This is a genomic window from Bradyrhizobium sp. CCBAU 53421, assembly GCF_015291625.1.
Taxonomy (GTDB): domain Bacteria; phylum Pseudomonadota; class Alphaproteobacteria; order Rhizobiales; family Xanthobacteraceae; genus Bradyrhizobium.
The window spans coordinates 6,517,870-6,633,212 of the sequence record NZ_CP030047.1; the positions used below are offsets into that span (position 1 = coordinate 6,517,870).

Annotated in this window: 100 protein-coding genes and 1 pseudogene (1 of these 101 running past the window's edge); 39 read left to right on the top strand and 62 right to left on the bottom strand. The window is 65.0% G+C overall.

Features of this window, described 5'->3' with window-relative positions; translation table 11 throughout:
• From hpnE to XH92_RS30815, 4 genes are all read right to left on the bottom strand, one after another.
• Positions 1 to 85, bottom strand: partial view of a hydroxysqualene dehydroxylase HpnE gene (gene hpnE, locus XH92_RS30800; protein WP_194455480.1) — the start only. 1,166 nt of this gene lie to the left of the window's left edge; 85 of the gene's 1,251 nt are visible here — the first part of the coding sequence; it begins with the start codon at positions 83 to 85; its stop codon lies off the left edge, out of view.
• Entirely contained in the window at positions 85 to 921 is an 837-nt protein-coding gene (hpnD, locus tag XH92_RS30805; RefSeq protein WP_194455481.1) for a presqualene diphosphate synthase HpnD, read from the bottom strand. Before hpnD ends, hpnE begins: the two co-directional genes overlap by 1 nt.
• Positions 918 to 1,796, bottom strand: a complete 879-nt coding sequence (gene hpnC, locus XH92_RS30810) for a squalene synthase HpnC (protein ID WP_194455482.1) — start codon at positions 1,794 to 1,796, stop codon at positions 918 to 920. Before hpnC ends, hpnD begins: the two co-directional genes overlap by 4 nt.
• A 195-nt stretch (positions 1,797 to 1,991) precedes the next feature.
• Positions 1,992 to 2,228 carry a hypothetical protein gene (locus XH92_RS30815; protein ID WP_194455483.1) on the bottom strand — a complete coding sequence of 79 codons (237 nt, stop codon included), beginning with the start codon at positions 2,226 to 2,228 and terminating at the stop codon, positions 1,992 to 1,994.
• A gap of 404 nt (positions 2,229 to 2,632) precedes the next feature.
• On the opposite strand from XH92_RS30815, the gene XH92_RS30820 reads away from it, so the two are divergent.
• Positions 2,633 to 3,136, top strand: coding sequence for a hypothetical protein (locus XH92_RS30820; protein ID WP_194455484.1), 504 nt, complete (start codon positions 2,633 to 2,635; stop codon positions 3,134 to 3,136).
• A gap of 79 nt (positions 3,137 to 3,215) precedes the next feature.
• On the opposite strand, the gene XH92_RS30825 is transcribed toward XH92_RS30820, so the two are convergent.
• From XH92_RS30825 to XH92_RS30840, 4 genes are all read right to left on the bottom strand, one after another.
• On the bottom strand, positions 3,216 to 5,600 hold the full coding sequence (locus XH92_RS30825; RefSeq protein ID WP_194455485.1) for an RND family transporter: 2,385 nt from the start codon (positions 5,598 to 5,600) through the stop codon (positions 3,216 to 3,218).
• Positions 5,601 to 5,895: 295 nt separating this feature from the next.
• On the bottom strand, positions 5,896 to 6,690 hold the full coding sequence (gene eutC, locus XH92_RS30830; RefSeq protein WP_194455486.1) for an ethanolamine ammonia-lyase subunit EutC: 795 nt from the start codon (positions 6,688 to 6,690) through the stop codon (positions 5,896 to 5,898).
• Between the two features lie 4 nt (positions 6,691 to 6,694).
• Positions 6,695 to 8,281, bottom strand: coding sequence for a B12-binding domain-containing radical SAM protein (locus tag XH92_RS30835; protein WP_194455487.1), 1,587 nt, complete (start codon positions 8,279 to 8,281; stop codon positions 6,695 to 6,697).
• Positions 8,282 to 8,410: 129 nt separating this feature from the next.
• Positions 8,411 to 9,793 (bottom strand): ethanolamine ammonia-lyase subunit EutB, encoded by a 1,383-nt coding sequence (locus XH92_RS30840; RefSeq protein ID WP_194455488.1) that lies wholly within the window; start codon positions 9,791 to 9,793, stop codon positions 8,411 to 8,413.
• Between the two features lie 346 nt (positions 9,794 to 10,139).
• On the opposite strand from XH92_RS30840, the gene XH92_RS30845 reads away from it, so the two are divergent.
• Positions 10,140 to 11,846: a methyl-accepting chemotaxis protein gene (locus XH92_RS30845; protein ID WP_194455489.1), complete on the top strand. Its 1,707-nt coding sequence runs from the start codon at positions 10,140 to 10,142 to the stop codon at positions 11,844 to 11,846.
• Between the two features lie 172 nt (positions 11,847 to 12,018).
• On the top strand, positions 12,019 to 13,521 hold the full coding sequence (locus XH92_RS30850; protein WP_194455490.1) for a sensor domain-containing diguanylate cyclase: 1,503 nt from the start codon (positions 12,019 to 12,021) through the stop codon (positions 13,519 to 13,521).
• A gap of 40 nt (positions 13,522 to 13,561) precedes the next feature.
• Here XH92_RS30850 and XH92_RS30855 read toward each other — a convergent pair whose 3' ends face one another.
• The 11 genes from XH92_RS30855 to XH92_RS30905 all read right to left on the bottom strand — a co-directional run bounded on the left by XH92_RS30855 (position 13,562) and on the right by XH92_RS30905 (position 29,399).
• Positions 13,562 to 14,440: a transglutaminase family protein gene (locus XH92_RS30855; protein ID WP_194455491.1), complete on the bottom strand. Its 879-nt coding sequence runs from the start codon at positions 14,438 to 14,440 to the stop codon at positions 13,562 to 13,564.
• The gene (locus tag XH92_RS30860; RefSeq protein ID WP_194455492.1) at positions 14,437 to 16,971 is read right to left on the bottom strand and encodes a circularly permuted type 2 ATP-grasp protein; all 2,535 of its coding nucleotides are present in this window, start codon (positions 16,969 to 16,971) and stop codon (positions 14,437 to 14,439) included. The genes XH92_RS30855 and XH92_RS30860 overlap by 4 nt, the downstream gene beginning before the upstream one ends.
• 20 nt (positions 16,972 to 16,991) lie before the next feature.
• Positions 16,992 to 20,249: a DUF2126 domain-containing protein gene (locus XH92_RS30865; RefSeq protein ID WP_194455493.1), complete on the bottom strand. Its 3,258-nt coding sequence runs from the start codon at positions 20,247 to 20,249 to the stop codon at positions 16,992 to 16,994.
• 142 nt (positions 20,250 to 20,391) lie between these two features.
• A complete protein-coding gene (locus tag XH92_RS30870; RefSeq protein WP_246787759.1) occupies positions 20,392 to 20,889 on the bottom strand; it encodes a GDSL-type esterase/lipase family protein in 498 nt (165 codons plus the stop codon).
• A 236-nt stretch (positions 20,890 to 21,125) separates the two neighbouring features.
• A complete protein-coding gene (locus XH92_RS30875; RefSeq protein ID WP_194455494.1) occupies positions 21,126 to 22,649 on the bottom strand; it encodes a UxaA family hydrolase in 1,524 nt (507 codons plus the stop codon).
• A 198-nt stretch (positions 22,650 to 22,847) separates the two neighbouring features.
• Entirely contained in the window at positions 22,848 to 23,624 is a 777-nt protein-coding gene (locus XH92_RS30880) for an HpcH/HpaI aldolase/citrate lyase family protein (protein ID WP_194455495.1), read from the bottom strand.
• A gap of 62 nt (positions 23,625 to 23,686) precedes the next feature.
• Positions 23,687 to 24,772, bottom strand: a complete 1,086-nt coding sequence (locus tag XH92_RS30885; RefSeq protein WP_194455496.1) for a malate/lactate/ureidoglycolate dehydrogenase — start codon at positions 24,770 to 24,772, stop codon at positions 23,687 to 23,689.
• 36 nt (positions 24,773 to 24,808) lie between these two features.
• On the bottom strand, positions 24,809 to 25,537 hold the full coding sequence (locus XH92_RS30890; protein ID WP_194455497.1) for an ABC transporter ATP-binding protein: 729 nt from the start codon (positions 25,535 to 25,537) through the stop codon (positions 24,809 to 24,811).
• The gene (locus XH92_RS30895) at positions 25,537 to 27,309 is read right to left on the bottom strand and encodes an ATP-binding cassette domain-containing protein (RefSeq protein WP_194455498.1); all 1,773 of its coding nucleotides are present in this window, start codon (positions 27,307 to 27,309) and stop codon (positions 25,537 to 25,539) included. The genes XH92_RS30890 and XH92_RS30895 overlap by 1 nt, the downstream gene beginning before the upstream one ends.
• On the bottom strand, positions 27,306 to 28,181 hold the full coding sequence (locus XH92_RS30900) for a branched-chain amino acid ABC transporter permease (protein WP_029082157.1): 876 nt from the start codon (positions 28,179 to 28,181) through the stop codon (positions 27,306 to 27,308). The genes XH92_RS30895 and XH92_RS30900 overlap by 4 nt, the downstream gene beginning before the upstream one ends.
• Positions 28,182 to 28,253: 72 nt before the next feature.
• On the bottom strand, positions 28,254 to 29,399 hold the full coding sequence (locus XH92_RS30905) for an ABC transporter substrate-binding protein (protein ID WP_194455499.1): 1,146 nt from the start codon (positions 29,397 to 29,399) through the stop codon (positions 28,254 to 28,256).
• Positions 29,400 to 29,688: 289 nt separating this feature from the next.
• Between XH92_RS30905 and XH92_RS30910 the strand changes: the two genes are divergently transcribed.
• Positions 29,689 to 30,684, top strand: coding sequence for a GntR family transcriptional regulator (locus XH92_RS30910; RefSeq protein WP_194455500.1), 996 nt, complete (start codon positions 29,689 to 29,691; stop codon positions 30,682 to 30,684).
• 25 nt (positions 30,685 to 30,709) lie between these two features.
• Here XH92_RS30910 and hpaR read toward each other — a convergent pair whose 3' ends face one another.
• Positions 30,710 to 31,243 (bottom strand): homoprotocatechuate degradation operon regulator HpaR, encoded by a 534-nt coding sequence (gene hpaR, locus XH92_RS30915; RefSeq protein WP_194455501.1) that lies wholly within the window; start codon positions 31,241 to 31,243, stop codon positions 30,710 to 30,712.
• Positions 31,244 to 31,353: 110 nt separating this feature from the next.
• On the opposite strand from hpaR, the gene hpaH reads away from it, so the two are divergent.
• From hpaH to XH92_RS30945, 6 genes are all read left to right on the top strand, one after another.
• Entirely contained in the window at positions 31,354 to 32,160 is an 807-nt protein-coding gene (hpaH, locus tag XH92_RS30920) for a 2-oxo-hept-4-ene-1,7-dioate hydratase (RefSeq protein WP_194455502.1), read from the top strand.
• A gap of 21 nt (positions 32,161 to 32,181) precedes the next feature.
• Positions 32,182 to 32,580, top strand: coding sequence for a 5-carboxymethyl-2-hydroxymuconate Delta-isomerase (locus XH92_RS30925; RefSeq protein WP_194455503.1), 399 nt, complete (start codon positions 32,182 to 32,184; stop codon positions 32,578 to 32,580).
• The gene (hpaE, locus tag XH92_RS30930) at positions 32,573 to 34,117 is read left to right on the top strand and encodes a 5-carboxymethyl-2-hydroxymuconate semialdehyde dehydrogenase (protein ID WP_194455504.1); all 1,545 of its coding nucleotides are present in this window, start codon (positions 32,573 to 32,575) and stop codon (positions 34,115 to 34,117) included. The genes XH92_RS30925 and hpaE overlap by 8 nt, the downstream gene beginning before the upstream one ends.
• A 108-nt stretch (positions 34,118 to 34,225) precedes the next feature.
• Complete coding sequence (hpaD, locus tag XH92_RS30935; protein ID WP_194455505.1) at positions 34,226 to 35,209, top strand: 3,4-dihydroxyphenylacetate 2,3-dioxygenase; 984 nt, start codon at positions 34,226 to 34,228, stop codon at positions 35,207 to 35,209.
• 166 nt (positions 35,210 to 35,375) lie between these two features.
• On the top strand, positions 35,376 to 36,248 hold the full coding sequence (locus XH92_RS30940) for a fumarylacetoacetate hydrolase family protein (RefSeq protein WP_194455506.1): 873 nt from the start codon (positions 35,376 to 35,378) through the stop codon (positions 36,246 to 36,248).
• 25 nt (positions 36,249 to 36,273) lie between these two features.
• Positions 36,274 to 37,902, top strand: a complete 1,629-nt coding sequence (locus tag XH92_RS30945; RefSeq protein WP_194455507.1) for a thiamine pyrophosphate-dependent enzyme — start codon at positions 36,274 to 36,276, stop codon at positions 37,900 to 37,902.
• Here XH92_RS30945 and XH92_RS30950 read toward each other — a convergent pair.
• The 10 genes from XH92_RS30950 to XH92_RS30995 all read right to left on the bottom strand — a co-directional run bounded on the left by XH92_RS30950 (position 37,899) and on the right by XH92_RS30995 (position 47,474).
• The gene (locus XH92_RS30950; protein WP_194455508.1) at positions 37,899 to 39,113 is read right to left on the bottom strand and encodes an MFS transporter; all 1,215 of its coding nucleotides are present in this window, start codon (positions 39,111 to 39,113) and stop codon (positions 37,899 to 37,901) included. The genes XH92_RS30945 and XH92_RS30950 overlap by 4 nt on opposite strands.
• 26 nt (positions 39,114 to 39,139) lie before the next feature.
• On the bottom strand, positions 39,140 to 39,793 hold the full coding sequence (gene alkB, locus XH92_RS30955) for a DNA oxidative demethylase AlkB (RefSeq protein ID WP_194455509.1): 654 nt from the start codon (positions 39,791 to 39,793) through the stop codon (positions 39,140 to 39,142).
• Between the two features lie 13 nt (positions 39,794 to 39,806).
• Entirely contained in the window at positions 39,807 to 40,550 is a 744-nt protein-coding gene (locus XH92_RS30960) for a 2OG-Fe(II) oxygenase (RefSeq protein ID WP_194455510.1), read from the bottom strand.
• Between the two features lie 122 nt (positions 40,551 to 40,672).
• On the bottom strand, positions 40,673 to 41,359 hold the full coding sequence (locus XH92_RS30965; protein WP_194455511.1) for a DUF2848 domain-containing protein: 687 nt from the start codon (positions 41,357 to 41,359) through the stop codon (positions 40,673 to 40,675).
• Positions 41,352 to 42,701, bottom strand: coding sequence for an amidase (locus XH92_RS30970; protein ID WP_194455512.1), 1,350 nt, complete (start codon positions 42,699 to 42,701; stop codon positions 41,352 to 41,354). Before XH92_RS30970 ends, XH92_RS30965 begins: the two co-directional genes overlap by 8 nt.
• A gap of 110 nt (positions 42,702 to 42,811) precedes the next feature.
• Complete coding sequence (locus tag XH92_RS30975; protein ID WP_173641695.1) at positions 42,812 to 43,531, bottom strand: ABC transporter ATP-binding protein; 720 nt, start codon at positions 43,529 to 43,531, stop codon at positions 42,812 to 42,814.
• Positions 43,521 to 44,252 (bottom strand): ABC transporter ATP-binding protein, encoded by a 732-nt coding sequence (locus XH92_RS30980; RefSeq protein ID WP_050406749.1) that lies wholly within the window; start codon positions 44,250 to 44,252, stop codon positions 43,521 to 43,523. Before XH92_RS30980 ends, XH92_RS30975 begins: the two co-directional genes overlap by 11 nt.
• The gene (locus XH92_RS30985; protein WP_194455513.1) at positions 44,242 to 45,162 is read right to left on the bottom strand and encodes a branched-chain amino acid ABC transporter permease; all 921 of its coding nucleotides are present in this window, start codon (positions 45,160 to 45,162) and stop codon (positions 44,242 to 44,244) included. The genes XH92_RS30980 and XH92_RS30985 overlap by 11 nt, the downstream gene beginning before the upstream one ends.
• Positions 45,155 to 46,078, bottom strand: coding sequence for a branched-chain amino acid ABC transporter permease (locus XH92_RS30990; protein ID WP_194455514.1), 924 nt, complete (start codon positions 46,076 to 46,078; stop codon positions 45,155 to 45,157). The genes XH92_RS30985 and XH92_RS30990 overlap by 8 nt, the downstream gene beginning before the upstream one ends.
• A gap of 148 nt (positions 46,079 to 46,226) precedes the next feature.
• Complete coding sequence (locus XH92_RS30995; protein ID WP_194455515.1) at positions 46,227 to 47,474, bottom strand: amino acid ABC transporter substrate-binding protein; 1,248 nt, start codon at positions 47,472 to 47,474, stop codon at positions 46,227 to 46,229.
• 266 nt (positions 47,475 to 47,740) lie between these two features.
• On the opposite strand from XH92_RS30995, the gene XH92_RS31000 reads away from it, so the two are divergent.
• From XH92_RS31000 to XH92_RS31015, 4 genes are all read left to right on the top strand, one after another.
• Positions 47,741 to 48,154, top strand: a complete 414-nt coding sequence (locus XH92_RS31000; protein ID WP_021079894.1) for a Zn-ribbon domain-containing OB-fold protein — start codon at positions 47,741 to 47,743, stop codon at positions 48,152 to 48,154.
• A 4-nt stretch (positions 48,155 to 48,158) separates the two neighbouring features.
• A complete protein-coding gene (locus XH92_RS31005; RefSeq protein WP_194455516.1) occupies positions 48,159 to 49,298 on the top strand; it encodes a thiolase in 1,140 nt (379 codons plus the stop codon).
• A gap of 168 nt (positions 49,299 to 49,466) precedes the next feature.
• Positions 49,467 to 50,381 carry an SDR family oxidoreductase gene (locus XH92_RS31010; RefSeq protein WP_028338734.1) on the top strand — a complete coding sequence of 305 codons (915 nt, stop codon included), beginning with the start codon at positions 49,467 to 49,469 and terminating at the stop codon, positions 50,379 to 50,381.
• Positions 50,382 to 50,538: 157 nt separating this feature from the next.
• Positions 50,539 to 51,651, top strand: coding sequence for an SMP-30/gluconolactonase/LRE family protein (locus tag XH92_RS31015; RefSeq protein WP_194455517.1), 1,113 nt, complete (start codon positions 50,539 to 50,541; stop codon positions 51,649 to 51,651).
• A 128-nt stretch (positions 51,652 to 51,779) separates the two neighbouring features.
• On the opposite strand, the gene ppc is transcribed toward XH92_RS31015, so the two are convergent.
• The 3 genes from ppc to XH92_RS31030 all read right to left on the bottom strand — a co-directional run bounded on the left by ppc (position 51,780) and on the right by XH92_RS31030 (position 57,202).
• Complete coding sequence (gene ppc / locus XH92_RS31020; RefSeq protein ID WP_371817840.1) at positions 51,780 to 54,587, bottom strand: phosphoenolpyruvate carboxylase; 2,808 nt, start codon at positions 54,585 to 54,587, stop codon at positions 51,780 to 51,782.
• A gap of 134 nt (positions 54,588 to 54,721) precedes the next feature.
• On the bottom strand, positions 54,722 to 56,266 hold the full coding sequence (locus XH92_RS31025; RefSeq protein WP_194455518.1) for an acyl-CoA synthetase: 1,545 nt from the start codon (positions 56,264 to 56,266) through the stop codon (positions 54,722 to 54,724).
• A gap of 126 nt (positions 56,267 to 56,392) precedes the next feature.
• Entirely contained in the window at positions 56,393 to 57,202 is an 810-nt protein-coding gene (locus tag XH92_RS31030; protein WP_194455519.1) for a crotonase/enoyl-CoA hydratase family protein, read from the bottom strand.
• 100 nt (positions 57,203 to 57,302) lie between these two features.
• On the opposite strand from XH92_RS31030, the gene XH92_RS31035 reads away from it, so the two are divergent.
• Positions 57,303 to 58,178, top strand: a complete 876-nt coding sequence (locus XH92_RS31035) for an SDR family oxidoreductase (RefSeq protein WP_194455520.1) — start codon at positions 57,303 to 57,305, stop codon at positions 58,176 to 58,178.
• A gap of 240 nt (positions 58,179 to 58,418) precedes the next feature.
• Positions 58,419 to 59,999, top strand: coding sequence for a fatty acid--CoA ligase (locus XH92_RS31040; RefSeq protein WP_194455521.1), 1,581 nt, complete (start codon positions 58,419 to 58,421; stop codon positions 59,997 to 59,999).
• A 32-nt stretch (positions 60,000 to 60,031) separates the two neighbouring features.
• Here the strand turns inward: XH92_RS31040 and XH92_RS31045 are convergent, their stop codons facing one another.
• The 3 genes from XH92_RS31045 to XH92_RS31055 all read right to left on the bottom strand — a co-directional run bounded on the left by XH92_RS31045 (position 60,032) and on the right by XH92_RS31055 (position 63,027).
• On the bottom strand, positions 60,032 to 60,973 hold the full coding sequence (locus XH92_RS31045; RefSeq protein WP_194455522.1) for an IS110 family transposase: 942 nt from the start codon (positions 60,971 to 60,973) through the stop codon (positions 60,032 to 60,034).
• Positions 60,974 to 61,257: 284 nt separating this feature from the next.
• The gene (locus tag XH92_RS31050) at positions 61,258 to 61,731 is read right to left on the bottom strand and encodes a GFA family protein (RefSeq protein ID WP_194455523.1); all 474 of its coding nucleotides are present in this window, start codon (positions 61,729 to 61,731) and stop codon (positions 61,258 to 61,260) included.
• A 21-nt stretch (positions 61,732 to 61,752) separates the two neighbouring features.
• Positions 61,753 to 63,027 (bottom strand): acyl-CoA dehydrogenase family protein, encoded by a 1,275-nt coding sequence (locus XH92_RS31055; protein ID WP_194455524.1) that lies wholly within the window; start codon positions 63,025 to 63,027, stop codon positions 61,753 to 61,755.
• A 220-nt stretch (positions 63,028 to 63,247) separates the two neighbouring features.
• Here XH92_RS31055 and XH92_RS31060 point away from each other — a divergent pair, with 220 nt between their 5' ends.
• A complete protein-coding gene (locus XH92_RS31060) occupies positions 63,248 to 64,027 on the top strand; it encodes an enoyl-CoA hydratase-related protein (protein WP_173641679.1) in 780 nt (259 codons plus the stop codon).
• 75 nt (positions 64,028 to 64,102) lie between these two features.
• Here the strand turns inward: XH92_RS31060 and XH92_RS31065 are convergent, their stop codons facing one another.
• The 3 genes from XH92_RS31065 to XH92_RS31075 are packed head-to-tail and all read right to left on the bottom strand — an operon-like array spanning position 64,103 to position 66,262.
• Positions 64,103 to 64,483, bottom strand: coding sequence for a DUF6285 domain-containing protein (locus tag XH92_RS31065; protein WP_194455525.1), 381 nt, complete (start codon positions 64,481 to 64,483; stop codon positions 64,103 to 64,105).
• A 1-nt stretch (position 64,484) separates the two neighbouring features.
• Positions 64,485 to 65,471: a phosphotransferase family protein gene (locus XH92_RS31070; RefSeq protein ID WP_194455526.1), complete on the bottom strand. Its 987-nt coding sequence runs from the start codon at positions 65,469 to 65,471 to the stop codon at positions 64,485 to 64,487.
• Positions 65,468 to 66,262 (bottom strand): enoyl-CoA hydratase/isomerase, encoded by a 795-nt coding sequence (locus XH92_RS31075; protein ID WP_194455527.1) that lies wholly within the window; start codon positions 66,260 to 66,262, stop codon positions 65,468 to 65,470. Before XH92_RS31075 ends, XH92_RS31070 begins: the two co-directional genes overlap by 4 nt.
• A 163-nt stretch (positions 66,263 to 66,425) precedes the next feature.
• On the opposite strand from XH92_RS31075, the gene XH92_RS31080 reads away from it, so the two are divergent.
• From XH92_RS31080 to XH92_RS31100, 5 genes are all read left to right on the top strand, one after another.
• Positions 66,426 to 67,208, top strand: coding sequence for an SDR family NAD(P)-dependent oxidoreductase (locus XH92_RS31080; protein ID WP_194455528.1), 783 nt, complete (start codon positions 66,426 to 66,428; stop codon positions 67,206 to 67,208).
• 466 nt (positions 67,209 to 67,674) lie between these two features.
• Positions 67,675 to 68,052, top strand: a complete 378-nt coding sequence (locus XH92_RS31085) for a VOC family protein (RefSeq protein WP_092125064.1) — start codon at positions 67,675 to 67,677, stop codon at positions 68,050 to 68,052.
• A 171-nt stretch (positions 68,053 to 68,223) separates the two neighbouring features.
• Positions 68,224 to 69,498, top strand: coding sequence for an acyl-CoA dehydrogenase family protein (locus tag XH92_RS31090; protein WP_050420072.1), 1,275 nt, complete (start codon positions 68,224 to 68,226; stop codon positions 69,496 to 69,498).
• Positions 69,499 to 69,653: 155 nt separating this feature from the next.
• Positions 69,654 to 70,271, top strand: a complete 618-nt coding sequence (locus tag XH92_RS31095) for a flavin reductase family protein (protein WP_194455529.1) — start codon at positions 69,654 to 69,656, stop codon at positions 70,269 to 70,271.
• 13 nt (positions 70,272 to 70,284) lie between these two features.
• Positions 70,285 to 70,560 carry a GNAT family N-acetyltransferase gene (locus XH92_RS31100; protein WP_194455530.1) on the top strand — a complete coding sequence of 92 codons (276 nt, stop codon included), beginning with the start codon at positions 70,285 to 70,287 and terminating at the stop codon, positions 70,558 to 70,560.
• A 44-nt stretch (positions 70,561 to 70,604) separates the two neighbouring features.
• Here the strand turns inward: XH92_RS31100 and yghU are convergent, their stop codons facing one another.
• Entirely contained in the window at positions 70,605 to 71,480 is an 876-nt protein-coding gene (gene yghU, locus XH92_RS31105; protein ID WP_194455531.1) for a glutathione-dependent disulfide-bond oxidoreductase, read from the bottom strand.
• A 275-nt stretch (positions 71,481 to 71,755) separates the two neighbouring features.
• Between yghU and XH92_RS31110 the strand changes: the two genes are divergently transcribed.
• Together XH92_RS31110 and XH92_RS31115 are read left to right on the top strand one after the other, a co-directional pair.
• A complete protein-coding gene (locus tag XH92_RS31110) occupies positions 71,756 to 72,889 on the top strand; it encodes a nitronate monooxygenase (protein ID WP_194455532.1) in 1,134 nt (377 codons plus the stop codon).
• Positions 72,890 to 73,046: 157 nt separating this feature from the next.
• On the top strand, positions 73,047 to 74,561 hold the full coding sequence (locus tag XH92_RS31115) for an acetyl-CoA acetyltransferase (RefSeq protein ID WP_194455533.1): 1,515 nt from the start codon (positions 73,047 to 73,049) through the stop codon (positions 74,559 to 74,561).
• Positions 74,562 to 74,792: 231 nt separating this feature from the next.
• Here the strand turns inward: XH92_RS31115 and XH92_RS31120 are convergent, their stop codons facing one another.
• From XH92_RS31120 to ltnD, 7 genes and pseudogenes are all read right to left on the bottom strand, one after another.
• The gene (locus XH92_RS31120; RefSeq protein ID WP_194455534.1) at positions 74,793 to 75,995 is read right to left on the bottom strand and encodes an efflux RND transporter periplasmic adaptor subunit; all 1,203 of its coding nucleotides are present in this window, start codon (positions 75,993 to 75,995) and stop codon (positions 74,793 to 74,795) included.
• Complete coding sequence (locus XH92_RS31125; RefSeq protein ID WP_194455535.1) at positions 75,982 to 79,161, bottom strand: efflux RND transporter permease subunit; 3,180 nt, start codon at positions 79,159 to 79,161, stop codon at positions 75,982 to 75,984. Before XH92_RS31125 ends, XH92_RS31120 begins: the two co-directional genes overlap by 14 nt.
• Positions 79,162 to 79,565: 404 nt before the next feature.
• Positions 79,566 to 79,760: pseudogene (locus XH92_RS31130) on the bottom strand (methyl-accepting chemotaxis protein); the annotation flags it as partial.
• Positions 79,761 to 79,888: 128 nt separating this feature from the next.
• On the bottom strand, positions 79,889 to 81,580 hold the full coding sequence (locus XH92_RS31135) for a methyl-accepting chemotaxis protein (RefSeq protein ID WP_194455536.1): 1,692 nt from the start codon (positions 81,578 to 81,580) through the stop codon (positions 79,889 to 79,891).
• A gap of 169 nt (positions 81,581 to 81,749) precedes the next feature.
• Complete coding sequence (otnK, locus tag XH92_RS31140; RefSeq protein ID WP_194455537.1) at positions 81,750 to 83,027, bottom strand: 3-oxo-tetronate kinase; 1,278 nt, start codon at positions 83,025 to 83,027, stop codon at positions 81,750 to 81,752.
• Positions 83,024 to 83,806: a 2-oxo-tetronate isomerase gene (otnI, locus tag XH92_RS31145; protein ID WP_194455538.1), complete on the bottom strand. Its 783-nt coding sequence runs from the start codon at positions 83,804 to 83,806 to the stop codon at positions 83,024 to 83,026. The genes otnK and otnI overlap by 4 nt, the downstream gene beginning before the upstream one ends.
• Before the next feature lie 12 nt (positions 83,807 to 83,818).
• Positions 83,819 to 84,730, bottom strand: a complete 912-nt coding sequence (ltnD, locus tag XH92_RS31150; RefSeq protein ID WP_194455539.1) for an L-threonate dehydrogenase — start codon at positions 84,728 to 84,730, stop codon at positions 83,819 to 83,821.
• Between the two features lie 162 nt (positions 84,731 to 84,892).
• Between ltnD and XH92_RS31155 the strand changes: the two genes are divergently transcribed.
• Together XH92_RS31155 and XH92_RS31160 are read left to right on the top strand one after the other, a co-directional pair.
• Positions 84,893 to 85,549: an aldolase gene (locus XH92_RS31155; protein ID WP_194455540.1), complete on the top strand. Its 657-nt coding sequence runs from the start codon at positions 84,893 to 84,895 to the stop codon at positions 85,547 to 85,549.
• A 33-nt stretch (positions 85,550 to 85,582) separates the two neighbouring features.
• The gene (locus XH92_RS31160) at positions 85,583 to 85,864 is read left to right on the top strand and encodes a hypothetical protein (protein ID WP_194455541.1); all 282 of its coding nucleotides are present in this window, start codon (positions 85,583 to 85,585) and stop codon (positions 85,862 to 85,864) included.
• Between the two features lie 173 nt (positions 85,865 to 86,037).
• On the opposite strand, the gene XH92_RS31165 is transcribed toward XH92_RS31160, so the two are convergent.
• The 6 genes from XH92_RS31165 to XH92_RS31190 form a co-directional block, all read right to left on the bottom strand.
• A complete protein-coding gene (locus XH92_RS31165) occupies positions 86,038 to 86,742 on the bottom strand; it encodes an ABC transporter ATP-binding protein (RefSeq protein ID WP_194455542.1) in 705 nt (234 codons plus the stop codon).
• On the bottom strand, positions 86,726 to 87,457 hold the full coding sequence (locus tag XH92_RS31170; RefSeq protein WP_194455543.1) for an ABC transporter ATP-binding protein: 732 nt from the start codon (positions 87,455 to 87,457) through the stop codon (positions 86,726 to 86,728). The genes XH92_RS31165 and XH92_RS31170 overlap by 17 nt, the downstream gene beginning before the upstream one ends.
• Positions 87,454 to 88,440 carry a branched-chain amino acid ABC transporter permease gene (locus XH92_RS31175; RefSeq protein WP_194455544.1) on the bottom strand — a complete coding sequence of 329 codons (987 nt, stop codon included), beginning with the start codon at positions 88,438 to 88,440 and terminating at the stop codon, positions 87,454 to 87,456. The genes XH92_RS31170 and XH92_RS31175 overlap by 4 nt, the downstream gene beginning before the upstream one ends.
• Positions 88,440 to 89,273 carry a branched-chain amino acid ABC transporter permease gene (locus XH92_RS31180; protein WP_246788597.1) on the bottom strand — a complete coding sequence of 278 codons (834 nt, stop codon included), beginning with the start codon at positions 89,271 to 89,273 and terminating at the stop codon, positions 88,440 to 88,442. Before XH92_RS31180 ends, XH92_RS31175 begins: the two co-directional genes overlap by 1 nt.
• 247 nt (positions 89,274 to 89,520) lie before the next feature.
• Entirely contained in the window at positions 89,521 to 90,768 is a 1,248-nt protein-coding gene (locus tag XH92_RS31185; RefSeq protein WP_194455546.1) for an ABC transporter substrate-binding protein, read from the bottom strand.
• An 86-nt stretch (positions 90,769 to 90,854) separates the two neighbouring features.
• On the bottom strand, positions 90,855 to 91,673 hold the full coding sequence (locus tag XH92_RS31190; RefSeq protein WP_194455547.1) for a putative hydro-lyase: 819 nt from the start codon (positions 91,671 to 91,673) through the stop codon (positions 90,855 to 90,857).
• Between the two features lie 120 nt (positions 91,674 to 91,793).
• On the opposite strand from XH92_RS31190, the gene XH92_RS31195 reads away from it, so the two are divergent.
• From XH92_RS31195 to XH92_RS31205, 3 genes are read left to right on the top strand one after another with little or no spacing between them, the layout of a single operon-like run.
• Positions 91,794 to 92,726 carry a LysR family transcriptional regulator gene (locus XH92_RS31195; protein WP_194455548.1) on the top strand — a complete coding sequence of 311 codons (933 nt, stop codon included), beginning with the start codon at positions 91,794 to 91,796 and terminating at the stop codon, positions 92,724 to 92,726.
• Between the two features lie 14 nt (positions 92,727 to 92,740).
• A complete protein-coding gene (locus XH92_RS31200; protein ID WP_194455549.1) occupies positions 92,741 to 93,991 on the top strand; it encodes a Zn-dependent hydrolase in 1,251 nt (416 codons plus the stop codon).
• 30 nt (positions 93,992 to 94,021) lie between these two features.
• The gene (locus XH92_RS31205) at positions 94,022 to 94,933 is read left to right on the top strand and encodes an NAD(P)-dependent oxidoreductase (RefSeq protein ID WP_194455550.1); all 912 of its coding nucleotides are present in this window, start codon (positions 94,022 to 94,024) and stop codon (positions 94,931 to 94,933) included.
• 249 nt (positions 94,934 to 95,182) lie between these two features.
• Here the strand turns inward: XH92_RS31205 and XH92_RS31210 are convergent, their stop codons facing one another.
• Positions 95,183 to 96,259: a tartrate dehydrogenase gene (locus XH92_RS31210; protein ID WP_194455551.1), complete on the bottom strand. Its 1,077-nt coding sequence runs from the start codon at positions 96,257 to 96,259 to the stop codon at positions 95,183 to 95,185.
• A 169-nt stretch (positions 96,260 to 96,428) separates the two neighbouring features.
• Here XH92_RS31210 and XH92_RS31215 point away from each other — a divergent pair, with 169 nt between their 5' ends.
• Positions 96,429 to 97,205 (top strand): SDR family oxidoreductase, encoded by a 777-nt coding sequence (locus XH92_RS31215; RefSeq protein ID WP_194455552.1) that lies wholly within the window; start codon positions 96,429 to 96,431, stop codon positions 97,203 to 97,205.
• A 114-nt stretch (positions 97,206 to 97,319) separates the two neighbouring features.
• Here XH92_RS31215 and XH92_RS31220 read toward each other — a convergent pair whose 3' ends face one another.
• Positions 97,320 to 98,180 carry an alpha/beta hydrolase gene (locus XH92_RS31220; protein ID WP_194455553.1) on the bottom strand — a complete coding sequence of 287 codons (861 nt, stop codon included), beginning with the start codon at positions 98,178 to 98,180 and terminating at the stop codon, positions 97,320 to 97,322.
• 88 nt (positions 98,181 to 98,268) lie between these two features.
• Here XH92_RS31220 and XH92_RS31225 point away from each other — a divergent pair, with 88 nt between their 5' ends.
• Entirely contained in the window at positions 98,269 to 99,690 is a 1,422-nt protein-coding gene (locus XH92_RS31225; RefSeq protein WP_194455554.1) for an amidase, read from the top strand.
• Positions 99,691 to 99,696: 6 nt separating this feature from the next.
• On the opposite strand, the gene XH92_RS31230 is transcribed toward XH92_RS31225, so the two are convergent.
• Positions 99,697 to 100,329 carry a TetR/AcrR family transcriptional regulator gene (locus XH92_RS31230; protein ID WP_194455555.1) on the bottom strand — a complete coding sequence of 211 codons (633 nt, stop codon included), beginning with the start codon at positions 100,327 to 100,329 and terminating at the stop codon, positions 99,697 to 99,699.
• A gap of 279 nt (positions 100,330 to 100,608) precedes the next feature.
• Entirely contained in the window at positions 100,609 to 101,355 is a 747-nt protein-coding gene (locus XH92_RS31235; RefSeq protein WP_194455556.1) for an SDR family NAD(P)-dependent oxidoreductase, read from the bottom strand.
• Positions 101,356 to 101,471: 116 nt separating this feature from the next.
• Here XH92_RS31235 and XH92_RS31240 point away from each other — a divergent pair, with 116 nt between their 5' ends.
• The 6 genes from XH92_RS31240 (at position 101,472) to XH92_RS31265 (ending at position 107,160) form a co-directional block, all read left to right on the top strand.
• Entirely contained in the window at positions 101,472 to 102,092 is a 621-nt protein-coding gene (locus XH92_RS31240) for a TetR/AcrR family transcriptional regulator (RefSeq protein WP_194455557.1), read from the top strand.
• A gap of 228 nt (positions 102,093 to 102,320) precedes the next feature.
• Positions 102,321 to 102,527: a ferredoxin gene (locus XH92_RS31245; RefSeq protein WP_016842874.1), complete on the top strand. Its 207-nt coding sequence runs from the start codon at positions 102,321 to 102,323 to the stop codon at positions 102,525 to 102,527.
• 74 nt (positions 102,528 to 102,601) lie between these two features.
• A complete protein-coding gene (locus XH92_RS31250; RefSeq protein ID WP_194455558.1) occupies positions 102,602 to 103,828 on the top strand; it encodes a cytochrome P450 in 1,227 nt (408 codons plus the stop codon).
• A gap of 84 nt (positions 103,829 to 103,912) precedes the next feature.
• Positions 103,913 to 105,235 (top strand): MFS transporter, encoded by a 1,323-nt coding sequence (locus tag XH92_RS31255; protein WP_194455559.1) that lies wholly within the window; start codon positions 103,913 to 103,915, stop codon positions 105,233 to 105,235.
• Positions 105,236 to 105,248: 13 nt separating this feature from the next.
• The gene (locus XH92_RS31260) at positions 105,249 to 105,911 is read left to right on the top strand and encodes a sulfite oxidase-like oxidoreductase (RefSeq protein ID WP_194455560.1); all 663 of its coding nucleotides are present in this window, start codon (positions 105,249 to 105,251) and stop codon (positions 105,909 to 105,911) included.
• Between the two features lie 28 nt (positions 105,912 to 105,939).
• Positions 105,940 to 107,160, top strand: coding sequence for a bifunctional alpha/beta hydrolase/OsmC family protein (locus XH92_RS31265; RefSeq protein WP_194455561.1), 1,221 nt, complete (start codon positions 105,940 to 105,942; stop codon positions 107,158 to 107,160).
• Between the two features lie 155 nt (positions 107,161 to 107,315).
• Here XH92_RS31265 and XH92_RS31270 read toward each other — a convergent pair whose 3' ends face one another.
• Positions 107,316 to 108,773, bottom strand: a complete 1,458-nt coding sequence (locus XH92_RS31270; RefSeq protein ID WP_194455562.1) for a PLP-dependent aminotransferase family protein — start codon at positions 108,771 to 108,773, stop codon at positions 107,316 to 107,318.
• An 81-nt stretch (positions 108,774 to 108,854) separates the two neighbouring features.
• Here XH92_RS31270 and XH92_RS31275 point away from each other — a divergent pair, with 81 nt between their 5' ends.
• Together XH92_RS31275 and XH92_RS31280 are read left to right on the top strand one after the other, a co-directional pair.
• A complete protein-coding gene (locus XH92_RS31275; protein WP_194455563.1) occupies positions 108,855 to 109,763 on the top strand; it encodes a DMT family transporter in 909 nt (302 codons plus the stop codon).
• Positions 109,764 to 109,835: 72 nt separating this feature from the next.
• The gene (locus tag XH92_RS31280) at positions 109,836 to 110,606 is read left to right on the top strand and encodes a hypothetical protein (RefSeq protein WP_194455564.1); all 771 of its coding nucleotides are present in this window, start codon (positions 109,836 to 109,838) and stop codon (positions 110,604 to 110,606) included.
• Positions 110,607 to 111,396: 790 nt separating this feature from the next.
• Here the strand turns inward: XH92_RS31280 and XH92_RS31285 are convergent.
• The 4 genes from XH92_RS31285 to XH92_RS31300 all read right to left on the bottom strand — a co-directional run bounded on the left by XH92_RS31285 (position 111,397) and on the right by XH92_RS31300 (position 115,265).
• A protein-coding gene (locus XH92_RS31285) for an IS5 family transposase (protein WP_210345578.1) occupies positions 111,397 to 112,157 on the bottom strand; the annotation gives its coding sequence in 2 pieces (ribosomal slippage) (positions 111,397 to 111,812 and positions 111,812 to 112,157; 762 coding nt in all).
• A gap of 254 nt (positions 112,158 to 112,411) precedes the next feature.
• Positions 112,412 to 112,924, bottom strand: coding sequence for a hypothetical protein (locus tag XH92_RS31290; RefSeq protein ID WP_194455565.1), 513 nt, complete (start codon positions 112,922 to 112,924; stop codon positions 112,412 to 112,414).
• A gap of 167 nt (positions 112,925 to 113,091) precedes the next feature.
• Positions 113,092 to 114,147 (bottom strand): YeeE/YedE family protein, encoded by a 1,056-nt coding sequence (locus XH92_RS31295; RefSeq protein ID WP_194455566.1) that lies wholly within the window; start codon positions 114,145 to 114,147, stop codon positions 113,092 to 113,094.
• 104 nt (positions 114,148 to 114,251) lie between these two features.
• On the bottom strand, positions 114,252 to 115,265 hold the full coding sequence (locus tag XH92_RS31300; RefSeq protein ID WP_194455567.1) for a zinc-binding alcohol dehydrogenase family protein: 1,014 nt from the start codon (positions 115,263 to 115,265) through the stop codon (positions 114,252 to 114,254).
• Positions 115,266 to 115,343 lie beyond the last annotated feature (78 nt).

The following is a 115,343-nucleotide window of genomic DNA, read 5'->3' on the forward strand; positions in this document are numbered from 1 at the left end:
CAACCTTGTAGCCGCCATTGGCGAGCCGCACGGCCGCGGAGAGGCCGGAAATGCCGGCACCGATGATGTGAACGGTCTTTTGCATCAGATGATCGCGTAACGAAGAAGAATGCCGATCTTGGCGGCCTTTGACACACGCACCGGCGCACGCGGGGCGGAGAAGCCGCGCGCGATCAGCAGATCGAGGATCGCGCGGTAGTATTTCGACATGATCCGCGGCGCGCGCACGGCGCGTCGCGAATTGCGCTTCATGATCTCGTCGGACTTCTGGAAATGCATCTTGGCGCGCTCGGCGAGCGGCGTGCACACCTTCGGCAGCGCGCGGTCGGCGGTGACGCGGGCCGGGTCGTTGTTGGTGATGCCGGCGTGCCAGAGCCATTCGCGCGGCAGATAGAGCCGGCCGAGACCGGCATCCTCGTCGATGTCGCGCAGGATGTTGGTGAGCTGCAGCGCGCGGCCGAGATGGTAGGCGAGCTGGATGCCGTCCTCCTCAGGCAGGCCGAACACGCGCACCGACAGCCGGCCGACCGCGCTCGCGACGCGATCGCAATACAGGTCGAGCGTCGCAAGATCCGGCGCGCGGATATCCTGCGGCACGTCCATCTCCATGCCGTCGACGATCGCGACGAAATCCTCGCGCTTGAGGCCAAACGCCTTCACCGACGCGACATAGTCCCTCAGCCGCTCCGGCGGATGCCCCGCATAGAGCGCGTCGATATCGTCACGCCACTGCTGTAACGCGGCCAGGCGCTCCGGCCGCGGACCATCGGAATCAGCGATGTCATCGACCTGCCGGCAGAAACTGTAGATCTGGAACATCGCCTCGCGCTGCGCGTGCGGCAGGATGCGCATCGCGGCATAGAACGAGCTGCCCGACGCGGTGCTTCCGTAATTTGCGTTGGCCGCCGCCTCAGCACTCATGCGCCTGCCGCCGTCTTGGAAACCGCACGCCGTCCGGTCGCGCGCTGCGCGGTCTCGCCGGCGACGCCGCCGAGGCTCTGCAGCAGCAGTTCAACCTTGCTCAGATGCACGCGCTCGCTGAGCGGATCGCGCACCTTCAGCATGTTGACGATCTTGTCGGCGAACGCCTGGATCACCGAGATCTCGAGCCCGAGCCGGAAATCCTTCACCTCGGCGGCGAGCGACTTGCTCTGGTCGAGCAGCGTCGCGGTGCGCAGCGCGAGCGCCTGCAGGCACTCGAGCAAAGCCGGCTGCGACTTCGCCTCGCCGAGCATCTCGACGGTCGCCCCCGCGGCGGCGAGCGCATCGCGCGGCAGATAGACACGGTTCAGGTTGCGGTAGTCCTTGCCGCAATCCTGCAGATGATTGTTGATCTGCAGGCCCGCGCAAAGCGCATCCGATGCCGCCCAGGTCGAGGTATCCTCGCCATGCACGTCGAGCATGAAGCGGCCGACGGGCATCGCCGAGTAGCGGCAATAGTCGATCACGTCATCCCAGTTTTCGTAGCGCAGCTTGGTGACGTCGAGCCGGAATGCGACCAGCACGTCGAGCGCATGCCGCGGCGGCATGCCGCGCTCGGCAAGCGCGCGGCGCAGGCTGACTGCCTCCTTCTGGCTGTCGCCATTACCGAGCAGCTCGGCCTCCATGAGGTCGAGATAGCGCAGCTTCTCCGCAGGCTGCAGCGTGGCGTGATCGGCGATATCGTCGGCGGTGCGGACGAAATTATAGAAGGCCAGGATCAGGGCACGATGCCGCGGATGAATGATCCACGACGCGACCGGAAAATTCTCGTCGCGGTGGGTCTTTCCGGATCGCAGGTCGCTCGCGGTGGTCATGGGAAATTTGGGCTACACTGGTCATGGCACGACGCAGGCGCGAACAGTCAGGCGCATGCGGGGGATTTGCGAGCCCCATATAGGGGAATACGCCACCAAAACCAATGCTATCTGTGACCGCCAGCATATGCAGCCGCGGCCGGCATGGTGCCAGCCGCGGTGTCGATAGCGGTCCCTTGAGACCTGAATTCGGTCTTATTGGCCGTGGGTCTTCAGCACCTGGTCGCAGGCGGCGCTGATCTTGCTGCGGTTCTGCTGCAGACAGGCGAGAATGGTGAAATCGCCCTGATCGATCACGGAGCGGCAGTGACGCTGCACGTCGCGCGTGCAGGCCTTCTGCTCGTCGGGTGTACCGCGCCCTTGCTGCTGGGCGAAGGCGCTGGACGAGAGCGGGATCGACAACAGGGCAAGAGCCAAGATAAATTTACGCATCGTATTCCTTCATTTCCGACAGCAGAAAATCTGTTCCCGAAAGGCGGTTCGGCATGGCCGGGACGGATTTTGGGGATTGCAGACGCCACGTAACGCGGCAACGGATTGACGACAAGCACTGCTAAATGCGGCTAAATTTGCGGCGCTGTAAACCCCCGTCTAAGCTATTGATTCACAATTACAATTTGTGCCATCACTTTGTCGCGTTCGGGTATTGCGGATCGCACTCGCGCAAAGCTACATGCCATCACGAGGCCAACGGTTTCTGATTCTGTTCGATGACAGCAGGGCTCGCGCACGCCGCTCCTGTCGTTTGAACCTAACATTCTTGGGTGACACTAAACCTTCGATGCGGCGAGACGCTTTCTTGCGAAAGAGGCGTTGATTTTGATGGGAAATTCACAATGAAACTGTTTGGTTCCAGCCTTTACGGTCAGGCTCTCAGAGCTGTGGGCGTCGGCGCCGCACTGATGCTGTCTGCCTCCGCAGTCCATGCCCAGGCCAGCGGCCCGTTTGCCGGTTTTGCCGGCTCGTGGACCGGATCGGGCACGGTGGCGTTGTCCAACGGCACGACCGAACGCATTCGTTGCAAGGCGGACTACAAGGTCGCGCCGTCGGGCATGAGCCTGAAGCAGTCCCTGCATTGCGCCAGCGACAGCTACAAATTTGACCTCTCCAGCGACGTCACCAGCCAGGGCGACCGGATCTCCGGCAACTGGAGCGAGGCGAGCCGCAACATCTTCGGCAATCTTCAGGGCACCGCCGGCGGCGGGCGGATCGATGTGTTCGTCGAGGCGTCCGGCTTTGCCGCGAACCTGAACCTGCAGACCAACGGCTCCAAGCAGGTCGTTCAGATCGACTCCAAGGGTGAGATTCGCGGCGTCTCGATCACGATGACAAAGAGCTGACGCTCCGCAGCCGATTTCGCAGGCCAACAAAAAGGCCCGTTCCGAACGCTTCGGAACCGGGCCTTTTGCTTTGGATCGATCAAGCCTTCTCGATCGGCGCCGGTTGCCCGCCCTTGCCACGGAGCTTCTGCGACAGGTTGATCAGGAACATCGAGGTCGGCCGCAGGATGAAGAGGTCCGCGACCAGGGCTGCGACCATAGAGAACGCACTGAGCCAGCCGAACAGGCGCAGCGACGGCAGGTCGGAGAACACGGTGACGACGAGGCCGCAGGCCAGCACCACCGTGGTCAGGATCAGCGCAGGGCCGACCAGGACGGTGGCACGCTCCACCGCAAGCTCCGGTGTGACACCGGGCTTGGTCTCGAGCCGCAGGCGATTGAGGAAGTGGATGGTGGCGCTGAGGCCGAGGCCGAACGACACGGTCAACGCCACGACGCTGGCGAATTGCAGCCCCTCCCCGAGCAGCCACAACACGGTGCCTGACAGGACCACCGGGAAGATGCCGGGCAGGATGCAGGAGAACAACACCACGACCGAGCGGAACGCGAGCCCGATGAAGATCGCAACCAGCAGGAATTCGATGGTGAGGCCGTGGTTGAGCTTCTCGATCATGCTGGCGCTGTTGCGCGCGGCAATCACCGACAGGCCGGTCACCGCGATCTCATAGCCGGGATGCTCGGCACGCACCTTGTCCAGCGAGTGATCGAGCTTGTTCACCACCGGAAGCAACTGGCTCGAATCCACATCCGGCACGCGGCCCGACACCACGACCGCATCCTGATTCTTGTCGATGAACCGGCGCACCAGGTGTTCAGGGATCAGGTCGACATACTCTTTCAGCGTCGCGACGTCGTTGCTGCCGGCCTTTTCGGCGAGCCAGCGCCGCAAGGTTTCCAGCGACCAGACGTTGCCGACGCCGGCGCTGTCCTCGACCATCGCATGGACGTCGGCGATCGTCTTCAGGGTCTCCGGCGAGTAGAGCGACTGGCCCTTGGGGAATTCGATCAGCACGTCGACCGGATTGGCGCCGGTCAGCTTGGCATCGAGCCGGCTCGACGCCGCCACCGCCTGCCGCTTGTCGGGCACCTGGTCGGCGAGCCGATAACGCGGTTCGAGATTGGCGTAGATGATGCCGAGGCCGCCGACGACGATCAGCGCGAGCAGACTGAACAGCCCGGGACGGCCGACCATGCGCACCGCGATCCAGTAGCAGAAATTGCGCAGCGCCTGCACACCGGCATCCGCGCTCTGGAACTTGACCGCAAAGATCTTCTCGTTACGCACGAACAGGATGCCGAACACCGGCACCAGCGAGAGCACCGCGACCAGCGCGATGATGGTCGCAGCAAGCCCGGCCTCGCCGAACTTGCGGATCAGGTCGGAATCCGAGAATTGCAGCGCGATGAAGGAAATGCCCGCCGTGCCGTGCGTCAGCACGCAGGCCGGGCCAACCACCAGTACCGCGTTCTTGAACGCCGTGAACTTGTCCTGGCCCGCAATCAGCCGGTCGCGCGCCGCGAATGTCAGCTGCATCGAGTCGGAGAAGCTGATCACCATGATGAGCGGCGTCATCACGTTGAGGAACATGTTGAGATTGAAATTGGCCCAGCCGAGGCCGCCGAGCGCGAGCAGGATCGCGATCATCGGCGGGAACGCCGCCGCCACCATGAAGGATATCTTGCGGAAGAAGATGATGGCGATGACGCAGCCGGCGAGGATGCCGAGGATGTTGTAGGTCAGGCCGTCGCGCTCGACCGCATTGCGGATCTCGAGCTGCATGACCGGAACGCCGGACAGTTGGGCATTGAGCCCGCTGCCGCCGAGATCGTCGGCCATGATCTTCCTGATGTCGCCGACCACCTTGCCGAGCTTGTTGCTGGCGACCACCTCGGGCTCGAGCGACAGCACGACCAGCGCGAGCGTGCCGTCCTCCGACAACAGCTTGCCGCGGATGATCTCGTTGGTTTTGACGGTCTCGACGAACTTGTCGTAGGCCGCGCCCTCGGGCAGCTCATTCGGGAACAGCGCCGCCGGCAGCTTGCCGGGCTCCGGCGCCTGCCGCGCGGAGAACAGCGACACCAGGCCGCGCACGCCCTCGACGAGCTGCAGATCCGTGACCATGTCACGGAGCTTGCCGAGATTGTCGCGTTCGAGCAGCGTCTTGCCTTCGACCACGACGAGGACGTCGAACTCGGTTGCCGGGAAGCGCTTGGTTACCGCCTCATATTGCTTGTAGTCCTTGGATTCGGAGCGGAACAGCTGCGACAGGGAGTCGTCGATCTTGATCCGGTGCACGCCGAACACGGCGCCGATCAACAGCAGAACGAGCACGATGCAGGACAGGATCGGCGCCCGCATCGGGATCAGCCCGAGACGCTCGATTCCGAACGCGATGCTGAGGCCTGACCGCGGCTCTTCGACTTTCTCGACGTGGACCTGACTTTCGGAGTTCTTTTCGAGCATGCCCTGTCCAGTTCTGAAAACGGCTCAATCTGTCTAGCTTGGGTCTAAAGCGCGATGAGATCGGGTTGAATCATCGCGCCTTAGCTTCTTGTTTGCGCATGATCTTTTCGGAAAACCGGTTCGCACTTTTCCGGATCATGCTTCAGAGGCGCGAATGAGGCGGGTGAGCGCGGCTGATCGGCGCTAGTCCTTGAAAACACGCGAATATTGACCGGCGCCGGTTTTACCTGTCCGCCCCTTTGCTCGCAAGCGCGAGGGTACGACCAAATGGGCGAGGAACCACTGATCCCCACCATTAAGTAGCTGATTTGTCACACCCTGGAAGCGCATTCTGGAACGATCCACCACCGCTTTCATCTTTCAACGCGACCCCGGTGATCTGGCGTGCCAGGCCTTCGCGCACAAGCCACGCGATCCTGAACGCGGCTTCCGGATAGCTCAGCCCGGCACGATGGATGTTGGAGATGCAGTTGCGGTCGGCATCGGTGAGGCCGATGCGCGGGGCGAAGGTGAGATAGGCGCCAAGGCTGTCCGGCGCGGACAGGCCAGGCCGCTCGCCGATCAGCATCACCAGCATGCGCGCGCCGACGATGGCACCGATCTCGTCACCGAGCGCGACGCGCGCGCCTGACGCGATGACCACCGCACCGGTGTCGATCCCGTCGGCCACAAGCCGCGGCAACAGGTGCCGGATCAATTCGACGGCATGGGCATTGACCGCGGTCGGCGACAGGCCGTCCCCGATCACGATCGCGCAGGCGCATGCGGTGATGCCGCTCCCTTCCAGCGACCGGCGCGACGCGGAATCCAGCATGCGCCCGAGATCGGGTCGCCGCAGATAGTCGCGCCGGGCTGGTGCCTGGCTCGATACCTCGTGCGGCGCGATGCCGAGCCCGGCAAGACCGGCTGCAATGCCGCTGACGTCGAAGGCTGCGTGAACGGCGTCACGGGCGCGGGCATGGTCGAGCGTGAACGAGAGCAGCGCATCGGTCGGCAGGCTGGCCCCGGACCGGCCTAGACCGACGCGCGCCGGCGTCAGGTCGCGCAAGTCGGGAATTGACGGGGACGATGGCGCCGGCGGTGTCGTCATGCTGTCATTCGGCGGGAACGGACGCCTCGCGCAGCCGGATCGAGTAGTTCGAAGCGTTCTGCCGGCCGCTGGAGGCTGCGCGCGCAAACGTGATCAGATGATGCGCAACCAGCGTCGCAGAGATCAGCCCCTCGATGTCGCCGCGCTTGAGCCGGCCGAGCGCGAACTTCCAGAACACGCGCCTGTAGTCGCCGAGCACGCCGACCTTCCAGAAGATGTTGCGCAGCATGATCAGGCCGCGCCGGATGTTGGCCCAGCTCTTCATCTCCGGGCTGACCGGCACCTTGATGCGGTTGGCGTAGGTGTAGTTGCATTGATGCAGATAGCGCTCGAACAGCTTCGCGGGCTCGTAGGCGATCTCCATGCATTTGCGCCAGGAGCTGACCACATCCTCATAGGGCAGCAGGAACTCGACATTGGAGTCGCGGCCGTCGTCATGGACCAGCCGCCCTGCCTTTTCGAGCCGGTCCCACAGCGGCGTCTTCGGCAGCGCCTGCAGCAGGTTGATGGTGAGCAGCGGAATCCGGGACTCCTCGACAAAGGAGATCAGCGCGTCGCCGGTCTGGGGCTTGTCGGTATCGAGCCCCATGATGATGCCGGACACGACCTCCATGCCGAACGAATTGATGGTACGCACGCCTTCCAGGATCGGAACCATCATGTTCTGATCCTTGTGCATCGCCTTGAGCGCGTCGGGATCCGGCGTCTCGATGCCGACGAAGATCGTCACGAAGAAGGCCTCGCGCATCTTCTCCAGGATCTCGGGGCGCTTGGCGATGTTGAGCGTCGCCTCGCAGGCGAGCCGCGTGACATAGCCGGTCCGCTTCTGCCACTCGATCAGATGCGGCAGCAATTCGCTCGCCGCCTTGCGGTTGCCGATGAAATTGTCATCGACGAAATAGACGGTGTCGGTTGCACCGCAGGCGCGCAGCTTGTCGAGCTCGGCGATGATCTGCTGAGGCGACTTCAGCCGCGGATTGCGGCCATAGAGCCCGGGGATGTCGCAGAACTCGCACTGATAGGGGCAGCCCGAGGAGAACTGGATGCTGCCGAGGAAGTACTTCTTGGTTTCCGCGAGCTCATAGGCCGGCAGCGGGAAATCCGTCATCGGCAGCCGGTCGATGGTCTTCAGCACCACCTGCTGGTCCGGACGGCTGGTGTCCTGCTCCAGGCGCTTGATCAGCTCATTGGTGGCATCGCCGAGCTCACCGACATGAAGGTAGTCGAATGAGGGGTAGTAGTCTGGACAGGCACTGACCGACGGGCCGCCGATCGCGACCACCAGGTCGTGGTCATGCGCACGGTGGCAGATGTCGTTCATCTGCTGGCGCTGGATGTGCATACCGCTGACGAACACCGCGTCTGCCCACTCGAAATCCTCTGCCGTCGCCGGACGCAGATTCTCGTCGACGAAACGGACCGGCCAGTTCTCGGGAAGGTATGCGGCAATCAGCAGCAAGCCTTGCGGCGGCATGAACGCCCTGACGCCGTCGGTCAAAGGATAGGAGTGCTCGAAGGTCCCAAAGGACGACGTATAGCGCGGAAAGACGCAGAGGATACGCCGTGCTGTCTTTATGCCCTCAGCTCTCATCAATCGACCCCGAAGCACCCGCAAATCTAACCATGGCGTGGAACGCTGGGCCAGAAATTCTTCAACATTGTGGCACTACTTAACGTCATAAAGACGAGATAGTTGCTCTGCAGAATTTTCGCCATCCCGTCAGGTCAAGAGCCTGGCAGCGAGGTCGGGAAGCCGCTCCGCATCGGCCACGAGGCGGAAATCCTGCCTGGCAAGGCCGACACGCGCCAGCCAGTCGTCGAATTCGGGCGCCCGCTTCAGGCCGAGCAGGTCGCGGACGTAGAGCGCATCGTGAAACGATGTCGACTGATAGTTCAGCATTACGTCATCGGCGCCCGGCACGCCCATGATGAAATTCACGCCAGCGGCCGCAAGCAGGGTCAGGAGATTGTCCATGTCGTCCTGATCGGCCTCGGCGTGGTTGGTGTAGCAGACGTCGATCCCGAGCGGCAGGCCGAGCAGCTTGCCGCAGAAATGGTCCTCGAGGCCGGCCCGTATGATTTCCTTGCCGTCATAGAGGTATTCCGGACCGATGAAGCCGACCACACTGTTGACGAGCAGCGGATCGAACGCGCGGGCTACCGCATAGGCCCGCGCCTCGCAGGTCTGCTGGTCGACCTGGTGATGGGCGTTGGCCGACAGCGCCGAGCCCTGCCCGGTCTCGAAATACATCACATTGTCGCCGACCGTGCCGCGGCGGAGCGACAGCCCGGCTTCTCGTGCCTCCCGCAGCAGCGACAGGTCGACGCCAAAACTGCGGTTGGCCGCCTCGGTGCCGGCGACCGACTGGAATACGAGGTCGACCGGCAGCCCCTGCCCGATCAGTCCGAGCGTGGTCGTGACATGGGTCAGCACGCAGCCCTGCGTCGGAATTCCGAGCCGCGTGATGACGTCGTCCAGCAGCCGCAGCAGGCTGCCGATGACGTTCGGATCGTCGCTCGCCGGATTGATGCCGATGCAGGCATCGCCGGATCCGAGCAGCAGCCCGTCGAGGATCGAGGCGGTGATGCCCTTGGCATCGTCGAATGGATGGTTCGGCTGCAGCCGCGTGCTCATTCGCCCGCGCAAGCCGATGGTGTTGCGGAACCGGGTCGTCACCTCGCATTTCTTCGCGACCAGGATCAGATCCTGGTTGCGCATCAGCTTCGACACCGCAGCCACCATCTCCGGCGTGATGCCGCGCGAGATCCTGCTGATCGCACCGCCGGTGGCGGCGTCCGACAGCAGCCAGTCGCGGAAGCCGCCGACGGTGAGCGACGACACCGGCAGGAAGCCGGCGACGTCGTGGCTGTCGAGGATCAGGCGGGTGACTTCGTCGTCCTCATAGGGGATGACCGGCTCGTCGAGGAATTGCTTGAGCGGAACGTTGGCAAGTGCGAGCCGCGCCGCGATCATCTCCGCGGCGCTGTCGGCCGCGATGCCGGCCAGGCGGTCGCCGGAGCGCGGCGGCGAGGCCTTGGCAAGCAGGATGCGCAGATCGTCGAATGCATAATTGGTGGCGTCGATGGTGTGACGATAGAGCATGGGAATTCGAGTCGAGGCTGGGGACAGCGTAGCCTAGCACCTCTTTGCGAAAGTCGTGCCATCGGCTTCGCCCTGCGCGCGCGAGACGTTGATGAGTGATGATGATCGCGGCCCGTCATTCAACACGGGCGGCAGGCCGCCGCGACCGACCGCCTCGGCGAGCTGCATAAGACGTTGGTATTATTTAGAGATTTTAACGGTTGCGGCGGCGCCGAACGCACCCGTTAAGAAATTGTCCATGAAGATTTTGCATAAGCTTTAATTGGCCGAAGGTACTCCCCGGCCTCTTGGAGTGCCCTCAATGCCGACCCCCGTCACATCTCCCATCCCCACATCCCGGCCTCCAATGGCATCCCGATTCTCGCTTGCTGCCAGGCTGTACTCGACGTTTGCGCTGATTGCGGCGCTGACCGCGGCCATCACCGTCCTGTCCGACTACAGCGCGCGGCGCAACGCCGAGCTGACCGCGGCCGTCGATCTCGCCAGCCGCGCCGCGCTCAATGTCGAGCGGGTCAACTCGCTGGTCTACGCGGTGGTGATGGAATCCCGCGGCATCTACATGTCGACCGAACCTGCGGCGGTGAAGAAATACGGCGACGGGCTGCTGGCGTTCAACGACCGCATCCTCGGCGTGGTGAGGAATTGGGAAACCCTGGTGCAGGCCGACGACGCCGCGGAGTTCGCGGTGTTCAAGAAGCGCATCGAGCAGTTCATCGAATTCCGCAAGGAGCTGGTCCGCCGCGGCATCGAAATCGGCGCCGCCGCCGGGCGCGAGTGGGGCGACAACGACGCCAACCGCGACGTGCGCACCGCACTGAACAAGGACCTCGAGGCGCTTTCCAAGGTCTACGCCGAGCGCAGCAAGAGGTTGGCGCAGCAGACCGACACCAATCGCGAGCTGGCGCTGCTGTTGACCGGGCTCGGCGCGGCAGCCCTGATCGTGGTGGTGCTCGGCGTGCTGATCATCGCCCGCTCGGTGGCGCGGCCGCTGTCGCAGATCACCACGACCATCAAGCAGGTTGCCGAGGGCGCCGACCACGTCGACGTGCCCCATGTCGGGCGCAGCGACGAGATCGGCGCACTGGCCCGCGCCATCAAGGTCTTCCAGGAGGCGATGGACCGCAATCGTACCCTGAACGCACAGGTCGTGCAGGACTCCCAGGCCCGCGATGAGCGCGGCCGGCATATCGAGCGCTTCGTCGAGACGTTCCGCGGCACCATCGGCGAGGTGCTCCGTGCGGTGCACGACAACGCTACGACGATGCGTCAAACCGCGCAGACCATCGCGACCGTCGCGGCGGACGCCAACGGCCGGGCGGTTGCGGCGGCAGGCGCGACCGAGCAGGCCTCGAGCAACGTCTCCGCGGTCGCAGGTGCGGCCGAAGAGCTCTCCGCCTCGGTCGAGGAGATCGGCCGCCAGGTCAAGCAGTCCTCCGGCGCGGTCGATCAGGCAGGTGTGCGCACCGACCGGTCGATCACCGAGATCGAGAGCCTTGCCGCCACCACGCAGCGCATCGACGGCGTGCTGAGCCTGATCCAGGCGATCGCCGAGCAGACCAATTTGCTTGCCCTCAACGCCACCATCGAAGCCGCCCGCGCCGGCGACGCCGGCCGCGGCTTCGCGGTCGTCGCGCACGAGGTCAAGGCGCTGGCCGGGCAGACCGCCAAGGCAACCGCCGAGATCAGCGAGAATGTCGGCCTGATCCAGGCTTCGACCCGCAACTCGGTGGCCGCCGTGCGCGAGATCGGCCAGGCGGTGCGCGAGATCAGCAACGTCACCGCAAATATCGCCAGCGCGATCGGCCAGCAGGACGCGGCCACGCGCGAAATCTCCGCCAATGCGCAGATGGCCGCCCAGGGCAACGAAACCCTGGTTACGAATGTCGGCTCGCTCCGCGACGACATGGACCAGACCAGCAAGGCGGCGGAATCGGTGCTCGCGGCATCGAATGATCTGACCGCAACCGCCGAGACGCTGTCGCGCGAGGTCGAGCAGTTCTTCCGCAATTTGCGCAGCGACGCCGCCGAGGACCTGCGACGGACCGGAACCTGAACGGATCAGCCGATCTGTCCGGACCCCCACGACGGGGTCCGACCCATCTGGGATGGTTAAGAGTCTGCCAACACAGGCGCGCAAATTGCCCGTGCTTGAGGTCGCCTTTCTCAATTTGATGCCCCTATAGAAAGTGGCAGAGCGCGGGGGCGCGGGGAAGCGGAAGCGAGTAATGAACGGGCTTGTGCCAAAGCCGAAGGCGGTGCCGACCAAACGGCTGCTCGCGCTCGGGATCGGTCTCGTGTTGTGCTTTTCGGCGATCAGCGCGTCCGTTCTCTGGGAAATGGCCGGCAAGGACTATCAGCACGCCAAGGAAGGCGCGACCAACCTCGTCGCCTCCATCGCCAGCGAGATCGACCGCAACATCGAGCTCTATGACCTGTCGCTGCAGGCGGTCGCCGACGGCGTCAAGCTGCCTGAGCTCGGCAAGATCAGCCCGGAGCTTCGCCAGGTCGTGCTGTTCGACCGCGCCGCCACCGCCAAGGATCTCGGCTCGATCCTCGTGCTGAACACGGCGGGAGACGTCACGCTGGATTCCCGGACGTTGACGCCGCGGACCGCAAATTTCGCCGATCGGGACTTCTTCCGGGTGCATCAGGCGCGAGCGGACAACGGGCTGTTCATCAGCCCGCCCTGGATTACCTCGGACGGCGAATATCTGATCAGCCTGAGCCGGCGCATCAGCAATGACGACGGCTCCTTTGCCGGCGTGGTCGCGGGCAGCATGCGGCTCAGCTATTTCCACAATCTGTTTCGCAAGCTGAACTTCGGCGTCGGCGACAGCATGGCGCTGTTCAACACCGATGGCGTGATGCTGATGCGGGCACCGTTCGACATCGGCAAGATCGGTCAAAGCATCAGGGACTCACAGGTTTTCAAGCAGTTCCCCGCACGGCAATCCGGCTTCTACACGACGAAATCGCTCGTCGATCATGTCAGCCGGCTCTATGTCTTTCAGGCGGTCGGACGCCATCCGCTGCTGATCGCCGAGGGCCTCGCGCTCGACGGCATCTATGCCGACTGGTGGCAACAGCTCTGGCTGATCGGAAGCGTGGTGGCGGCGCTCTGCGGCTTCTCGATCGTCCTGATGTTCTACCTGCTGGCCGCGCTCAAACGGCGGGCCGCCGCGGAAGGCCGGCTTGCGCACCTCGCGAGCACCGATGCGCTGACCGGTCTCGCCAACCGCCGCCGTCTCGACGATACGCTCGACGTCGAATGGCGGCGTGGCATGCGGGCAAAGTCGCCGGTGTCGCTGCTGATGATCGACGTCGATCATTTCAAGACCTTTAATGACACCTATGGCCATCAGGCCGGCGACGCCGTGCTCGTCACCGTGGGACAATGCATCGCAACCAGCACCAAGCGCGCAACCGACCTCGGCGCACGCTATGGAGGCGAGGAGTTCTCGGTGCTGCTGCCGGGCATCGGCAAGGCGGGCGCCTTGGAGGTTGCCGAACAGATTCGCGCCAAGCTGACCGCTGCGCGCGAATCCGAACATGGATTGCCGACCGTCAGCATCGGATTGTCCTGCCTCGTCCCTGATCACGAGCGCACGTCGCGCGATCTGCTCAAGGCCGCTGACCTTGCGCTCTATCAAGCCAAGCATGAAGGCCGCGACCGCGTCATCGTCAGCCCGATCGGGTGGGACAAATCGGGCAAGCGGCACGTCGCCTGATCGAGATCGCCGCGGCGCAGCCAAAGACGCCCTCCTCGGCTCACTCCACCGGTACCACGTCGACCGCGACGCTGAGCTTCTGCTTGCGGGCGCCGACGATGACGCCGTCGACCGGGGAGACGTCGGCGAAGTCGCGGCCGATGGCGAGGATGATGTGATCATTGGCGACCATGAGATCGTTGGTCGGATCGAACCCGACCCAGCCGAGCGCGCTGCCGCACCAGACCGACACCCAGGCGTGGGTTGCGTCGGCGCCCTGCAGCCGCGGCTGGCCCGGCGGCGGAATGGTGCGCAGATAGCCGCTGACATAGGCTGCCGGCAGGCCGAGGCCGCGCAGGCCCGCGATCATCACATGGGCAAAATCCTGGCAGACGCCGTGGCGCTTCTCGAACACGTCGCGAAGCGGCGTCGAGATCACGGTCGCCTTGGGATCATATTTGAAGTCGCCGCGGATGCGGCGCATCAGGTTGGCCGCACTGGCAAGAATGCCGCCACCCGGCGAAAAGCTCGCGGACGCGTAGGCCGTCACCGGCCGCAGCACCGGCACCAGCGCGCTGGCGAAGACGTAGCCGACCGGCGAGGCCGCATCGAGGCTCAACGCCTCGAACGCGTTGTCGCGCACGCTCTCCCAGGGCGGGCTGGCGGCGTCCCGCGCCGGCGGCTGCCGCGCCACCGAGACCCGCGAGCGGGAATCGATGCGCAGACTGCGATGCGCGGTCTCGATCAAGACGCTTTCGGTCAGCGTGCCGAAGAAGTCACGCCGCGCGGTGCGCTCCGCCGGCTTCGGGCGAATCTCGACCGAATGGGAAACCAGCTGTTGTCCGTCGCCGCTGACCGGCTCCAGCCGCAGCGAGCAGCGCGCGAAGCTGACCTGGGTCTCGTAGCTGTAGGTCGTGACGTGACGGATGTCGTAGATCACGCCAGCCCCGTGAGCTTCTCCGGCCGGCTGGCATTCGGTCCGTGCGGGAAATAGTGCAGCCCGACCGAATCGGCGAGGTTGAGCAGGTCCTGCTCCAGCGCAAACAGCGTCTTGACGTCGAGGCTCCCGGCTTCGGCCGTCGTCAGCATCGCCTCGACCGCGACCGCGAGCCGCTGCGGCCGCTCGATCAGGCCGTGTTCCTTCAGGCTCGGCAGTGCGGCGATATGCTCGTTCAGCGCCGCGACCTGGAATGCGACCGAGCGCGGATTGTAGGGATCGAGCACCGCGAGATCCCGTACCGGCGTGAGCAGCGGCTGCACCAGATAGCGCGAGCGATAGGTGATCTGGCAATCGACCAGTGTCAGAAGGACGTCGAGGTCCTCGTCACCCGCTTCGTCATAGGCGAATTGGCGGGCAAAGCGGGTGGTGTTGATGGCGCGCTCGGCGCGGCGGCCCATCTCGAGGAAGCGCCAGCCGGCGGCGCGGTTCATGTTCTCCTGCGCGAGGCCGGCGAAGCTCGCGAGCTCCTGCAAGGTCAGCTCGGCGGCGCTGACGACGCCGTCATCGTCGTGAACCTCGATCGCGAGCCGATCGGCCATCTCCGTGATGACCTGCCAGGCATCCGGCGACAGCCGCTCCCGCAGCGACGTCGCGGTGCGCTGCGCCGACCGCACCAGCGACAGCGCCGAGCCGAATTTCTCCTCGCTCTGCAACGCTTCGAGCGCGACCTTGGCGGGATTGGCGCGCGCGGTCTGCGAGGCCGCGCCCCAGGTGACCAGCATGCGCTGGATACGCTCGGCCGAATGCATCGCCGGCGTCGAGCCGGTCGCATTGGCCCGCGCCGGATCGCGCAGCGGCGTGCACAGCGCGCGGATCAGGCGGATGGTGGCCTCGGCGCGCTCGAGATAGCGGCCGAGCCAGAACAGATTGTCGGCGGCGCGGCTCGGCAGCACGCCGGCGATGCGGCGAATGCGGACGGTGTCGACCGCCGGCAGCAAGGTCGAGGTCGCGACCGCCTTGTCGGACACCACCCAGACATCGGCGGACACCGCGCCATCGCCCATCGACACCGCGCGCGCATCGGCCCGGTCGGCGATCCGGCAGAAGCCGCCCGGCAGCACGGTCCAGCCGTTCGGCGTCGCCGCGGCGAATACCCGCAGCACGAACGGACGCGGCGCGATCCGGCCGTTCTCCCACACCGGCGTGGTCGACAGCCGCACCAGCTCCTGCCCAACATAGTCGATGCCGCGATGGCTGATCGCATCCTTCAGGCGGTCGCGGTCCGCGGCCGACAGCTCGCCCGGCAGCACCGGGCCGTTGCCCGGAAAATCCGCGACGCCACGGCCATAGGCGCCCTCGATCGCGAATTCGTCGAGCCGCGACAGCACCTGCTCGCGGGCGGACTTCTGGCCGCACCACCAGGTTGCGATGTGCGGCATCATCAGGTCTTCGGAGAGCAGACGCCGGCACAGATTGGGCAGGAAGCCGAGCAGCGCCCTCGCCTCCATCACGCCCGAGCCCGGCATGTTGGCGACCACGACACCGCCCTTGCGCAGCACCTCGACGAGCCCGGGCACACCGAGATAGGACGAGGCGTCGAGCTCGAGCGGATCGAGCATATTGGAATCGACCCGGCGCAGCAGCACGTCGAGCCGCTTCAAGCCGGCAACGGTGCGGATGTGGATGCGGTCGCCGGAGACCGCGAGGTCGTCCCCCTCGACCAGGAGGAAGCCGAGATAGCGCGCCAGCGTCGCATGCTCGAAATAGGTCTCGCTGAACGCACCTGGCGTCAGCAGGCCGATCCGCGGCTCGTCGCGGTCGGCACTGGCGCGCAGTGAATCGCGGAACGCTTCGAAGAACGGCGCGACGCGCTCGACATTCATCGACTTGTAGAGATTGGAGAAGGCGCGCGACAGCACCAGGCGGTTTTCCAGCGCATAGCCCGCGCCTGACGGCGCCTGGGTGCGATCTCCGAGCACCCACCAGCGGCCGTCGGGCCCACGGCCGATGTCGGCAGCATAGAGATGCAGATAGCGGCCGCCCGGCGGCTTGATGCCGCTGACCGCGCGCAGATACTCGCTGCTGCCGGCGATGGCCGCGGCGGGAATCGCGCCCTCAGCGACGAGACGGCCGTCGCCGTAGAGATCGGCCAGCACCATTTCCAATAGCTGCGCGCGTTGCGCGACACCGGCGGCGAGCTGCCGCCAATCGGCAGCGTCGATGATCAGCGGCAGATGGCTGAGCGGCCAGATCCGGTCGGAGGTGTCGCCGGGCGCGCGGTAAGTGACGCCCGCCTCGCGCAGATGGCGGTCGGCGGAGGCGAAGCGGCGCTCGATGTCGGCCGGCGACAGCGCGGCAAAGGCATCGAAGAAGCGAGCCCAGACCGGCCGCGGCGCACCGTTCTCGGCGATATATTCGTCGGGAATTCCGGGTAGCCGGACATAGTCGCGGGTCCATTGCGCCATTCGGCGCTGGCCGGGACGGGCCCTGCTCTCCTGACTGCTGCCGCCTTGGCCACCCGATCCGGTCATTCCACTTCCCCTGCGCCCAATTACTGCAGGAGCGGCGTCCGCAAGTCGAGGGTCAAGGGAAACTCAATTGTGCGTTCCTCCGGCGGAGGCTCGATCCTGCCGGGGGTGTGGCCATGCTCCTGGAAGCGCGCCAGCCGCCGCGCCTCGGCCTCGTAGGAATTGACCGGCTTGGTCTCGTAGTTGCGGCCGCCGGGATGGGCGACATGATAGACGCAGCCGCCGAGCGAGCGGCCGTTCCAGGTATCGATCAGGTCAAAGGTCAGCGGCGCATGCACGGGAATGGTCGGATGCAGGCCGGATGCCGGCTGCCAAGCCTTGAAGCGGACGCCGGCGACCGCCTCGCCGGCGCGGCCGGTCTCGGTCATCGGCATCCGCCTGCCGTTGCAGGTGATGACGTGGCGGCCCTCGACGAATCCCGTCGCCTTCACCTGAAGCCGCTCGACCGAGGAATCGACGTAGCGCACGGTGCCGCCCGAGGTGCCCTCCTCGCCCAGCACATGCCAGGGCTCGAGCGCCTGCCGCAGCTCGAGGCCGACGCCGCCATGGTGGACGCGGCCGAAGGCGGGAAAACGAAATTCGAGCTGGGCCTGATACCATTCCGGCTCGACGTCGTAGCCGGATTGCTTGAGCTCGGCGAGCACGCCCAGAAAATCCTCCCAGAGGAAATGCGGCAGCATGAAGCGGTCATGCAGCGCGGTGCCCCAGCGCACGAACTTGCCCTGCTGCGGTTCGCGCCACAGTTTTGCGATCAGCGCGCGGATCAAGAGCTGCTGCGCCAGCGACATCCGCGGATCGGGCGGCATTTCGAGCGCGCGGAATTCGACCAGGCCGAGCCGGCCGGTCGGACCATCGGGCGAATAGAGCTTGTCGATGCAGATCTCGGCGCGATGGGTGTTGCCGGTGATGTCGACCAGGATGTGCCGGAACAGCCGATCGACCAGCCACAGCGGCGCGTCCATCCCCGGCGGCGGCACGTGCGACAGCGCGATCTCGAGCTCATAGAGCCCGTCATGCCGCGCCTCGTCGATCCGCGGCGCCTGGCTGGTCGGGCCGATGAACATGCCGGAGAACAGATAGGACAGCGACGGATGGCGCTGCCAGTACAGCACGAGGCTCTTCAAGAGATCCGGGCGGCGCAGGAACGGCGAATCCTCCGGCTTGTTGCCGCCGACCACGATGTGGTTGCCGCCGCCGGTGCCGGTGTGGCGGCCATCGATCAGAAAACGGTTGGCGCCTAACCGCGTCTTCGCGGAGTCCTCATAGAGGCCGAGGGTGATGTCGACGGCCTCGCGCCAGCTCTGTGCCGGCTGCACGTTGATCTCGATGACGCCAGGGTCCGGGGTCACCTTGATCACCTCGATGCGCGGATCGAACGGCGGCGCGTAGCCTTCGACATGGACTTGCAGCTGCAGCTCTTCGGCCGCGGCCTCGATCGCGGCGATCAGATCGAGATAGTCCTCGACCTTCTCCACCGGCGGCATGAAGGCGCACAGCACGCCGTCGCGCAGCTCGATCGACATCGCGGTACGCACCGGCAGCGGCTCCGGGATCTCCTTCAATGCTTGCCGTAGCTCGTCCGAGAGCGCATCGCGCGGCGCCATCGGATCCTGCTCGATGATGTAGGGATAGTCGTCCGGCGGGACATATTCGAGCGAGGAGATCGGAAGCCGCAAGCCCAGCGGCGAATCGCCCGGCGACAGGAACAGGTGGCTGCGCCGGATCTTCCAGTGCTCGCTGCGCCAGCGCGCAGGGATTTTGTCGGCAAGCGGCGTCCAGCGCTGGATCGGCAGCACATAGCCCTTCGGCGTAGTCAGTCCCTCGTCGAACACCCGCGCCAGCCGGGCGCGCTCTTCCGGATCGGTCAGTTTGGAGTTCGCAGGGCTGACATTGGCAGGCAGGCCAGCCTCACGCTGCAGCCAGAAGCCGGGGTCTTCATAGGCCGGCATGACATAGTCGGCGCCAAGACCAAGCCTCGCTGCGGTCGCCTCGACGAACCGTTTGGCTTCCGCGATCTCGGCCTTGCGCGGATTCTCGATGCTCGCGATCAGATCGGCATTCTTCCAGATCGGCTTGCCGTCCTTGCGCCAGTAGAGGCCGAACGCCCAGCGCGGCAGGCTCTCGCCGGGATACCATTTGCCCTGACCGTAATGCAGCAGGCCGCCCGGCGCGAACCGCGCGCGCAGCTTGCGGATCAATTCGTCGGCCAGCGCGCGCTTGGTCGGACCGACCGCGGCGACGTTCCACTCCGGCGATTCCAGATCGTCGACCGAGACGAAGGTCGGCTCGCCGCCCATGGTGAGCCGCACGTCGTCCTTCTGCAGATCGGCATCGACCTGCTCGCCGAGCCGGTCGAGCCGCGCCCAGGATTGATCGGAGAACGGCCTCGTGATCCGCGGCGCCTCGCGGATGCGCTTGACGCTCATCTCGAAGCCGAACTCGGTATTGGCGATACCGGCGGTGCCGGTCACCGGCGCGGCCGAGCGGTAGTGTGGCGTGGCGCAGACCGGGATGTGTCCCTCGCCCGTCAGCATGCCGGAAGTGACGTCGAACCCGATCCAGCCCGCGCCCGGCAGATAGACTTCGGCCCAGGCGTGCAGGTCGGTGAAATCGCTCTCGACCTCGCGCGGTCCTTCGAGCGGATCGATATCGGGCCGCAGCTGAATGAGATATCCGGAGACGAAACGGGCGGCGAGCCCGAGATGGCGCAGCGCCTGGATCAAGAGCCACGCCGAGTCGCGGCAGGAGCCGGAGCCCGCGGCCAGCGTCTCCTCCGGCGTCTGGATGCCGGCCTCCATGCGGATCACGTAGCTGATCGTCTTCTGCAACTGCGCGTTCAGCTCGACCAGGAAATTGACGGTGGAGTCCGCCTGGCGCGGAAGGTCCTTCAGGTACGCCGCGAGCAACGGCCCGGGCGCATCGGTCTCGAGATACGGCGCGAGCTCGGTCTTGAGATCGGCGGGATATTGGAACGGAAAGCTGTTGGCGTAGGGCTCGACGAAGAAGTCGAACGGATTGACCACTGTCATCTGCGCGGTGAAGTCGACCTCAACCTTGAGCTCGGTGGTCTTCTCGGGAAAGACGTAGCGCGCCAGCCAGTTGCCCTGCGGATCCTGCTGCCAGTTCACGAAGTGATTGGCGGGCGTGACCTTGAGCGAATAGCTCAGAATCGGCGTGCGGGTGTGCGGCGCCGGCCGGAGCCGAATGGTCTGGGGCCCGAGATCGATCGGCCGGTCGTATTTGTAGTGCGTGACGTGATGCAGTGCGACGAAGATCGACACGGACCGAGGACTCCAGCAGCTTTTTTGAGCAGAACACTGGTTCCGGTATGGATCAAGCATTAACAACGGGCAGCGATTGCCCACGAAATATCCGCATGGTCTCCCGACGTCGGCAATTGGCGCGGCTAGTTGCCCTCAGCCGCTAGCGGCCGATCGCGCCGGATACCTGCGACGCGAGCTGCTCGGCGAGCATGTGATAACCCTCGGGGGTCAAGTGCACACCATCAGGCTGATGTGGAAGTGCGCCTAGCATCCCGTTAGCGAGCATGATCACCTTGATGCCACGGGCGCTGAGGCGACTTTGAATATCCGCTGTCCGGTCGGGACTGCCCTTGCGGCGATCGTTGCCGCCCGGCTGTAAAATCACCGCACGGGTCCCGTTCGGGACGGCCCGGTCCAGGCGTTGCAGCATCCCTTCCGTGGTGTCGCCATTGATGCCGGCGTTCACGACGCGGACGTTCAACCCCTTCGCGCGCAAGATTGCTTCGAGCTGCGCGGGATAGGCCTGGTTGCGCGCGACGCCCTTGCCGTAGGTGTTGCTCGCGCCAAGCGCCACGATCGTTGCCGCGCCGGCCGAACCGACGCCGAGGGTCAAGGCGGCCAGGAATGCGAGACATCCAACCAATCGGCGCACGCGCATGTTTTCTCCGTCCAGTAGACGAACAGCTCACGATCAGTAGCCCGGATGCAGCGAAGCGCAATCCGGGGCGCCGCGTCAATAGAACTCGTCGTCCCTGCGAAAGCAGGGACCCATACCGCGTGATCTATCGATAAGAGGCAGTGGCAGGCACGTCGCGCTTCACCACGGCCGGTGGTTATGGGTCCCGGCTTTCGCCGGGACGACGGCGGAGTGTAAGGCTACATCGTAGCCCCAAACTACATCGTAGCGCCGAGCACCCACGGCGCGAACTCGGCGCCGCCGAAGTCAAAGCTCTCGCTCTTGGTCGGCTGGCCCGAGGCAGTCTTGAGGATCAGGTCGAAGATGCGCTGGCCGCATTCCTGCACGCTCTCCTCGCCGTCGAGGATGGTGCCGCAATTGACGTCCATGTCGTCTTCCATCCGCTTGTACATCGGCGTGTTGGTGGCGAGCTTGATCGACGGCGCGGGCTTGCAACCGAACACGCTGCCGCGGCCGGTGGTGAAGCAGACGAGGTTGGCACCGCCAGCGACCTGCCCGGTGGCGGCGACCGGGTCGTAGCCGGGCGTGTCCATGAACACGAAACCCTTCTTGGTGACGGGCTCGGCGTAGCGTAGGACGTCGACGAGATTGGTGCTGCCGGCCTTGGCCATCGCACCGAGCGACTTCTCCAGGATGGTGGTGAGGCCGCCGGCCTTGTTGCCGGGGCTCGGATTGGCGTTCATCTCGGCGCCTTCGCGCTGGGTGTATTCCTCCCACCAACGCATCAGGCCAACCAGCTTCTCGCCGACCTCGCGGCTGACGGCGCGACGGGTCAGCAGATGCTCGGCGCCGTAAGTCTCGGGTGTTTCGGACAGGATCACGGTGCCGCCGTGACGGACCAGCAGATCGCTCGCTGCGCCGAGCGCCGGATTGGCCGACACGCCGGAGTAACCATCCGAGCCGCCGCATTGCAGCGCTACCGTGAGTTCGCTTGCCGGCACTGCCTCGCGCTTGATCTTGTTGGCGTCGGCAAGCGCTTCCTTCACGAAGGCAACGCCGGCTTCCACGGTCTTGCGCGTGCCGCCGACCTCCTGGATGTCCATTGCGCGCAGGCGGCCGGCGAGCTTCTGCTCCTGCATCAGGCCGCCGATCTGGTTCACCTCGCAGCCGAGGCCGAGCACGATGACGTTGGAGAAATTGACGTGCCGCGCATAGCCGCCGAGCGTGCGGCGAAGCAGCGCCAAGGGCTCGTCCTGGGTCATGCCGCAGCCGGTCTTGTGGGTCAGCGCGACGACGCCGTCGACGTTCGGGAAATCGGCCAGCGGGTTGTCGCCGGTGAACGGGTTCTTCTTGAACATGTCGGCGACGATGCCGGCGACATGGGCGCTGCAATTCACCGAGGTGAGGATGCCGATATAGTTGCGCGTCGCGACGCGGCCGTCGGCGCGGCGGATGCCCTCGAAGGTCGCCGGCAGATCGAAGTTCGGCACCGGCTTGACGTCGACGCCATAGGCATAGTCCTTGGCGAAATCGCCCATGCCGCAGTTCTGGGTGTGCACGTGTTGGCCGGGCGCAATCGGCTGGGTCGCAAAGCCGATGATCTGGCCGTAGCGCCGGACCGGCTCGCCCTGCGCGATCGGCTTGATCGCGACCTTGTGGCCGGCCGGAATGCGATCGACCGTGGTGACGCCCTCGGTTACCTCAAGCCCCGGCGGCAGGCTCGCACGCGCGATCAGGACGCTGTCGTCGGCATGCAGGCGGATCACTTGAGCCGAGGCCATGGGAGTTCTCCTTTGGAGTTCTTCACCTCTCCCCGTCCTTTACGGGGAGAGGTCGAATTCTCGCGCAGCGAGAATTCGGGTGAGGGGCGAGGCGCAGTGCCAGTTACAACGATGGTGCTCGCCGGACAGAGGCCCCTCACCCCAGCCCTCTCCCCGCAAACTCGGGGCGAGGGAGCAGAGCGAACATCACGGACAGATTTACGCCTTGCCGCCGGACTTCTCGCGGGTCGCATTGACCTGCATCTTGGCGTAGACCTGCATCAGGCCGACCTCGTTCGACAGCGTCACGAGCTTGAAGCCCATGTTGATCGCGCGCACCGCGCCATCGGCGCCGGAGCAGTGGATGCCGGGGTTGAGGCCGCGCTTGCCGCATTCCTTGATGATCTTCTCGTAGATCTTGAGGATCTCCGGCTCGTCGCGATCGAGCTTCGGCACCAGACCATAGGAGAAGCCGAGATCGGACGGACCGATGTAGACGCCGTCGATGCCTTCGACATCGAGGATCGCTTCCATGTTCTCGACCGCGGTCCTGGTCTCCATCATCGGCAGCAGGACGATCTCGTCATTCGCAGTCTGCTGGTAGGTGCCGGCCGAGCCGTACATGCCGGCGCGGATCGGGCCGTTGGAGCGCACGCCCTTCGGCGGATATTTCGCGTAGGAAACGAGGTTCTTGGCTTCCTGCGGCGTGTTGACCATCGGGCAGATCACGCCATAGGCGCCGCCGTCGAGCACCTTGCCGATGATGCCGGGCTCATTCCAGGGCACGCGGACCATCGGCGTCACCGGATGGGCATGCATCGACTGGAAGCACTGCACCATCGACTGATAGTCCTGCACGCCATGCTGCATGTCGACGGTGACGCTGTCGAAGCCGCACTGCGCGATCACTTCGGCCGAGAACCCGGAGGGGATCGCGAGCCACGCGTTCACCACCGCCTTGCCGGATGCCCAGACCTGTTTGACCTTGTTTGCCATTGATCACGTTTCCTTTTGTGTTTCTTGAAGGTTTTCTTGAAGGTTTTCTTGGAGGGCGGACCTCAGCTGGTCGCCCGCTGGATCGAGACTTCGCTGACGCCGACTTCGCGCGCAGTATTCACTATCGCCGCCCAGGTGTCGTCAGGCAAGGGGATGCCATTTTTGGTGCGATCGGCGCGGGTCTTCCGCTCGGGATCGCCCGGAACCAGCACGGACTCCGTGCCCGCGATCGGCTTGGTGGCGCGGATGAAATCGGTGTAGCGGGTGATTTCGCCGTCGAAGAAGTTGCTGGTGTCGATCACCTTGGGATCGATGTAGAACGCCATCATGCCGTTGGCGAAACGGCGATCCGACGACGTCGCGCCGGTGCCGGTCAGCGCGCCGCCGAGCAGCTCGCAGATGAAGGCGAGGCCCGAACCCTTGTGATCGCCGAAGGCGCGGATCGCGCCGGTTCCCTTGGTGTGGTCGCGCGGCCCGTCGGGCGTGTACGGGCCGTACAGCACATGCGGATCCTCGCTCAGCGTGCCGTCGGCATCAACCAGCGCTCCGTGCGGCAGCTTCTTGCCGCCTCGGCTTGCCACCAGGCACTTGCCCTCGGCAACGACGGAGGTCGCGAAATCGAGCACGATCGGATCCTGGCCCTGGCGCGGAATGCCGACGCAATACGGCGCCGTCGACAGCCGCTTCTCGACGCCGCCGTAAGGCGCCACCAGGAGCGAGCCCGCCGCGGTCACGAAATGAATGGAAACGAGGCCTTCGGCAGCAGCCATTTCGGCCCAGTCGCCGACGCGGCCGAGATGGCCGGAGTTGCGCAGTGCGACCGCGGCGAGCCCCGCCTTCTTGCACTTCTCGATGCCGAGCTTCACCGCGACCGGCGTGACGGTCTGGCCATAGCCGAACTTGCCGTCGACCACCGCGAGCGACGGCGTGTCGACAACGACCTCGGGGGTCTGGTTCGGCACGATCGAGCCCATCTTCTTCCACCTGACATAGACCGGCACGCGGATCACGCCGTGGCTGTCATGCCCGGTGAGGTTTGCGGTCGTCAAATAGGTCGCGATGCGCTTCGCCTCGTCCGGAGAGGACTCCGAATGCGAAAACACCTCGGACACGAAGTTGATGAGGTTATCGACCTTGATGGTGACCATGAAAAACTAGCTCGCTCGATAAGGCACGGAACGTTGTCAGGCGTGGGTTTTGGCGTGGCCGCCGAGATAGGCCGCGGCGATGGCTTCATTGCCCCACAATTCGTCGGGCTTGCCGCCAAGCACGATCCGCCCGGTTTCGAGAACAAAACCGTGATCGGCGACCGAGAGTCCCATGCGCGCATTTTGCTCGACGAGTAAGACAGTGGTGTCCTTCCTGATCTGCGAAATGATGCGGAACACCGCCTGCACGATCACAGGCGCGAGCCCAAGCGACGGCTCGTCGAGCAGCAACAGCCGCGGCTTGGCCATCAGCCCACGCGCCACCGCGACCATCTGCAACTGGCCGCCCGACAGCGTCCAGCCGAGCGCATTGGAGAACGCGCGGATATCCGGGAACAGGTCGAACATCGCGTCGGCCTCGCGCGAGATCTGCGACGCTCCGACCTTCCGGTTCGACGCGCCGAGCATGATGTTCTCTTTCACGGTGAGGCCCGGAAACACGCGGCGGCCTTCCGGCACATGCGAGATGCCGAGCCGCACGATCGCTTCCGGCCCGAGGCCCGCGATCGAATGACCATCGAACAGGATGTCGCCGGAGGCGGGCTTGGCGAGGCCACTGATCGCACGCAGCGTGGTCGACTTACCGGCGCCGTTGGCGCCGAGCAACGTGACCACCTGGCCCTGCTCCACGGCGATGGTGATGCCGCGCAGCGCCTCGATCTCGCCGTAACGGACCACGAGATTGCGGATTTCGAGCAGCGGCATCATTCGCTCCCGAGATAGGCGGAGACGACGTCGGGATGACGCAGCACCGCCATCGACTCGCCGTCCGCGATGCGGCGTCCGAAGTTCAGCACGGTGATGTGCTGGGCGGCTTCCGAGACCAGCGTCATGTCATGATCGATGATCAGGATCGTAAGTCCTTGCGCTGCGATGCGCTTCAGCAGCTCATGCAGCTCGAGCTTCTCGGTCGAGTTGAGACCGGCGGCCGGCTCGTCGAGCAGCAGTAGCGTCGGGTTCGACGCCAGCGCCCGCGCGATCTCGATCAGGCGCTGATGGCCGTAGGAAAAGCTCGAGATCAGCTCGTTGGCGCGGTTGCCGAGGCCGACAAAGGTCAACGCCTCCATCGCCCGCTCGGTCAGCGCGTCGTCGCCCTTCCCGATCATGGTGTTGCCGGGGCGCTCCGCGCCGATCTCTACATTCTCCAGCGCCGTCATCGACCGGAACAGGCGGATGTTCTGGAAAGTGCGCCCGAGCCCCGCCGCCGTGCGCTGATGCGGCGCCATGCTGGTGATGTCGGTGCCGTCGAGCACGATCTTGCCCGCGGTCGCCTTGTAAAGACCGGACAGCACGTTCAGCGTCGTGGTCTTGCCGGAGCCGTTCGGTCCGATCAACGCATGCACGCTGCCTCGCTTCACCGCGATGTCCACGCCGTCGACCGCCTTCAGGCCGCCGAAATGCTTCGAGAGCCCGGTCACCTCAAGCACGATGTCGCCACCTGCGGTCGCGGGCTTGAGCTGGAGCGCTCCGGCAACCGGCGGCGCCTTGGTGTGCGCGCGCCAGCGCGTGAAGGCATCGGACACGAAGCCCCAGATGCCATCAGGCATGAAGCGGATGATCAGGATCACCGACAGGCCGTAGATCGCAAGGTAGAGCCCCGGTACGCTCTTCAGGAAGCGCAGCCATTCCGGGATCAGGATCAAGAGCCCGGTGCCGATCGCCGAGCCGATCGGCGAGGCTACGCCGCCGAGCAGCGACATGGTCAGGAACTGAATGGATTCCGCAAACGAGAACTGGTCCGGACTGACATAGGCGAAGCCGCCGGCGAACAAGCCGCCCGCAAGGCCGCCGAGCACGGCGCACACCGCAAAGGCGTAGACCTTGGTGCGGAACACGTCGATGCCGTTGACGCCGGCCGCAAGCTCGTTGTCGCGCACGGCACGCATCGCCCGGCCAAGCTTGGTGTCAGGCAGATGCCAGACCAGATAGCCGACGATCGCGAGCATCGCCACGCAGAAGGCGAGATAGCTTTGCGAGGACTGGAACAGCTCGGGCCGGCGAATGTTGGCGACGCCGTCGGGTCCGTGGGTCACGCCGATGGCATTGATCATCACCAGCGTCACGATCTGCTGGAACGAGATCGTCACCATGGCAAGGTAGTGCCCGCCGAGCCGCAGCGTCGACATGCCCAAAAACGCGCCGGCGACCAGCGTGATCGCGCAGCCGCCAACCAGGCAGAGCCAGAAGTTCAAATGCAGGTCCGCGGTCCCGAGGCCGACGGCGTAGGCGCCGAAGCCGAAGAACGCGGCTTGCGCCAGGTTGATCTGGCCGCACAGGCCGAGCACGACCGACAAGCCGAACACCGCGATCGAGAAGGTCGTGGCCTGCAACAGGATGTTGAGGATGTAACCGTCGAACTGCATGCTGGCGGCGAGCGCCACCAGCGCCGCGGCGCCGAGGAAATACGGCAGATGCCGGACGATCAGCGGCTTCGAGCGCACGGCCGGCGCCGGGATCATGTTGTCGCTGGCGCTCATGCTTTCTCCGCGACACGTTCGCCGAAGATGCCCTGCGGCCGGAACACCAGGAAAGCGATCAGCACCAGGAAGGCAAAGCCGTCCTTGTAGGGCACCGAGATGTAGGCGGCTCCGAACGTCTCGATGACGCCGAGCGCCAGGCCACCGACGATGGCGCCGGCGACGTCGCCGAAGCCGCCGATGATGGTCGCGGCAAACGCCTTCAACGCAATCGTCGAGCCCATCTGGATCGAGACGAACAGCACCGGCGCCACCAGGATGCCGGCGAGTCCGCCGAGCACGGCCGAATAGATGAAGGTGATCATGATCATGGTGGAGACAGAAATGCCGAGCAGCGAGGCCATCTCCTTGTCCTGCGAGGTCGCCTGCAGCTTCTTGCCGAGCAGCGTCTTCTCGAAGAACCAGAAATTGAACAGCACCAAGAGGATCGTGACGCCGATGATCAACAGATACTGGCTGTCGAGATAGACCGGGCCGAGCTGGATGCCGGGCGTATCGAACCAGCCCTGGAGCACCTGCGGCTGCGGACCGTAGATCGCGAGCACCGAGTTCGACAGCAGGATCGAGGCGCCGATGGTGGCGATGATGACAGGCAGATAGGTGCGGTGGCGCAGCGGATAGTAGACGCCGAGATTGAAGATGACGCCGAACAGCGCCATGCCGGCGAGCGCGATCAGGAACGACAGCCAGTACGGCCAGCCGAGATCGACCGAGAACACCACCATCAGATAGGCGGCGACCATCGAGAATTCGCCCTGCGCGAAATTCACCACGTTGGTGGCGCGGAAGATCAGCACGAAACCGAGCGCGACCAGCGCGTAGACCGCGCCGATGCCGATTCCCGTGAACAGCAGTTGAAGAACCAGATCCATGACAGCGCTCGATCAGAACAGTGTACGCAGAAGATCGGCCTCGCCGCGTTCGGCGGCGAGGCCGATCCGCGATCAATCGTTGAAGTCGATGTGCTTGTCGTAGACGATCTTGCCCTTGTCGTTCTTCACGACATTGTAGCCGTGCAGGCCGTCGCCGTTCTTGTCGAAATTGTATTCGCCTTCGGCGCCGGCGAATTTCTGCGTCGCCAGGATGGCGTCGCGGATCTTGTTCGGATCGGTCGAGCCGGCCTTGTTGATCGCCGCCGACAGGATGGTGATCGCGTCATAGGGCCAGGCACTCTGGTTGTCGGGCGCGGTCTTGTAGGCATCGCGATAGGCCTTGCCGAACGTCTTCGCGGCATCGCTCGAGTCCTCGGCGAAGTCGGCGACCCCGTAAGTGCCGAACAGCGCGGGACCGGCGAGCTTGGTCGAGGACACCGCCACCACCGAGGGCGAGCCGACCCACGGGATATTGACGCCGAGCTGGCGCAGCTGCCTGGCGAAGATGCCGAGGTCGTTCTCGAAGGTGAAGTAGGTACCGAGCACGTCGGCGCCGGACTGCTTCACGGCGAGCACGACCGGGGTGAAGTCCTGGCTCTGGTTGGCGTAACCCTGGTCGAGCACCGGCGGCGCACCGAGCTTGGTCAGCGCCTCGGTGAGCGCCTTGCCGCCCGCGGTGCCGAAGGCGTCGGTGGAATGGACGATCGCCCATTTCTTCTTGCCGAGCGTGTTGACGCCGAAATCGGCGATCACGCGGCCGGAATAATTGTCGTTGGGGCGGAAGCGGAACAGCCAGGGATTGCCGGAATGGGTGAGGTCGGGGTTGGTGCCGCCGATCATCACAGGCTTGCCGACCTTGATCACGTCGGGCGCCATCGCCTGCACCTGGGTCGAACGGATAGAGCCGAGGAAGGCGACGATGTCGGATTGTGCGGCGAGCTTGGAGAACGCCAGCACGATGCCCGGATTGGTGGTCTGGTCGTCCTCGATCACGAGCTCGACCTGCTTGCCGAGCACGCCGCCGGCCTTGTTGACCGCAGCCAGCGCCAGCTTGGCGCCGTTCTGGGCCCACAGGCCCTGCTCCGCTGCGGGTCCGGTCACCGGCACGCACATGCCGATCTTGATGGTTGCCCCTTGCGCCCAGGCGCTGCGCATCAGCGCAGGAGCAGCGAGACCTGCCGCCAAGCCGGCGGAAAACTCACGCCTCGTCAGTTTCATTCCATCCTCCCTTTGGTGCGCCGAACTTGCATGTCGGCTGCGTTGAGACGAGCTGACGCGTCGATCTGTTGACCTATCAGCGACCATCGAACGGCGCGACGAACAAACGTGAGCGCCGCTGCAACGCACAAGACGCGCGACGGCGGCCATCGATCTGGCGTTCGACTTAGCTAAACATGATTGCACATTGCACGCAATAGTCAAAAGTTCGCTGGCAACGGTGTGTAAATGCCTGCTACCAGCGACCATGACGGGATCACGTGATAATGTGACCGGCGGGCAGTCATCGATGTCGATTCCAAGAGCGAAATCGCAGACCAGACGGAAACAGCCGGCCTACGCGCTGATCAAGAGCGCGTTGGCGAGGCACATTCGGGCCGGCAACGTGCCGCCCGGCACGGTTCTCTCCGAATCGGCGGTCGCGACCTTGTTCGGCTCCAGCCGCTCGCCGGTACGGCAGGCCTTCGAACAGCTCGAGCACATCGGCCTAGTGCGCCGGTTCGACGGGCGCGGCGTCATCGCCGGCAAGCGCAAGGTCGAACCGCGGCGCGTCCCGATCACGCCGGAGATGTTCGGGCTGACCGACGGCCCGGTCGAGGCCGTGCGCAGCGACGCCTGGGATGCGCTCTATTACAAGCTCGAACGCGAGATCATTTACCGGTCGCTGTTCGGACGCTTCCGCGTCAGCGAGCTCGCATTGGCGCGGCACTTCCGGGTCGGGCGCACGGTTGCGCGCAATTTGCTGCTACGGGCGCAGGCGATCGGAATCCTTGAGAAAGGCGCCAAGGCGCACTGGTATGTCGTGCCACTCGACGAGGATCGGGTCCGCGACATCTTCGAGGTGCGGGCAACCCTCGAGCCACTGCTGTTGAAATCGGCCACCGCAAGGATTCCGGCGGCGCTGCTCGACCGCATGGCGGAGCGGCTGCGCGAGGGAATTGAGTACCGCGAGCGCGTCGGTGTCGGCGAGCTCGACGAGATCGAGGGCGATCTTCATATCCGCTGCCTGGGTTACGGCATCAATCGCGAGATGATCGAAGCCCTCAAGCGCACCCACTGCGCATTTGTGATCGGCAAGCACATCCAGGTGGCACTGACCGCGCCGCAGATCGATTCCTTCATGGACGAGCATCTGGTGATCATCGAGGCATTGCGCGCCCGCGACGGCGATGCGGCCGCCGCGACCTTGCGCCGCCATATCGAATGGTCTCACTCCAAGGTCGCCGGCTGGATCGCCGAATTCCGCGCCATCAACGTGATCTCGCGCGTGCCCTACATGGCCTGAGCGGGATCGCCGTACGACGCCCCGGCTACTCGTCAGCCTCGACCGCGGCATCATCGGCCGAGTTCATTCCGGCGAGACTGGCTTCCAGCATACCCAGCATTTCGTGAAGCTCCACAAGCTTGCGCGCGCCATATCGCCGCGTGATCTCGGCGTAGATCGCTTCCGACGTCGGTGCCACCGCCTCGATCAGCTTCAACCCCTTGGCCGAGATCGAAACCACTGCACGCCGCCCGTCGTTCTCCGCCGCCTTGCGCTCGATTAACGCGCGGGCCTCGAGATCGCGCAGGATACGCGAGAGGCTCGGGCCGAGCAGAAACGCCACGCGGGCGAGCTCGGTGACCTCGATCTCGTCGACTGCAGTGAGCGCGCGCAGGATCCGCCACTGCTGCTCGGTCAGGCCGTGATTGCGCAGCGACGGCCGGAATTGCCGCATCACCGCCTCGCGCGCACGGAGCAGCGACATCGGCAGCGAGCGCGAAAATTCGCGCATCGGGGTGCGTCGCGCCGACGCATCGTCGCCTTCCCCGGATCGCATCTCGTCCAATTTCTTGCGCGCCATGACCTAATCCACCGCCGCAAACTTTTGCACCGCAGCATGCCCTGATTCAGTTTGCGGGAATTCACTTAACATGTTAATCATCTCCCGACATCCACTTTTGTGTAGCACGCATGGCCCTCTCCAAGGACGATATCCGCGCTGCCGCCGAACGGCTCGACGGTGCGGAAAAGACCCGCAAGCAAATCCGCCAGCTCTCGCTGGAATACCCCCGTATTACCCTCGAAGACGCGTACGCGATTCAGAAGGCCTGGGTCGAGATGAAGGTGGCGCAGGGGCGCGTCGTCAAGGGACACAAGATCGGCCTGACCTCGAAGGCAATGCAGAGCGCGCTCAATATCGACGAGCCAGACTCGGGCATCCTGCTCGACGACATGTTCTTTGCCGATGGCGGCCTGGTGCCGACCGACCGCTTCATCGCAACCCGCGTCGAGGCCGAGCTAGCCTTCGTGATGAAGCATCGCCTCACGGGGCCGAACTGCACGCTGTTCGACGTGCTCAACGCCACCGACTTCGTGGTGCCGGCGCTGGAGATCCTGGATACGCGGGTCGAGCGGGTCGATCCCGAGACCAAGGCGACGCGCAAGATCTTCGACACCATCGCCGACAACGCCGCCAATGCCGGCATCGTGCTCGGCGGCCGGCCGATCCGCCCGCTGGAAGCCGATCTGCGCTGGATCGGCGCGCTGTGCTTCCGCAACGGCCAGCTCGAGGAAACCGGTTTGGCCGCCGGCGTGTTGAATCATCCGGCGACCGCGGTCGCGTGGCTCGCCAACAAGATCGCCCCGAACGGGCTGGCGCTGGAGGCCGGACAAATCGTGCTGGCAGGCTCCTTCATCCGTCCGATCGAGACCCGCAAGGGCGACACCATCCAGGCCGACTACGGACCCTACGGTTCCGTGAGCTGCTACTTCGCCTGACGCACTTAGCAGGAGCGCTGCATGCCGCATTTCACGATTGAATACTCCGCCAATCTCGACGATCTCGTCGACATGGGCGCGACCGTCGAGCTGGTCCGCAAGGCTGCGGTCGAGACCGGCATCTTCCCGCTCGGCGGCATCCGGGTCCGCGCCATCAGATGCGAGCACTACGCGATCGCCGACGGCCGCAGGAATTACGGCTTCCTCGACATGGTGCTCCGCCTCGGCGAAGGCCGTGACCTCGCCACCCGCAAGAAGGCCGGCGAGCACGTCTTCAAGTTGCTGTCGGCCCATCTCGATCCGGTATTCTCCAAAGCCAAGTTCGCGCTGTCGTTCGACATGCAGATCAACGACAAGGAGACTAGCTGGAAACGCAACAACATCCACGACGCACTGAAGGTGGAGACGGTCAATGGATAAAGCCACCCCGAAATCCACAGCCGACGTATTCCAGGCCAACCGCGATCGCGCCGGTCCTTTGCTGACAAAATTGAAAGCCGAAGGCATCGGCCATGTGATCGACGGCAAGGTCGTGCCGGCGGCTTCCGGCCAGACCTTTGAGACGAAGTCGCCTGTTGACGGCACGGTGCTGGCGACTGTCGCGCGCGGCAACGCCGAGGATATCGACCGTGCCGCGACCGCTGCGTCCAAGGCCTTCAAGGCCTGGCGCGACATGCCGGCGGCGCAGCGGCGCAAGCTGCTGCATCGCGTGGCCGACGCGATCGAGGAGCGCGCCGACGACATCGCCGTGCTCGAATGCATCGACACCGGCCAGGCGCACCGCTTCATGGCCAAGGCCGCGATCCGCGCCGCGGAGAATTTCCGCTTCTTCGCCGACAAATGCGGCGAGGCCCGCGACGGCCTCAACACGCCCTCGGACGAGCACTGGAACATCTCGACCCGCGTGCCGATCGGCCCGGTCGGCGTGATCACGCCGTGGAACACGCCGTTCATGCTCTCGACCTGGAAGATCGCCCCGGCGCTCGCGGCCGGTTGCACAGTGGTGCACAAGCCGGCGGAATGGTCGCCGGTAACCGCCGATCTGCTGGTCAAACTCGCAAAACAGGCCGGCATCCCCGACGGGGTCTTCAATACCGTGCACGGCTTCGGCGAGGACGCCGGTAAGGCGCTGACCGAGCACCCCGCGATCAAGGCGATCGGCTTCGTCGGCGAGAGCTCGACGGGCTCCGCGATCATGGCGCAGGGCGCGCCGACCCTGAAGCGGGTGCATTTCGAGCTCGGCGGCAAGAACCCGGTGATCGTGTTCGACGACGCCGACCTCGACCGCGCGCTCGACGCCGTCGTGTTCATGATCTACTCGCTCAACGGCGAGCGCTGCACGTCGTCAAGCCGCTTGCTGGTTCAACAAGGTATCGCCGACAAATTCATCGAGAAGCTGACCGCTCGGGTGAAGGCGCTCAAGGTCGGTCACCCCCTCGATCCCGCAACCGAGATCGGGCCGCTGATCCACGAGCGGCACCTGGCCAAGGTCTGCAGCTATTTCGAGGTCGCACAGAAGGACGGCGCGACGATCGCGGTCGGTGGCAAGCCGCATGACGGCCCCGGCGGCGGACATTATGTGCAGCCAACGCTGGTGACCGGCGCCAACGCGACCATGCGCGTCGCACAGGAAGAGGTGTTCGGCCCGTTCCTGACCGTGATCCCGTTCAAGGACGAGCAAGAGGCGATCGAGATCGCCAATGGCGTGCAATACGGCCTGACCGGCTATGTCTGGACCGGCGAGATGGGCCGCGCGCTCCGCGTCGCCGATGCACTGGAAGCCGGCATGATCTGGCTCAACTCGGAAAACGTCCGCCATCTGCCGACCCCGTTCGGCGGCATGAAAGCCTCCGGCATCGGCCGCGACGGCGGCGACTACTCGTTCGACTTCTACATGGAAACCAAGCATGTCTCGCTCGCGCGCGGGACGCACAAGATTCAGAAACTGGGAATTTGATTGCACGTCGTTCCGGGGCGGCGCGTAGCGGCGAACCCGGAACCTCGAGATTCCGGGCTCTCGCTTCGCGAGCCCCGGAATGACGAACAAAATTGAGGGGAAACACCGATGCCCGTTCCGACACACGTCTTCGATCCGCCGTTCAACATCATCCGCTGCAGCCATGCCGTGCTCGACGTCACGGACCTGGAGAAGAGCGCCGCCTTCTACGAAAAGACCGTCGGCCTCCACATCGAGGACCGCGACGACAAGTCGGTCTATCTGCGGGCCAGCGAGGAGCACCAGCATCACTCGGTGGTGCTGCGCAAGGCCGCGAAGGCCGCCTGCAACCGGCTCGGCTTCAAGGTCGGCAATGACGGCGACCTCGACAAGGCAGCCGCCTTCTGCTCCGAGAACGGCATCGCCTACGCTTTCGTCGACCAGCCGTTCCAGGGCCGCACGCTGCAGTTCACCGATCCGTTCGGCTTCCAGATCGAGCTCTACGCCACGATGGAGAAGCGCCCGCATCTGTTGCGGCGCTACGATCTCTACAAGGGCTGCCATCCGCAGCGGCTCGACCATTTTAATGTGTTCGCCGCCGAGGTGCAGGACACCGTCGACTTCTACGCCCGGCTCGGTTTCCGCCTCACCGAATATGCCGAGGAGGACGGCGACCAGGGGCGCATCGCCGCCGCCTGGATGCATCGCAAGGGCAATGTCCACGACTTCGCCATCACCAACGGCCGTGGCCCGCGCCTGCACCACATCGCCTATTGGGTGCCGACCGCGATGAACATCGTGCATCTCTGCGACGTGATGGCCTCTTCCGGTTTCCTCAAGAATATCGAGCGCGGCCCGGGCCGACACGGCATCTCCAACGCCTTCTTCCTCTACATCCGCGATCCCGACGGCCACCGCATCGAGCTCTACACCAGCGACTATTTCACCGGCGATCACGACCACGAGCCGCTGCGCTGGTCGCTGCGCGATCCGCGCCGCCAGACGCTGTGGGGGGCGCCGGCGCCGCGCTCCTGGTTCGAGGAAGGCTCGACCTTCGCCGGCCAGGCGGTGCGCGAGCCGCGCTTCGTCGCCGACGTGCTGGTCGCGGATTAGTGCACGCCTCCATCCACTCGTCGTCCCTGCGAAAGCAGGGACCCATCACCACAGAACCCCGTTGCTGCCAAGATCGTCGCTCCGCGTGCCATAATGTGAGGCCTGTGGTTATGGGTCCCGGCTCGCGCTTCGCTTGGCCGGGACGACATCAAGAATTGGATCGCTAATGTCAGCCCCTCGCCTCGCCACCTATTCCATCAACGGCGCGACCGGCTACGGCGCCGTCACCGACACCGGCATCGTCGACCTCTCCTCGCGCTTCGCCAAGGACTATCCGACATTGCGCGAGGCGATCGCCGCTGGCGCGCTGACGAGGCTCGTGGAGGATGCGGCCACACGCGCGCCCGACCACGCGCTCGACGCGGTCACCTGGCAGCCGCCTATCCCGGCGCCGGACAAGATCATCTGCATCGGCGTCAACTATCCAGACCGCAATGCCGAGTACAAGGACGGCTCGGATGCGCCGAAATATCCCAGCATGTTCCTGCGGGTGCCGCGCTCCTTCGTCGGCCACGAGACGCCGGTGGTGCGGCCGCGCATCTCGCCGCAGCTCGACTATGAGGGCGAGCTGGTGCTGGTGATCGGCAAGGCCGGCCGGCACATCGCCGAAAGCGCCGCGCTCGATCACATCGCCGCGATCACGCTCTGCAACGAGGGCACCATCCGCGACTGGGTGCGCCACGCCAAGTTCAACGTCACCCAGGGCAAGAACTTCGATTCCACCGGCAGTCTAGGCCCGTGGATCGTGCCCTACACCAGCGAAGCGCAGATCGCCGACATCCGACTGACCACGCGGGTCAACGGCGAAGTCAGGCAGGACGACCGCACCTCACGCTTGATCTTCGGCTTCCGCTACCTCATCAACTACATCTCGACCTTCACGACGCTGGTTCCCGGCGATATCATCGTCACGGGCACTCCGACCGGCGCAGGTGCGCGGTTCGATCCGCCGCGCTATCTGAAGCCCGGCGATGTCGTCGAGGTCGAGGCCGAAGGCGTCGGCATCCTGCGCAACGGCGTCGTCGACGAAGCCAGCTAACCCCGCAAGCAAAGTGGACAGTGCCATGACCTCAACATCCGGCGGCGAAGCGATCGTCAACGGCCTCGTCGCACACGGCGTCGACACCGTATTCGGCCTGCCTGGGGCGCAGATCTATGGCCTGTTCGATGCGCTCCACCAGGCGCAGCTCAAGGTGATTGGCGCCCGGCATGAACAGGCCTGCGGTTACATGGCGTTCGGCTATGCCCGCTCCTCGGGCAAGCCTGGCGTGTTCAGCGTGGTACCCGGCCCCGGCGTGCTCAACGCCTCAGCGGCGCTGCTGACCGCATTCGGCTGCAACGAGCCGGTGCTGTGCCTGACCGGCCAGGTGCCGACGCAATTCCTCGGCAAGGGCCGCGGCCATCTGCACGAGATGCCGGACCAGCTCGCGACCTTGCGCACCTTCGTGAAATGGGCCGACCGGGTCGAATATCCCGACAACGCCCCCGCGATGGTGTCGCGCGCATTCCAGGAGATGCTGTCCGGCAGGCGCGGCCCCGCCTCGCTGGAGATGCCGTGGGACGTCTTTACCCAGCGCACCCAGGTTACCCCCGTCAAGCCGTTCGATCCGTTGCCGGCGCCGCAGCCCGATCCTGATCGCATCAAGGCTGCCGCCGAGCTGATCGCCGGCAGCAAGGCGCCGATGATCTTCGTCGGCAGCGGCGCCATCGAGGCCCGCGAGGAGATCCTCGAGCTGGCCGAGATGATCGACGCGCCTGTCGTCGCCTTCCGCAGCGGCCGCGGCATCGTCTCCAACGCGCATGAGCTCGGGCTCACGATGGCCGCGGCCTACAAGCTGTGGCCGAAAACAGATTTGATGATCGGCATTGGCACCCGCATGGAGCTGCCGACGATGTCGCGCTGGCCCTACCAGCCTGCCGGCCTGAAATGCGTACGGATCGACATCGATCCGGTCGAGCTGCGCCGCTGGCCCGCCGACGCCGGCGTGATCGCGGACGCCAAGGCCGGCACCGCCGATCTCGTCGCCGCGGTCCGCAAGGCCGGATATAGCAAGACCTCGGGCCGCCGCGCCGCGATCCGCGAGGCAACGGCCGCGACCGAGCAGGAGATCCAGCGTATCCAGCCGCAGATGGCCTATCTGAAGATCCTGCGCGAGGTGCTGCCGGCCAACGCCATCGTCACTGACGAGCTGTCGCAGGTGGGCTTCGCCTCCTGGTACGGCTTTCCGATCTACGAGCCGCGCACTTTCGTCACCTCGGGCTATCAGGGCACGCTCGGCTCGGGCTTCCCGACCGCGCTCGGCGCCAAGGTCGCCAATCCGAACAAGCCGGTGGTTGCGATCACCGGCGACGGCGGCTTCATGTTCGGCGTCCAGGAGCTCGCCACTGCCGTGCAGTTCAAGATCGGCGTGGTGACGCTGGTGTTCAACAACAACGCCTATGGCAATGTCCGCCGCGACCAGCGCGAGCGATTTGACGGCCGCGTCGTCGCCTCGGACCTCGTCAACCCTGATTTCGTGAAGCTCGCGGAGTCCTTCGGCGCAGGCGCCGCGCGCATCACCTCACCCGATCACTTCCGTCCCGTGCTGGAGAAGGCGCTGGCCGACGGCGGGCCTTACGTGATCTCGGTGGAAGTGCCGACGGATTCGGAAGTCTCGCCCTGGGCATTCATCCATCCGGCGAGGAACAACTAGGCGCTTTTCACGCTGCGTTGCAGCCGCGACGCGGCGATCACCAGCAGTCCGGCGCCGGCGACCGACCAGCAGGCGACCGGCGCCCAGTGCACCAGCGGCGCATAGTCCGGCAGCTTCTGCAGGCCGCCGGCCACCGCTGCCATCCGCGCGAAGGTCGCGAGCGCCAGCGCCGAGAACACGAGCCCCGTGACCTTGCCCTCCGCGCCGGTCTCCCCGATCGCAAGCGCCGCGGATACCGCGCTCATCAACATGCAGCCCCAGGCCGCCCCCGCCATGAACTGCGCCACGATCAAGACGTTGAGGCTGCCCGCAATCTCCGCGGCGATGATGGCGAAGGCACCGAGCAATCCCGCCGCGCCCATCACGATCAGGCCGCCGCGATGCTTGACGACGATGCTCGCCGGAAACATCGCAATGTTGAAGCCGATCCAGAACACCGGCATCAGCCATTGCAGCTCATTTGATTTGGCAAAGCGCAAGTAGAACGGGGCGCTGTTGATGTTGAAATGCAGCTGATAGCCGAGCGAGAGCAGCACCATCGATCCGATCAGGAACATCGGCACCGCGCCGAGACGTTTGGCCGGTGGCGCGAGCCGCTCCGGCTGCACCTCGTCGGCGACCCGGCGCTCGATCCCTGAGAACGCCAGCGCGGTCAGCAGCAGCACTGCGCCGGACAGCACGAACGGCAGCCGCGCATCATGGTCGCGCAGCACGACGGCGAGATAGGGCGAGACCGCGCCCGCGATGCCGTAGCCCAGCATCGCCAGCGCCGCGAGGAACGGGACAGACGGTTGCGCGCGATACTTGCCGAGCAATGTCAGCGGCGGCGCGCGCAACGCCGACGATGTCACGGCCCAGATCACGATCAGCACGATCAGCCAGACCTTTGCGCCCGGCCCGTTGCCGGCGACGTAAGGCAGCGCGACGAAGGCGACGCAGGAGATCGCGGCGAGGATACCGACAAACACGCCGAGGCGGCCGACCAGGATCGAGACCCTGTCGGCCGCCATGCCCATCGCGGTGTCTGACATCGTGAAGATGGCCTGATCCATCATCAGGATCAGGATGACCGTCGATGGCGCGATGCCGACATCGGCGCACAACTTCGGCAGGTAGATCAGGTAGGTGGTCCAGCCCAACGTAAACACGAGCTGCAGCACGGCGAGATAGACGCCGGTGCGGTTGACGGCGCGGTCGGCCCTGATGGTCATCCGCCAAGTCTAGACCACCCGGCGCTTCAGCGCACCTTGCGGAAGGTCAAATTGATGCGCTGGCGGCCGAGCACGCTATGCTCACCCTCAGCGAGCGGTGCGACGCCGTGATAAAATAACCGTGACGGCCCGCCCCACACCGCAACATCGCGATGCTCGAGCCGGTAACGGCGCGGCGTATCGCTGCGCTTGAGACCGCCGAACAGGAAGACCGCCGGCAGCCCGAGCGAGATCGAGACGATCGGTGCGCCGTAATCGAGCTCATCCTTGTCCTGATGCAGCGACAGTTTTGCGCCGGGCACATAGCGGTTGATCAGACAGGCCTGCGGCGCGAAGCCGTTGAAGCCGGCAGCGGCCGCGGCGTCGGCGGCGAGCCTGCGCAACACCTCCGGCATTTCAGGCCAAGGCTCTCCCGAGTCTGGATCGATCGGATCATAGCGATAGCCGCTGGGATCGGAGACCCAGCCGACGCTGCCGCAATTGGTCATCGCGACCGACATGCGATGTCCGCCCGGCGTGATCAGATGCCGGAACGGCGCCTGCTTGACGATGATGCGCAATGCCGGGATCAGTTCGGCCTCGAACGGCCGGACGAAGCCGCGCAACAGCACCGCGCCGTCAGCGATCGGCTCGCGCGGCGGCCTTGCATCGCCAATGGTCTCGAACAGATCAGCGGCCACGCCTCTCTCGCGCTCACTTTGCGTCGTGGAAGATCACGCCAACGGTGTGGCGATGGCCGGATCTGATCCGGCTAACGCCGTGGCGCAGATTGACACGGTACGATCCGCGTGTCCCCTGCACCGGACGGTGATGCACGGCAAAGGCCACTGCATCGCCCTTCGTGAGCGGCACCACCTCGGGGCGCGACTGCATCCGCGGCCGCTGCTCGGTCAGCACGAACTCGCCGCCGGTGAAATCGCGCCCCGGCTGCGACAGCAGAATCGCGACCTGGATCGGGAACACGTGCTCGCCATAGAGGTCCTGGTGCAGACAATTGAAGTCGCCCTCGCCATATTTCAGCAGCAGCGGGGTCGGCCGGGTCTGCCCGGCATCATGGCAGCGCTTCAGGAATGCCGCGTGCGACGGCGGATAGCTGATCTCGATCCCCATCGTCTGGTTCCAGCGATTGGCGGTCGCGATCAGCCGCGCATACAGCGCCGGCCGCAGCTCCGCGATCAGGTCCGGCAGCGGATAGGAGAAATACTTGTACTCGCCGCGGCCGAAGCCATGGCGGCCCATCACGACCTTGCTGCGGAACCGGCTGTCGTCGGGGTAAAACGCGGCGATGGCATCGCATTCCTCAGGCGTCAATAAGCCGTTGAGGACGGCGCATCCCTGCCAGTCGAGGTCGGTCGTGATGTGATCCCAGTCGAGCGCATCGACGCGGGCCGGGATGCCGGTGGCCGGGCGGGTGATGGTTTTGGCTGTTGCTGTCATGGGGCGGAATCTGGCCCATGATCGCGGTTGGCGCCACCCGATTTCCGATCCAGATTTGCCGGGAACGCCACCCCAATTCCGCTGTCGTCCCTGCGAAAGCAGGGACGACGAGCGGCGAGCAATCAGCCCCTGACCGGCATCGTCACCACATCGTAGCCGTGGTCGATCTTCCGTTTCAGCACCGGATCTTCCAGCTCGAACTCGAACCGGCTGGCCGGGCGGATGCCGCCCTTGGCCGCGAAGGTGCCGCCGAACATCGCGCAGCCGTCCGGCAGTTCGCCCTTGTCGAAGCCGCGCGCGATCAGGTCCTTCACCGGCAGCATGTGATCGAGCGTGCCCTCCTGGTAGAGTACGCGCTGGCCACCGATTGTGGCCCAGGAGCGCAGGATGAGCTGGTCCCAGTGATCGATGACGTCCTCCAGCTCCCAGAGCTCGGATGCCATCGGCTTGTCGCACATCTGCTTCGACACCGTGACGCTGTAGCCCTCGACCTTACGGTCGGTATGGTCGGAGCCGCAGCCGACGAAGGTGCGGCCCTGCCAGCCGATCAGCACGAACTCGACCTCGCCGCTCGAATCCTCGCCGCAGACTTCGATGGCGTCGGCAAAGGTGAGCCGGCGCGCCGAGCAGCGGTAATAGATCGGCGTGGTCGCGGGCCGCGCGATGCCGAGCGCTTCGAGCTCGGCGATGTGCTTGTCGCGGGCAACCGGATCGCGGCCGGTCCAGCCGGCGATCACGGCCTGTTTGATTTCCAGCGTGAGCGGCGTCGCGACGCCCTTGTCATCGACATTGAAGGTGAGATCAAACACGGATGACGGTCTCCATTCCGGCCGCAAGCTCGAAGATGCGGCGATCCGAACCGCCCGCGGCGGCGAGCATCAGGCCGACCGGCGCCTCACCCTCGCGATGCGCGGGCAGCGAAATGGCGCAGCCGTCGAGCACGTTGATCAGCGAGGGATTGCGCAGCGCGCGCAAATTCTCCGTGGCGAACGCCTTGTCATCGGCGAGGCTGGCGATGCTCGGCGGCAGGTTCGCGGTGGTCGGCAGCACCAGCGCGTCGTAGGGCGCGATCCGCGCCTCGGTCCGGGCGATGAACGACCGTCGCGCATTGATGAGGTCGATATAGTCGGCGGCCAGGAAGCCTTCGCCACGCTGGATCCGTACCGCAACGCGGGGATCGTAGATGTCGCCCTTGCTCGCCAGCAGGAAGCGGTGCCAGGCGTAGCTCTCGGCCGCTGAGAACCCGCCCTTGGCGTTCATCACGCCGACATCGAGCAGCTCCGGCACCTCGATCCGCTCGATCAGCGCGCCGGCGCGCGACAGCGAAGCCAGCGCGCGCTCAAAGGTCTTTGCGACCGCGTCGTCGAGGTCGTCGAGCACGACGGTGGTCGGCACCGCGAGCCGCATGCCCTTGACCGGACGCGGTGCGAGCGGCGTCACCGGCTCGTCGGCCAGCACCGCATCGAGCACGGCGCAGCAGGCCACCGAATTCGCCAGCGGGCCGTAGCTGTCCAGGGTGAACGACAGCGGCACGCCGCCGTCGAGCGGAATCCGGCGCTGCGTCGGCTTGTAGCCGACGATGCCGTTGAAGGCGGCCGGAATCCGGCAGGAGCCTCCGGTGTCGGTGCCGAGCGCGCCGAATGCCATGCCGTCGGCGATCGAGACCGCCGCGCCCGAGGACGAACCGCCGGGCACATGGCCGACGCTGCGGTTCCAGGCGCTCTTCGGCGTGCCGTAATGCGGATTGATGCCGATGCCGGAATAGGCGAATTCGGTCATGTTGGTGCGGCCGATCACGACGAAGCCGGCGCGCTTGAGCCGGGCCACGGCCGGCGCATCGGCATCCGCCGGCGCGGAATCCTCCAGCGCGCGGGAGCCGGCGCGGGTCACCTGCCCCTTGATGTCGAACAGATCCTTGATCGAGACCGGAATGCCGGCAAAGGGCGACGGTGCCGCGTTGGCCCTGCGCAGGTGGTCCATGGCGTCGGCGGCTTCCAGCGCAGCGTCGCGGTCGACGCGGGTGAAGGTGCGCTGGCCCTCGCCCGCCGGATCGGCGATTTTGGCGATGCATTGCTCGACGAGCTTGCGGGCGGAGGTCGCGCCGCTGGCGAGATCGGCGGCAAGGGAGGCGAGTGTCGGATTTTTCGGCATGGCTCTCACTTCAAGGCTTTGCACTTCACGGCTTGCCGGCTGGCAATTCAAACGGTCTTGCAGCTGATTGTCGCGCGAACCGGCGCCGATTTCCAGATCGGCGCGCGGCATCATTTCAGCCCGAAATAGGCCCGGTGCAGCTCCTCATTGCCGCTCATCTCGGCAACCGTGCCGGAGAAGCGGATCCGCCCGCCTTCCAGCACGAACACGCGGGTGGCAATCTCGAGGAAACCGATGTTCTGCTCGGCGATCAGGAGCGCCAGTCCGCGGCCCTGCAGGCTCGACAGGGCGCGGAGCACCTCCTTGACGAACAGCGGCGACAGCCCGGCTGAGGGCTCGTCCATCACAAGCAGCTTCGGCTCGGCCGACAGCGCCTTGGCGATGCCGAGCATCTTGCGCTGGCCGCCGGACAGGCTGGAGGCCGGGTCGCGGCGCTTGTCGCGCAGCACAGGGAACAGGCCGTACAGCTCGTCGACCCGCGCGCCCGGATTGGCATGGCCCAGCGCCTGCGCGCCGACGCGGATGTTCTCCTCGATCGACAGATCGGGAAACACCGCGAGCTCCGACATGTAGGTCATGCCGCGCTTCATGCGATCCGAGGATCGCATTTTCGTGATGTCCTCGCCACCGAGCTTGATGTGGCCGCTGCGTGCTTCGATCAGGCCGACCAGCGATTTCAGGAAGGTGGTCTTGCCCGCGCCATTGGCGCCGAGCAACAGCACGGTCTCGCCGGGGCGGACGTCGAGATCGACGCCCCACAATACCTGCATGGTGCCGTAGCCGGCGTCGACGCCCTTGGCGTCCAGAAGCGATGCTGCATCAGTGGGCATGCTCGCCTCCCAAAAACACCTCGATCACCTGCGGCTCGCGCACCGCGGTCGCGAGCGTCCCCTCGAAGATCTCCTTGCCCGCATTGAGCACGATGACGCGGTCGGTGATCTGCTCGATGAAGCCCATCAGATGCTCGACCACGATGATCGCCATGCCGGTCGCGGCCAGCGCCTTGATGCGGCCGGCGATCCAGTCGAGTTCGGCCGGGTTGAGGCCGGCGGCGAGCTCGTCGAGTAGCAGCAGCCGCGGCCGCGTCGCGAGCGCGCGGGTCAGATCGAGCATCTTCTGCTGCGCGCTGTTGAGATCGGCGGCGGGGCGGTCGGCGACCTCCTTCAGCCGGTATTCCTCAAGCAGCTCGGCGATCGACGGCGGCGTGCCGGTCGCGCCGCCATAGGCCAGCGCCACCTGGATGTTCTCGCGCACCGTGAGCGACAGGAACGGCTTCGGCACCTGGAAGGTGCGGTTGATGCCGCGATGAACGAGCTTGTGCGAGGCGACGCCGCCCGAGGACGCGCCGTCGAACACCACCTCGCCGCCATCGGGCGCATAGAGCCCGGAGATCACGTTGATCGCCGTGGTCTTGCCGGAGCCGTTGGGGCCGACGAGGCCGAGGATCTCGCCCGGCACGACGTGAAAGCTCAGGCCGTCGAGCGCGTGGAAGCCACCGAAGCGCTTGACCAGCTTCGAGACCTTGAGGATGGAGTTTTGCTCAGGGGACATGCCACCCCCTGCGCGTTGCCAGCGATACCAGCCCTGCGGGCAGGAACAGCACCAGACCCATGATCAACAGGCCATAGATCAGCTGGAAATATTGCGGCGTGGTGAAGCCGATCAGATTGTAGATGCCGTAGAGAATGAGCACGCCGACGATCGGTCCGGTGATGGTGGCGACGCCACCGAACAGGGCGAACACGATCGCGAAGATCGAGAACTCGCCGGAGAACACGTTGTCGGGATAGAACACCGAGACGTACCAGGCATAGATGCCGCCGGCGAGGCCGGCGACCAGGGCCGAGGCGAGCCATGCGATCACCCGCATCTTGATGATGTTGACGCCGGCCATCGAGGCCGACACCGCATCCTCGCGCACGGCCTGCAGCGCAAGGCCGAACGGCGAGTTCTTGAGATAGACCACCGCACCGACCGTCAGCGCCATCACGACCACAGCGGCATAATAGGCGTGGGTCGGGTTGAACGTGCCGGTCAGCGACACGCCATACGGCCCCTTGGTGATGCCCTCCAGCGCCGGGTTGGCGACGAAGTGCAGCACCGCGAGCGAGGCCGCGAGATTGGCGATCGCGAAATACGCGCCCGACAGCCGCAGCAGCGGCGTCAGCAACAGGCCGAGCGCCACCGCGACGGCGCCGCCGACCAGCACCGCCAGCGGCGCCGGCGTCTGCAGATGCATCACCATGATGGCGAAGCCATAGGCTCCGGCCCCGAAGAAGCCGACATAGCCGAACGGCAGATAGCCGGTGAAACCATAGATGATGTTCACGCCCTGCGCGAGGATCAGGAAGATCACGAAGTTGAACAGCAGCAGATGATTTTGATAGACGCCGGGCAGCAGTGCGAACACGACCACCAGCGGCGCCAGGATGAACAGCAGGTGCTTCGAGGCATTATGCAACGCGCACCCGCCTTCCGAGCAGACCGCTCGGGCGCAACAACAGGATCACGATCAACAACACGTAGGGCAGCAAATCGGCCCAGGAACTGAGATAGGTCTGCACCAGCATATAGCAGAGACCGTAGACGACGCCGCCGAGCGCGGTGCCGAGCGGATTGCCGAGCGAACCGAGCACCACGATCGCAAACGACGTCACCGTGGCATCGGCGCCGAACGCCGGCGTCACTGAGCCGAACATGAACGGCGCGAACACGCCGGCGACCGCCGCGATGCCGAGACCGATGCCGAACGCCGCCGCCGAGACGCGATCGACATCGATGCCGGTCGCCAAGGCCTCGTCGCGGCGCGACATCACCGCGCGGGTTAAGGTGCCGAGCCTTGTGTGGTAGAGATAGAGATAGACAAACCCAATCGCGATCAGGCTGGTGATCGCCGCGATCACCCAAGGCGCGGGAAAGCCCTGGCCGAAGATCTGGATCGGCCCTGCCCCGCCGGCCTTGCCGCCGAACCATTTGACCTTGATGGTCGTGAACACGGTGCCGAGCAGCCGGCTCTGGATCGAGCGCTCGCTGGTGCCGGCGAAGATCGTGGTGACGGCTTCGATCACCTGCGACAGGCCGAAGAACAGGATGATCGACAGCATTTCCGGGTTGGCCGAGCCTTGCAGCCGCGGCACCAGCACCCAGTAGAGCAGCGCGCCCGCGAGGACGAACACCACGAAGGCGAGCGGCACCGCGAACAGCGGGTCGATGCCGGCGATACCGACCACGCCGAGCGCGATGAAGGCGCCGAGCATCAGGATGTCGCCATGCGCAAGGTTGACGATGCGCATGACGCCGAACACGAGATTGAGACCGATGCCGACCAGGCTGAAATACAGCCCGAACAGCACGCCGGCAACGAGCGCATAGGTCATGCTATCGCCCGCCGCCGATGGTTACGCCCAGAGCTATTTCCGTTCCGATGGAATCGGAACGGAGCTCTAGGCTTTTGTTCTGACGCGTTTTCTTCACGCGAACCGGTATCCACTTCGCTCGAAAACGCTCTTGCCGCACTCACCTGCATCACGGCGCCGGATAGATCGGCTTGCCGGTGGCGGTCTCGTGCGGATAGATCGAGACGAACTTGATGTGATCGTGCTCGTCGACCGTGAGCTGGCCGAGCGGTGTCAATTCGCCGATCTGGCCGCCGGTCTCATCCAGCGCGAAGGTGCCGTCCAGCGTCTTGAGCTGGCCGCTGAGCGAGAACACCGCGCGGCGCAGCTCCATCTGGTCGAGGCTGGTCGCAACCGACAGCGTCTTCTCGATCACCAGCGCCGTGGTGTAGCCGGCCACCGCGTTGAAGCCGAACTCCATCTTGCCGTCGTTGTACTTCTTCAGCCAGGCGGCGCGGAAATCCTTCATGTTCATCCCGAAATTGACGGGATAATCCAGCTCGGACGGCGGCACGTAGGTCCAGATGTGCTCCAGCCCCTTGGCGCCGACGTTCTTCTCCAGCAGCTCGGTCTCGAGGCCGGCGTAGATCGCGAACAGCATCTTGAACTTGGTGCCGACGTCCTGGACGTTGCGCAGGAAGGCGATGTCGTTCGGCGCGTAGCCGAAATGGATCACCGCGTCGGGATTGGCGTTGCTGATGTTGTTGATGATGACGTTGTAGTTGGTGGTCTCGGTCGGGACGCCCTGGTCGTAGACGATCTCGATCGGCGCGCCGGACTCCTTGACGAACTTGCGGAACGCGTTGGCCTGGGTACCGGTGAACTCGTTGGTTGCGTAGAGGATGGCAATCTTCTTGATACCGAGGCCAGGGCCGTCATGGCTGATGAAGTCGGCCACCGGCTTCGGCCAGACCGTCGACACCGGATCGGCCATCAGCGCGATGTAGGGATTGTCCTTGGAGAAGAAGCTCGCGCCGGTACCGGTCTGGTCGAACAGGAACATCTTGTGGTCGCGCGCGATCGCAACCGCAGGCGCGGTCAGCACCGATCCGGAATCGGCGACCAGGAGATCGACCTTATCCTGGGTGACCAACTGATTATAAAGAGTCGAGGCGGTCGCGGTGTTGCTCTGGTCGTCATAGGACACGAGCTTGATCGGGATCTTCTTGTCGAACGCCTTCACGAACACGCCACCCTCGGCGTTCTTCTGCTCCACCCACAATTTGAGCGAGCTGTAGACCGGCATCGAGATCGAGGCATAGCGCCCCGAGGACGCGTACAGCGTACCGATCTTGATCTCCGACGGTACGTCGGCGGCCATTGCCTGCGTGGCAAATGCGAGGCTGGCAGCGAGTGCCGCGCCGATGATCCTCAGCATGATATTATTCCTCCCGGGTATCTTGGACGTCTCGTGGACCTGCCCTCGACGTATCTTGGACGTGTCTTGGTCGTGGCTTGGACCGCGGCCCTTCTACGCGCCGGACCGGAGCGACACAAGCATCGCGGCCTTAGCAATTGTGCGAGGGGCGGAATATGCGGCATGCGCGGGACACAGGCCGCTGCGCAGGGCGCGGATGGACCGTTGACGGCCGTTGGTCCAATGGCGCATCAAGACCGTAACGATTTCGGGAGGAGACATCAGACATGGCCGAGCCCGCGCGCGCGAAACCAAAGCCGACACCTGAGACCCAGCATTTCTGGGACGGCACCAAGGCCGGCGAGCTGCGCCTGCAGCGCTGCGACGCCTGCGCCAATGTTTACTTTCCGCCGCGGCCGTTCTGCCCCTCCTGCGCTTCGCGCAAGGTCTCCGTCTTCAAGGCCAGCGGCAAGGGCAAGCTCTACAGCTACGTCATCAACCATCGTCCCGCGGCGCCCGGCTTCACGCCGCCTTATGCGATCGCCATCGTGGAGCTCGACGAAGGTCCGCGCATGATGAGCAACATCATCGATTGTCCGCAGACGCCGGAAGCGCTTGAGCTCGACATGCCGCTCGAGGTCGCCTTCGAGGCGCTCGACGACAAGATCACCCTTCCTTTGTTCCGCCCGGCAAAGGGGTGATGTGATGCGCAGGAATCAGGTTGCCGTCGTCGGTGCGGCCGAAACCACCGAACTCGGGGTCATCCCCAACATGTCGCAGATCCAGCTGCACGCGGACGCGGCGCTGAACGCGATCGCGGACGCCGGCCTGAAGCTGTCCGACATCGACGGCTTCGCCACCGCGGTCGAGACCCCGCAGCAGATGGCGCACTATCTCGGCATCACACCAACCTGGGTCGACGGCACCTCGGTCGGCGGCTGCTCCTTCATGCTGCATGTCCGCCACGCCGCGGCGGCGATCGAGGCTGGCCTGTGCAAGACCGTGCTGATCACTCATGCCGAGAGCGGCAAGTCGATGATCGGCAAGCAGCCGCGTTTCACCGCACCCGACAGCCTGAACGGCCAGTTCGAATCGCCGTTCGGCGTCTACGGGCCGCCGAGCATGTTCCCGATTCCGGTACTGCGCTTCATGAAGACGCACGGCATCACCCATGAGCAGCTGGCGATGGTCGCGGTGGTGCAGCGCGAATGGGCGGCAAAGAACCCGCGCGCCACCATGAAGGACCCGATCACGGTCGCCGACGTCCTGAACTCGCGGATGATCGCCTATCCGTTCCGCCTGCTGCAATGCTGCCTCGTCACCGACGGCGGCGGGGCGCTGATCCTGACCTCGGCCGACCGCGCCAGGGACTTCCCGCAAAAGCCGGTCTACATATTAGGCACCGGCGAGAGCGTCGAAACACCGATGATCAGCCAGATGAAGACGTTCGACTCGTCGCGCGCCTTCAAGGTGGCGGGCCCGCTGGCCTTCAAGGAGGCCGGCATCACCCACAAGGATGTCGATCATCTGATGATCTACGATGCCTTCGCGCATCTGCCGCTGTACGGCCTCGGCGACCTCGGCTTCATGCCCCATGAGGAAACCGGCAAGTTCATCGCCGACGGCAACACCCGTCCCGGCGGCAAGCTGCCGCTCAACACCAATGGCGGCGGGCTGAGCTACATGCACTCCGGCATGTACGGCATGTACGCGCTGCAGGAGAGCGTGCGGCAGATGCGCGGCATCGCGCCGGCGCAGGTGCCGAACGCGAAGATATCGGTCTGCCACGGCGTCGGCGGCATGTTCGCCGCGAGTGGCACGATCATCTTTACGAACGAGAAATGAGCGAGTTGCTCGCCTCCCCTCTCCCCGCTCTTACGGGGAGAGGGTTGGGGTGAGGGGCTGCTTCCACACACTCGGACTCGCGGAGAGTCCCCCTCACCCGGATTGCTTTGCAATCCGACCTCTCCTCGCAAGCGGGGGCGAGGTAAGCAAGACACCAGGAGAACCCACATGGCAAAATCACTGCAGGATAAAGTCATTATCGTCACCGGCGCGGGCCGCGGCATCGGCCGCGAGATCGCGCTGCTCTGCGCGGCGGAAGGCGCCAAGGTCGTGGTCAACGATCCCGGCGGCGCGGCCGACGGTGGCGGCTCGAGCGCGGCGCCCGCCGAGGAAGTGGTCGAGGAGATCAAGAAGCGCGGCGGAACGGCAGTTGCCAATTTCGAGTCGGTAGCGGAAGCGATCCCGGCCAGCAAGATCGTGAAGACCGCGACCGATCACTTCGGCCGGCTCGACGGCGTCGTCAACAATGCTGGCATCCTGCGCGACATGATCTTCCACAAGATGAGCGTGGAAGCCTTCGAGGCCGTCATCAAGGTGCACCTGATGGGCTCGTTCTATGTCAGCCACGCCGCGGCGCGCATCTACCGCGAGCAGGAGTCGGGCTCGTTCGTGCACTTCACCTCGACCTCCGGCCTGATCGGCAATTACGGTCAGGCCAACTACGCCGCCGCCAAGCTCGGCATCGTCGGCCTGTCGAAGTCGATCGCGCTCGACATGGGCCGCTTCAACGTGCGCTCGAACTGCGTGTCGCCGTTCGCCTGGACCCGCATGATCGGCACCATCCCGACCGAGACCGACGCCGAGAAGGCGCGTGTCGAGAAGATCAAGCAGATGGGCCCGGAGAAGATCGCGCCGGTCTGCGCCTATCTGCTCTCCGACGCCGCCAAGGACGTCACCGGGCAGATCTTCGGCGTGCGCATGAACGAGATCTTCCTGTTCGGCCAGCATCGCCCGGTGCGCTCGGTGCATCGCGGCGAAGGCTGGACGCCCGAGACCATTGCGGAACACGGCATGCCGGCGCTGAAGGGATCGTTCGCCAAGCTCGACCGCTCGGCCGACGTCTTCACGTGGGATCCGATCTGAGCCGATCCGATCTGACAGTTTTATGAAAAGTCGCCCCCGCGCGCACCGGCGGGGGCGGCACACTCTTTGGTTGTTTCTTCATAGCGCGCCCGCATTGTGCCCGAATTGCGGGTGCATGATCGTCCTCCCCATAACAAAAAAGCCTGGGAGGACTTTCGTGACAAATCCAAACAAAACCGAACAACACGAGAGCGACGGCGTGAAGGCGTTCGACCGTCGAACCATCTTGCGCGGCGCAACCGCGCTTGCTGCAACTGCGATGGCTGCATCCGATGCGGCAGCGCGCGACTTCGGCCGCAACGCGGAGCCGCAGCGTTATCCCGATCCTGACATCGTCGTGATCGACGACAAGCGCTTCAAGGCCAAGGTCGGCAACACCGCGATCAAGCGGCTGTACACCGGCTGTCTGTGGGCTGAAGGCCCGGCCTGGAACGCGCAGGGCCAGTATCTGGTGTGGAGCGATATCCCGGCCAACCGGCAGCTGCGCTACCTCGACGATGACGGCCACATCTCCGAGCAGTTCCACAAGCCGTCGAACGAGGCCAACGGCTCGACCTTCGATTTCGAGGGCCGCCAGATCACCGCCGAGCGGACGCGGCTGGTGCGCTATGAGCACGACGGAACCGTCACGTCATTGGCGGAGCAGGCCAATGGCAAGCAGCTCAACGGGCCTAACGACATGGTCGTGCATCCCAACGACAAGTCGATCTGGTTCACCGATCCCGGCTATGGCGCGATCTCGATCTATGAGGGCCAACTGGCCAACACGGGATCGAAGCAGCCCTACCAGAAGGAGGCCGTCTATCGCATCGATGCTGCGACCGGTCAGATCACCAAGGTTGCCGACGAGCCGTTCAAGCCGAACGGCATCGCCTTCAGCCACGACTACAAGAAGGTCTATGTCTGCGACACCGGCATCACGCACTATCCGAACGCGAAGAACATCGTCTGGCAGTACGACCTCAACGGCGACAAGCTCTCCAACCCGCGCACGCTGATCGACATGACGCTGGACGGCAAGTCGGGCTTTCCGGACGGCATGCGCGTCGACATCGACGGCAACATCTGGGTCGGCGCCGGCTGGGTCGGACCGGGTTATGACGGCGTGCAGGTGTTCGCGCCGGACGGCGCGCGCATCGGCCAGATCCTGCTGCCGGAGACCTGCGCCAACCTCACCTTCGGCGGCAAGAAGCGCAACCGCCTGTTCATGACCGCGAGCCAATCGTTGTATGCGGTCTATGTCGAGACCAAGGGCGCGCATAACTGCTAGTACTCGTCGTCCCGGCGTAGGCCGGGACCCATAACCACCGCCGGCAATTGTTGAAAGAAGCTGGAGCTCCAGCATACCAAAAAACAACTGGTCGTGGTTATGGGTCCCGGCTTTCGCCGGGACGACAATCAGCCGCTATTCCGCAAGCCCGCCGAGATCCCGTTGATCGTGATCTGAATCCCGCGCAGCACCTGCTCGTCCGGGTTCTGTGCGCGATGCTCCTTGAGCAGTTCGACCTGCACGTGGTTGAGCGGATCCATATAAGGGAAGCGGTTGCGGATGCCGCGCTCCAGCAGCGGGTTGCCTTGCAGCAGCCGGTCGTGGCCCATGATATCGAGCAGCGTCTCGATCGAAAGATGCCACTCGCGGCGGATCTGGCCAAAGATCTTCTCGCGCAGCGCGACATCGGGCACGAGCTCCGCATAGCGCGAGGCGATCGCGATCGAGCTCTTCGCCAGCACCATGTCCATGTTGGAGAGCAGCGTGCGGAAGAACGGCCATTCCCTGTAGAGCTCCTGCAGGAACGGCATACCCTGCTCCGGGTGCTCCGCGATCCAGGTCTCGACCGCAGCGCCAAAACCATACCAGCCCGGCAGCATCAGCCGGCATTGCGCCCAGGAAAACACCCATGGAATCGCGCGCAGGTCCTCGATCTCACGGGTCTTCTTGCGTGAGGCCGGACGGCTGCCGATGTTCAACGTCGCGATCTCGTTGATCACGGTCGAGCCCCAGAAATAGTCGGCGAAGCCTTCGGTCTCATAGACGAGACCGCGATAGGCCTTGAACGCGAGCGCGGAAATCTCCTCCATCGCCTTCAGATATTCGGGGCGTGGCGCGCTCTGCCGCGGCTGCAACAGGCTGGTTTCCAAGGTCGCGGCGGCAAGGATTTCGAGGTTGCTGCGGCCGACCTCGGCATTGGAATATTTCGAGGAGATGATCTCGCCCTGCTCGGTGATGCGGATCTGGCCGTTCACCGCGCCGCCGGGCTGCGCGATGATCGCGTCATAGCTCGGGCCGCCGCCGCGGCCGACCGAGCCGCCGCGGCCGTGGAACAGGCGCAGCCGCACGCCGTGGCGCTCGAACACCTCGACGAGACCGATCTCGGCCTTGTAGAGCTCCCAGCCCGAGGTGACGAAGCCGCCATCCTTGTTGCTGTCGGAATAGCCGAGCATCACCTCCTGCACGCTGCCGAGGCTGTCGACCAGCTTGCGATAGTCGTGCAGCACCAGCATGCGATCCATGATGCCGCTCGAGGCCTGCAGGTCCTCGATGGTCTCGAACAGCGGCACGATGTTGATGGCGCTGCGGCCGGACGGATTGATCAACCCGACCTCCTTCAGCAGCACCGCGACCTCGAGCATGTCCGACATGCCCTTGCACATCGAGATGATGCATTGAGGGATCACCTCGTGGCCGAACCTGGCGTGCGCCTCGGCCGCGGCGCGGAACACGGCGAGCTCGCTCTGGGTCTCCTCGGAATATTTTACGAACGGCGAGGCCAGCGGCCGGGCGCTGCGCAATTCACCGAGCAGCAGGCTGACGCGCGCATCCTCGCCGAGTGCGAGATAGGACATGCCGGGATTGGCGGTGTCGAGCAGCTCGGCGATGGTGCGCTCATGCACCGCCGAGTTCTGGCGGATGTCGAGCCGCGCTAGATGGAAGCCGAAGCAATCGACCGCCCGGCGCAACTGCCGCAGCCGGCCGCGCCCGATCACACCGGAATTGTTCGCGATCAGCGAGCGATTGAGCACGTCGAGATCGGCCTGGAATTCCACAACGCTCGCATAGGGCTCCGCCTTGCCGACCGGCGGCCGCGTGGTCTCGACCTCGAGCCGCATCGCGGTGGCCGCGAGCCGTGCATAGATGCCCGACACCGCCAGACGATACGGCTCGCCGCTCCGATGCGGCGAGGTGTCCGGCGAACGCTCGGCAAGGATGCGCAATTCGTCCGAGACATCGGCGAGATGTGCCGCAAGCGACAGCTCGGCGCCGAGCGCGTGCAGCTCCTCGAGATAGAAGCTGAGCACCCGGCTCGATTGCAGCCGCAGCGTGCCGCGCATCACCTCGGCCGTGACGAACGGATTGCCGTCGCGGTCGCCGCCGATCCAGCTTCCCATCCGCAGGAACGAGGCGAGTTCGCCCGCCTCGCCGCCCTCCTTGTTCAGGCGGTCCTCCAGCGCGCAATGCAGCCGCGGCACCTCCCGCAGGAAGGTGTAATCGTAGAACGACAGGCCGTTGGCGACCTCGTCGAGCACGGTGAGCTTGGTCCGGCGCAGCAAATTGGTCTGCCACAGCGTCACGACCGCGCGGCGCAGCTGCTCGTCGCTGGCCTCGTTCTCCTCCGGCGTCATCTGCAGCCGCTCGCGGCGGTCGAGCAGCTCCGCGATTTCCATCTCGCGGTCCATCGTGCTCTTGCGGCGGACCTCGGTCGGATGCGCAGTCAGTACCGGGCTGACCAGCGCACTCTTGAAGAAGCTGCGCAAATCGGCCGGACTGATGCCGGCCTGCCGGGCGTGCACCAGCGTCTGCTCCAGCGTGCTCGGCCGCGGCGCCCCGCTCGGGCCGCGGCTGCGCATCTGGCGGATGTTGTTCTGGTCCTCGGCAATGTTGGCGAGGTGAGAGAAATAGCTGAAGGCGCGGACGATCCGCAGCGTCTCGGCGATCGACATGCCGTCGAGGATGCCTTCCAGCTCCCGCCGCGCCAGCTTGTCCTCGTCGCGGTGGAACCGGACCGAGGTCTGGCGGATGCGCTCGACCAGATCGAACGCGTCGGCCCCCTCCTGGTCGCGCACCGTATCGCCCAGCACGCGCCCGAGGAGCCGGATGTCGTTCCGGAGCCGTGCATCCTCCTCCTGCGCCTGGACCTCCGCGGCGCGCCTGGCTTGGACGTCGGCCTCGGAAGGCATGGTCTGGGGAGGCACGATCTGGGGTGACATGGCGGGGCTACTCCAGAGGCTGCCTGGTTCCTCCGGAGTGTGCGCTTTTTTTGCCGCAGCGCAAGATGAACTTGGAAGCGGTGCACCACACCCCAAGGTCGTCCCGGCGAAGGCCGGGACGACCTTGGGGCCCGCTAAATCCTCCGCCCCGCCCGCTCCCAATACGGATCACGCAGCCGGCGCTTGAAGATCTTCCCGGAATCCTCGCGCGGCAGGTTGGTCTGGATCTCGATGTGCTTGGGCACCTTGTAGTCGGCCAGCGCCGTCTTCAGCTGGGCGCGGACGGAGGCGATGTCGAGCGTGATGCCGGGCTGCGGCTCGACCACCGCCATCAGCGCCTCGCCGAACTCGGCGTCGGGAATGCCGAACACCGCGCAATCATGCACGCCGGGCACCGCGTGCAGCACCGCCTCGATCTCGGCCGGATAGATGTTGACGCCGCCCGAGATCACCATGTCACGCTTGCGGTCGCAGATGAAGACGTAGCCGTCCGCGTCGATATAGCCGACGTCGCCCGAGGTGATGAATCCCTGGCGGTCGATCTCGGCACGCTTCTCCGACTTGTTGTGATAGGTGAAATCGGGATTGCCCGCGATCCGCGAATAGATCTCGCCGATCTGGCCCTGCGCCACCTCCTTGCCGTCGTCGCCGATGAAGCGAAGCTCGGCGCCGGGCGAGATCTTGCCGACCGTGCCGGGCTTCTTCAGCGCGTCCTCGGAATTTGCGAACGTCACCGCGCCCGACTCGGTCGAGCCGTAGAACTCATAGATCACCGGCCCCCACCATTCGATCATGGCGCGCTTGACGTCGGGCGGACAGGGCGCCGCGGCATGGATGACGTGGCGCAGCGACGACATGTCGTACTTCCGGCGCACCTCCTCAGGCAGCTTCATCAGGCGGATGAACATCGTCGGCACCATGAAGATGATGTCGATCTTCTCGCGCTCGATCAGCTGCAGAAACTCCTCGGCGTCGAAGCGCGGCATCAGCACCAGCACGCCGCCGAGCTTGCCCGAGCGCAGCCCGAAGGAATTCGGTGCCGAATGATACAGCGGCCCCGGCAAGATCGCGCGTGCTCCGGGCCGGAGGCCATAGATCATCTGGCGCATCGCTTCCGCATTGGCGGTCTGTTCGGGCGTCGGCGCGAAACGGCGCACGCCCTTGGGATGGCCTGTGGTGCCCGAGGTGTAGATCATGTTCTGCGGCTGCGGCACCACCGGGCCGTCATAGCGCGGAAACTGCGCCAGCCAGGATTCGAAATCGATCGCGAAGTCGGGTGTCGCGATATAATCGGGATTGATCTTGTAATTGGCGAGGATTTCCGGCGGCGTTGGGACACTGAGCACGGTGACATCGGGCGGAATCGCGCCGCGCAGCGGATGCAGCATATCGGCATGGCCGATCAGGACGCGCGTGGCGGAATCCGTCAGCACGTAATTGATCTCCTCCGGCTTGAAATGCCAGTTGATCGGCACGCCATAGGCGCCGAGCCGCATCGCGGCATAGGCCGCCTCGATGAAGGCGATGTCGTTGCGCATCAGCATGCAGACGCTGTCGCCCGGCTTGACGCCGAGCTTGTTCAGGCCGCTGGCGATGCGGTCGGCACGCTCGGCGACCGCTGCATGATCGCGCCGGCGGCCGCCGCTGACGATGCCGAGGAAGGGTTGGGACGTTTCCATTGTCGTTGTCCGATCTTTCGTCGGGTTGGAAGTTAGGTCGTCGTTCCGGGGCGACGCGTAGCATCGAACCCGGAACCTCGAGATTCCGGGTCTGGTCCTTCGGACCATCCCGGAATGACAGCGAGCTCACACATCCGCAAACTTCGGTGCCCGCTTCTCCAGATTGGCGCGCACGGATTCGGTCTGGTTCGGACTGCCGAGCAGCTTCTGCTGCTCGACGGATTCCGCGAGCAGCGCAGCGGCCGGATCGACGGACAGATTGTTCAGCATCCGCTTGGCGGCACGGATCGCATCCGGGCTCTTGCCGGCGATCTCGCGGGCAACTTCGAGCGCCGCGGCGCGCGGGTCGTCACAGACGCGGGTGGCAAGGCCGTAAGCCTGGGCCTCCTGCGCCGAGAAGATCCGGCCGGTATAGGTGAGCTCGCGCAGGATATCGTCGCGCACCAGGCTTGCGAGGATCGGCGTGCCCGCCATGTCGGGGACGAGGCCCCACTTGATCTCCATGATCGACATCCGCGCGTCCGGCGAGAGGAAGCGCATGTCTGCACCGAGCGCGAGCTGGAAGCCGCCGCCGAACGCGACGCCGTGGACCGCGGCGATCACGGGCACCGGAAGCTGGCGCCAGCCCCAGACTGCCTGCTGCGGGGCATTGGCCTTGCCATGGGTCCGGATCGTGAGATCGCGGCTCGCGCCGCCCGGCACTCCGTTACCGCCGTCCTTCATGGCGGCGAAGCGCCCCATGTCGAGGCCGGCGCAGAAGGCGCGGCCCTCGCCGGACAGCACCACCACCCGGACGCCTTTTTCCTTGGAAAGCCGGTCGGTTGCGGCCACCAATGCCTCGAACATCGCGGCATCGAGCGCGTTCATCTTGTCCGCCCGCACCAGGCGGACATCGGCGATACCGTCCGAAATCGATATCGAAACGCGATCTTCCATTGAAATCTCCTCCGCTTTTCCTCGTTGGCGCTTTACACAAAGGCCGTTGTCCGCTTTTAGTCAATCGACCAATTAACTGACAACCCCCGTGGAGGAAACGATGTTCAGCAATCAGCTTCTCACCGGGCGGCGCATCCTGGTCACGGGCGGCGGTACCGGCCTCGGCAAGTCGATGGCCGCGCGGTTCCTGCAGCTCGGGGCCGAAGTGCACATCTGCGGCCGCCGCAAGAGCGTTTGCGACGAAACCGCCACCGAGCTGATGGCCGAGCATGGCGGGCGCGTGGTCAGCCACGGCGTCGACATCCGCAACGCCATGGCGGTCGACGAGATGATCGAGGCGATCTGGACCACCAGCGGTCCCCTCACCGATCTCATCAACAACGCCGCCGGCAATTTCATCTCGCGCTCGGAAGAACTGTCGCCGCGCGGCTTCGACGCGGTCGCCAACATCGTGATGCACGGCACCTTCTATGTGACGCATGCGGTGGGCCGGCGCTGGATCGCCGGCGGCCATCGCGGCAACGTGGTGTCGATCACCGTGACCTGGGTGCGCAACGGCTCGCCCTATGTGGTGCCGTCGGCGATGAGCAAATCGGCGATCCATGCCATGACGATGTCGCTCGCGATCGAATGGGGCCGCCACGGCATCCGCCTCAACACCATCGCGCCCGGCGAGATCCCGACCGAGGGCATGAGCAAGCGCATCAAGCCCGGCGACGAGGCCGGCGCGCGCACCAAGGCTGTCAACCCGATGGGCCGCGTCGGCACCATGGAGGAGCTGCAGAACCTCGCGGTGTTCCTGATCTCCGGCGGCTGCGACTGGATCAACGGCGAGACCATCGCCATGGACGGTGCGCAGGCGCTGGCGATGGGCGGCAATTTCTACCAGCTCCGCGACTGGAGCGACGACGACTGGACCAAGGCGCGCGAGTCGATCAAGGCGCAGAACGAGAAGGATCGCGCGGCGCGGGGCTGAAGCCCGCGCTTGCGCCTCAACCACCACTGTCGTCCCGGCGAAGGCCGGGACCCATAACCACCGCAGCGCATCGTTGAGCTCGCTGCGGCCCCAGCGTCGCGCCACATTGACATTCGTGGCTATGGGTCCCGGCCTTCGCCGGGACGACGATGTTGAAACGTCGCGGCCACTTCCTCCGTATTGTTTTTCCCGCGCGATGCCGCCACACTCCGCGCAAACAAAAACCATCACGGGGGAAACATGTCCGACGCGCCGAAACTGAGCAACCTTGCCGACATGGTGCGCGACCGCGCCAACAGTCGCGGCGATGCGCTGGCCTATGAGTTCGAGGGCCGGCAAACCTCGTTTGCCGAATTCGACGTCAAGACCAACCGCGTCGCCAACGCGCTGCTCGCGATGGGCGTGAAGAAGGGCGAGCGCATCGCCTATCTCGGCAAGAACAGCGACTTCTATTTCGAGCTGTTGATGGGCGCGATAAAGGCCGGTGTCGTCATGGCGCCGGTGAACTGGCGCCTCGCAGGCCCCGAGGTCGCCTTCATCGTCGACGACTGCAAGGCGCCCGTCCTGTTCGTCGGCCCCGAATTCATCACGCAGGCGCGCAACATCCGGGACAAGCTGCCGAATGTGCGCACCGTGATCACGACCGAGGGCGGCGCGCCGGAATGGCCCGACTATCTCGCCTGGCGCGACGCGCAGAGCGGCGATGATCCGCGTGTGCCGATCGAGCCGAAGGATATCGCGATCCAGCTCTATACCTCGGGCACAACAGGCAAGCCGAAGGGCGCGATGCTGTCGCACGCCAACTTCCTCAATCTGGTGCAGAGCGGCAACGAGGCCGAGAAGCCGGAATGGAACCGCTGGACCACCGACGACGTCTCGCTGGTCGCGATGCCGATCTTCCACATCGGCGGCTCCGGTTGGGGCGTGATGGGGCTCTATCACGGCGCCCGCGGCGTGATCGCGCGCGAGTTCGATCCGACCAAGGTGCTCGATTTCTTCGAGCAGTCCGGCATCACAAAACTGTTCATGGTGCCGGCGGCGATGCAGTTCGTGGTGCGGCAGCCGCGCGCGCGGCAGGTCGACTTCTCGCGCCTGAAATACATGCTGTATGGCGCCTCCCCGATCCCGGCGGCGCTGCTGAAGGAGTGCATCGAGGTCTTCAAATGCGGTTTCGTGCAGATGTACGGCATGACCGAGACCACCGGCACCATCGTCGCGCTGCCGCCGGAGGATCACATCGAGGGGCTCGACCGCATGCGCTCCGCCGGCAAGGCACTGCCCGGCGTCGAGCTTGCGATCCTCGACGGCGACGGCAAGCCGCTGCCGCCGGGTGAAGTCGGCGAGATCGCGACCCGCTCCGGCTCCAACATGGCCGGCTACTGGAATCTGCCCGAAGCCACCGCGCACACCATCAATAGCGACGGTTGGCTGCGCACCGGCGATGCCGGCTACATGGACAGTGACGGCTACCTATACATCCACGACCGCATCAAGGACATGATCATCTCTGGCGGCGAGAACATCTATCCGGCCGAGGTCGAGAGCGCGCTGTGCGACCACCCGGACGTGGCGGAAGCCGCCGTGATCGGCATCCCCGACGACAAATGGGGCGAGGCGGTGAAGGCCGTGGTGGTGATGAAGCCGGGCAAGAGCGCGACCGCGACCGACATCATCAACTTCACCCGCGAGCGGATCGCCGGCTACAAGACGCCGAAATCGGTCGACTTCATCCCGGCGCTGCCGCGCAACCCGTCGGGCAAGATCCTGCGGCGCAGTCTGCGTGAGCCGTATTGGGCGGGCAAGGACCGGCAGGTGAATTAGCCCTCCGTCGTCCCGGCTAAGGCCGGCAACTGTTATGTTGGTTTGGTCTGCAGGTACGGCTTTCGGTCTCGCATCATGGCATTGAGGACCGTTAGCAGCTTCCTGGCGACGGCGATGAGGGCGAGTTTGGCTGGTTTTCCGGCCTGTCGCAGTCGTGCATAGAAGGCCTTGAACAGATCAGCTCTGCGAACTGCGTTGAGGGCCGCCATATAGAGGGCGTCACGAACGCGCTTTCGGCCGCCCGCAATCTTGCGCTTGCCGCGGAAGGCGCCGCTGTCGACGTTGAAGGGAGCCAGGCCAGCGAGCGCTGCGAGTTGTTTCGGCCCGACCCGCCCGAGTTCCGGCATCTGCGCGATCAGCTGCATGCAGGCTACCGGACCCACGCCGGGCAGCGAACGCATTAACTTGGCATCGTCCGCGATCTCCGCTTCGGCTTTAATCAATGCACTGATGTCCGCCTCGATCTCGGCGATCTCGCTGTCGAGGACCTCGATGAGGCGGCCAATGCGTTCGGCCATGGCGCGATCGTCGGCCTCGCTGCGCCGGTTCTTCTCCTGGGCGCGCATGAGGACCAGCTGATCCCGCCGTTTTGCAAGCCTCGCCAAAGTGTTGCGTGCAGGATCGGCGACCTGCTCGGGGGCAGGCTGCATGGCCCGCGCAAAGGCCGCCAGCATCCGCGCATCGATCGGATCGGTCTTGGCGAGTAGGCCGCTAGCCCGTGCAAAGTCGCGGGCACGAGCCGGGTTGATCCGTGCGAACTGGATCCCGGCCTGACGCAGCGCCTCGCGAAGCGCGAGGTCATAGATACCCGTCGCCTCGAAGACGACCAGCGCAGCGCATTGCCAACGCGCCACCTGCTGTGTGATGGCCTGTGGCGCGTTGGCAATGCGCCTCGGCACGCCGTCAGCCTCATCAAAGATATCGAGGTGTTTCTTGGAGATGTCGATTCCGACGTAACGAAGAGCTATGATCACGGTGCCTGTCCCTGTGATGCGAGGTCTGTTGGCGCAGCCTCGTGCAACTGTTCAGGTTTGTAGATGGAACGGGCGGGAGACCGAGCCGGCTCACGGCGTCAAGCGCCAAGGACCCAACGGCTTCCCGCCCACCCTCATCATGACAGACTTCCAAGACACAGGGACCCATAGCCACCGTTGTTCATTGTCTGGCGACGCTGGGGCCACATCTCGTTCAACCAATAGCCGAGTGTGGTTATGGGTCCCTGCTTTCGCAGGGACGACGGTGGAGGGAGTGTCGCGCTTCACTTCTTCCCCGTCCTCTCCCGCAAGACGCGCCAGCGCTCCTGCGCCTCTTGCGGCCAGACTTGTCTCCGATCGTAATACTCGGCGAACACCTTCGCGCCCGGCGGGAACGTCACCCAGGGCTGCTTGGAGGAGGTGAAGATGTGGACATCAGGCGGGCATTGGCCTGGATCGTCCAACGTGCCGACGCGGACGAAGCGCACCGCCGGTCCCGCGCCTGGATAATTGCTCCAGACAGCGACCTTGCATCGTGGGCAACGCGCGATCTGCTGCCCCTTGCAGCTCGCCGACGGCGTGTCGACGATCTCCGGCTCGGCCGCGATGTGCACGACCCGCTCGGCCTCGTACATCGCATTGAGCGCATGCACGGTGCCGGTCTCGCGCTGGCACCAGGTGCAGTGGCAGGCGTGCACGATCAACGGCCTGCCGGTGAGGCGGTAGCGGACGTTTCTGCAGGTGCATCCACCTTCCATGTCGTACCGCCTCCTGACGCCTCAATGCTTACCCGCCCCCATGTAGCCGAACAGGAAGCCTGCCACCTTGCGCTTCTGGATTTCCTCGCTGCCCTCGGTGATGCGATAGCGGCGGTGATGGCGGTAGATGTGCTCGAACGGCTTGTGCCGCGAATAGCCCATGCCGCCATGCACCTGCATGGCGCGGTCGGCGGCCTCGCAGCACAGCCGGTTTGCCCAGAAGTTGCACATCGAGACCCGGTCCGACAGCGTGTGCTCGACCTGCGCCTGGGTCAGCTGATCCATCTCCCAGGCGGTCTTGCGGATCAACAGCCGCAGCATCTCGGCCTGGGTCGCAAGCTCGACCAGCGGCCACTGGATCGCCTGGTTCTCGGCCAGCGCCTTGCCGAACGGCTTGCGCTCGCGCGCATACTTCACGCTCTCATTGATGCAGTAAACCGCGGCGCCGAGCGAGCTTGCCGCCTGACGGATGCGGTTCTCGTGGACGAAGCACTGCGCCAGCGATAGCCCGCGGCCGACCTCGCCGAACTGCGCATCCTCGGGCACGAACACGTCGGTGAAGCTGACGCGCGGATGATCGGTAGGCATGTTGAAGGTCCACATATACTCCTCGACCTTCACGCCCGGCGATTTCGCAGGCACCAGGAAGCAGCTGATGCCGCGGGCGTCGCCGTCATTGCCGGAGGTGCGGGCAAACAGCGCGCAGTGCGTGGCGACATGCATGCCTGTCGTCCACATCTTCTCGCCGTTGATGATCCAGCCCTTGACGTTGTCGCGCGTGGCCTGCACCGCCCTGGTTTCCATATGCGTAGCGTCGGAGCCGTGCTCGGGTTCGGTCAGGCCAAATGTGATGCGGTACTTGCCGGTGATCGAACCGTCGATCATCGCCCTCTGCTCGTCGGTGCCGTAGCGGTCGAGCATGGTGACGATGGGCAGATTGCCGACGATCGAATGCTCGTTCTGCAGATCATTGTGCAGGCCGAGACCCTTCGAGGCAAAGTGCTCGCGGATGACGGCCATCCAGAGATTGGAGCCGTCCTTGCCGCCATAGCGCTTCGGGATCGCGAAGCGCAGATGGCCGGCGGCGTCGGCCAGGTTCTTGACCTTGCGCAGCAGCAATTCCCATTCATGGCGCGGCAGGCCGCCTTTGTCGAAATCGGTGCGCGCCCATTCACGGCGATGATCGAAGAAGCGGATGTTGTCGTCAGCCTCTTCCAGCGGCTTGATCTCGCGTTCGATGAAGCGGTCAAGCTCGGCGAGATAGGCGGTCAGGTCAGCCGGCAGATTGAAATCCAAGGCGGTCTCTCCCGAAGATATTGTTGTTTCTGGTTTTGCGTTTAGACGCTATCGCAGAAGCGCATTCGAACCGATTAAGGTGAGAAGCGCGCGGCCAAGTCAAGCAGGCCAGTGAGGCTTGCGCGCGCGGTCGCGTTGCGTAATTGGATGGCACGGAACGAGGTGCAGGCGCTAGGATATCAACCATATTCTTCGCCGCAGAAAATCCACGGGAGCAAACATGGATCTGAAATTCTCCAAGGTGACGCGCAAGGGTCCCATCACCATCGTGACGCTGTCGCGCCCCGAGGTTTACAACGCGCTGCACATCGACGCGCATTTCGAGCTCAACAAGGTGTTCGACGACTTCTCCGCCGATCCCGAGCAGTGGGTCGCGATCGTCACCGGCGCCGGCGACAAGGCGTTCTGCGCCGGCAACGACCTGAAATGGCAGGCGGCGGGCGGCAAGCGCGGCTGGGACAAGGGCGGCTTCGCCGGCCTGACCACCCGCTTCGACTGCGACAAGCCGATCATCGCCGCGGTCAACGGCGTCGCGATGGGCGGCGGCTTCGAGGTCGCGCTGGCCTGCGACCTGATCATAGCGTCGGAGAATGCGACCTTCGCCCTACCCGAGCCGCGCGTCGGCCTCGCCGCGCTCGCCGGCGGCCTGCAACGGCTGCCGCGCCAGATCGGGCTGAAGCGCGCCATGGGCATGATCCTGACCGCGCGCCATGTCAGCGCCAAGGAAGGCCTCGAGCTCGGCTTCGTCAACGAGGTGGTGCCGCAGGGCGAGGCGCTGGCGGCCGCCGAGCGCTGGGCCGAGACCATCGCCAAGAACTCGCCGATGTCGATCCGCGCCTCGAAGCAGGCAATCCAGAAGGGCCTCGAGGTCTCGCTCGAGCAGGCGCTGGCCGAGCAGCGCGATTATCCCGCGGTGAAGGCGATGGCCGCCTCGCAGGATTACATCGAGGGGCCGAAGGCGTTTTCGGAGAAGCGCCCGCCGAAATGGCTGGGGCGGTAACCGCTCCATCCACTCGTCATTCCGGGATGCGCCGAAGGCGCAGGCCCGGAATGACGCAGGTTGTCCTGCCGTGCGCTACCCTTGCTTATTTCCCAACTCCCTCTTGTACGACGCGTAGTTCGGCTGATCGACGGCGAGCTTGTCCATCGTGGTCTGCCAGAGATGCTCCGATAGGCCCGGCGTTTTCAGATCGACCTCGCCGCCTGCGATCTTCTCCGATAGCGCGCGGTTGAGCTCCATCAGTGACCCATCGGCGCCGAGCAGCGCCTTCAGCCGCGCCGCCTCGGTCGCATCGCCGGCCTCGGCGAGCGCGAGCTGCCGCGTCACCAGATCGAGCGCGTTGATGCCTACGCGCAGCTTGAAGCCGTTGTGCCCCTTGATGGCTGGCGCGACCTCGTTGCGGAGGAAATCGGCGACGGCCTTGATCAGCTCGGTAGGTGTTGGTTCGTCCTGCATCTTACTTGCCTCGCGGCGCTAACAATCTGAGCAGATCGATCTCGGTCTCCGACGCGCGCCGCCCGATCATCGCGCGCTCCATCGAGTGATCGGGGCCGGAGCGGAAGCGCTGCATCATGCCGCAGCACATCACGCCCCAACGCAGCGTGCCCATCACTTCCCAAAACATCACGCGGTCGGGGTCGGCCTTGCGACCGGCTTCCGCATAGCCCGCGAACAGATCCTCGCGTGTGCCAAAGCCGCCGACCGGCTTGTCGATCTCGCCGAAGCGCCAGGAGTTGACACAGATCCAGCCGAGATCCTCCATGGGATCGCCGAAATGCGCGAGCTCCCAGTCGAGCACCGCGCGCACCCCGTCAGGGCCGATGATCAGATTGCCATGGCGGAAATCGCCATGCACCAGCGTCACCTCCGATGACGGACCGGGATCGTGATCGCGAAGCCAGCGCAGCGCCAGCTCGAACACCGGCCGCGGCCAGTTGAAGCTGTGATATTCGCGGGCGAGATCCTCGATCTCCTTGGTCGCCGTCAGGCTGCGCAGCTTGGGTAATTTCGCCTGCGGCAGGCCGTGAATGCCGGCGATGACGTGGCCGAGCTGGCGGGCCAGGATCGGCCGCGCCTTGGCATATTCCTCGTCGCGCAAAATTTTCCGCGCGATGGTCTCGCCCTCGACCCGCGCCATGATGAAGCCGCGGCCAAGGCCGTCTTCCGGCCTCAAGACGTGCATCACCTTCGGCGACGGCAGGCCCGCGTCATGCGCGAGCTGCATCAGCACAGCTTCCGCATCGAGGCCGGCGGCGCGGCCAGGCGCGGCACCGTAGCCCGGCGGCGCGCGGCGCAGGATCGCACCGACATTGCCGTTCGGGTGCACGATGTCGAACGTCCAGGTCTCCTGGCTGGCGCCGCCGGAGAGCTTTGCCGCGCCGGTGACGCCGGTCGCACCTGGATGAAACGCGGCGACGCAGCGGGTGAGTTCGGTCTCGATCATTTGCCCTTGAACTTCGCCGGCCGCTTCTCGAGGAATGCGGTGACACCTTCCTTGAAATCCTCGGCACGGCCCGCGATCCGCTGCGACTCGAATTCCAGATTGAGCTGATCCTCCAGGGTGTTTTCCGGGCTGTCCCAATAAAGCTTGCGGATCAGCGACAGTGCCACCGTCGGGCCGTTGGCCAGATCGTGCGCGAGCTTCATGGTTTCTTCCATCAGTGCGGCATCGTCATAGACGCGGTTGACGAGGCCCCATTCCAGCGCCTTCTCGGCCGGCAACCGCTCGCCCAGCAGCGACAGCTCGACCGAGCGCGCCTTGCCGATCAGCCGTGGCAGCAGCCAGGTCGAGCCGCAATCCGGCACCAGGCCGATGCGGCGGAACGCCTGCAGGAAATAGGACGAGCGCGCGCACAGGATGAGGTCACCCATCAGTGCGAAGCTCATGCCGGCGCCGGCGGCCGGACCGTTCACCGCGGTCACGATCGGACAGTGCAGCTTACGCAATCGGCGCAGGAACGGGTGGAACGCGGTCTCCAGCGCCGCGCCGGCATTGCTCTTGCCGGGCTTCTGCTGCTGGTTACGGCCCTGCAGGTTGGCGCCGGTGCAGAAGGCGCGGCCCGCGCCCGTGATCACCAGGCAGCGCACCTCGTCGCGCTTGTCGTCGATCGCATCGAGCGCCTCTGCAAGGCCGCCCAGCATGTCGATCGAGACCGCGTTCATGACTTCCTGATGGTCGAGTTTGAGAATCGCGACCGATCCGTCGAAGTCGAGCGTGACGTGCTTGAACTGCATGGTTTCCTCTTTACGTTGCTTCGGCGGCGGGTACCGCGGTAGGTCGATGGGTCGACCTATATTTGGACCCATATTTGATTTTTGTGCCGGGCTTGTCCATGGTCGACGGCAAGCCCATCCGTGAACGCGTGATTAGCGCGCACCAAACCAAATGGAAACCCCAATGAGTGGCATCTTCGATCTCACCGGCCGCGTCGCTGTCATCACCGGCGGCAATGGCGGCATCGGCCTCGGCATCGCGCAGGCGCTCAACGCCGCCGGCTGCAACGTCGCGATCTGGGGCCGCAACGCGGAAAAAAATGCCAACGCCGCCGCCTCGATGAAGGCCGGACCCGGCAAGGTCGCAACCCAATTCTGCGATGTCAGCGATCCCGGCTCGGTCAAGACCGCGATGAAGGCGACGCTCGACACCTTCGGCCGCGTCGACGGCTGCTTCGCCAATGCCGGCATCGGCGGCGGCGGACGCCGCTCCTTCATCGACCGCACCGAGGAGGAATGGCGCAAGATGTTCGCGACTAATCTCGACGGCGTGTTTCACGTATTCCAGGCTGCGGCACGCCACATGACCGAGCGCGCCGAAGCCGGCGACAAGTTCGGACGGCTGGTCGCGACCTCGAGCCTCGCCTCGCTGTTCGGCACCGCGCGCAACGAGCACTATGCCGGCACCAAGGCCGCGCTGAACGCGCTGTGCCGCGCGCTCGGCGTCGAGCTCGCCCGCCATGGCGTCACCGCGAACGCGATCCTGCCCGGCTGGATCAAGAGCGACATGACCGCCGGCATCATGGCCAACGACAAGTTCGTCGCCAACGTGATGCCGCGCATCCCCCTGCGCCGCTTCGGCGAGCCCAGCGATTTCGGCGGCATCGCCGTCTACATCATGAGCAAGGCGTCGTCCTATCATACGGCGGATTGCTTTGTGATCGATGGTGGGTATACGGCATTCTAGCCAGGCTCTTGCGGCAACACCGGTGTCGTCCCTGCGAAAGCAAGGACCCATAACCACAGGACGCGGTTGTCGTAGCAGGCTGGGGCCATAGCGTCGTCACGCAATGAGCAACGGTGGTCATGGGTCCCGGCCTGCGCCGGGACGACGATGAGGATGGCTCTCGATTCAAGTTGCCACACCACGCGGTGTCATCACCCGCGCATGCGGGTGATCCAGTATTCCAGAGACGTCTGTGCTTAAGCCGAGAGGCCGCGGCCTACTGGATCGCCCGGTCGAGCCGGGCGATGACAGATGTGGGTGGGACGCAGTTTCCGGGACTCTCGCTTCGCTAGCCCCACAATGACGAGAGTGGATCGCTCGATACCACGCGACGCTGCGTCGCTTTCGTCGCGACAAAACTGCTGCTAGCGTTCGCGCCGCGAGGGGCGCACAAGGCGGCTTTCAACAAGCAGGGAGGTTATTTCAGATGTTTTCACACGTGATGGTTGGCACCAACGATCTGGACAAGGCCAAGGCGTTCTATGATGCGCTGCTTGGCACGCTCGATGTCCGGCCGGCCCGGGTCGACGGTCACCGTATCATGTACCTGACCAAGGCGGGCATTTTCATGGTTTCCAAGCCGATCAACGGCGAGCCGGCGACGCACGCCAATGGCGGCACGATCGGCTTTGCCTGCTCTTCGCCGGAGCAGGTCCACGCCTGGCACGCGGCCGGCATCGCCAATGGCGGCAAGACCTGCGAGGACCCGCCGGGTGTGCGCGAGGGCAACGGCATCAAGCTGTACCTCGCCTATCTGCGCGACCTCGACGGCAACAAGATCTGCGCGATGCACCGGATGACATAACCGTCCGCCGGAATCGTTCACGCTGTAAGCGACGGCGTTCAAACAACGTTTGAAACGCCGTCGCCAAATTCCGCGTTGCGGTAGAGGTGACCAGAAAATCCGTGCTCGCGCTTCGCGCCGCACGCGTCTATTGTCCGCCGCGAAACGCGCCTTCGCGAAGGAGAAAAGACAATGAAACATGCCTATGTGCCGCGCACCACGAACTACACGCTCAATCCGGGCGACGAGCTCAACGACCTTCGGATGTCGGACAAGGTCCGCCCGCTCTACGACCATGTGAAGCAGTTTATCCGCGACACCGTCGATCCGATGTCGGTCGAATTCTATCGCGCCGGCGAGAAGAAGACCAACCGCTGGAGCTTCACCGACGAGCAGCTCGCGATCCTGCAGAAGGCCAAGGACAAGGCCAAGGAAGTCGGCCTCTGGAACTTCTTCCTGCCCGATGCCGAGACCGGCGACGGCCTCAACAACCTCGACTACGCCTACATCGCCGCCGAACTCGGCAAGAGCCCGCTGGCCTCCGAGACCATGAACTGCTCGGCGCCCGACACCGGCAACATGGAAGTGCTGGAGCGGGTCGGCACCAAGGCGCAGAAGGAGAAGTGGCTGAAGCCGCTGCTCAACGGCGAGATCCGCTCGGCCTATGCGATGACCGAGCCGAACGTCGCCTCCTCCGACGCCAAGAACATCTCGACCACCGCCAAGCTGGTCGGCGACGAGTGGGTCATCAACGGCGAGAAGTATTACATCTCCGGCGCCGGCGATCCGCGCTGCAAGATCATGATCGTGATGGTGAAGACCAATCCGGACGCTGCGCCGAGCAAGCAGCAGTCGCAGATCCTGGTGCCGATCGACACCCCCGGCGTCGAGATCCTCGGCCCGATGCACGTGTTCGGCCATGACCATGCGCCGCGCGGCCACATGCATCTGCGCTTCAACAATTGCAAGGTGCCGAAGGAGAACATGCTGCTCGGCGAAGGCCGCGGCTTCGAGATCTCCCAGGTTCGCCTCGGCCCCGGCCGCATCCACCACTGCATGCGCACCATCGGCAAGGCCGAGAAGGCGCTCGACATGATGGTGCAGCGCGGCCTGACCCGCGAAGCGTTCGGCAAGAAGATCGCCCATCTCGGCGGCAACATGCAGATCATCGCCCAGGCGCGTTGCGAAATCGAAGCGATGCGGCTGATGGTGTTGAAGGCGGCCAAGGCGATGGACGTGCTCGGCAACAAGGAAGCCCGCGTCTGGGTCTCGATGGTCAAGGCCATGGTCCCCGAGCGCGCCTGCAAGGTGATCGATCAGGCGATCCAGATGCACGGCGCCACCGGCATTTCGCAATGGTCCCCGCTTGGCGAAATGTACCAGGACGTCCGCCATCTGCGCTTCGCCGACGGCCCGGACGAGGTGCACTGGATGGTCGTCGGCCGCCACGAGCTGAGCATGCCGTAGTTGCTACTCCTCCCTCTCCCCGCTCTTCGCGGCGAGAGGTAAGCAAGCAAGTCTGCAAGGCGGGTTCACGCGAGTGTAACCCGCCTTTTGCTTTCCGAACCGTCGGCGGCAGGTTACGCTTCGCGCACCCGCCCACCGAAATTCCGGACAACCGCATGGAATACGCCGCAAGCGACCTCACCCAGCGCGAACGCTACAAGGTGCTGACCTCCTTCGTGTTGCCGCGGCCGATCGCCTGGGTGACAAGCCTTGGGCCGGACGGCGTGGTCAATGCGGCGCCGTTCTCGTTCTTCAACGTGTTCTGCGAGGACCCGCCGCTCTGCATGTTCGCGGTCAACCGACGGCCCGACGGCCGCGAGAAGGATACGATGGTCAACATCCAGCGCCTCGGCGAATTCGTGGTCAACCTGACCGACGAGCCGCTGGCGCGCGCGATGCACGAGAGCTCGGGTGATTTTCCGCCCGAGATCGGCGAACCCGATCATCTCGGTCTCAAGCTCGCGCCATCCAGCAAGATCGCGGTGCCCCGGCTTGCCGACGCGCCGTTCGCGATGGAGTGCAGGACCTGGAAGCTGATCGACGTCAACGGCGACCGCCAGCTGATCATGGGCGAAGGCATCCATTTCCACATCCGCAACGAATTGTGGGATCACAATGCGATGCGCGTCCACATGGAGCGCTACCACCCGATCGGCCGCATGTTCGCCGATCGCTACTGCCGCACCGACGACCGCGTGGTATTTCCTGCGGCCGAGGGTGTGAAGAACAGGTAACGAGGACGACAGAATGAGTGAAGCATTTCGCGACAACGCGACGCAGAGCCGGTTCGAACTTGACGTCGATGGCACCATCGCCTTCGTGGTCTACCGCAAGACGCCGGATACGATCACGCTGGTGCACACCGTGGTGCCGCCGGAGCTCGGCGGCCGCGGCATCGGCTCCAAGCTCGCCCGTGCGACGCTCGACGCGGTCCGTGCGCAGGGCATCAAGCTCGTCGTGAAGTGCGAGTTCATCCAGGGCTTCATGAAGAAGAATCCGGAGTATGACGATTTGTTGAGCTAGATCCGCAGGGCGGGTTAGCCGAAAGACGTAACCCGCCCTCGCAGCTACGACGCCGCTTGCTCGACCTTGTCCTGCGTCTTCATCTCGAAATCGCTGGCATCATGGCGCTCGTGGAGCTGGCTCGAGGGGTCACCCCAGGTGCGGTTGACCATGCGGCCGCGCTTCACCGCGGGCCGGGCGGCGATCGCGTCGGTCCAGCGCTGCACGTTCTTGTAGTCCTGCACCGAGAGGAATTCGCCGCCGCCATAGAGCAGTCCCTTGGCCAGACTGCCGTACCATGGCCACACTGCCATGTCGGCGATGGTGTAGACATCGCCGGCGAGATATTCGTTGTCGGCGAGCCGGCGGTCGAGCACGTCGAGCTGGCGCTTCACTTCCATCGCAAAGCGATCGATCGCGTATTCGATCTTGGTCGGCGCATAGGCATAGAAATGCCCGAAGCCGCCACCGAGATACGGCGCGGCGCCCATCTGCCAGAACAGCCAGGAGAAGGTTTCGGCGCGGGTCTTGACGTCGGTCGGCAGGAACGCGCCGAACTTTTCCGCGAGGTAGACCAGGATCGAGCCCGACTCGAACACCCTGATCGGCTCAGGCCCGCTGCGATCCATTAGCGCCGGGATCTTGGAATTCGGATTGACCGCAACGAAGCCGCTGCCGAACTGGTTGCCGTCGATCTTGATCAGCCAGGCGTCGTACTCCGCACCCTTGTGGCCGGCCGCCAGCAGCTCTTCCAGCATCACGGTGACCTTGACGCCGTTCGGCGTCGCCAGCGAGTAGAGTTGCAGCGGATGGCGGCCGACCGGCAGCTCCTTGTCATGGGTGGGACCCGCGATCGGCCGGTTGATGCTGGCGAAGCGCCCGCCGCTCTCCTTGTTCCAGGTCCAGACTTTCGGCGGCTCGTAGGCTGAGGTGTCAGTCACGTCGTTGGCTCCCGGTTTACGTTTCCAAGGTGGCGCGGCGGCCGCCGGGCCCATCCCATGTCCGCACTAGATGGTGCGCACGCTGCGCTTTGCCCACCCCGCCCGATCGCATTTTCTATCCAGCGGAATGCGCTGCGAGCGATGCAGCCAAGCAGCGCCTGCACGCAAGATCGCCGCAGCCGAAACCCGCTTGGCTTCGCCGACCGTGATGCGCTAGCGTCGCAGGGGCTGATGCCAACAAGCACAAGAAGCAGCCGCCGGGAGAAAACCAGTCCATGAAATCACCGATATGCGACATGCTGGGAATCGAATTCCCCCTGCTCGCCTTCAGTCATTGCCGCGACGTGGTGGCCGCCGTCAGCCGCGCCGGCGGCTTCGGCGTGTTCGGCGCGACCCGGTATCTGCCGGAGACGCTGGAGCAGGAATTGAAATGGATCGACGATCACGTCGACGGCAAGCCCTACGGCATCGACGTGCTGATTCCGGAGAACATCTCGACCGCGGGTGAGAAGAACGTCACCTGGAAGAGCCTCGAGAAGCGCGTCTCGCAGGACCATCGCGATTTCACCCGCGATCTGCTGAAGAAATACAACATCGAGCTCACGCCGCAGAGCGTCGCCGACAACCAGCCGCAGCCGTTCGATGCCGAGACCGCGCTGCAATTGCTCGAGGTCTCGTTCCGCCATCCGATCCGGCTGATCGCCAATGCGCTCGGCGTGCCGCCGAAGGCGATGATCGAGATGGGCCGCAAGCACGGCGTGCCGGTGGCGGCGCTGGTCGGCTCCAAGGAGCACGCGCTTCGCCAGGTCGCGGCCGGCGTCGACATCCTGGTTGCGCAAGGCACCGAAGCCGGCGGCCATTGCGGCGAAGTCTCGACCATGGTGCTGGTGCCCGAGGTGATCAAGGCGGTCAAAAAGATCCGCGACGTGCCGGTGCTCGCCGCCGGCGGCATCATGACCGGCAGCCAGATGGCCGCCTGCATGGCGATGGGTGCGGCCGGCGCCTGGACCGGCTCGGTGTGGCTTGCGACCGTCGAGTCGGAGACCTCGGAGATCTTCCGCGAGAAGATGATCGCGGCCTCCTCGCGCGACGCCATCCGCTCCAAGGGCCGCACCGGCAAGCCGGCGCGGCAGCTTCGCTCGGTGTGGACCGATGCCTGGGACCGCTCGCCGGACAGCCCCGGCGCGCTGCCGATGCCGCTGCAAAGCATCATCAGCCGCGATGCCTTCAACGCGATCGACCGCGCCGCTGAAGCCGGCAACGAGAAGGCGCGCGATCTCGTCAGCTACTTCGTCGGCCAGGGCGTCGGCCTGGTCGACAGCGTCAAGTCGGCGGGTGCCGTGGTGCAGGAATTCAAGGAAGATTTCGTCGAGGCCGTCGAGCACATGAACGCGCTGGTGGCGGAGTAGAATACGTGGTCCGTCCTTCGAGGCTCGCCCAGCGGCGCTGACGCGCCGCAGAGCTCGCACCTCAGGATGACGGTGTGCCTGTAGCCGTCACCCTGAGGTGCGAGCGCAGCGAGCCTCGAAGGGCGGCGGCGTACTAAAGAAAGCAAAGCAAGAAGAAATGACCACATCTCATATCCCCGAAGACCGCATTCCCGTCATCGTCGGCGTCGGCGAGATCGTCGATCGTCCCAAGGACATCGCCGCCGGCCTCGAGCCACTCACTCTGCTGGAAGAGGCGCTGAAGCGCGCCGAGGCGGACAGCGGCGCAAAACTGCTCGCCGACGTGCAGTCGCTCGACGTCGTCAACTTCCTGAGCTGGCGCTACCGCGATCCCGAGAAGCAGCTGGCGCAGCGGCTCGGCATCACGCCCGCGCATCTTTATTACGGCCCGGTCGGCGGCGAGAGCCCGATCCGCTATCTGCATGAGGCCGCGCAGCGCATCGCGCGCGGCGAATGCAGCGTCGCCGCGGTGTGCGGCGCCGAGGCGCAGTCGACCGCGACCAAGGCGCAGCGCGCCGGCGTCGAGTTGCCGTGGACACCGTTCGCGCATGACGTGGAGGAGCCGAAGCGCGGCGCCGCGTTCCAGAAGCCGATGGCGGTTGCGCTCGGCGTGTTCCGGCCGATCACGGTCTACCCGCTCTATGAGTCCGCAACCTCGGCGCATTGGGGCCAAACGCCGCGCGAGGCGCTGAAGGAGTCGGGCGATCTATGGTCGACCTATGCGCGGATCGCGGCCGACAACCCGAACTCGTGGCTGAAGAAGCGCTTCAGCGGCGACGAGATCACGACGGCAACGCCCGACAACCGGATGATCGCCTGGCCGTATACGAAGCTGATGGTGGCGAACCCGACGGTCAACATGGGCGGTGCGCTGATCCTGACCAGCCTTGCCAAAGCGCGTGCAGCCGGTGTCCCCGCGGACAAGCTGATCTATCCGCTCGGCGGCGCCTCGGCCGAAGAGCCGCGCGACTATCTGATCCGCGACCAGTTCGTCGAGAGCCACGCGCAGACCGCGGTGCTCAAGGCGGTGATGGACCTCGCCGGTGGCGATGGCAGGAAGTTCGATGCCATCGAGCTCTATAGCTGTTTCCCCTGCGTCCCGAAGATGGCGCGCCGCACGCTCGGCCTGGGCAGCGACGTGCAGCCGACCGTCACCGGCGGCCTCACCTTCTTCGGCGCGCCGCTCAACACCTACATGACGCATTCAGCCTGCGCGATGGTGCGCAGGCTGCGCAGCGGCGGCACGCTCGGCCTGCTCTACGGCCAGGGCGGCTTCGTCACCAAGCATCACGGCCTCGTGCTGTCGCGCGCGGCACCGAAGGCCGCGCTCAAGCAGGACACGAGCGTGCAGGCGGAGGCCGACCGCAACAGGCGCAACGTGCCCGACTTCACCGCCGAGGCAACAGGAAAAGGCAAGGTCGAGGCCTTCACCGTGATCTATCGCGCCAACGGCGAGGTCGAGCATGGCGTCACCATGCTGCGCACCGAAGACGGCCGCCGCACGCTCGGCCGCATCCCGGCAAGCGACACGGCCACGCTGGCATATCTGCAGAACCTCGACCGCACACCGGTCGGTACCACCGGCAACATCGTGACCGCCGGTGATGGCATGCTGGAATGGCGGGTGGGATAGCAGTTCCTACCCGCAACCTCCGCGGCTATATCCGTCATCCCCGCGCAAAGGCTTCGCCTTTGTCGCTGGAGGTGCGAGCGGAGCGAGCCTCGAAGGATGCACGGCCCCGCTGGTGGCCGTCGACCCTTCGAGACGGCCGCAGTGCGGCCTCCTCAGGGTGACGGTGATGGGTTCTCTCGCATTCAGTGCGTAGCCCGGATGGAGCGTCGCGCAATTCGGGCTACGAAAGACTTACCCCTTCACGTCCTGCTTTTCCGACGCCGTCGTCGGCTTGCCCTTGGGGCCGGCGCCGGTGACGCGGACATGATCGCCGTCGGCGAGTCCGTCCGGCGGGGCGGTGATGATGCGGTCGTCGGGGGCGAGGCCCGAGGCGATCTCGAGCTCCTTGCCGAGGTCGCGGCCGATCTTCACGGTCTTGAACAGCACCTTGTCATCGGGGCTGACGGTTGCGACCCGCAGGCCGTTGCTGTTGAAGATCAGCGCGCTGGCGGGAATGCTGAGCGGCGCGGACTCGCGCTGCAAGTTCAGCTTCACGCTGGCATAGCTGCCCGGCATCAGCTCGCCGGAGGAATTGTCGAGCCCGAGCTGCATCCGCGTGGTGCCGGAGGCGACATCGACGGCCTGTGAGGAGGCTTCCACCGTCGCCTGGAAGCTGCGGTTCGGGTAATCCGGCAACGCCAGCGTGGCCTTGGCGCCGATCTTGATCGCCGGAACATAGTTCTGCGGCACGTTGACGTAGACGCGCAGCTTGGTGATGTCGGAGATCGTGAACATCGCGGGGCCCGAGCCGCCGCCGGCGTTGATCAGCGCGCCGACGTCGGTGTCGCGCGAGGTCACCACGCCGTCGAACGGCGCCGTGATCTTCTTGTAACCGGCGAGCGCTTCCAGCCGCTCGACATTGGCCTGGCCGGCCTTGACCGCACCGTTCTTGTTGGAGAGGTCGGCGGTGCGCTCGTCGATCTCCTGGGCGGAGACGAAGTTCGAGGCCACCAGCGTCTTGCGCCGGTTCAGCGTGGCCTCGGACAGCTTGGCCGAGGCCTGGGCGCTGGCGAGATCGGCGCGCGCCTGCAGCAATTGCTGATCGAGGTCAGGCGCCTCGATCTCGGCGATCACCTGGCCAGCCTTGACGCGGGCGCCGATGTCGGCGTCCCAGTTCTTCAGATAGCCGGACACCCGGGCATAGATCGGCGCGCGGGAATAAGCCTCGAGCCGGCCCGGCAGGTCGATCGTGGGGCTCAGCGCCTTGGCGTTGGGCAGCGCCACCGCGACGGTCGGAACGGCCTGGTCGTCGGTCCATTCCTTCAAACGGTTGTCCTGCTCCTCACGGGCGCGGATGCCGGTGCCTACGATCAGCCCGGCGCCGACCAGTGCAACCACGCCGAATATGCCCAATCTCCGGCGGGACACCGGTGGGCGCTGTTCAGTGGGCTGCATGCGGAATCTCCGATGAGGCGGCGGCTTTGGCGCCTTGCTTCTTGTGTACCATACTGAATACCACGGGAACAAACATCAGCGTCGCGAAGGTTGCAAAGATCAGGCCGCCGATCACGGCGCGGCCCAGCGGCGCGTTCTGCTCGCCGCCCTCGCCCAGTCCCAGCGCCATCGGCGCCATGCCGATGATCATGGCGAGCGCGGTCATCAGCACCGGACGGAACCGGACGAATCCGGCCTCCAGCGCCGCCGCGACGGGATCGCCGAGCTCCTCATAGCGTTCGCGCGCGAAGCTGATCACCAGCACGCTGTTGGCGGTCGCAACGCCCATGCACATGATGGCGCCGGTGAGCGCCGGAACCGACAGCGTGGTCTGGGTGGTGAACAGCATCCAGACGATGCCGGCCAGCGCGGCGGGCAGCGCCGTGATGATCACGAACGGATCCGACCAGGACTGGAAGTTCACGACGATCAGGAAGTAGATCAGGACGACCGCGCCGAGCAGGCCGAGCAACAGGCCGGTGAAGGCCGAGTTCATGGTCTGCACCTGGCCGAGCAGCACCACGGACGAGCCCTTCGGCACCTCCTTGGCGGTATCCGCGATCAGCTGGCGCACGTCGGTTGCGACGCCGCCGAGATCGCGGCCCTGCGTCGTGGCGTAGATCTGCACCAGCGACTGGATGTCGTATTGCGACACCACCGCGCTCGAGGTCACGCGCTTGATGTCGGCGATACCGCCGAGGATCGGCGCCTGGGTGTTGCCGGTCGCGGTGATCGGCAGCGTCTGCAGCGCGCTCAGCGAGTCGATCTGGTATTGCGGCGTCTGCATCACGATCGAATAGGACACGCCGTTATCAGGGTTGAGATAGTAGGTCGGCGCGACCTGCGAGGAGCCGGCGAGGTTGACGACCAGCGAGTTGGTGACGTCGCGCTCGGTCAGGCCGACATATTGCGCGCGGGTGCGGTCGACGTCGATGTTGAAGGTCGGATTGTTCGGCGACTGCTGGATCCGCGCGTCGGCGATGCCGGGGATGCGCTTGATCTTGGCCAGCAGCTTGTTGGCGTAGGCGAAGTTGGCGTCGAGGTTGGCGCCGCGGATCTGCAAATCGATCGGCGCCGGCGCGCCGAAGTTCAGGATCTGGCTGACGATGTCGGCCGGCAGGAACGCGAAGCTGGTGCCCGGGAACAGCCGGGGCAGTTGCTCACGCAGCGTGCGGACATGCTGCTCGGTCGGCTTGTGGCCTTCCTTCAGGCGGATCTGGATATCGCCGTCCTGCGGACCGATCACGCCGGTGTTGTTATAGGTCATGTTGATGCCGGAGATCGGCATGCCGATGTTGTCGGTCATGGTCTCGATCTCGCCGGGGACCAGCTTGCGGATCGCCTTCTGGATATCGGCGAGCTGGTTGGCGGTCTCCTCGACGCGGGTGCCGACCTGGGTGCGGACATGCATCAGGATGTTGCCGGCATCGACCGACGGGAAGAAGTTGCGCCCCAGAAACGGCACCAAGAGGAACGACGCGGCAACGACCGCGAGAAAGCCGCCGACGAACACCTTGCGGTGACCGAGCGCCATCGCGAGCAGGCCATGATAGCCGCTGCGGACACGCTCGAACCGCGCCTCGAAGCCACGCTGGAACCAGACCAGGGGATTGCGCGATTTCGGCGGCCCGCCCTCGTGATGGACATGCGCCTGCAGCAGATAGTTCGCCATCGTCGGCACCAGACTGCGCGACAGGATGAACGACCAGATCATCGCGAACATCACCGCTTCGGCCATCGGCACGAACAGGAAGCGCGCCACGCCGGTCAGGAAGAACATCGGCACGAACACGATGCAGATACAGAGCAGCGAGACGAAGGCCGGCGTCACGATCTGATTGGCGCCATCGAGGATCGACTGCTCGACCGGCTTGCCCTGCTCGAGGTGGTAGTTGATGTTCTCGATCGTCACCGTGGCGTCGTCGACGAGGATGCCGACCGCGAGCGCAAGGCCGCCGAGCGTCATGATGTTCAGCGTCTCGCCGATCAGGGACAGCATGATGATGGCGCCGAGCACCGACAGCGGGATCGACACCGCGATGATGACGGTCGAGCGCCAGCTGCCGAGGAACAACAGGATCATCACGCTGGTCAGCAGCGCGGCGATCACGCCCTCGAAGGCGACGCCGGTGATCGCGCCACGGACGAACACCGACTGGTCGCCGATGAAGCCGATCTTCAGCGCGTCCGGCATCTGGTCCTTGACCTCGATCACCTTCTGCTTGATGCCGGAGATGATATCGAGCGTCGAGGTGGCGCCCGCCTTCAGCACCATCATCAAGACCGAGCGGTTGCCGTCGACATGGACGATGTTGGTCTGCGGCGGGTTGCCATCGCGAACGGTGGCGACGTCACGGACATAGACCATCGCGCCGTTGACCTGCTTGATCGGCAGGTCGCCGAGCTCTTCGAGCCGCAGCGGCGAGTTGTTGAGGTTGATGGTGTATTCGAAGTTGCCGATCTTCTGGGTGCCGACCGGCGTGATCAGGTTCTGCGCGGCGAGCGCGTTGGCGACGTCCTGGCCCGCCAGGCCGCGCGCCTGCAGCGCGGTCGAATTGAGATCGATCTGGACCTGGCGCTGCTTGCCGCCGAACGGATACGGGATCGCAGCACCGGGCACCGTGACCAGCGGCGTGCGCAGCTGGTTGATGCCGATATCGGCGAGGTTCTGCTCGGTCAGGCCTTCGCCCGACAATGCGACCTGGATGATCGGAACCGTCGAGGCGCTGTAGTTCAGGATCAGCGGCGGCGTCGCGCCCGGCGGCATCTGCTTGAGCAGTGTCTGCGAGATCGCGGTGACCTGGGCGTTGGCGGTGCGGATGTCGACGTTGGGCTGGAAGAAGATCTTGATGATGCCGACGCCGTTATAGGAATTGGCGACGATGTGCTCGATGTCGTTGACCGTCGTGGTCAGTGCGCGCTGGAACGGCGAAGTGATGCGGCCGGCCATCTGGTCGGGCGGCAGGCCGGTGTACTGCCAGACCACGCCGATCACGGGGATGCGGATGTCGGGAAAGATGTCGGTCGGCGTGCGCAGCGCCGCCAGCGGTCCGATGATCAAGAGCAGGATCGCGAGCACGACGAAAGTATACGGCCGGCTCAGTGCGATACGGACCAGTGCGATCATAAAAGCAGCATTCCCGAAATGAAGCCCGCCCGGGCAGAGGAATCGACATTGCAAAAGCCGTTCCGCAGCGGCCGATTTACCCGATGACGGGCAAAACGCCAACCTGTGGAGCCGCAGCGGCCTTCACTTCCTTGGCATAGTACGTGAAGCCGCGCACGCCGATCGGGTGCTCCGGGCGCAGCGCGGTCGATCGCGCGTGGATCATCGTCAAAAAAGAGACGGCTCTGCTGCGAATGTGCGCCTGCCGAGCACGCCGTTGCGGCCGTCAGAAGGCTAACGCATCGCTGCTCTGCGAAAATGCGGAGCGTGGCAAGCCGGCCGGCTCGCCGCGCCGGGATCGGTTGCCCCGACAACGATGTCCTGTATGACCCAACCGGCGGCGCCGGATCAGGCGGCGCGGACGCGTTGAGGAACTTGCCGACCTCGAGCTTGAGGCGGTTGCTGTCGCCCGACAACGTCTGTGCCGCCGACAACACCTGGGTCGAGGCCGACCCGGTTTCGGTAGCGCCGTGCTGCACGTCGGTGATGTTGGCCGAGACCTGCTGGGTGCCGTGCGCCGCCTGCTGCACGTTTCGAGATATTTCCTGGGTCGCCGCGCCGGCCGCGCATGGAGCTACGGTTCGTTGGTCACGCCTTCACGTGGAACGTCCGAGCGCCGCATCCGCGCAAAGAAAAATGCCCGGCCTGTCGGCCGGGCATCGTTCGAAGGTCAGAGGTTCGGCCGGCGTCAGGCCGCGCGGACGGCGTCGAGGAACTTGCCGACCTCGAGTTTGAGGCGATTGCTGTCACCCGAGAGCGACTGCGCCGCCGACAGCACCTGGGTCGAAGCCGAGCCGGTTTCGTTGGCGCCATGCTGGACGTCGGTGATGTTGGCCGAGACCTGCTGGGTGCCCTGCGCGGCCTGCTGCACGTTGCGCGAAATCTCCTGCGTCGCCGCGCCCTGCTCCTCGACCGCGGCTGCGATGGTGGAGGAGATCTCCGACAGCCGCTCGATGGTCGACGAGATTTCCTTGATGGCGCCGACCGACTCCTGGGTCGCGGTCTGGATGCCGGCGATCTGCTGGCCGATCTCGCCGGTCGCCTTTGCAGTCTGCTCCGCCAGTGCCTTCACCTCGGACGCCACGACCGCGAAGCCGCGGCCGGCCTCGCCGGCGCGCGCCGCCTCGATGGTGGCGTTCAGCGCCAAGAGATTGGTCTGGCCGGCAATCGTGTTGATCAGCTCGACGACGTCGCCGATCCGCGCAGCGGCCTTCGACAATTCGCTGACGCGATCGTTGGTGGTGCGCGCCTGGCCGACGGCATCGCCGGCCATCCGCGCCGACTCCTGCACCTGGCGGCTGATCTCGGTCACCGACGACGACAGCTCTTCGGTCGCCGACGCCACCGACTGCACGTTGGTCGAGGCCTCCTCGGAAGCAGCGGCAACCGACGTGGTCAGTTCCTGCGAACGCCGGGCGGTCGACGACAGCGTAGAGGCCGAGGCCTCGAGCTGGGTCGAGGCCGACGACACGGTCTGCACGATCTCGCCGATCATCTGTTCGAAATTGCGGGTGATGGTGTCGACCCGGCGGCCGCGCTCGATCTTGGCCTCGGCGTCGGCGGCGGCGGCTTCATCGGCCGCCTTCTTGGCGACCAGGGCTTCCTTGAAAACCTGCAGCGTATCGGCCATCGCGCCGATCTCGGTCTTCTCGCCCTGGTGCGGGACGTTTGCGGTGAGGTCGCCGCGACCCAGCGCCTGCATCGGGCTCACGATCGAGGCGATGCCGGCCGAAATGTCGCGAACCGTGTAGAAGCTGACGCCGACACTGATCAGGATCGCAAGGCCGAGGATCGCCGCCACCATCATCAGCGCCGAGCTGTAGTTGCTGGCAGAATCCTGCGCGGCTTTGTCCGCACCGGTGTTGTTGAGCTCGATGTCCTTGTTCAGGATCTCATCCGCTTCGAGACCGATCTTGTTCACGACCTTGGTGTTGAGCTCGTGCGCCTCATGCGGAAGCTTGCCAGCCTCCTTGCGCGACAGGCTCATCACCTCTTCGGTGCCCTTTTTGTACTTGTCCCAGGTGTCGGACCACTGCCGGTAGAGCGCACGCTCCTCCGGGGTAGTGATCATCGGCTCGTACCTGGCGCGGGCCTTTGTGTTCATCTCGACGACGCTGGTGAGCGTCTTCTCGGCGGCCAGCTTGTCTTCGAGCGTTTCGGAGAGCATGTGTTCGCGGATCACGTTGCGGTAGGTGATGACCCCGGCGCGCAGCTCGCCGAGCACGCGCACGCTCGGCAACCAATTGGTCGAGATGTCGACTGTGCTGGCGTTGATCGCCCGCATATTCCAGACTGCAAGCAGGCCCATGCCCGTCAGCGCGACAAGCAGGAACGCAACCGCGGCAATGATCTTGGCGCGGATCGAGAATTTGGCGAACATCGTGGGGTCTCTTGATATCGGGCTCGCGAAGCCCGATCGAATGGCTGGGGGCGCGGCGGGACGCCGCAGATATCAAAGCCAGCCCCCCTCCTTAAGTAGGGTTAATTTGGTTCCCCGTTGAACTACGGAGATATCAAACGTCACCCCGGCATGATGCGCGCCAGACGCATCAAGGCATCAAAGCCAGCGCATCCGAGAAGAACTCCGGCCCGCCGAAATTGCCTGATTTGAGGGCAAGCACCATCTGGCCGCTTCTGGCGCCGACCGCGCGCAGAACCGGCACGCCCGCAGCGATTTCTGCACCGACCAGGAATCCCGGAATCCCCAGGCGATCGACCACGGCGCCTGACGTTTCACCACCGGCGACCACCAGCCTGTGCACACCCGACTGCACCAGTCCCTCCGCGATGTCGGCCAGTGCCTGCTCGATCGCATGTCCGGCTGCATCACGGCCATGACGGGATTGCAGGGCAGTCACCTCCTCCGGAGTCGAGCTGCTGGCGATCAGGATCGGCCCCGCCCCGAGCCGCTCCTTGGCCCAGGCGAGCGCCCGCTGCGTCTCGTCCTTGCCGGCGATCACCCGCTCGGAGTCGAGGTGCAGGACCGGCATCACCTTCTCGGCGCTGGCGATCTGCCGCAAGGTCGCTTGCGAGCAACTGCCGGCGAGGCAGGCGGCCGGCCCGCCGACCGCGGCCTTGGAGGTTGCACTTTCGGCCGACGATTTGGCTTTGCCCGCGGCCACCAGCGCCCGCGCCAATCCAAGCCCGATGCCGGAGGCGCCGACCGACAGACGCTGATCCAGCGCGACCTGCCCGATGGTCTCGAGGTCGCGGTCGAACACCGCATCGACGATCGCAGCACCCAGGCCCGCGCCCGCGAGCTCGGCGAGCTTCGCCCGAACGGCGTCGGTGCCTCGGGCGAGCGTCGCGAGATCGACCAGGCCGACCTTGGTCTTGCTCTGGCGCGCCAGCACGCGGACCAGATTGGAATCATGCATCGGGTTGAGCGGATGGTCCTTCAGCGGGCTCTCGTTCAGCGGCACCGAGCCGACGAACAGATTGCCCTGATAGACGGTGCGGCCGGTCTCCGGGAACGCCGGCGTCACCAGCACGATGCTGTCCCCGGAATCGGCGCGCAATGCGTCCATCACCGGGCCGATATTGCCGGCGTCGGTGGAATCGAAGGTCGAGCAGATCTTGAACAGGACATGCGCGGCGCCCCGGCCGCGCAGCCAGGCCTCCGCCGCACGCGAACGCGTCACGGCAAGGCCGGCCTCGATCGAGCGGCTCTTCAGCGACACCACGACGGCGTCGACCTCGGGCAGTGCGAGATCGTCGGCGGGCACGCCGATGGTCTGCACCGTGCGCAGGCCGGCGCGGGTCAGCGTGTTGGCGAGGTCGGAGGCGCCGGTGTAGTCGTCGGCGATGCAACCGAGTGCGAGTGTCACGGCTTCACTCCGGCATAGGGCTTGAACCAGGCGAGACCATCGGTGGTCTTGCCGCGCGGATTATATTCGCAGCCGGCGAAGCCGTTATAACCGAGCCGGTCCAGCTCGCCGAACAGGAACGGATAGTTCAGCTCCTCGCCGTCGGGCTCGTTGCGCGAGGGGATCGAGGCGATCTGGATGTGGCCGATGATCGGCATCATCTCGCGCAGCCGCATCGTGACGTCGCCATGAATGATCTGGCAGTGGTAGATGTCGAATTGCAGCTTGAGGTTCGGGATCTTGAGCTCGTTGATCAGGTCGCGCGCGAAGAGGAAATCGTTGAGGAAGTAGCCGGGCACGTTGCGCGGATTGATCGGCTCGATCACGACGTCGAGGCCGTGCGGCGCGAAGAACTCGGCGGCATGCGCGACCGACTTGCGAAATGCGGCGACGGCCCTGGCATCGCTACGGTCGGCTATCCCGGCCATCAGATGCACGCGCTCGACGCCGGTCGCCTGCGCATAAGGCAATGCGGTCCTCAGGCTCGCTTGCAAATCGGCGAAGCGATCCGGCAGCGCGGCAAATCCCTTCTCGCCGGCGTTCCAGTCGCCCGGCGGCAGGTTGAACAGCGCCTGCGTCAGCCCCGCGCCCTTCAGCCGCTTGCCGACCTCCTCGGCCGGATGGTCGTACGGAAACAGGAACTCGACCGCGGTGAAGCCCGCTTTCGCCGCGGCGTCGAAGCGGTCGAGGAACGGGACCTCGTTGAACATCATGGTGAGATTGGCGGCAAAGCGGGGCATTGCGGAATCCTCTTATTTCGCGCCGGGAAGCTTGGTACCGGTGACCTGCGCGTACATCCGCGCCACCGACGCATCGTCGTCACGGCCCATGCCGGCGGCCGACGTCATCAGGAACATCTGCAGCGCCGCGGCCGAGACCGGCACCGGGAAGCGCGCATTGCGCGCCATGTCCTGGATGATGCCGAGGTCCTTGACGAAAATCTCCACCGCGCTGCGCGGCGCATAGTCGCCGTCGAGCACATGCGGCATGCGGTTCTCGAACATCCACGAATTGCCGGCCGACGCCGTGATCACCTCATAGACCTTGCGGATATCGAGGCCCTGCTTGGCGGCAAAGGCGATCGCCTCGGAGGCGGCTGCAATATGAACGCCGGCCAGCAATTGGTTGATCATCTTGAACGCGGCGCCCTGCCCGGCCGCGTCGCCGAGCTCGTAGAGCTTCGCCGCCATCGCATCCAGTGCCGGCCGCGCCTTCGCGAACGCCGCCGCACTGCCGGACGCCAGAATGGTCAGCTCGCCCTGCGCCGCGCGCTGCGCGCCGCCGGAGATCGGTGCATCGAGATAATGCCGGCCGGTCGCCTCCAGCTGCTTGGCCAGCCGGCGGGCGATATCGGGATCCATGGTCGCCGAGGAAATGAAGACCGCGTCCTTGGCAAGGGTCTCGGTGGCGCCGTCCTTGCCGAACAGGATGGCCTCGGTTTGCGCCGCATTGACGACGACGCTGACGACGATATCGGCCTCCCTGGCCGCTTCAGCCGGCGTTTTCGCGCCCTTGCCGCCGTCAGCCACGAAGCGCGCGACGGCGTCGGCCGAGACGTCGCAGCCGGTCACGACAAGACCGGCGCGCTTGAGCGAGGTCGCCATGCCGTATCCCATCGACCCCAGCCCGATGACGGCGACGTGCGGTGTTGCGGAACTGGACATGCGGCGATCCTCAAAGTTTTACTTGATTGCGCACGGAACGGTTTCCCAACTTCCGGATCATGCGCGTTTGCTGCTTGCCTATCACGGCTTGGCCGCGCTGCCAAAGCATGAGACAAAGCGGAAAACGGATAGCGCCAAAGAAGACGCCGAGAGCGAAACCGGATGAGCGAAACAAAGCTTCGTGAGGATATCTGCCGGTTCGGCCGCTCGCTGTTCGAGCGCGGGCTGACGCCGGGCTCCTCCGGCAATATCAGCGTCCGGCTCGACGACGGCGGCTGGCTGGTGACGCCGACCAACGCCTCGCTCGGTTTCCTCGATCCGGCGAAAATGTCGCGGCTCGACGGCAACGGCCGGCTGGTCTCCGGCGATGCCCCGACCAAGGAAGTGCCGCTGCACACCGCCCTCTACCAGACGCGCACCAGCGCCGGCGCGGTGGTCCATCTGCACTCGACCCATTCGGTCGCGCTTTCGATGCTGCCCGAGATCGACCCGCGCGCCGCGTTGCCGGCGATGACGGCCTATTATGTCATGAAGTGCGGCCAGACCGCGCTGGTGCCCTACTATCGTCCCGGCGACCCCGCCGTTGCCGACGCGATCAGGGGGCTGGCCGGGAAATATTCATCGGTGCTGCTCGCCAATCACGGTCCCGTCGTCTCCGGCGACACGCTGGAAGCCGCGGTGTTCGCGACCGAGGAGCTCGAGGAAACCGCAAAGCTCTATCTGCTGCTGCGCGGGCTGAACCCGCGCTATCTCTCGCCCGACCAGGTGGCGGATTTGACCAGGACGTTCGGGCTCGTGCTGCCGGATCACTCTCATTAGATCAAGCAAAGGTGAGACATGCGGAGAACGGTCATGATGAGGTTCACGGGATTGGCATTCACTGGACTGCTGGTCGGCGGCCTGGCAGGATCGACGGCACAGGCCGAGCAGACTCTGCAGGACCTGCTGGCGGTGCAGCTGCGCGCGCAAGGCTATGCCTGCGACAAGCCGCTCAAGGCCGAACGCGACGACAAGCTCTCCAAGCCCGACAACGAGGCCTGGACCTTGACCTGCAGCAACGCGACCTACCGCGTCAGCCGCGTGCCGGATCTTGCCGCCAAGGTCGAGAAGGTCGAAGAGGGCAAGGACAAGTAGGATCGGGTTACGCGCCGAACAGCGCGCTCCACATACACTGGCGTCATCCTGAGGTGCGAGCGGAGCGAGCCTCGAAGGATGGGCCACATACTCGCCCGCTGCCATCCTTCGAGGCGCGCCAAAGGGGCGCGCACCTCAGGATGACGTTTGCGTACGTGGAGGCGTCGCAAAAACTACAGCCCCAGATACGCCTTGCGCACGTCCGGATTGCCGCTGATCTCGGCGGCGGTGCCTTGCATCAGCACGCGGCCGGTCTGCAGGATGTAGGCGCGGTCGGCAATCTCCAGGCACTCGGCCATGCGCTGCTCGACGATCAGCACCGTCATGCCGGCGTCGCGGATGCGCTTCACGGCCTGGAAAATCTCGTCGACCAGCTTCGGCATGATGCCCTGCGACGGCTCGTCGAGCATTAGAAGCCGTGGCCGCGTCATCAGCGCACGGCCGATCGCGAGCATCTGCTGCTCGCCGCCGGACAAGGTCTCGGCGCGCTGCTCGAGCCGCTCGCCGAGCCGCGGGAACAGCTGGAACACCAGGTCGAGCGGCGCATCGCGGTCGGATTGGCTGCGATAGAGGTAGCTGCCGAGCCGCAGATTGTCGCGCACCGACAGCCGCGGAAACAGCCGGCGGTTCTCCGGCACGAAGGCGATGCCGCCCGCGGTGATGACGTGCTGCGGCTGGCCATCGATGCGCTTGCCGTCGAAGGTGACGGTGCCCGCGCGCGGACGCTCGGCGCCGGCGATCGATTTCAAAAGCGTCGATTTGCCCGCGCCGTTGGCGCCGGCGACGCAGACGATCTCGCCCTTGGTGACGTCGAGCGACACCGAGGAGATCGCAACCAGGCCCTGATAGGCGGTGGTGACTTCACGCACCGACAGCATGACGATCCCCGAGATAGGCAGAAATGACCTCTGGATTGCGGACGACGTCCGCGGGCTCGCCCTCGACCAGCACCTTGCCGAGATTGAGCACGATGGCGCGATCGACCAGCGGCATCACGATTTCCATCACATGCTCGACCATCAGCACGGTGACGCCGGTGGCGCGCACCTTGCGCACCAGCTCGACACCGGTCTGCGCCTCGACCGGCGTCAGGCCGGTGAGGACTTCGTCGAGCAAGAGGAGCTTCGGCTCGGTGGCGAGCGCGCGGGCGACTTCGAGCCGGCGCTTCTCCGACGGGACGAGGTCGGCGGCGAGCTTTTCGGCGCGCGCCGCAAGGCCGCAGAACTCCAGCACCTCATAGGCCTTCTGCCGCGCGATACGCATCTTGGTGTTGCGGATCAGCGCGCCGACGATGACGTTGTCGATCACGGTCATGGTCTCGAAGCTCTTGACCACCTGGAAGGTGCGCCCGACGCCGCGCTGGCAGCGTTCCGCCGCCGGCAGCCGGGTGACGTCCTCGCCGTCGAAGATGATCGAGCCCTGGGTCGGCGGCAGCACGCCCGCGATCAGATTGAACAGCGTCGACTTGCCGGCGCCGTTCGGCCCGATCAGGCCGACGATCTCGCCGCGCCCGACCGAGATCGAGACATCGCTGTTGGCGACGAGGCCGCCGAAGCGCTGCCAGACGCCGCGTGTTTCCAGGAGTGCCGTCATCGTGTGGCCTCCTTGCGCCCGGAGAGCATGCCGAACACGCTGACGAGCCCCTTCGGCAGCGCCAGCGAGATCGCGACGATCAGCGCGCCATAGACGATCAAATCGACCCCGCGGCCGGAGCCGCCGACGAAGGAGCGCGTCAGCTCGGTGAGCGGGATCAGGATCACGGCGCCGAGCACCGGTCCCCACAGCGTGCCGATACCCCCGAGCACCGCGGGCAGCGCCATCAGCAGCGAGAACTGGAAGCCCATCACGCTCTCGGGATCAATGTAGGAGACGAACTGGGCGTAGAAGCTGCCGCCGACGGCGACCAGGAAGGCGGAGACCGCCGCCGCGCCCATCTTGGAATTGAACACGACGACGCCGAGGCTTTCGGCAGCATCGGGATTGTCCTTCACCGCGCGCCACCAATAACCCCATTTGGAATCTTCCAGCCACCAGGTGACGAGCCAGGCAACGCAGGCCAGCGCCAGCGCGAAATAGAAGTACGGCAGCTTCGAGCGGGTGAACTGGAATTTCAGCCAGCTGTCGCCGCGCACCGGGATGTCGATGCCCAGCGCCGCGCCCGCCCAATCCCAGTTCTGGATCAGGAGCAGCGCGATCTCGGCGATCACGATGGTCGCGATCACGAAATAGTGCCCGCGCAGGCGGAAGCAGGGATAGCCGAGCGCCATCGCGATCACGGCCGAGATCGCACCGCCCGCCAGCATGCCGAACCACGGCAGCACGCCGAACTTGGTGAACAAGAGCGCGGTGGTATAGGCCCCTAACCCAAAATACAGCGCATGGCCGAGCGAGATCTGCCCGCAATAGCCGGACAGGATGTTCCAGCTCTGCGACAGCGCCGCATACATCAGGGTCAAGACCATGATGTTCTGGACGTAGACGTCCTTGACGAACAGCGGCACCAGCGCTGCGACCACCGCAAGGCAGGCCGCCACGATCAGGTCACGCCTGCGGCGTTGGGCGAAGTGGGTGTCCATCACATCGATCCGAACAGGCCACGCGGGCGGATGAAGACGACCAGGAGATACACTGCATAGATGCCGACCGATTTCAGCGACGGCGGCAGGATCAGCGCGGTGGTCGCTTCCACCAGGCCGACGATGATGCCGCCGGCAAAGGCGCCGAACACGCTGCCGAAGCCGCCGAGCGCCACGGTGACGTAGGCGATCAGCGCGAACGACGCACCGACGTCGGGATAGATATAGAAGAAGATCGCCATGATGGCGCCGGCAAGGCCGACCAGCGCCGCACCGAGGCCCCAGCCGAGCGCGAACACCCGGTTCTTGTCGATGCCGACGAGGGCCACCGCGCCGGCGTCCTCGCGTGTCGCCTCCAGCGCGCGGCCGAAATCGGTGCGATTGATGAAGAAGTAGAGCGCGACGAAGGCCGCGATCGACAGCATCGCGCCGATCAGCTGCGGCTCCGGCAGATAGATGCCGGCGATCGACACCGTCTTGCCGCCGACCCAGGAGTTGGTGACGCTGCGGTAGTCGGGCGTGAAGAAGAACTGGGCAAGGCCGCGCATCACGATCGCAAGGCCGAAGGTCGAGAAGATCTGCACCATGCCGGCATTGGCCTTGGCGCGCATCGCGAAGCGGACCACCAACAGGTAGACCACCGCGCCGAACACGAACAATGCCGCGGCGACCAGCGGCGCCGCGAGCAAGGGATCGATCGCGAAGAACGCGAACAGGAAGAAGGTCACGTACATCGCGATCATCAGGAACTCGCCATGCGCGAAGTTCACGACGTCCATCAATCCGAAGATCAATGCGAGGCCGGCGGCGATCAGTCCGTAGAGCAGCCCCATCAACAGGCCGCTCGCCAAACTCTGGATGATGGTTTCGGCTGTCACCGCTGTGCCCCGGTCAATGTATGGCCCCGGCGTCGTCCTGGCGAAGGCCAGGACCCATAACCACAACTGCATCGGGAGGAGAGATAACAACCAATCATCGCAAAACGCCTGTCTGAGTTACGCGACGAGTGCAAGCACTCGCGCGGGAGTCCCGGGTCGCGCTTCGCTTGCCCGGGACGACGGTGAGAAAGCGTCCAGCCGATCAGCTGTTCATCGGCCAGATCGCCTCGGAGACGGCGGCCTGTTCCGGGAAGATCGTCACGAAGTTCTTCGCGGTATATTGCAGCAGCACCGGATCGGCGAAATTGTTCTGGCCCATCTCGTCGAACTTGACGCGCCGCCACGGCATGATGGTCACGTCGCCCGGCATGTCGGTGGCGACCAGCGCTTCGCGGATCTTCTCGCCGTCGGTCGACTTGGCGCGGTTGATGGCGTCGGCCATCACGATCAGGCCCATGAACTGGCGCGAGGTATAGTCGTTGAAGTCCTTGCCGGACTTGGCGCGGTACATCTCGTTGATGAGGCCGACCATCGGCCGCTTCTGCGCCAGGTCGAGCGAGAAGCTGCCGCGCGAGATCACGCCTTCGAGCTTGTCGCCGACGGCGTCATAGGTCGCCTTCTCCGAGAAGCCGGCATCCTGCGCCATGATGTTCTTCGGCTTGTAGCCGAGCTCGGCCATGGTCTTGACCAGGAGGATCGAGTCGGTGGTGTAGCTCGACGGCATCAGCACGTCGGCATTCGCGGCCTTGAGCTGCTGCACCTCGGCGGTCAGCGACGGCGAGTTGGCGCGGTACTTGATGTCGGCCACGATCTTATAGCCGCGCTCGGCGGCGAGCTTGGTCTGCGCGTTCGCCGAATCGGTGCCGAAGATGGTGTCCTCGTGGAACAGCGCCAGCGTCTCGATCTTCTGGCCCTTCTTCTTCATCGCATCGAAGAAGTCGAACATCGCGGCCGAGAACATCTCGTCATGCGGCGAGGCGCGGAAATAGTATTTCAGGCCGCGGCGATGCAGGCTCGGCGAGGAGTTGTCAGCCGAGATGAACGGCACGCCGTAGCGCTCGCAGGTCTGGCTGACGGTGACGGCAACCGCGCTCTGATAGGTGCCGACGACGGCGCAGACCTTTTCCTGGGTGATCAGCCGCTCGGTCTCGGCACGGCCCTTCTGCGGATCGGCCTGGTGGTCGGCGAACACGAGGCGGACCTTGGCGCCGCCGAGGCCGGACAGGCCTTCGCCCTTGGCGAGGGGCAGCACGAAATCGTAATTCTTGTTGATGATGTCGGCCGCGGTGTTGAAGGCGTGCTGCGCATCGACGCCGATCGCGGCGCTGGAGCCGGACAGCGGATAGATCACACCGATTGCCACTTCGCTTGTCTGCGCGCGCGCGGCCATCGGACCGAGCGCAGCGGCGGCAGTGGCACCCAGCAACACGTTACGGCGAGAGATCGTCATCGCAATTCCCCTTGGTCAGCTTGTTATTATCGATGTGACGCTTGTAGCGCGCAGTAAAGCCTCAATGAATTGCACGAATTGCCTATTCAGAGCACAGCGAGCTGCTTGTTCCTGAGATCGGTCACCAGCATCAGGCCCGGCGAATGCGTGATCGCAAACGGCAGCTTTGCACTTGCGATCACCGATTGCGGCGTGACGCCACAGGCCCAGAACACCGGAATCTCGTCATCGGCAACCGGCACCGCATCGCCATAGTCGGGCTTGGCGATATCCTCGATGCCGATCGCATGCGGGTGGCCGAGATGCACCGGCGCGCCGTGCACCGACGGGAAGCGCGAGGTGATCTGCACCGCGCGGATCGCATCCGCCGGCTTGAACGGGCGCATCGACACCACCATGGGTCCCGCGAACGGCCCCGACGGCTGGCAGGCGATGTTGGTCCGGTACATTGGCACACGCAGGTTGCGTTCGATGTGTCGGATCGGCAGCCCGTCCTCCAGCAGCGCCTCCTCGAACGAATAGGAGCAGCCGAGCACGAAGGTGACGAGATCGTCGCGCCAGTACTTGGTAATGTCGGTCGGCTCGTCCGCCACCTCGCCGTCGCGCCAGACCCGGTAGCGCGGCACGTCGGTGCGGATGTCGAGATCGAGGCCGAGCGCGGGGATCCGGGGATCGCCGACGTCCGACATGCCGATGATCGGGCACGGCTTCGGATTGAGCTGGCAGAAACGGTGGAAGGCGCCGGCGAGCTTTTCCGGCAGTATCGCGAGATTGCCCTGGACGAAACCGTTGGCGAGACCGGCGGTGGTGGCCGAGGCCACGCCGTCACGGCATGCGCGCCGCGCTTCGACGCTCGCCAGCATTGGCTCCCCCTGAGATCGCTGCACTGCCGCAAAAACAGTCATGGGATTCTCCTGCCCATAATCTCGACAAGGACAAACCAACACCAAGCGTGATATAATGTCTAATCGTCCTTTCTAATCAAAATCGATAAAGAAGATTTATCGATCGGGAACATGCTTCCAATGACGGACTTCCGCTCGATCGAAACCTTCCTCTGGGTCGTTAAGCTCGGCAGCTTCCGCGGCGCCGCCCAGCGGCTCAACACCACCCAGCCGGCGATTTCCCAGCGCATCGCCCAGCTGGAGCGCGAGATGGGCGTCAAGCTGCTCAACCGGGATCACCGGGTGGCCTCGCCGACCCCGAGCGGACGGCTGATGATGATCTATGCCGAGAAGCTGATCGGCCTGCGCTCGGAGATGATGGCGGAGGTCGGCGACCGCTCGGCGATGCGCGGCGCGCTGCGGCTCGGTGTCGCGGAGACCATCGTGCACACCTGGCTGCCGCGGCTGGTCAAGAGCGTCAACGAGATCTACCCGAACCTGTCGCTGGAGATCGAGGTCGACATCACGCCGAACCTGACCCCACGCCTGCTGGCTCAGGAGATCGAACTCGCCTTCGTGCTCGGTCCGGTCTCGGCGTCCGGCGCGCACAGTCATGTGCTGTGCGATTACCCGATCGGCTTCCTGGCGAGCCCGTCGCTCGGCCTCGGCTCCGGCCCGGTGGCGCGGCGCGATCTGGCGCGGTTTCCGATCATCACCTTTCCGCGCAAGACCCAGCCCTATGAGACCGTGCGCGCGCTGTTCAACGCCCCCGATCTGCCGCCGATCCGGCTGCACGCCTCGACCTCGCTCGCGACCGTGATCCACATGGCCAATGAAGGGCTTGGCATTGCGGTGATTCCGTCGGCGATCGTCGAGAACGAGCTCGCCGACGGCCGTTTGCAACTGCTCGATACCGACCTCAAGCTGCCGCCACTCACGTTTACCGCGAACTGGCTCGCCTCCCCCGATGCGGTCGCCATCGAGCGTGTCGCCAATCTCGCCAGGCAGATCGCACAAGCGAGCGTAGCGGTTGACGACGCGAGAGCGGCGCGTCATGAGAAAACGATCGCGTAAAGGGAAGAGCCGCAATGAGCCGAGCCGCCACCAACCTGCAGATCGATTCCGCCCGCCTCTGGGGCAGCATCCACGAAACCGCGCAGTTCGGCGCAACGCCAAAGGGCGGCGTGCGGCGTCTGACCCTGAGCGCCGAGGACAAGCAGGTGCGCGACTGGTTCCGCAAGGCCTGCGAGAACGCCGGCCTCGAAGTACAGGTCGACGCGCTCGGCTCGATGTTCGGCTTGAGGAAGGGACGGGACATGTCGAAGCCGCCGATCGGCGTCGGCTCGCATCTCGACACCCAGCCGACCGGCGGCAAATATGACGGCATCCTCGGCACGCTGGCCGCGCTCGAGATGGTGCGCACGCTGAACGATGCTGGCATCGAGACCGAGCTGCCGATCTGCATCTGCAACTGGACCAACGAAGAAGGCTCGCGCTTCGCGCCGGCGATGATGGCGTCGGCTGCCTATGTCGGCGATTTCACCACCGACGACATTCTATCGCGCAAGGATGCCGAGGGCGTTACGGTCGCGCAGGCGCTGGACTCGATTGGCTATCGCGGCGACGCCCCGGTCGGCCGCCAGAAGTTCACGAGCTTCGTCGAACTGCATATCGAGCAGGGCCCGATCCTGGAGGCCGAGGGCAAGACCATCGGCGTGGTCGATTCCGGCCAGGGCGTGCTGTGGTACGACGGCAAGATCACAGGCTTCGAGAGCCATGCCGGCTCGACCCCGATGCCGCTGCGCCGCGATGCGCTCGCGACACTGTCGGAGATCGTGCTGGCGATGGAGAGCATCGCCAGGAAACATGGCCCGAAAGCGGTCGGCACCATCGGCGAGGCGGTGATCGCAGCGCCCTCGCGCAACGTCATCCCCGGCGAGATTGCCTTCACGGTGGATTGCCGCAGCGCCGATGCCACGATCATGGATGCGCTGGACCGCGACCTCCGCGCCGCGGTCGTCGAGATCGCCGCAAAGCGCAAGGTCGAAGTCCAGCTCGATCTGGTCTGGCGCAAGGCGCCGACGCATTTCGATCCCAAACTCGTCGACGCGGTCGAGAACGCCGCCAAGCAGCTCGGCTATTCGCATCGCCGCATCACCTCCGGCGCCGGCCATGACGCCTGCAACCTCAACACGGTGATGCCGGCGGCGATGGTGTTCGTGCCCTGCAAGGACGGCATCAGCCACAACGAGCTGGAAGATGCGACGCAGACCGATTGCGCCGCCGGCGCCAACGTCCTCATGCATGCGGTGCTGGCGCTCGCAGGCGTCGCGTCCTGATCATCACTTCTTCCCTGGATGGAGGCTTTCGTGCGCGCAGTGTTTGTCGACGCCAATGAATCGCTCGCTGTCATCACCGAGCGATTGGAGAGGTCAGGCGATCCCAAGATGCGGATCAACCGCAACCCGGACATCAAGCCGGAGGACTATCCGGCGGTGCTCGACGGCGCCGAGATCGCGGTGGTCGATCACACCGCACTGCCGACCGAAATCGCAAAGAAATGCGCCGGCCTGAAGCACGTCGTGTTCCTCGGCACCGGTGCGCGCAGCTACATGAACCCGGAAGAGCTCGCCGAGCTCGGCATCTCCGTGCACCTGATCAAGGGCTATGGCGACACCGCGGTCGCGGAATCCGCGATCGCGCTGATGTGGTCGTCGGCGCGGGTGATCGCGCAGATGGATCGCGAGATGCGCGCCGGCAACTGGCTGCGCGAAGACGGCATGCAGCTCACTGGCAAGACGCTCGGCCTGGTCGGCTTCGGCGGCATCGCCGCCGAGGTCGCCCGCATCGCGCTCGGCAGCGGCATGAAGGTGATCGCCTGGAACCGGTCGCCCAAGAGCCATCCCGGCGTCGAATTCACCGAGCTCGACACCGTGCTGGCGAACAGCGACGTGGTCTCGCTCCACCTGCTCTTGAACGACGACACCCGCGGCCTGATCACGCGCGAGAAGATCGCCAAGATGAAGAAGGGCGTGGTGCTGATCAACACCGCCCGCGGCGCCATCGTCGACGAGCAGGCGATGATCGATGCGCTCAACTCCGGCCACATCCGCCACGCCGGCCTCGACGTCTACAATATCGAGCCGCTGCCGAAGGACCATCCGCTGACGAATATCCCGAACGTGACGCTGTCGGCGCACTCCGCTTTCCGCACACCCGAAGCGAGCGAGAACCTGATCCACGCGGCGTGGGAGCACTGCCGACGGATCGTGAAGGGGTAATCCCGTCATTGCGAGCGAAGCGAAGCAATCCACCGCGCCGCAAGCTGAGGCATGGATTGCTTCGTCGCTTCGCTCCTCGCAATGACGGGTGGTCGCGCCTCGCGCTCCGCTTCCCTTCTCCCCTTGTGGGAGAAGGTGGCGCGGACGCAGTCCGCGACGGATGAGGGGTTTGTATCCGGGGAAAGATACCCCTCACCCACTTCGCTGCGCAAAGCGACCCTCTCCCACAAGGGGAGAGGGTGAGAACAATTAATCCACCATCTCCGCCACCGCCTTGCCGCACGCCGTGGTGTCGGCGTTGCCGCCGAGGTCGCGGGTGCGCAGCGTGCGTTCGCCGAGCGTGCGCTCGATCGCGCCGACGATGGCGCTGGCTGCCTGCTTCTCGCCGAGATGCTCCAGCATCATCGCGCCCGACCAGATCATGCCGATCGGGTTGGCGATGCCCTGCCCCGCAATGTCGGGCGCCGAGCCGTGCACCGGCTCGAACACCGAGGGGAAATTGCCTTCCGGATTGATGTTGCCCGACGGCGCGATGCCGATCGTGCCGGTGCAGGCCGGGCCGAGGTCGGACAGGATATCTCCGAACAGATTGGAGCCGACCACGACGTCGAACCAGTCCGGATGCAGCACGAAGTTCGCGGTGAGGATGTCGATGTGGTACTTGTCCCACTTCACGCCGGGATACTTCTTGGCCATCGCCTCCACGCGCTCGTCCCAATACGGCATGGTGATGGAGATGCCGTTCGACTTGGTCGCCGAGGTCAGATGCTTCTTCGGCCGCGACTGCGCGAGATCGAACGCGAATTTCAGGATGCGGTCTACACCAATGCGGGTCATCACGGTCTGCTGGGTGACGAATTCGCGGTCGGTGTCCGGGAACATGCGGCCGCCGACGGAGGAGTATTCGCCCTCGGTGTTCTCGCGCACCACCCAGAAATCGATATCGCCGGGCTTGCGGTTCGCCAGCGGCGACGGCACGCCGGGCATCAGCCGCACCGGGCGCAAATTGACGTACTGGTCGAATTCGCGGCGGAACTTGATGAGCGAACCCCACAAGGAGACATGGTCAGGGATTTTCGCCGGCCAGCCGACCGCGCCAAAGTAGATCGCGTCATGCTTGCCGATCTGGTCCTTCCAGTCGGCCGGCATCATCTCGCCGTGCTTCTCGTAATAGTCGTAGGAGGCGAAGTCGAAATGATCGAACTTCACGTCGACGCCGTGCTTCTTCGCCGCCGCCTCGATGACGCGCAGGCCCTCCGGCATGACTTCCTTGCCGATGCCGTCGCCGGGAATGACCGCAATCCGATACTGCTTTTTGCTGCTCATCGAGAACACCCTTGTGATTTGCCCGGTCGGCAATGCCGCCTATCCTGATGGCCCTGCAATGGACCAAACTTCGCGTGAGCGCAACGCTGCAGTGCAGTGTTGACCGCGGCGCGACCCTGCCCCACCAATTTCGCCGACATTCGTTCCTCATACCAAAGCGAGACATCCCATGGATCTGCATCTGCGCGGCAAGCGTGTCCTGATCACCGGCGCCTCCAAGGGCATTGGCGCGGCCGCCGCCGAAGCCTTTGCCGAGGAAGGCGCCAATCTGCTGCTCGCCGCCCGCAACGGCGAGCAGTTGAAGGCGCTGGCCGACCGCCTCCGTTCGGCGCACCAGATCGACGCCGCGATCAGCGTCGTCGACCTGCGCAAATCCGAGGATCTCGCGCGATTGGCGAAAGAGGCCGCCGACATCGACATCCTCGTCAACAATGCCGGCGACATCCCGGGCGGCTCGATCGACAAGATCGACGAGGCCACCTGGCGGCATGCCTGGGAGCTCAAGGTGTTCGGCTATGTCAATCTGACGCGCGCGGTCTATGCCCAGATGAAGGCGCACGGCGGCGGCGTGATCGTCAACGACATCGGCGCGGCCGGCGAGAAGTTCGACGCCAACTACATCTGCGGCAGCGCCGGCAATGCGGCGCTGATGTCGTTCACCCGCGCGCTCGGCGGCAAGAGCCTCGCCGACAACATCCGCGTCGTCGGCATCAACCCCGGCCCGGTCGGTACCGACCGTCACGTCACGCTGCTCAAGACCCGCGCCAAGAACCAGTTCGGCGACGAGAACCGCTACAAGGAATTCCAGAAAGGCCTGCCGCTCGGCCGTCCCGCGCATGCGCGCGAGATCGGCGACCTGATGGCCTTCCTGGCCTCCGACCGCGCGGGCTACACGTCCGGCGTGATCTACACGGTGGATGGCGGACTGACGTCGGGATGGGGGTAGCCGTTTCGAGAATGCCACTTGCTCAACGTCATCCTGAGGCGCGAGCGGAGCGAGCCTCGAAGGATGGGCCACGGGCTCCGTCATCCTTCGAGGCTCGCCGAAGAGGCTCGCACCTCAGGATGACGTACCAGCCGTCCGCTCGAACAACTGCCGGATCAGTGTCGTGACGCGCCCCTGCGGCGCGAGCATCTGGTTCATGATGGAGAAATGATCGGCCCCGCCGATCTCCTCATAGGTCACCGGCAAGCCGTAGCGGGCGCGGTGGCCGGCGAAATCGGCGGTCTGCTTGCGCAGCAGCGGCAGTTCGGCGCTGCCGACGACCAGTGACAGCGGTTTCGCGGTGCCGCCTTGCTGCATCATCGGCGAATTGCGCCGTGAGGCAGCTTCGTCGAGCCTCAGCTTCTCGTTGAGGTAGGAATGCCTGATCGGCTCGAGGTCATAGATGCCCGAGATCGCCATGCCGGCCCGGACATGGGCGTTCGCCAGCGCCATCGACGTCAGATGGCCGCCGGCCGACCAGCCCGACACGACGATGCTTTCGGCCGCGGCTCCGAGCGCGGGCAACTGCGCGGCCAGAAAATCGATACCTGTGTGAATCTCGGCGACGATATCGTCGAGCGTCGCATCCGGCGCCAGCGTGTAGCCGATCAGGGCGACATTGATGCCGTGCGCCATCGGTCCCTCGGCGAAGATCGTGAACACCTCCTTGGCGCGGGTCTGCCAATAACCGCCGTGGATGAACAACAGCGTCGGCGCGCCGTCGCGCACCTTCAGGAAATCGATCCGGTTGCGCTCACGCGGGCCATATCTGAGGTCGAGATACTGCGGGTGCTTCTGCCGCAGCGCCGCGGAGCGCAGCTCCCAGCCGGCGGCGATCTCGGCGCTGCCCTTGACGGCAACGCCATTGTTCAAGCCGAGGTCCCGCTCCTGCTGGCTCATCGCGCGCCAGTCCAGCGCGGAAAACAACGCTGCCATCCCTGCCTCTTCGGTTCTCGTCGCATTGCCACGACGGCAGGAAATGTTCTACAGCACAGAGAAAGAGAAGGAATAGGAGCAACGGCGCATGGCTGATCAGGGCTTGGTGAAGGAAACGGCGTGTGCCGTCGTCGAGAAACTGAAAGCCGGCGACGTCACGCCGCTCGATCTGCTCGACGTGCTGGAGACGCGCATCGCCGAGGTCGACGGCAAGGTCAATGCGCTGCCGACGCTCTGCTTCGACCGCGCCCGCAGCCATGCCAAGGCCCTGATGCAGAAGCCGGCCAGCGAGCGCGGCCTGCTCGCGGGTCTTCCCGTTCCGATCAAGGACCTCACGGCCGTCTCCGGCGTGCTGACCACGCTGGGCTCGCCGATCTTCAAGGACAACGTTCCCGCCAAGTCGGACATCCTGGTCGAGCGCCTCGAGCAGAACGGCGGCGTGATCTACGCCAAGTCGAACACGCCGGAATTCGGCGCCGGCGCCAACACCTTCAACGAGGTGTTCGGCCCGACCCGCAATCCCTGGGATACGTCGCGCTCGGCGGCCGGCTCGTCCGGCGGCGCCGCGGCGGCACTGGCCAGCGGCACCGCGTGGCTCGCCCACGGCTCCGACATGGGCGGCAGCTTGCGCAACCCCGCGAGCTTCTGCGGCATCGTCGGCCTGCGGCCGTCGATCGGCCGCGTCGCGCAGACGCCGAAATTCGGCGTCGACCGCACGCTCGGCCAGCAGGGACCGATGGCACGCAACGTCGAGGACCTCGCGCTGCTGCTGGACGCGATGAGTGGCGAGCATGCCGCCGATCCGCTGTCACTGCCGGTGCTGCCGACATCGTTCCTTGCGGCGGCGCGCTCGAACCAGAAGCCGAAGCGCATCGCCTATTCGCCCGATCTCGGCATCACGCCTGTTGATCCCGAGGTCAAGGCCGTGACCCGCAAGGCCGCGGAGCGTTTCGCGGAAGCCGGCGCGATCGTCGAGGAGGCGCATCCCGACTTCAGCGAGGCCCATGAATGCTTCCACGTGCTGCGCGCATTCGATTTCGCGATCACCAAGGCCGAATTGCTGCGCACCAAGCGCGACCTGCTCAAGCCCGAAGTGATCTGGAACATCGAGGAAGGGCTGAAGCTCACCGTCGAGAAGCTCGAGCGCGCCGAGGCACAGCGCGTCGCGATCACCGCGCGGGCGCTCGGGTTCTTCGACAAGTACGACCTGCTGCTGGCACCCGCGACCATCGTGCCGCCATTCCCGGTCGAGAACCGCTATGTCGCCGAATGCGGCGGCAAGAAGTTCGACAATTACGTCGAATGGCTCGGCATCGTCTATGCGATCACGCTGGCCTGCTGCCCGGCGCTGTCGCTGCCCTGCGGCTTCACCGCGTCGGGCCTGCCGGTCGGCCTGCAGATGATCGCCAAGCCGCGCGCCGAGGCGCAGCTGCTGGCCGGCGCGAAAGTGCTTGAGGATATTCTGGGCGTGCGCGGCACCACCCCGATCGATCCGCGGCCGCCGAGGTAAGGCGTCCTATGCCTGGTCGTCCGTCGCCTTGAGCGCGACTGACAGCGCGAGCTTGGTCTGCTCGACGATCTCGTCCATCAGCTCCTCGCGGCTGATCTGGGCAACCTCGCCGGTCAGCAGGCCCTGCTCGGCGAGCATCACGATGCCGTGCAGCCCGGCCCAGATCTTCAGCGCCTGCCGCTCGCGCAACAGCCCGACGGCCGGCGCCTCGAACGACTCGATCAGCAGCGCCAGCGTTTCCATCGCCGCAACGTGCAGCTCGCTGCCGACAGGCGCGCAGGCCATGGTTCTGGATGCGAACATCAGCCGGTAGATGCCGTGGCGCTCGAGCCCGAAGGCCAGCGCAGCCTGGGCAAAGCGCGACAGTTTCGAGCCCTTGCCGGGCTGCTCGATCGCCTCGCGCATGATCACGTTGAACTGCCGGAATGCTTCCGCGGTCACCGCCTCCAGCAACGCCTCACGGTCCGCGAAATGCCGGTACGGCGCCGGCTGCGAGACGCCGAGCTGCTTGGCCAACGCCTTGATGCTGATCGCTTCGGGACCACCGAGTTCGACCTCACGTAAGGCGGCCTGAATCAGGGCTTCGCGGAGGTCGCCGTGGTGGTAGGTCTTGAACGGCTTACGAACGATTTGTCCCATCGAGATGCTGATCACCGGTCGGTCGGGCTAGAGCGGAGAACGCCACAATAGCGACATCGGCCGCTTCGGTCACTTTCGCGAACACGACATCCGGAGGCTATTAACCGCGAAACCGGCAAGCGCGTCTATTGGAAAGTCGGTCAAACCAGTCGTGGATTCTGATTTGCTTAACGGGTTCCCGGCCTCCGTCCGGCCTGGCCCAAGGCAGGATTGCCGCCGCTCAGGGGACAGCGCCAACGCAACGAGCGCGCGCCAGCGCGCTCGTTGCGGGCAACGTCGTCAAGCGTTGGCACCGCCGTCGACGGTCAGACCGGCGCCATTGATCGAGCCGGCTTCGGGACCGGCAACAAACGCGACCAGGGCAGCGACGTCGTCGGCGTTGCCGTAGCGCTTGATGGCCATGCGCGCGCGTTGCGCCTCGGCCTGCTCGCCATCGGCCGGGTTCATGTCGGTGTTGGTCGAACCGGGATGGACGATATTGACCGTGATGCCGCGGCCGCCGAGGTCACGCGCCAGGCCCTGGGTCCAGGCAATCAACGCCGACTTGCTCATCGAATAGAGGCTCATGCCGGCATCCGGCACCCGGCTGGCGAGGTTGCTGCCGATGTTGATGATGCGGCCGCCCTCGCCCATATGGGCGACCGCGGCCTGCGATGCGACCACCACCGCCCGCACGTTCACGGCCAGCGTGGCGTCGATATCCTCCAGCGTGATGGCGTCGATCGGACCGCCGCCGCGGAAGATGCCGGCATTGTTGACGAGGATGTCGAGACCGCCGAACGCCTTGGCGGCGGCGTTCACCGCGCCGCGCACGGCGCCGGCGTCGGCGCTGTCCGCCTGCAGGGCCAGCGCACGGCGGCCCTGCTTCCTGATCTCCGCTCCGACCGCTTCGGCGCGATCGGCCGAGCGTTCATAGGTGATGGCAACCTCGGCGCCTTCGGCGGCAAGACGCCTGGCGATGGCTGCGCCGATGCCGCGGCTGCCGCCGGTGACGAGGGCGCGTTTTCCTTGCAGGGACTGGGTCATGTTCGGCTCATTCGTTTGAGGGGCGATATTTCTGTAACGATCGACACAGAATTAGGGAGCTTGCGCCGGCGCGTCAAGTGAATTATTTAATGATCGACACAGAAATGGATGAAGCGATGGCTGAGCGTGGCCGCCCCCGGAACTTCGACAAGGACGCCGTCCTGGCGCGGGCGATGGAGGTGTTCTGGCTGAAGGGCTATGAGGGCGCCTCGATGGCCGACCTTACCTCGGCGATGGGGATCGCCTCGCCCAGCCTGTACGCCGCCTTCGGCGGCAAGGAGGACCTGTTCCGCAAGGCGCTCGACTATTACGTGGCGAGCGAAGGTGGACTGATCTGGGGTGCCGTGGCCGAAACGCACACCGCCTACCAGGCGGTGGAAACCCTCCTGATGCAGACCGCGCGCGTCTTCACCCGCCGCTCACACCCGCCCGGCTGCCTGGTGGTCTTGTCGGCGCTGCATCCGAACGAGCATTCGGAGACCGTGCGGCGCGAACTCGTGCAGCGGCGCGCGCAAGCGGTGACGGAGCTGCGCGAACTGTTGCGCCAGGGCGTCGAGCGCGGCGAGATTTCACCCGCGGCCGACCTCGACGCGATCGCCAAATATTACATCACGGTGCAGCAGGGCATGTCGATTCAGGCGCGCGACGGCGCCACCCGGAAGCAGCTCGAGCAGATCGCAACCGCCGCCCTCGCCGCCTGGGGCCCGCTCACCGCGCCAACGCCAGCCGCGCATTAGCGGACCGGCGCGCCCAGGGCGTCGGCCAGCATGTCGCGCTGCTATAGCTTGACACCCCGCTAGTACCCCCGAACTTTCGCTTGACGCGCACCCCGGACGATAATGTAATAGCATATAACTTGGTGGGCCGGGTATTCGGCCGACCGCCCAAGCAAGCTAGAACTTGCGTCACATAAATTGAGGAACCCGGCGCGCCCGCCCGTGCGCCAGAGCCGAGGGAGTGCTTGCATGTCCAAGCTCAGAATCCGCGTCGACCAGGACAAATGCCAGGGTCACGCCCGCTGCAAATCACTCGCTCCCGAACTGTTCGAGCTCGACGAATACGGCAACGCCCATGAAGTCGGCGACGGGACGGTTCCGGCCGGGCTCGAGGACAAGGCCTGGCTCGCGCAGACCAACTGCCCGGAAATCGCGATCGAAGTCACCGAGGAATAGCGGCCAGCGGGATCGCCGCGCGGCGTCCCGTTGCACCGACCAGCGTATTGATCGAACGAGAAGGAAACGAGCTGATGTCCGATTCCCCGTCCGCAAGCTATCTGCCCGAACATCCCCCGGTCAGCGACTGGGTCCATGATTTCGACCACACCGATCCGGTCTGGACCGACGATCCGTTCCCGATCTGGGAGGCGCTGCGCGCGGCCTCGCCGGTGGTGCATACCGAGCGCTTCCTCGGCTGCTACATGCCGACCACCTATCAGGCGGTGAAGGAGATCGCCTACGACACCGAGCATTTCTCCTCGCGCCGCGTCATCGTGCGCGACGTCCGCCCCGAGATCACGGCTCGCGCGCCGCCGATCACCTCCGATCCGCCGGAGCACAAGCCTGCCAAGCAGGTGCTGCTGCCGCCTTTCACGCCGGACGCGATGAAGCGGCTGGAGCCGCGGGTGCGCGCGATCTGCAACGAGCTGATCGACGAATTCATCGCCGATGGCCATTGCGACGCCGCGGCGCGCTACACCAAGCACATCCCGGTGCGCGCCATCGCGCATATGCTGGGAATTCCCGAAAAGGACGGCGACGTCTTCATCAAATGGATCCACCAGATCCTCGAGCTCGGCATCAAGGACGAGAACGAGATGATGAGCGGCGTGCGCGAGATGACCGGCTACTTCACGGCCCATCTCGAGCAGCGCAAGCTTGAGCCGGGCGACGACCTGATCTCGCAGCTGCTGCGGGCCAAGGGCCCGGGCGGCCAGCCGCTGACCGACGAGCACGTGCTCGGCTCGCTGCGGCTGCTCCTGATCGCCGGCATCGACACCACCTGGAGCGCGCTCGGCTCCTCGCTCTGGCACCTCGCCAAGACGCCCGCCGACCGCGAACGGCTGGTTGCGGAGCCGGCGCTGATCCCGACCGCGATCGAGGAATTCCTGCGCGCCTATTCGCCGGTGACGATGGCCCGCGAGGTGATGAAGGAGACCACGATCTCCGGCTGCCCGGTCAAGGCCGGCAACATGGTGCTGCTGTCCTTCCCCGCGGCCAACCGCGATCCCGCCATGTTCCCCGATGCGGACAAGGTAGTGATCGACCGCAAGGAGAACCGCCACGCCGCCTTCGGCCTCGGCATCCACCGCTGCGTCGGTTCCAATCTGGCGCGGATGGAGATGCAGGTCGCGATCGAGGAATGGCTGAAGCGGATTCCGGATTTCCGGCTCGACCCGGCCGGCAAGGTGACCTGGTCGGAAGGCACGGTACGCGGCCCGCGTCAACTGCCCGTCCTGTTCGGCAAGAACGCCTAAGGAACAGGACGGCAGTTACATCGCACCACGCAAATGAGATAGGTTGCCCCGGAATCGCGCCAGAGAATCCGGGGAGGCCTGCCAATGTCCGAACAAACCGCTCAATCCGCGAGCGATCATCTCGACATCCATGACGTCGAGCGGCGGGTGAAGGCGATCTTCATCGGCTCGGTCGGCAATCTCGTCGAGTGGTACGATTTCTACGCCTACACCGCGTTTGCGCTGTATTTCGCGCCGGCGTTCTTCCCGCACAGCGATCCGGTGGTGCAGCAGCTCAATGCCGCCGTGCTGTTCGCCGCGACTTTCCTGATGCGCCCGCTCGGCGGCTGGCTGTTCGGCTTCATCGCCGACCGCTACGGCCGGCGGCTGTCGCTGACGCTCTCGGTGGTCTGCATGTGCTTCGGCTCGCTGATCATCGCGGTGACGCCGACCTATGCCACCATCGGCTTTGCGGCCCCGGCGATCCTGGCGCTCGCCCGCGTCATCGAGGGCCTCAGCCTCGGCGGCGAATACGGCGCAAGCGCCACCTATCTCAGCGAAGTCGCCGATCCCAAGCACCGCGGCTTCTATTCCAGCTTCCAGTACGTCACCCTGATCGGCGGCCAGCTGACCGCGATCATCGTGCTGCTACTGCTGCAGAAGGTGTTCCTGACCCCGGACGAGCTGAAGGCCTGGGGCTGGCGGATTCCGTTCGTGATCGGCGCCTTGCTTGCGATCTTCGCTGCAGTGATGCGGCGTAGCCTGCACGAGACCGAGGCGTTCGAGGAAGCCAAGAAGGTCTCCAAGCCGACCGGCTCGATCGTCGGCCTGCTGAACTATCCGCGCGAATTGCTGCTGGTGGTCGGCCTCACCGCCGGCGGCACCGCGGCGTTCTATACCTTCACCACCTACATGCAGACCTTCGTGAAGCTGTCGGTCGGCCTCACCGAAGACCAGACCACCTTCGTGATCTTCGGCTCGCTGATCTTCGCGACCTTCCTGCAGCCGATCTATGGCGGGCTCTCCGACAAGATCGGCCGCAAGCCGCTCTTGATCTTCTTCGGCGTCGCCGGCACGTTGGCGACGATCCCGATCCTGACCGCGCTGAAGGAGACCAAGTCGCCCTTCATCGCCTTCCTGCTGATCTGCGGCGCCTGGATCTTCGTCGCCGGCTACACCTCGATCAACGCGATCGTGAAGGCCGAGCTGTTCCCGACCAACGTCCGCGCGCTCGGCGTCGGCCTGCCCTACGCCATCACGGTGTCGATCTTCGGCGGCACCGCGCCTGCGGTCGCGCTCTATTTCAAGAGCATCGGGCATGAGGACTGGTTCTACTACTATCTCAGCGGCATGATCTTCCTGTCGCTCCTGATCTACTCGACCATGCGCGACACCAAGCACGACTCCGCGATGCATCGCCACGAATGATGGCGCAACGCCGATGACCGACGACCGGGAACCGTCCGAGAGCAAGCTGACGCGCAGCAAGCAGCGCTGGGCGCGCGAGGGCAAATTCCTCACTGGCAGGATCACCCGGCCGGAGGAGCAGCGCCTGCCGCCGGGCCAGCATCTGACCGCGGATTGGCCGGTGCTCGATCTCGGGCTGCTGCCGAACGTCACGCGGGAGCGCTGGCGGCTCGACGTCTACGGCGCGGTGGAGCAGACGATCTACTGGGACTGGCCGCAATTCGTGGCCCAGCCGCAGACCCAATTCGTCTCCGACATCCACTGCGTCACCACCTGGTCGCGCTACGACAATCAGTGGGAGGGGCTTGCGACGCGCGACCTGCTCGCCGCCTGCCGGCCGCGCGAGGACGCGCGGTTCGTCGCGCTGCATTCGTATGACGGCTATACGACGAACCTCGCGCTCGAGGATTTCGCCGGCGAGGACGCGCTGCTCGCCCATAGCTGGTCGGGCCAGCCGCTGGAGCAGGAGCACGGCGGTCCGGTACGGCTGGTGGTGCCGCATCTGTATTTCTGGAAGAGCGCCAAATGGCTGCAGCGCATCGAATTCCTGACCGAAGATGCGCCGGGCTTCTGGGAGGTCCGCGGCTATCACAATCGCGGTGATCCCTGGGCCGAACAGCGCTATTCTGGCGACTGACAACCACCAACGATGATGGAGCCTGCCCGTGCCGCACGAACGCTTTCAATTCACCGGTGTCGGCGGCCATCAGCTTGCCGCCGCGCTTGATACGCCGGACGGCCCGATCAAGGCCTATGCCCTGTTCGCGCACTGCTTCACCTGCGGCAAGGACGTGCTGGCGGCCAAGCGCATTGCGGTCGCACTGGCGGCGAAGGGGATCGCCACGCTGCGCTTCGACTTCACCGGCCTTGGCTCCAGCGAGGGCGAGTTCGCTAATTCGACCTTCACCTCGAACGTCGCCGATCTCGTCCGCGCCGCCGACCATTTGCGCGAGACCCGCAAGGCGCCCGCGATCCTGATCGGCCACAGCCTCGGCGGCGCCGCGATCCTCGCGGCAGCCGGCCAGATCCCCGAAGCGAAGGCGGTCGCCACCATCGCCGCGCCGTCCGATCCTGTTCATGTCACGCACTTCTTCAAGGACCGGATCGAGGATATCCGCGCGCAAGGTGAAGGCGAAGTCTCGCTCGCCGGGCGCCCGTTCCGCATCAAGCGCGAATTCCTCGACGACGTCGCCGAGCAGAATTTGATGGCGCAGGTCAAGCAGCTGCACAAGGCGCTGCTGGTCATGCATTCGCCGACCGACGACACCGTCGGCATCGACAACGCGACCAACATCTTCATCGCGGCCAAGCATCCGAAGAGCTTCGTCTCGCTTGCCGGCGCGGATCATCTCCTGAGCGGCAAGCAGGATGCCGCCTATGTCGCCGACGTGATCGGCGCCTGGGCCGAGCGCTACGTCGATCTCGCGCCGCAGCCGGTGGCCGACACCGGCAGCGCGCCGCGCAACGTCGTGGTGCAGGAGACCCGCAACGGCAAGTTCCAGCAGATCGTCACCACCGGTCCGCACCGGTTGATCGCCGACGAACCGGTCGCCGTCGGCGGTCAGGACACCGGTCCCGGGCCGTACGATTTCCTGCTCACCGGGCTCGGTGCCTGCACCTCGATGACGATGCGGATGTATGCCGACCGCAAGTCGCTGCCGGTCGATCGCATCACCGTGACGCTCCAGCACAACAAGATCTATGCCAAGGATTGCGAGGAGTGCGAGACGCGCGAGGGCATGCTCGACCAGATCGACCGCGTCATCAGGATCGAGGGCGACCTCGACGTCGATCAACGCAAGCGGCTGATGGAAATCGCCGACAAGTGCCCGGTGCACAAGACGCTGACATCCGAGGTGCGGATCGTCACCAAGGCGGCAGAGTAAGCCTGCGACGCGGCCCGTTGCAGGGGCGCGCCCAAAAATATCGAAAACAACCCCATGCAAAGTAGCCGGCCATCCGGGCGTTCGACAAGGTGACTTGACACGTCGGCCAACACAGGGATATCTTTCTATTATTCCGAAATCATGTGAGCGCCGCTCTACCCGCGCGCCGCACGCTTCCCCGTCAGGCAATTCGCCATGATCCGGACCGCGGCGCCGATCTCGTTCTCGCGCCAGGCGGCGAAGCCGAGCAGCAGGCCGTGGTCGTGCGGCCGCTCCAGCGCGAGGCTCGACAACGCGCGCAGCTCGACGCCGGCGGCAACCACCCGCGTCACGGCGCTCTGGTCCGCGGCGCCATCCTTGAACCGCGCGATCAACTGCATCCCGCCCGGCGGGACTTCGGCCACAAGCACCTGATCGAGCTGCCGCGCCAGCGCGGCCGCGAGGTGGTCCCGGCGCGCGCGATAGATGCGCCGCATCCGCCGGACATGCGCCAGGAAATGCCCGTCGGCCATGAAGCCGGCCAGCGCCTCCTGGACATGCACGGAGGCGATCAGCCCGAGATGGCGCTGTGCGATCTCCATCGTCTGCGCCAGCTGTGGCGGCACCACCAGATAGCCGATGCGGATATCGGCGGTCATCGCCTTGGCGAAGGTGCCGAGATAGAGCACGCGTCCCTCGCGATCGAGCCCCTGCAAGGCCGGCATCGGGCGGCTGTCATAGTGAAACTCGCCGTCGTAATCGTCCTCGACGATCCAGGTCTTGCCGGGCTCGGCCGCCGCCAGCAGCTCGGTGCGGCGCGCCACCGGCATCACCCGCCCGGTCGGGTGCTGATGCGACGGCGTCGTGAAGATCAGCTTCGGCGCGCGCGTCGCGCGCGTCCGCATCATGCCCCATTGATCGAGCCTGAGCCCGACGACGGCGGCGCCGGCCGCGCGAAACGCCGCCGCGGCGCCGGGATAGCCGGGGTCCTCGGTCCACACCGCATCGCCGGCCACGATGGTGGTCGCGGCGATCAGCGTCAGCGCCGCCTGCGCGGTCGGCAGGATCAGGATCTGATCGGCCTCGGCGCGCACGCCGCGGCTGACTTCGAGATAGTCGCGCAAGGCCTCGCGCAGACCGGGCCGGTTGATCACGGTCTGGTCGTTGAAGCGGCGGCGCAGCGCGCTACGGCGCAGGCAGCGCGCCCAGATCTCGTGCGGAAACTCGCGCGCATCAGCAAGCCCGGGACGCAGCGGCCGGAAGTCGGCCTGGTAGGACAACGGCCAATCCGTTTCGGAGAGCTGCAAGGCCCAGGGCGATAGCAGAGGCTTGCGGGCGGCATCGCGCCGTGGCGCGGGCACAGGCTTGGCGAAGCGCGCCTCGATATCGTCCGTGACTACCGGCCGTCGCCGCGCGGCAACGCGCAGATACCCCTCGGCTGCCAGTTGCTCGTAGGCATGCGTGACCGTGTTGCGCGACACGTCGAGCTCGGCCGCGAGCGTGCGGCTCGACGGCAGCACGGCCCCGCTCCGGATCCGGCCGCCCGCCATCAGCCCACGCAGCTGCCCCGTCAGCTGCGCGGTCAGCCCGACATCGTCGGCACGCTTCAACGCGAGCAATTCGGCAAGGATCAATCTGGCTCCTCGTATCTGTCAAATCTGGCTCTTTCGAGAGAGCCAGCGTGATCCTATTCAGAAGCGATATCGCCTGCAAGGATGCCGCCCGTGAGCCCATCGCTATCCCCTGCCAAAGCCGCCGCCCTGTTCATCGTCGTCGTGCTGGCCTGGGGCATCAACTGGTCGGTGACGAAATCACTGGTCGAGGCAGTGCCGCCACTGTGGACCGCATCGATCCGCAGCTGGGTCGCCCTGGTCGCCCTCTTGGTGATCCTGCGCGCCAGCGGCAATCTGATCATTCCACGGATCGCCGACGTCCCCGTCGTGCTCAGCGTCGCGCTGTTGCACATGACGTTCTTCTCGACATTGGTCGCCGCCGGCCTGCGCTACCTGCCGGCGAGCAAGGGTGTCGTGCTCGGCTACACCACGCCGCTCTGGGTCGCGCTGGCAGCGGGCGCCGCACGAACCGAACGGCTCGGCGCGCTCAAGCTCGTCGGGGTCGCGTTGGGGCTTGCCGGCCTCTGCGTGATCCTCAACCCGGCATCGCTGGACTGGAGCAATCTGCATGTCATCGCCGGCGCCGGCATGATCATCATCGCCGCGATCTGCTGGGCCGCGAACATCATCTACATCCGCTCGCACCGCTGGATCGCGACGCCGCTGCAGCTCTTGCTCTGGCAGGTGCTGGTCGCGACGGTGGTGCTGACCATGACGGCGCTGGTCACCGAGGGCGTGCCCACGGTGACATGGTCGCCGCACCTCGTGCTGCTGTTTCTCTATTCCGGCTTCATCGGAACGGCGCTGGCCTATTGGGCGATGTCCATGGTCAACAAGAGCCTGCCGGCGCTAACGACCTCGCTCGGCACGACAGCGACGCCGATCGTCGGCATCGTGACCGCAGCATTGCTGCTCGGCGAGCCGATCGATCTATCGCTCGCGATCGCCGCGGCGCTGATCGTCGGCGGCATCGCACTGAGCTCGCTCGCGGATGTGCCGGCGCGGGCGTAATGAGAGCCTGTACTCATAGATTTGTCACGTCCGCTTCGGTCTCGGAAGTTGACGTCAAACCGACATGGCTGCATGTCGGCCTTGGGCCAGAAGGAGACCAAGCGCGCCACACTCAATGTGAAATGTCAGGCGCCTCAAAGGACGTTTGGTCGCAGCACTTCAACTAACGCGAGTATGCTTTCTTTAACCACCGACGCTCATGATTTTTATATGGATAAACTCGCTGTTCTCGCTTTCCTTTGGGCGATAGCATTTGCAATGCTCTTTCTACCAGCCCGAAAGGTCGGCACGTGGATTGCCCGGCCTCGGGACGGTTTGGCTGGCACCGCCTTAAGCATCTTGCTTTGCTTTGTGCTTGCATGGGGCGTTGTCCTTTTTGGGAGGCTGGCACTGGTACTTGTTGGCCACCATGTTTTTCCTCCCATCAATCCTGACTTCTTCGGCCTGTACTACGTTGCCGTCCTCCTGTTCGTACCAGCCTTCGCCGCGCTCATCACAGGGTCGCTACACGCAAGGCTGCTAGCGGAAGGACGAACCATAGTTTCCCTTTTGCCTGCTAAGGCCAGGGAACTCCTAGCGCACCTCCTCTTGCTGGTGATCAGCGTAACGTTCCTTACCATCGGTGGCTGGTCATTGCTGAAGTGGTATGAGACAGGGCAAATCGCCACTCGCTACCGCGATGTAACGCATGCTGCTGAACCCTACCTTTTTGGGTTTGCGTTTTTCAGGTCCAGTTTGATGGTCGTGCTAGGGCTTTGTGGGTTCTGGGGGTTCTTCGTTCTGCGCTGCTACATTCGCCCGCGTCTGCACCGGCAACGTCGCGAAAATGGCGACGAGCGCTAAACCGATACTCCAGTTCATGTCAGCTTCGGGGCACAATGCCTGCTCCGCTGCTTCGGGCCACTAGCAGAAGTCATCGTCTCAGATCGGGTAGCGCCATTTCAGGGCGCGCCGCACGAAGAAGGCCGCGACAAGCACAACGGCCCACGCGACGAGATACGCGATGAGAGCCCAACGATGGTGAGGCAGATATGCTGGACCGAACAAGAGCACGAGGATTGCAACGAGAATTGCAATCCATGCACGGGACAGCGGAGAGCGGTATAGCCCCGTCGGCTTAAGTTCCAGCGATCGTTCGTGGCTGCGCTTGGCACGAAGGAGGAAGTACAACAATGGGCCGATAAAGAGTAGAAGTGCGAGCCAATTCATGCAGCTAGATTAGCACATAGACACTAAGCATTTCTGATTGGGGCATGAAAAATTAGACACGATCGACCCGACATCCGCTCCGGGTCACAAGCCACCCACCGCGCCCTAACCCGGCCACTTCCGCTCCGCACAAATAGGCTGACGTGCTGATGGACGGCTGGACCTTCAGCTAAGGGCCAGAAGGCGACATCGCTATGCTTGAAGGATGACTGCGGTCTTCACCGCGTGACGTAAAGCAGTACAAAAAAGCCCGCTATCAAAATTAGGTCGATGCTGTACAGCATTTTGTCAACGACAGCATAGGTCTTTGGGAAGCGTCGCCTGGCAGCTTGTCCAATGCAAAACGCCGTCACAGCGAGACCAACGAAAATGCATGAGCCGGTCAGGAGCGTCCATGAGTACACACCCTAGGGCCGATCGACATTCATTGCATCCAGATCATTGCGGCTGCGAGATGGATGAAGCCAGTAAAGTTGCCAGATCGCCTGTCATAACGGGTTGCCAAGCGTCGGAAGTGTTTGAGCTGGCAAAAGCAGCGCTCGATGCGGTTGCGCTGTTTGTAGGCGTCGGCGTCGTGCGGAATGATGATCCTGCGGGTGCGGTTTGACGGGATCACCGCCGTTGCGCCGATTTCCGCGATGATCGCACGCAAGGCGTTGCTGTCATAGGCCTTGTCGGCGAGCACGGCATCGCCGCTCTGGCCGTGGAGCAGTGCGGGCGCCTGGGTGATGTCATTAACTTGCCCAGCCGTGACGATGAAGCGGAGCGGACGGCCGAGCGCATCAGCCAGCATGTGGATCTTGGTGGTCAGTCCGCCTCGGGAACGCCCCAGCGCCTGATCTTTGGCCCCCCTTTTCCGCTCGTCGCCTGCTGGTGGGCGCGAACGATGGTGCTGTCGATCATCAGATACTGGTTGTCGCGATCGGCGGTCAGAGCAGCGAACACGCGCTCCCAGACGCCGGCATGGCACCAGCGGCTGAAGCGCTGATGCACCGTTTTCCACTTGCCGTACCGTTCCGGCAGGTCGCTCCAGTGTGCGCCCGATCGCAAGACCCACAAACATCCGTTGACGAACAGTCGATTGTCCGCAGCCGTCCGTCCCGGGTCGCCAGCTTTCCCCGGCAGCAGTGGCGCAACCCTCGCCCATTGCGCCTCCGTCAGCTCATATCGTTTCGCCGCCACCATCTGCTCCGTGTCTCGAATCACGGAACTCTATGAATCAGCGATCAAACCGCTTGGGAATCCTGAATGTCGATCGGTCCTAGGCCGCTGCGAGCGGCCCGACCCGCAGCGCGCCGCGCAAGCCGGTCGGCGAGCCGATCGATCTATCGCTCGCGATCGCCGCGGCGCTGATCGTCGGCGGGATCGCACTGAGCTCGCTCGCGGACGCGCCCTCGCGGGCCTAGTCCTAGCGTGTCGCCACAGAGCAAAATATGCGGCTACTTCTCGAACCAGTATTCGAACTCGGTCCGGTTCTGGTTGAACGCCTTGTAGTCGGCAACCGTTTCAGCCCGCACGACGCCGCGAATGCCGCGGAATTTACCGGTACCGCCCGTGATATCCAACTCCGTGAGGTTTTTCAGGCGCTCGCTACTTGGCAGCTTGTGGTTAAGGAAGAATCCGCGTGCAAAAATCTTGTCGCCGTTCTCCATCCTATATTCGACATAGCTGCGGCCGAGCCCATTGAAGTCGGTCAGATCGCTGGTGCCACGGATAACGGCCTCCTTGAGGACGACGTTCTCAATTGTCTGGTCTTTGCCGCCGTAGCTGCGCACCAACTCGAACAGCCGCAGCTTGTGCTCAGGCACGTCGCCTACTTCGAGGATGTGCTGCTGGGTGTACTTGTTGCCGCTCGCTGGTGCTTCGAACGCAACGATATGCTTCTCCTGCGCAAGTGCGACCGTCGAAGCGAGAAGCGCGCCACATAGCGCCGCAGGCGTGATGCATTGCACGGTAATCCCCCTGCGAGGTCAGGAACCTTATTCACCCTAGTGAGACCGCAGAGACAATGCAAGAAGACCAGCCGGCCCCGCCGAAGAGACAAGCCCGCTCCTGACCCATCGCGGCATACTGCGCTGCCGCAACGCGTTTGCGCGGAGATCATGCTCAAACAAGAACTTCAAGCCGTCGCGAGCGGCCTGACCCGCAGCGCGCCGCGCAGACCGGCGCCGGTGCCGAGCATGATGCCGGCGATCGCGATGAAGGACGACAGCGACAGCGTCGACAGTCCGGTCAGCCCCTGCCCGACCGAGCAGCCGAACGCCATCACGCCGCCCGCGCCCATCAGCGCGGCGCCGCTTGCCGAGCGCAGCATGTGCTGCGGCGAGCGGTAGCCTTCGAGCTGGAAGCGCCCGGTGGCGAGCGCCGTGACCAGGCTGCCGGCGAACACGCCGAACACGGTGGCGATGCCGAAATTGAGCGTCGAGCCGGTCGACAGCATCACATATTGCAGCGCGTCGGCGATCGGCGCGATGAAGGTGAGCGACGTCACCGGCACCGGATTGAAATCATCGGCGCCGAGATAACCGGTCGCGTACCAGCCGCCAGCCACCAGCAGGCCGACGATCAAGCCGGCCGCGATCTGGCCCGGCGACTTGCGGAATGGGGCATGGGCAAAGGCGAAGATGATCAGGACGGCCGCGAGCACCGAGGCCGCCAACATCCGCGCCGGCACCGCGCCGAGGCCGGCGCCCGCCAGCAGCGCCGGCACCGAGTTGGCTGACACCGTGGCCTGCGACGCCTGCACCATCGCGATCCGCAGCGGCGCGATCAGGCCCTTCAGCGTCATCTCGGCAAAGATGCCGAGCACGATCACGACCACGAAGGAGCGCAGGTTGCCGCGCCCGAGCAGCACCAGCGCCCGCGAGCCGCAGCCGTTCGACAGCACCATGCCGTAGCCGAACAGGAGCCCGCCGAGGAACATCACCGGCGCCGAGAACGACGGTTGCAGATAGATCGACTTGCCGAGATCGACGAGGCCCGCCGCCGCCAGCAGCTGCGAGGCCGCGATCGCAACCCCCATCGCCAGCGCGTAGGTGCGCGCCAGCCGGCCGTCGCCGTCCGCCCACCAGCCGCGCAGGCCGCTCATCATGCAGAAGCCGCTGACGAGACCGACCGAGCCATAGATCAGGCCGATGATCAGGGCAGCGAGGATGACGATCGTTGCGGGGTCCATAACAATCCTTCAATTGCCTAAGTCATTGCGAGCGAAACAATCCATACTATCACACGGGAGAGAATGGATTGCTTCGTCGTTTCACTCCTCGCAATGACGGTGGATTACGGTCGCAATATCACGCGGTCGCGCGACGAGCCTGCCACGGCAACAAACGCCGCCTTGGCCTGTTCCAGCGGATAGATCGCGCTCGGCTTGATCGGAAACGGCTTCAGATGCCCGCCGGCAAAACCCGGCGCGAGCTCGCGCAGCACCTCGCCGGTGGCAACCGACGACAGCGCAAGCGTGTCGATGCCGACATAGGTGTGCTGGCCGCGATAGAATTCGAGGATGTTGAACTGCACGATGCGGTCGACCGCGGCGATCAGTATCTGCCGGCCGCGCAGCGCCAGCGACTTGTGTGCGGCCTGGAAATAGGGATCGCCGACCGTGTTGTAGACGATGTCGGCGCCCTTGCCGCCAGTCAGCTCGCGCACCCGCGCGGCGACGTCGGTTGTGGAGGCGTCGATCACCTCGACCGGCGAATTGCTGTGACCCTCATAGGGCTCGCTTTTACGCACCACGCCGATCACGCGTGCGCCGTGCCAGCTTGCAATCTGCACCGCGGCCTGGCCGACCTTGCCGTTGACGCCCATGACAAGCACGGTCTCACCCGCCTTCGGCAGACCGGCGCGGCGCAGGCCTTCCATCGCGGTGACGAAGGGCACGCCGATCCCGGCAGCTTCGTCCCAGGAGATGCCGGCGGGTTTTTCCACCACCGCATCTTGCTCGACCACCAGGTGCGTGGCGTGGGTGCCGTCGCGGCGGATGCCGAGATCACCGGACGAGCCGAACACCTCGCGCCCGATCATGCCTGACGGACCGTCGATCACGACACCGGCGTAGTCGCGCCCCGAGGTCCGCGGGAATACGGCATAGGGCATCAGCCCGGTGGCGGCCTTGACGTCGGACGGATTGACCGCGGCGGCCTTCACCTCGATCAGGACGTCGTTGTCGCCGCACGACAGTGCATGGGTCTCCACAACAGGCGCGACCGCCGCCGTGTTCTCCGCCTTCGTCAGCAGGCGAACGCAACGGGCATCGACAGGATGACGATTTGCTGGCGGGGCCGGCGGCATGAGCAGTCCAGTCTTGGTCGTGAAGCGCGCTCCGCAAGGCGCGCATCGTGGCGGCCAAACGGCTCACGCCATGACTAA

Excerpts from the sequence above, each read along its gene's own strand:
- hpnD (WP_194455481.1), bottom strand. The coding sequence starts at position 921 with ATGAGTGCTGAGGCGGCGGCCAACGCAAATTACGGAAGCACCGCGTCG.
- hpnC (WP_194455482.1), bottom strand. The coding sequence starts at position 1,796 with ATGACCACCGCGAGCGACCTGCGATCCGGAAAGACCCACCGCGACGAG.
- XH92_RS30815 (WP_194455483.1), bottom strand. The coding sequence starts at position 2,228 with ATGCGTAAATTTATCTTGGCTCTTGCCCTGTTGTCGATCCCGCTCTCG.
- XH92_RS30820 (WP_194455484.1), top strand. The coding sequence starts at position 2,633 with ATGAAACTGTTTGGTTCCAGCCTTTACGGTCAGGCTCTCAGAGCTGTG.
- XH92_RS30825 (WP_194455485.1), bottom strand. The coding sequence starts at position 5,600 with ATGCTCGAAAAGAACTCCGAAAGTCAGGTCCACGTCGAGAAAGTCGAA.
- eutC (WP_194455486.1), bottom strand. The coding sequence starts at position 6,690 with ATGACGACACCGCCGGCGCCATCGTCCCCGTCAATTCCCGACTTGCGC.
- XH92_RS30835 (WP_194455487.1), bottom strand. The coding sequence starts at position 8,281 with ATGAGAGCTGAGGGCATAAAGACAGCACGGCGTATCCTCTGCGTCTTT.
- XH92_RS30840 (WP_194455488.1), bottom strand. The coding sequence starts at position 9,793 with ATGCTCTATCGTCACACCATCGACGCCACCAATTATGCATTCGACGAT.
- XH92_RS30845 (WP_194455489.1), top strand. The coding sequence starts at position 10,140 with ATGGCATCCCGATTCTCGCTTGCTGCCAGGCTGTACTCGACGTTTGCG.
- XH92_RS30850 (WP_194455490.1), top strand. The coding sequence starts at position 12,019 with ATGAACGGGCTTGTGCCAAAGCCGAAGGCGGTGCCGACCAAACGGCTG.
- XH92_RS30860 (WP_194455492.1), bottom strand. The coding sequence starts at position 16,971 with ATGACCGGATCGGGTGGCCAAGGCGGCAGCAGTCAGGAGAGCAGGGCC.
- XH92_RS30870 (WP_246787759.1), bottom strand. The coding sequence starts at position 20,889 with ATGCGCGTGCGCCGATTGGTTGGATGTCTCGCATTCCTGGCCGCCTTG.
- XH92_RS30875 (WP_194455494.1), bottom strand. The coding sequence starts at position 22,649 with ATGGCCTCGGCTCAAGTGATCCGCCTGCATGCCGACGACAGCGTCCTG.
- XH92_RS30880 (WP_194455495.1), bottom strand. The coding sequence starts at position 23,624 with ATGGCAAACAAGGTCAAACAGGTCTGGGCATCCGGCAAGGCGGTGGTG.
- XH92_RS30885 (WP_194455496.1), bottom strand. The coding sequence starts at position 24,772 with ATGGTCACCATCAAGGTCGATAACCTCATCAACTTCGTGTCCGAGGTG.
- XH92_RS30890 (WP_194455497.1), bottom strand. The coding sequence starts at position 25,537 with ATGCCGCTGCTCGAAATCCGCAATCTCGTGGTCCGTTACGGCGAGATC.
- XH92_RS30895 (WP_194455498.1), bottom strand. The coding sequence starts at position 27,309 with ATGAGCGCCAGCGACAACATGATCCCGGCGCCGGCCGTGCGCTCGAAG.
- XH92_RS30900 (WP_029082157.1), bottom strand. The coding sequence starts at position 28,181 with ATGGATCTGGTTCTTCAACTGCTGTTCACGGGAATCGGCATCGGCGCG.
- XH92_RS30905 (WP_194455499.1), bottom strand. The coding sequence starts at position 29,399 with ATGAAACTGACGAGGCGTGAGTTTTCCGCCGGCTTGGCGGCAGGTCTC.
- XH92_RS30910 (WP_194455500.1), top strand. The coding sequence starts at position 29,689 with ATGTCGATTCCAAGAGCGAAATCGCAGACCAGACGGAAACAGCCGGCC.
- hpaR (WP_194455501.1), bottom strand. The coding sequence starts at position 31,243 with ATGGCGCGCAAGAAATTGGACGAGATGCGATCCGGGGAAGGCGACGAT.
- hpaH (WP_194455502.1), top strand. The coding sequence starts at position 31,354 with ATGGCCCTCTCCAAGGACGATATCCGCGCTGCCGCCGAACGGCTCGAC.
- XH92_RS30925 (WP_194455503.1), top strand. The coding sequence starts at position 32,182 with ATGCCGCATTTCACGATTGAATACTCCGCCAATCTCGACGATCTCGTC.
- hpaE (WP_194455504.1), top strand. The coding sequence starts at position 32,573 with ATGGATAAAGCCACCCCGAAATCCACAGCCGACGTATTCCAGGCCAAC.
- hpaD (WP_194455505.1), top strand. The coding sequence starts at position 34,226 with ATGCCCGTTCCGACACACGTCTTCGATCCGCCGTTCAACATCATCCGC.
- XH92_RS30940 (WP_194455506.1), top strand. The coding sequence starts at position 35,376 with ATGTCAGCCCCTCGCCTCGCCACCTATTCCATCAACGGCGCGACCGGC.
- XH92_RS30945 (WP_194455507.1), top strand. The coding sequence starts at position 36,274 with ATGACCTCAACATCCGGCGGCGAAGCGATCGTCAACGGCCTCGTCGCA.
- XH92_RS30950 (WP_194455508.1), bottom strand. The coding sequence starts at position 39,113 with ATGACCATCAGGGCCGACCGCGCCGTCAACCGCACCGGCGTCTATCTC.
- XH92_RS30960 (WP_194455510.1), bottom strand. The coding sequence starts at position 40,550 with ATGACAGCAACAGCCAAAACCATCACCCGCCCGGCCACCGGCATCCCG.
- XH92_RS30970 (WP_194455512.1), bottom strand. The coding sequence starts at position 42,701 with ATGCCGAAAAATCCGACACTCGCCTCCCTTGCCGCCGATCTCGCCAGC.
- XH92_RS30975 (WP_173641695.1), bottom strand. The coding sequence starts at position 43,531 with ATGCCCACTGATGCAGCATCGCTTCTGGACGCCAAGGGCGTCGACGCC.
- XH92_RS30980 (WP_050406749.1), bottom strand. The coding sequence starts at position 44,252 with ATGTCCCCTGAGCAAAACTCCATCCTCAAGGTCTCGAAGCTGGTCAAG.
- XH92_RS30990 (WP_194455514.1), bottom strand. The coding sequence starts at position 46,078 with ATGACCTATGCGCTCGTTGCCGGCGTGCTGTTCGGGCTGTATTTCAGC.
- XH92_RS30995 (WP_194455515.1), bottom strand. The coding sequence starts at position 47,474 with ATGCTGAGGATCATCGGCGCGGCACTCGCTGCCAGCCTCGCATTTGCC.
- XH92_RS31000 (WP_021079894.1), top strand. The coding sequence starts at position 47,741 with ATGGCCGAGCCCGCGCGCGCGAAACCAAAGCCGACACCTGAGACCCAG.
- XH92_RS31005 (WP_194455516.1), top strand. The coding sequence starts at position 48,159 with ATGCGCAGGAATCAGGTTGCCGTCGTCGGTGCGGCCGAAACCACCGAA.
- XH92_RS31010 (WP_028338734.1), top strand. The coding sequence starts at position 49,467 with ATGGCAAAATCACTGCAGGATAAAGTCATTATCGTCACCGGCGCGGGC.
- ppc (WP_371817840.1), bottom strand. The coding sequence starts at position 54,587 with ATGTCACCCCAGATCGTGCCTCCCCAGACCATGCCTTCCGAGGCCGAC.
- XH92_RS31025 (WP_194455518.1), bottom strand. The coding sequence starts at position 56,266 with ATGGAAACGTCCCAACCCTTCCTCGGCATCGTCAGCGGCGGCCGCCGG.
- XH92_RS31030 (WP_194455519.1), bottom strand. The coding sequence starts at position 57,202 with ATGGAAGATCGCGTTTCGATATCGATTTCGGACGGTATCGCCGATGTC.
- XH92_RS31035 (WP_194455520.1), top strand. The coding sequence starts at position 57,303 with ATGTTCAGCAATCAGCTTCTCACCGGGCGGCGCATCCTGGTCACGGGC.
- XH92_RS31040 (WP_194455521.1), top strand. The coding sequence starts at position 58,419 with ATGTCCGACGCGCCGAAACTGAGCAACCTTGCCGACATGGTGCGCGAC.
- XH92_RS31050 (WP_194455523.1), bottom strand. The coding sequence starts at position 61,731 with ATGGAAGGTGGATGCACCTGCAGAAACGTCCGCTACCGCCTCACCGGC.
- XH92_RS31060 (WP_173641679.1), top strand. The coding sequence starts at position 63,248 with ATGGATCTGAAATTCTCCAAGGTGACGCGCAAGGGTCCCATCACCATC.
- XH92_RS31065 (WP_194455525.1), bottom strand. The coding sequence starts at position 64,483 with ATGCAGGACGAACCAACACCTACCGAGCTGATCAAGGCCGTCGCCGAT.
- XH92_RS31070 (WP_194455526.1), bottom strand. The coding sequence starts at position 65,471 with ATGATCGAGACCGAACTCACCCGCTGCGTCGCCGCGTTTCATCCAGGT.
- XH92_RS31075 (WP_194455527.1), bottom strand. The coding sequence starts at position 66,262 with ATGCAGTTCAAGCACGTCACGCTCGACTTCGACGGATCGGTCGCGATT.
- XH92_RS31080 (WP_194455528.1), top strand. The coding sequence starts at position 66,426 with ATGAGTGGCATCTTCGATCTCACCGGCCGCGTCGCTGTCATCACCGGC.
- XH92_RS31085 (WP_092125064.1), top strand. The coding sequence starts at position 67,675 with ATGTTTTCACACGTGATGGTTGGCACCAACGATCTGGACAAGGCCAAG.
- XH92_RS31090 (WP_050420072.1), top strand. The coding sequence starts at position 68,224 with ATGAAACATGCCTATGTGCCGCGCACCACGAACTACACGCTCAATCCG.
- XH92_RS31095 (WP_194455529.1), top strand. The coding sequence starts at position 69,654 with ATGGAATACGCCGCAAGCGACCTCACCCAGCGCGAACGCTACAAGGTG.
- XH92_RS31100 (WP_194455530.1), top strand. The coding sequence starts at position 70,285 with ATGAGTGAAGCATTTCGCGACAACGCGACGCAGAGCCGGTTCGAACTT.
- XH92_RS31110 (WP_194455532.1), top strand. The coding sequence starts at position 71,756 with ATGAAATCACCGATATGCGACATGCTGGGAATCGAATTCCCCCTGCTC.
- XH92_RS31115 (WP_194455533.1), top strand. The coding sequence starts at position 73,047 with ATGACCACATCTCATATCCCCGAAGACCGCATTCCCGTCATCGTCGGC.
- XH92_RS31120 (WP_194455534.1), bottom strand. The coding sequence starts at position 75,995 with ATGCAGCCCACTGAACAGCGCCCACCGGTGTCCCGCCGGAGATTGGGC.
- XH92_RS31125 (WP_194455535.1), bottom strand. The coding sequence starts at position 79,161 with ATGATCGCACTGGTCCGTATCGCACTGAGCCGGCCGTATACTTTCGTC.
- XH92_RS31135 (WP_194455536.1), bottom strand. The coding sequence starts at position 81,580 with ATGTTCGCCAAATTCTCGATCCGCGCCAAGATCATTGCCGCGGTTGCG.
- otnI (WP_194455538.1), bottom strand. The coding sequence starts at position 83,806 with ATGCCCCGCTTTGCCGCCAATCTCACCATGATGTTCAACGAGGTCCCG.
- ltnD (WP_194455539.1), bottom strand. The coding sequence starts at position 84,730 with ATGTCCAGTTCCGCAACACCGCACGTCGCCGTCATCGGGCTGGGGTCG.
- XH92_RS31155 (WP_194455540.1), top strand. The coding sequence starts at position 84,893 with ATGAGCGAAACAAAGCTTCGTGAGGATATCTGCCGGTTCGGCCGCTCG.
- XH92_RS31160 (WP_194455541.1), top strand. The coding sequence starts at position 85,583 with ATGATGAGGTTCACGGGATTGGCATTCACTGGACTGCTGGTCGGCGGC.
- XH92_RS31165 (WP_194455542.1), bottom strand. The coding sequence starts at position 86,742 with ATGCTGTCGGTGCGTGAAGTCACCACCGCCTATCAGGGCCTGGTTGCG.
- XH92_RS31170 (WP_194455543.1), bottom strand. The coding sequence starts at position 87,457 with ATGACGGCACTCCTGGAAACACGCGGCGTCTGGCAGCGCTTCGGCGGC.
- XH92_RS31175 (WP_194455544.1), bottom strand. The coding sequence starts at position 88,440 with ATGGACACCCACTTCGCCCAACGCCGCAGGCGTGACCTGATCGTGGCG.
- XH92_RS31180 (WP_246788597.1), bottom strand. The coding sequence starts at position 89,273 with ATGGGGCTGCTCTACGGACTGATCGCCGCCGGCCTCGCATTGATCTTC.
- XH92_RS31185 (WP_194455546.1), bottom strand. The coding sequence starts at position 90,768 with ATGACGATCTCTCGCCGTAACGTGTTGCTGGGTGCCACTGCCGCCGCT.
- XH92_RS31190 (WP_194455547.1), bottom strand. The coding sequence starts at position 91,673 with ATGACTGTTTTTGCGGCAGTGCAGCGATCTCAGGGGGAGCCAATGCTG.
- XH92_RS31195 (WP_194455548.1), top strand. The coding sequence starts at position 91,794 with ATGACGGACTTCCGCTCGATCGAAACCTTCCTCTGGGTCGTTAAGCTC.
- XH92_RS31200 (WP_194455549.1), top strand. The coding sequence starts at position 92,741 with ATGAGCCGAGCCGCCACCAACCTGCAGATCGATTCCGCCCGCCTCTGG.
- XH92_RS31210 (WP_194455551.1), bottom strand. The coding sequence starts at position 96,259 with ATGAGCAGCAAAAAGCAGTATCGGATTGCGGTCATTCCCGGCGACGGC.
- XH92_RS31215 (WP_194455552.1), top strand. The coding sequence starts at position 96,429 with ATGGATCTGCATCTGCGCGGCAAGCGTGTCCTGATCACCGGCGCCTCC.
- XH92_RS31220 (WP_194455553.1), bottom strand. The coding sequence starts at position 98,180 with ATGGCAGCGTTGTTTTCCGCGCTGGACTGGCGCGCGATGAGCCAGCAG.
- XH92_RS31225 (WP_194455554.1), top strand. The coding sequence starts at position 98,269 with ATGGCTGATCAGGGCTTGGTGAAGGAAACGGCGTGTGCCGTCGTCGAG.
- XH92_RS31230 (WP_194455555.1), bottom strand. The coding sequence starts at position 100,329 with ATGGGACAAATCGTTCGTAAGCCGTTCAAGACCTACCACCACGGCGAC.
- XH92_RS31235 (WP_194455556.1), bottom strand. The coding sequence starts at position 101,355 with ATGACCCAGTCCCTGCAAGGAAAACGCGCCCTCGTCACCGGCGGCAGC.
- XH92_RS31240 (WP_194455557.1), top strand. The coding sequence starts at position 101,472 with ATGGCTGAGCGTGGCCGCCCCCGGAACTTCGACAAGGACGCCGTCCTG.
- XH92_RS31245 (WP_016842874.1), top strand. The coding sequence starts at position 102,321 with ATGTCCAAGCTCAGAATCCGCGTCGACCAGGACAAATGCCAGGGTCAC.
- XH92_RS31250 (WP_194455558.1), top strand. The coding sequence starts at position 102,602 with ATGTCCGATTCCCCGTCCGCAAGCTATCTGCCCGAACATCCCCCGGTC.
- XH92_RS31255 (WP_194455559.1), top strand. The coding sequence starts at position 103,913 with ATGTCCGAACAAACCGCTCAATCCGCGAGCGATCATCTCGACATCCAT.
- XH92_RS31260 (WP_194455560.1), top strand. The coding sequence starts at position 105,249 with ATGACCGACGACCGGGAACCGTCCGAGAGCAAGCTGACGCGCAGCAAG.
- XH92_RS31275 (WP_194455563.1), top strand. The coding sequence starts at position 108,855 with ATGCCGCCCGTGAGCCCATCGCTATCCCCTGCCAAAGCCGCCGCCCTG.
- XH92_RS31280 (WP_194455564.1), top strand. The coding sequence starts at position 109,836 with ATGTCGGCCTTGGGCCAGAAGGAGACCAAGCGCGCCACACTCAATGTG.
- XH92_RS31295 (WP_194455566.1), bottom strand. The coding sequence starts at position 114,147 with ATGGACCCCGCAACGATCGTCATCCTCGCTGCCCTGATCATCGGCCTG.
- XH92_RS31300 (WP_194455567.1), bottom strand. The coding sequence starts at position 115,265 with ATGCCGCCGGCCCCGCCAGCAAATCGTCATCCTGTCGATGCCCGTTGC.